The organism is Mesorhizobium sp. B2-3-2 (assembly GCF_006442295.1).
Taxonomy (GTDB): domain Bacteria; phylum Pseudomonadota; class Alphaproteobacteria; order Rhizobiales; family Rhizobiaceae; genus Mesorhizobium.
This window is the reverse complement of record NZ_VFWA01000003.1, coordinates 170,166-284,520: the sequence shown is the minus strand read 5'-3', so window position 1 is coordinate 284,520 and position 114,355 is coordinate 170,166. Positions and strand designations below refer to the sequence as shown.

The following is a 114,355-nucleotide window of genomic DNA, read 5'->3' as shown; positions in this document are numbered from 1 at the left end:
CGCCTCGAACTGGTGCGTCTTGACCATGGTGGCGAGCTTGTTGCCGGACGCATCCGCCTCGCGGATGAATTCGGCGTGGCGAAGCTGGTCCGGCAGGTCTACGGTCAGCAGGTAGTTCTCATAGTGCAGGCCGACATAGCGTTTGCGGATCTTGTCGGGCCAGCCGGCGAGCGCTTCGGCCAGGCGCTCGCGCGCCGCGGAAGTGCGCTGGGCGCGCGACACTTCCGAGAAGCCGCCGGTGAGCAGCAGTTCGGTCTCGTAGTACAGCGTGCGCAGCAACTGGCCCTTCCAGCCGTTCCAGACTCCCGGTCCGACGCCCCTGATGTCGCAGACGGTGAGGATGAGAAGCAGCTTCAGCCGCTCGACGGACTGCACGATCGAGGCGAAGTCCTCGATCGTCTTGCGATCGTTGAGATCGCGCGTCTGCGCCGTCATCGACATGACCAGATGGTTCTCGACCAGCCAGGCCACCGTTTCCGTGTCCGCGGTCGAAAGTCCCATATGCGGGCAGATGCGCCGGGCGATCCGGGCGCCGGCTTCCGAATGGTCCTCCGGCCTGCCCTTCGCGATGTCGTGCAGCAGCACGGCGACGTAGAGCGCCTCGCGGCTCTTTCTCAGTCCCGGCATCAGCGAATGCGACAGCGGATGCACCTTCTCGCCGTCGCCGCGCTCGATCTCGGCCAGCACGCCGATGCAGCGGATCAGATGCTCGTCGACCGTGTAGTGATGGTACATCGAGAACTGCATCATGGCGACGATCTTGCCGAAATCGGGGATCAGCCGGCCGAGCAGCCCAGCCTCGTTCATGCGGCGCAAGTTGAGCTCGGCATTGCGGTCCGAGGTCAGGATGTCGAGGAACAGCCGGTTGGCCTCCTCGTCGCGCCGCAGCGACTTGTTGACCAGGCCGAGCGAGCGGGTGAGCAGCTTCAGCGCGTCGGGGTGGAATTCCAGCCCGTGCTTGTCGGCGAACCAGAACAGCCGCAAGAGATTGACCGGATCGCGCTCGAACACCTGGTCGTCGGCGATGTTGATGCGGTGGTTGTCGACGATGAAATCCGACGTGCCGGCAAGCTTGCGCTTGCGGCGCTGGAAGGTGAGGAAGATGCGGTTGAAGCCCGGCACATGCTTGGCCTGCTCCTCTTCGAGCGCCGCGCAGAAGATACGGGTCAGGTCGCCGACATCCTTGGCGACGAGGAAATAGTGCTTCATGAAGCGCTCGACCGCCGACAGGCCGGGATGGGTGGTGTAGCCCAGCCGCTCCGCGATCTCGCGCTGGATATCGAAATGCAGCCGCTCCTCGGCCTTGCCGGTGAGGAAATGCATGTGGCAGCGCACGGCCCACAGGAAATCCTCGGCCTTCTGGAATTCGCGGTATTCGGCCTGCGTGAAGACGCCCTTCTCGACCAACTCCTCGCCGGTGCGCACGCGGTAGAAATACTTGCCGATCCAGAACAGCGTCTGCAGGTCGCGCAGGCCGCCCTTGCCGTCCTTGACGTTGGGCTCGACCAGATAGCGGCTTTCGCCGGCCTTGGCATGGCGCTCATCGCGTTCGGCGAGCTTGGCCTGCACATATTCCGGTCCGGTGGTGCGCACCACCTCATGGTCGAAGCGCAGCATCAGTTCGTCGTACAGCTTCTGCTCACCCCACAGGAAGCGCGCTTCCAGGATCGAGGTGCGGATGGTGATGTCGGTGCGCGACAGCCGCAGGCATTCCTCGATGTTGCGGGTCGCGTGGCCGACCTTCAGCCCCAGGTCCCACAGCATGTAGAGCATGTATTCGACTGTCTGTTCGCCCCACGGCGTCTGCTTGTAGGGCAGCAGGAACAGAAGGTCGATGTCGGATCCCGGCGCCAGCGTGCCGCGGCCATAACCACCGACCGCGACGACGGCCATGCGTTCGGCGACCGAGCGGTTCTTTACCCGGTAGACATGGGTCGCGGCGAAATCGTAGAGCGCCCGGATCAGCTCATCCATCAGATGCGACAGCCGCTCGGCGCAGGCATTGCCGCCGCCATCCTGCTTCAGCATGGCCTCGGCGACCTTTCGGCCCGCGGCGAGCCGGCCCTTGAGAAGCTGGAGAACCCCGGCGCGGGCGGTCGATCCTGAGCCGTCCCCGGCCGTGGTCGCCGTCAGCGCGGTCATCTCGCGGCGCAAGGTGTCACCGTCGATCAGTTCGTCGAGCTTCAGGGAGATTTTCGCCATGGTACCGGTTGGCCTTGCCTTTTGGGCGGCGTCTATAGCGCGTTTCCGCGGCGCTGGGTATGGGGGCGGTTGACGCGTTTCCATGGCGCGGGACACCCGCGACAATAAAATTCAAACCAGTCCTTGACCTTCCAGTTACTGGAAGGACTACCTCCGGCTCGAAGCAGTTTGATAGAGGCATTCGAAATGACGCATTCAGATCACGATCATCACGCGCATGGTGGTTGCTGTGCGGCAAAAGGTGCGGCCTTGGATGCCGGCGCCGTCACGCGCGATCCTGTCTGCGGCATGATCGTCGATCCAGCCGCCGGCAAGCCGACATCGGAGCATGCTGGCCGCCTCTATCATTTCTGCAGCGAAGGCTGTCGGACAAAGTTTCAGGCCGAGCCGGAAACATACCTGACCGCCATCGACCCCGTCTGCGGCATGAGCGTGGACCGCGCCACGGCAAAGCATTTTATCCGCCATGACGGCCAAGGCTTCTATTTCTGCTCTGCCGGCTGCAAGTCGAAATTCGAAGCGGCACCCCAAACCTATCTCGGCGACAGGCCGGCGCCCCGGGCGATGCCGAAGGGCACGCAATACACTTGCCCGATGCATCCCGAGATCATCCGTGACAAGCCCGGCTCCTGCCCGATCTGCGGCATGGCTCTCGAGCCGATGGGCGTTCCATCAGGCGATGAGGGGCCAAATCCCGAACTGGTCGATTTCACCAGGCGGTTCTGGGTCAGTGCGGTGCTCTCGGTGCCCCTTCTCATCGTCGCCATGGCGCCGATGATCGGTCTGTCCTTCGAGAGCCTGATAGATGACCGGACAAAAGTCTGGATCGAACTGGCGCTCGCAAGCCCGGTGGTGCTTTGGGCCGCGTTTCCGTTCTTTCACCGCGGCTGGGATTCGATCCGCAACCGCAGCCCGAACATGTGGACGTTGATTTCGCTCGGCGTCGGTGCGGCCTATCTCTACAGCGTCGTCGCGACGCTGTTCCCGGACATTTTTCCGCATCAGTTCCGCGGTCATGGCGGCGCGGTGCCGGTCTATTTCGAAGCCGCCGCCGTCATCGTCGCGCTGGTCTTCCTCGGCCAGGTGCTGGAACTGCGCGCCCGCGAAAAGACCGGCTCGGCGATCCGCGCCTTGCTCGACCTCGCGCCCAAGAGCGCGCGACGCATCGCCGAAGACGGCACCGAGAGCGATGTGCCGCTGGACAGCGTCAAGGCCGGCGAGCGCCTGCGCATCCGGCCAGGCGATGCCGTGCCGGTCGACGGCACCGTGCTCGAAGGCCGCTCTTCCATCGACGAATCGATGATCACGGGCGAAGCCCTGCCGGTCGAGAAGGCCGAAGGTGATGCCCTCACCGGCGGCACGCTCAACAAGAATGGCTCGCTGATCATGCGCGCCGAGCGCATCGGCGCCGAGACCACGCTCTCGCGCATCGTCGAGCTGGTCGCTAAGGCGCAGCGTTCGCGCGCCCCGATACAAGGCTTGGCCGACCGCGTTTCCTTCTACTTTGTCCCGGCTGTCGTGCTGGTCGCCATCGCCGCGTTCGTCGCCTGGGCGGCCTTCGGCCCGGCGCCCAGCCTGATCTTCGCCATCGTCTCGGCGGTCTCGGTGCTGATCATTGCCTGCCCCTGTGCGCTCGGCCTCGCCACGCCGATGTCGATCATGACCGCGACCGGACGCGGCGCCCACGCAGGCGTGCTGATCAAGGAGGCCGCCGCGCTCGAACGCTTCGCTTCAGTCGATACGCTGATCGTCGACAAGACGGGGACACTGACCGAAGGCCGGCCGAAACTGACGGATGTCGTGGCGGCCGATGGATTTTCGGAGGAGGAATTGCTGGGCCTCGCCGCGAGCCTGGAAAAGGGCTCGGAGCATCCCCTGGCCGAGGCTATTGTCGAAGGCGCCGCGACCCGTGGTGTAAGCATCGCCGAAGCCAGGGGCTTCGAGGCGGTCACCGGCAAGGGTGTTTCCGGTGCCGTTTCGGGCAGGAATGTAGCGCTCGGCAACGCCGCGATGATGCGTGATCTCGGCGTCGACGTGTCCACCGTTTCGGCTCCGGCCGAGGCGCTGCAAGGCGATGGCAAGACGGCGATGTTCGTCGTCGTGGACAGGAAGCTGGCCGGCATCGTCGCCGTCGCCGATCCGGTGAAGGCGACCACCGCCGAGGCGATCAAGGCCCTGCACGGCAGCGGCTTGAGGATCATCATGGCGACCGGCGACAATGAGCGCACGGCAAACGCGATCGCCAGGAGTCTCGGCATCGACGAGGTCCGCGCCGGCCTGTTGCCGGAACAGAAGGGCGCGCTGGTGGAGGAACTGCGCGGCAATGGCGCCGGCGTCGCCATGGCCGGCGACGGCGTCAACGACGCACCGGCCTTGGCCAGCGCCGATGTCGGCATCGCCATGGGCACCGGCGCCGATGTTGCCGTCGAAAGCGCCGGCATCACTTTGGTCAAGGGCGACCTCAACGGCATCGTGCGTGCCCGCACACTGGCCCAGGCGACGATCCGCAATATCAGGCAGAACCTGTTCTTCGCCTTCCTCTACAATTTGCTTGGCGTGCCGGTCGCGGCCGGCGTGCTCTATCCGCTGACCGGCACGCTTTTGTCGCCGATGCTGGCGGCGGCGGCGATGAGCCTGTCCTCGGTTTCAGTGATCGCCAACGCGTTGCGGCTGAGGACATTGAAACTTTGAGCCAATCACCCAAATACGAAACCCAATCAACAGGAGACCATCAATGACCTTGGCCAAGAAAATCGTGCTGCTGCTGATGGCGGCTGGAATGCTGGTCGCCGTCTTCCTCGAAAGCGTTCCCGCACAGAGCGAAGAGATGAAGCACGACATGGCCGGCATGGCGACGGGGGCGGAAGGCCCATCGACCGCAGGCTACAAAGCGGCGATGGACAAGATGCACGCCGACATGATGGCCTCCAAATACACCGGCAATGCCGACGTCGATTTCGTCCGCGGCATGATCCCGCACCACCAGGGCGCCATCGACATGGCCAAGGTCGAACTCGCCAATGGCAAGGACCCAGAGATCCGCAAGCTGGCTGAGGCCGTCATCGCGGCGCAGGAAGCCGAGATCAAACAGATGCAGGGCTGGCTCGCCGCCCATCCGGTGAAGTAAGCTTTCGCCGCTCGGGCGAGAACCTTTCTGGATTTCTCGCCCGGCCTGTGATGCGATCTGGTCTCAACTGGAGCCTGCCATGCCATCGAGCGTCAGAACAACCACGCTGCCCTCCGGCGAAGCCGTTCCCGTTCTCGGCCAGGGCACCTGGAAGATGGGCGAGGATTCGCGCCGCCGCGCCGAGGAGGTGAATGCCCTCAAGCTTGGCCTCGATCTTGGTGTCAAGCTGATCGACACAGCCGAAATGTACGCCAGCGGCGGTGCCGAGGAGGTGGTGGCCGAAGCCATCGCCGGGCAGCGCGCCGAGGTCTTCCTGGTCTCGAAGGTGCTGCCCTCCAACGCCTCGCGCGCCGGCGTGCGGCGCGCCTGCGAGAACAGCTTGAAGCGCCTCGCCACCGACCGCATCGACCTCTACCTCCTGCATTGGCCGGGCAGCGTGCCCCTGGCCGAAACCATCGAAGCCTTCGAGGCGCTGAAGAAGGCCGGCAAGATTCGTCATTGGGGCGTCAGCAATTTCGACACCGGGGAGATGGAAGAGCTGGTCGGCCTGCCCGACGGCGGTAACGTCCAGACCAACCAGGTGCTCTACAATCTGGTCCGGCGCGGCATTGAGTTCGATCTGGCGCCCTGGAGCCGGCAACGCGGCATCCCCTTGATGGCCTATTCGCCGGTCGAGCAGGGCGCCTTGGCGCGCAATGCCAGTTTAGATGCGGTCGCTGCCCGCCACGGTGCGACCGCGGCACAAATCGCACTGGCCTGGGTGATGCACCAGGAAGGCGTCATCGCCATTCCCAAGGCCAGCAGCCAGGAGCATGTCCGCCAGAATGTCGCGGCGCTCGACATCAAGCTGACAGGCGAGGACCTCGCCGACCTCGACCGCGCCTTCCCGCCGCCGGGCCGTAAACGCGGGCTGGAGATGATTTGAGTCGGCGATGAAGCCGCCAATCTCCCCCGCGAGGGGGAGATTGGCGATTCAGGCGCCGCCCAGACTGCAAAGCTACGTCCCCAGCAACCCTTTCAACCGGTAAAGCGCCTCCAGCGCTTCCCTGGGCGTCATCTCGTCGGGGCTGATCGCGCTGAGTGCCTCATTGAGCGCATCGCTCTTGACCGCCTTCGGCGCTTCCCGTTTCACCGCCACGGAAAACAGCGGCAGGTCGTCCACCAGGCGGTTGGTCTTGCCCGAAACCTCGCCTTCCTCGAGCTGGTGCAGCACTTCCTTGGCACGGTCAACCACCGCCTCGGGGAGTCCGGCGAGCCGCGCCACCTGCACGCCGTAGGAGCGGTCGGCCGCGCCCTTGCCGACCTCGTGCAGGAAGACGACGTCGTTCTCCCACTCCTTGACCCGCATGGTGACGTTGTGGAGCCGCGCCAGCTTGCCGGCAAGCGAGGTCATCTCGTGGAAATGCGTGGCGAAGATCGCCCGGCAGCGGTTCTTCTCGTGCAGATATTCCACAGCCGCCCAGGCGATCGACAGGCCGTCGAAGGTTGCGGTGCCGCGGCCGATCTCGTCGAGGATCACCAGCGCGCGTTCGCCGGCCTGGTTGAGGATCGCCGCCGTCTCGACCATCTCGACCATGAAGGTCGATCGGCCGCGCGCAAGATCGTCCGAGGCCCCGACGCGGGAAAAGAGGCGGTCGACGACGCCGATATGGGCCGATGTCGCCGGGACGAAAGAGCCGGTCTGGGCCAGGATGGCGATCAGCGCGTTCTGCCGCAGGAATGTCGATTTACCGCCCATATTGGGACCGGTCAGCAGCCAGATCGCGCCGTTCCTGGCGCTGCCCTCCGGCGACAGGTCGCAGTCATTGGCCACGAACGGTCCTTCGCCCGAGCGCCGCAGCGCCTGTTCGACCACGGGATGGCGCCCACCCGAAATCTCGAAGGCAAGGCTGGCATCGACCAGCGGCCGGCACCAGGCCTCGCTCTCGGATAGAAGCGCGAGCGCCGCCGACACGTCCAGCACGGCGAGAGCATCGGCGCCGGCGCGGATCTTCTCCGCTTCGCCGACCGCTTCCGCCATCAGCGCATCGAAGGCGGCAAGCTCGATGCTCAGCGCCCGGTCGGCGGCATTGGCGATCTTCGTTTCCAGCTCCGCCAGCTCCGTGGTGGTGAAGCGCATGGCGTTGGCCATGGTCTGGCGATGGATGAAGCGCGCCTTGGCGCCGTCGCTGCCGGTCATCACGGCGTGGTGGTTGGCGGTCACCTCGATGTAGTAGCCGAGCACATTGTTGTGCCGGATCTTCAGCGACCGGATGCCGGTCTCCTCGATCAGCGAACGCTCCAGCCCGGCGATCACTTTTCGCGACTCGTCGCGCAGCGCCCGCATCTCGTCGAGCTCCGGGTGGTAGCCGCCACGGACGAAGCCGCCGTCGCGCTTCAAGAGCGGCAGTTCCTCGCCAAGCGCTTGCGTCAGATGCCCGGCAAGCGCTTGCGGCAGCGCCCGGATCGCTGCGAGCGCCGCCGCCAATTCGTGGGGGAGGGCGGTCGCGGCCAAGATCTCCGCGATCGCGCCGGCCGCCTCGAAGCCGGCGCGCAGCGCGCCGAGGTCGCGCGGGCCGCCGCGATTGAGCGCCAGCCGCGACAGCGCGCGCGGCATGTCGGCGACGCTCTTCAGGCTCGCCCGCACCGCCTGGCAAAGCCGCGTCTCGGAACGGAAGAACGACACCGAATCCAGCCGCGCGGCGATTGCCGCCGGGTCGGTCAGCGGCGCCATCAGCCGGTCGGCGAGCAGCCTGGCGCCGCCGCCGGTCACCGTGCGGTCGATCGCCTTGAACAATGAGCCTTCACGGCTACCCGACAGCGTGCGCAGCAGTTCCAGGTTGCCGCGCGTCGCCGGGTCGATGAACAAAGTCGAGCCTGCCTCCTCGCGCTCGGGACGCGACAGCGGCGGCCGCTCGGCCTTCTGCGTCTTTTCGACATAGGCGATGGCGCCCGAGATCGCCGACAGCTCGGCACGCGAAAACGCACCAAAGCTGTCCGGCGTCGCCACCTCGAAGAAGCGGGCGATGCGCCCGGCGGCCGAGGCCGAATCGAACAGGCTCGGCGGCTGCGGGTTGGCGACGCGGCCGAGCACGTCGAATACCGGTCGCAATTCGGGATCGTGGAACACCGGCTCGGCGACGATCAGTTCGCGCGGATCGACGCGGAAGATGTCGGCGAGCAGCCGGTCGGCGGTGGTGTCGGTGACCCGGAAAGCCCCGGTCGAGATGTCGATCCAGGCCAGGGCAAAGCTTCCTTGGTTCCCGGTCGCGCCGCCGCGCTCCCCGCCTCTTGGATCGCTGCCGCCCCTCACCCGTCCCAGCGCCATCAGGAAGCTCGATTCCGACGGCGCCAGCAATTTGTCCTCGGTGATGGTGCCGGGCGTCACCAGCCGCACCACATCGCGGCGCACCACCGATTTGGAGCCGCGCTTCTTGGCTTCGGCCGGATCCTCGATCTGCTCGCAGACGGCGACGCGGAAACCCTGCGCGATCAGTTTCTGCAGATAGTCATCCGCCGCATGCACCGGCACGCCGCACATCGGGATGTCGTGGCCCTGATGCTTGCCGCGCTTGGTCAGCACGATGCCGAGCGCCCGGCTCGCCTTCTCCGCATCCTCGAAGAACAGCTCGTAGAAATCGCCCATCCGGTAGAACAGCAGCGAATCCGGGTTCGCCGCCTTGATCTCGATGAACTGCTCCATCATCGGGGTCACGCCGCCAGCGGCTGCCGGCGTGATCGCCTCGGGAGCGTCCGGTTCGTTTTGAATGTGCATGTTCATGCGCTCACGCTAGCAGATGTGGCGACGGGGTTTAATGCCGGCCATTGGAAAAGCAGGGGAAGAACGGAGATCAACCACCATTGAACGCCATGCGTCCTTCCGACGCCAGTTCGGCAACGCTTGGCGGTTTACACGCGGCGGCGCGTGGTCTTAATTCGGAATCACACAAGGCACCCGCCTCAAGGAGGTGCCGCATGGCGAGGAAATCAAAAGCATCATGGCAAGGAAAACCGAAAACAACGGTCCGTCCGTCAGCGCGCAGGAAGCGCTCGAATTCCACGCCATGGGGCGGCCCGGCAAGCTCGAGATCGTCGCCACCAAGCCGATGGCCACGCAGCGCGATTTGAGCCTCGCCTATTCGCCCGGCGTCGCCGTGCCGGTGCTGGCCATCGCCGAGGATCCCAGCCGCGCCTTCGACTACACCTCGCGCGGCAACATGGTCGCCGTCATCTCCAACGGCACCGCCATCCTGGGCTTGGGCAATCTCGGCGCGCTGGCCTCCAAGCCGGTCATGGAGGGCAAGGCGGTGCTCTTCAAGCGCTTCGCCGACGTCGATTCCATCGACCTCGAGGTCGACACCGAGGACGCCGACGAGTTCATCAACTGCGTGCGCTTCCTTGGGCCGTCCTTCGGCGGCATCAACCTGGAGGACATCAAGGCGCCGGAATGCTTCATCATCGAGCAGCGGCTGCGCGAGCTGATGGACATCCCGGTCTTCCACGACGACCAGCACGGCACCGCCATCATCTCGGCCGCCGGCCTGATCAACGCGCTGGAGATCACCGGCCGCGACATGAAGACCACCAGGATGGTCTGCAACGGCGCCGGTGCGGCCGGCATCGCCTGCATCGAGCTGATGAAGGCGATGGGCTTTGCGCCCGAGAACATCATCCTGTGCGACACCAAGGGTGTGGTCTTCCAGGGCCGCACGGAAGGCATGAACCAGTGGAAGTCGGCGCATGCGGTCAAGACCGACGCGCGGTCGCTGGCCGAGGCGCTGGATGGCGCCGACGTCTTCCTCGGCCTTTCCGCCAAGGGCGCGCTGACCACCGCCATGTTGCGTTCTATGGCCAAGAACCCGATCATCTTCGCCATGGCCAACCCCGATCCCGAGATCACGCCCGAGGAAGTGGCGGAGATCCGCACCGACGCCATCATGGCGACCGGGCGTTCGGATTATCCCAATCAGGTCAACAACGTGCTCGGCTTCCCCTATATCTTCCGCGGCGCGCTGGATGTGCGGGCCACCACCATCAATGACGACATGAAGATCGCCGCCGCGCGTGCGCTTGCCGACCTGGCACGCAAGGACGTGCCCGACGACGTCGCCGCGGCCTACCAGGGCAACCGGCCGAAATTCGGCCCCAACTACATCATCCCGGTGCCGTTCGATCCGCGCCTGATCTCGGCCATTCCGCTGGCCGTCGCCAGGGCGGCGATGGATTCTGGCGTCGCCCGCAAGCCGATCCTCGATCTCGACCGCTACGCGCAGGAGCTGTCGGCCCGCCGTGACCCGATCGCCTCGACCTTGCAGCGCATTTACGACCGCGTGCGCCGCCAGCCCAAGCGCATCGTCTTCGCCGAGGGCGAGGAGGAGCAGGTGATGCGCGCCGCCGTCTCCTATGTGAACCAGCGGCTCGGCACCGCCATCCTGCTCGGCCGTGACGACGTCATCAAGGAGAACGCCAGGCACGCCGGCATCGATCTCGACAAGCAGGGCCTGGAGATCATCAATGCGCGCCTGTCACGCCGTAATTCGGTCTATACCGATTATCTCTACGAGCGCATGCAGCGCAAAGGCTTCCTGTTCCGCGACTGCCAGCGCCTGATCAACAACGACCGCAACCATTTTGCCGCCTGCATGGTGGCACTGGGCGATGCCGACGGCATCGTCACCGGCGTCACCCGCAACTATTCCACCGCGCTCGACGATGTCAGGCGCGTCATCGACGCCAAGCCCGGCCACCGCGTCATCGGCGTGTCGATCGTTTTGGCGCGCGGCCGCACCGTGATCGTCGCCGACACAGCCGTGCACGACATGCCGAACGCCGAGCAGATCGCCGACATCGCCGAGGAGGCGGCAGGCTTTGCCCGCCGCATGGGCTATGAGCCGAGGCTCGCCATGCTCGCCTATTCCACCTTCGGCCATCCCCACGGCGAGCGCTCCGAGCGCATCCAGGAAGCCGTGCGCATCCTCGACAAGCGCCGCGTCGATTTCGAGTATGACGGCGAGATGGCCGCCGACGTCGCGCTCAACGCCCGTGCCATGGCGCAATACCCGTTCATGAGGCTGACGGGCCCGGCCAATGTGCTGATCATGCCGGCCTTCCACTCTGCCTCGATCTCCACCAAGATGCTCCAGGAACTCGGCGGCTCGACGGTTATCGGCCCGCTGCTGGTCGGGCTGAACAAGCCGGTGCAGATCGTCTCGTTGAACGCCAAGGACAGCGATATCGTCAACATGGCGGCGATCGCGGCCTACACGGCGGGGACCTGAGGAAGGGGTCGCGCGTCGGACGCGAAAGCAGCGGCGGATCTGATCGCGCTTAACCCGCGGAAAACCCCCGCGCCGCCTTGATGACCTCCTCAACCTGATCTTGCCGCAGCAGGTCGATGGGAATGCGCTCGTCGAGCAGCGCGGAGGGGCGGGTCAGCCACAGCCACGCCAGCCTCGGATTGCCGATCAACGACAGCACGTCTCGAATGCCCGCCACCGGCCTGCCATCGACGAACTGCGCCAGCGGGAAGACGTGCTTGCGGCCGCCCTTGCGCAAGGCGACCACCTCGCCCCGCCTTTGCCAGCGGTGCAGGGTCGAACGGGCGATGCGCAGGTGTTCCTCCAGATAGGTCGAACCGGCGACCCGCCCGGCCCAGTCTTCGATCAGCATCGATTCGAGGTCGTCGGACTGGGTGCGCGGAAGCGGGGAGGCGGGGCCGCCGAGATCCGCCGACGGGTTTGGGGCGCCCGCGGTGCCGGCTTCGCTGCGGCGCGCGGCTTCCGCGGCCAGCGCACGCACGAATTTCGACGCCAGCCCCGGAAGGTCGGCATGGATGGCATCGATGGCGCGCTGGTGCTTCGGCGACAGCAAGGTGACGGCGGACGCTATGCTGCCGGCGATCTTGCCAACCGAGACGATGGTGGGTTTGTTGATGGCCTCGTCATAGTGGGCGAGCGCCCGCTCGACCTTCTCCGCGACCATGTCGGCGAAGTCGTCCTGCGTGATGCCGGGTGTCTGAAATCTGTTCATGCATCTGTCTTCTCGGCCGCACTCCTCCCCGACTGCGGCCGTTTGTTCAACGGTGGAAGAGGAAATCGCAACGGCAACAGATGCAGCGACCCGACAGCTTGCTGTCTCGCATTTTCGACACCCCAACTGGCTGCGGGCGTCCTGAAATGTCAGTCGCAGTGCGCCCCGATTTGCGTGTAGGAGCGATGTGTGACAGCCGCGCGACGGTGAAGCTGCCGATCTCCCCCCTCGTGGGGGAGATGCCCGGCAGGGCAGAGGGGGGCGCGAAGGATTGCTACGTTGCGGTGGTTCCCTTCCGCATGCCTATGCTCTTCGGATCGGCGCCCCGACATGGACTGTGCGTTCATACCGTTCATTTTGGGGCTTGGTGGCAGTGTAGAACCCTGGAGAGGCTGGCGGGACAGCGCCCCCCTCTGGCCTGCCGGCCATCTCCCCCACATGGGGGGAGATCGGCAGGTTTACCCTACAGCAATCCCGCCAGCTCGGCCTCGCGACGCAGATTCTGCCTTGGCCTCGGCCCGATCTGCTGGATCACCAGTCCGGCTGCCAGTGAGCCGAGGTCGCCGCAGGTCTTGAGGTCGCGGCCTTGCGTATAGCCGTGCAGGAATCCGGCGGCGTAGAGGTCGCCGGCGCCCGTCGTATCGACCAACTCCTTGATGGCGGTCGCCTGGATGACCACGGTCTCGTCGTCGCGCACGATGACCGAGCCTTTTTCCGAGCGCGTCACGGCGGCTATTCTGCAGTCCTTGCGGATCTGGGCCAGCGCCTCGTCGAAGGACGAGGTCTGGTAGAGCGACTTGATCTCATGGCTGTTGGCGAAGACGATGTCGACGGTGCCCGAGCGCATCAGCTCGAGGAACTCGTCGCGGTAGCGGTCGACGCAGAACGAATCCGACAAGGTCATCGACACTTCGCGGCCCGCCGCGTGCGCCAGCTTGGCCGTCTGCCGGATCGCCTCCTTGGCGCGCGGCGGATCCCACAGATAGCCCTCGAAATAGGTGACCTTGGCGCCCGACGCCTTGTCTGCCTCGACATCTTCCGGCCCGAGCTCGACGCAGGCGCCGAGATAGGTGTTCATCGAACGCTCGCCGTCGGGGGTGACGAAGATCATCGAGCGCGCCGTCGGCGGCTCGCCCTGAAGCGGCTTGGTGTCGAAGGCGACGCCCTGCGCGTGGATGTCGTGGGCATAGATTTCGCCCAAAGCATCGTTGGAAACCTTGCCGAAGAAGGCGGCGCGGCCGCCAAAACTGGCGACCCCGGCGGCGGTGTTGCCGGCGCTGCCGCCGGACGCCTCGATCGCCGGGCCCATGCGGCTGTAGAGCAGCTCGGCGCGCCTCGTGTCGATGAGGTTCATCGCGCCCTTGATGATGCCGTTGGTCTCCAGGAATTCTTCTTCGCACTGGGCGATGATGTCGACAATCGCGTTGCCGATGCAAAGCACGTCATAGTCCGGCATCAATGTCTCCGCCAAAATCCGCGCCGGCCTCTTGCCATGCCCGCGCGGGTCTACAGCATGACCCTGAAAATTGGCAACGGATTTTCTGTCGTTGCCGCTACGGTCAGGCGCTACGACAATTCGACCGTGGCCGAAGCATTTCATCGCGGCTTTGCCTAAGAAGGGCCTTTCGATCCCTGCCCGAAGGCGGCAAGCCCATGCCTGCAAGAAACGACATGAACACCGATCTGGCGCTGCTCGCCGTCCTGGCGGTGCTTTGGGGCGCCTCCTACACCTTCATCAAGATCGGCGTAGAGACGATCCCGCCGGTGACGTTCATCGCCGCCCGTACCTTGATCGCCGGCGGCATCCTGTTCGCCATCATCCGCTGGCGCGGGCTTGCCATGCCGGGCGATGCGGCGAGCTGGCGGCGTTTTGCCTTCCAGGCGTGCCTCAACAGCGTCATCCCGTTCACCCTGATCGCCGCCGCCGAGCGCTCGGTGGATGCCGGCCTCGCCACTATTCTCAACGCGACGTCGCCTATCTTCACCTTCCTGTTGACCGCGCTGATCACCCGCCATGAACCGGTGACGCTGCGCAAACTGATCGGCGTCGGCGCCGGCATTGCCGGCATCTGCCTCATCGTGGGCACGCAGGCGCTGGGCGGTCTCGGCCATGAACTTTGGGCGCAGCTTGCCATCGTCCTTGCAACGGTCTGCTATGCGGGGGCGGCGATCTTCGGCCGTGGCTTCAAGGGCCTCGACCCGATGCTGCCCGCCGCCGGCTCGATGCTCTGCGGCGCCGTCATCCTGGTGCCGCTCAGCCTTCTGGTCGACCAGCCCTGGACGCTCGCGCCGTCGGCGGCGTCGATGCTGGCCTTGCTCGGCCTGTCCGTGTTTTCGACCGCGCTGGCCTTCGTCATCTATTTCCGCCTGATCCACACGCTGGGCTCGGTCGGCACCACGTCACAGGCCTATCTGCGCGTGCCGATCGGCGTCGGCATCGGCGCAGTCTTCCTCGGCGAAAGCCTGGGTTCGACGGCTTGGCTCGGCATGGCCTTCGTCGTCGCCGGGGTCGCGGCCATGACCGTTCCCACCCGCAAGCCGGCGCTCGCACAATAGGCAGGCAGGGCAATCGCCTTCAATCGCCGAAGTTGGCACCGCCCCTCACCCTGCCTGCCGGCATCTTCTGTCATCGCCGGTTTCGCCAAGCCGCAACGTTGCAATGTAGGCGCCGGCGTGCGGCCAGCCCTTCTCCCGTCACTATACGGAGAGAAGTGCCCGGCAGGGCGATGAGGGGGCGGCGCCGAGGCTCCGAAGAGGGTGGATGCGGAGAATTCGAGCCTCAAGCGATTGCCATGGCAACAGAGGCTTGTGACGGGTGGACCTGCTGCCTATCCTCCCGGCGTTCGAAGTGAGGTTGGAAGCACCGTGATCTCCAGCGCCGCCCGCGCCGCCGCCGGCCAGTTGTTCTCGCCCGAATTCCGCGCCGTCTTCCTCAAGACGCTAGGCCTGACCGTGCTTGCGCTGGTCGCCTTGTGGTTCGGGCTGACCAGCCTCGTCGAGTGGCTGGCGCTGCCGTGGCTGCACACGCTGTTTCCCGGCCTGCCGTCCTGGGCCGGTTGGCTGGGGGGCATCATCGCGGCCATCGCGCTTGCCTTCGGCATGGCGCTGCTCATAGCGCCGGTGACGGCCGTCGTCGCCGGCCTTTTCCTCGACGACATCGCCGACGTGGTCGAGCGTACCGATTATCCCGGCGATCCGCCCGGCCGCGCCATGCCGGCGCTGCGCTCGCTGGTGCTGGCGATAAAGTTCTTCGGCATCGTCGTTCTGGGCAACATCGTCGCCCTGCTGCTTCTGCTGGTGCCGGGCGTCAACATCGCCGCCTTCTTCATCGTCAACGGCTACCTGCTCGGGCGCGAATTCTTCGAATTCGCCGCCATGCGTTTCCGCCCGGAAGAAGAGGCCAGGGCCTTGCGCCGAAACCATGCCGGGACGGTCTTTCTCGCCGGCCTGGTCATCGCGGCCTTCCTTGCCGTGCCGGTGCTCAACCTGGTGACGCCGCTCTTCGCCGCAGCCATGATGGTGCATCTGCACAAGGCGATCTCGGCCCGGCCCGATCGGCGGAGCAAGCCGTCCCGTTGATGCGCCAATCCCTACCGCAGCAGAAAGCCGCGCCCCAGTTCGTCGTCGGGCTCGACGATGAATTCCGCCCGGCCGCAATAGTAGGCGCGGCCGCCGACGCGGGCGATGATCGCTTCATGCGGTCCGGCTTTCGCCGTCCGCGCCACCGCGCCGGAAAAACGCGAGCCGGCGATGCTCTCGAAGGTGCGCGTCAGGCCTGTTGCGATCTCGCCTTTGGCATGCATCGCCGCCAGCCGCGCGGTCACGCCGGAACCGGTCGGCGACCGGTCGACCTGCGCCTCGGCGAAGACACAGACGTTTTTCGTCGGCTCATCCGAAAACGCGTCCCGCCCATCCGTCAAAATGGTGCCGTAGAGGAAGGCGAGGTCGGTATGGTCGGGATGCGACAAGGGGAACCCGCTCTTCAGCCTTTCGGTCAGCGCCGTCGCCGCGTCGACGAAATCGCGCACCCGGTCGCGGCCGAATTCAAGCCCGAACTGGTGACAGTCGGCCAGTGCATAGAAGGCGCCGCCATAGGCGATGTCGAAGCCTATCGCGCCGTAGCCGGGCAGCTCGATCTTGCGGTCGCGTGCGAACAGGAAAGCCGGCACGCTTTCGAACGACACAGCACCGGCCTTGCCTTCGCGCACCTCGACCGAAGCGACGACCATGCCGCAGGGCGCCTCGATGTTGACCATCGTCACCGGTTCCTGCTTGGTCACCAGCCCTTCGTCGACGGCATAGCGGCCGAGCGCGACGATGGCGTGGCCGCACATGGTCGAATAGCCCTCATTGTGCATGAACAGCACGGCAAGGTCGGCGCCCGGCAAATCGGGCTCGACCAGCAGCGCGCCATACATGTCGTAATGGCCGCGTGGCTCGAACATCAGGATTTTCCGGAGATGATCGAGATGGTCGCGCACATAGGCGCGCTTTTCCAGGATCGTGCCCTTCGGGATATCGGGATAGCCCCCGGTGACGATCCTCAGCGGCTCGCCGCCGGTGTGCATGTCGACGACGGTCAGCGTCATGTGTTCGGCCCGCTTATCCCGATTTGCCAAACAGCGCCTGCAACTTGCCGAAGGGCATGGCGGCGCGGGTGAAGCCGAACGTGCCGTCCTGCTGGATCTCGCGCGCCGCCGTTTCCAGCATGCCATAAGCGAAATTGGTCAACCACGGCCCAAGCGAAACGCGCTTTGCCCCGGCCTTGGTCAGATCGGCGATGGTGAAGTCGGGCCTTGCCATGACGTTGACCGGCTTGCTCACCGCCGAGCAGAGCGTGCGCACCATCTCGACGTCACCGATGCCCGGCGCGTAGAGCACGTCGGCTCCCGCCTTCTCGAATGCCTGCAGCCGCTTGATCGTGTCGTCGAGGTCGGACTTGCCCCAGAGGAAGTTCTCCGCCCGCGCGGTGAAGACGAAATCGCGTTTCAGCGCGCGGGCCGCTTCCGCCGCCGCCGCGACGCGTTCCACCGCGTGCGAAAAATCATAGATCGGCTTGTTCGGGTCGCCGGTGTGGTCCTCGATCGAGCAGCCGGCAAGGCCGGCGGCTTCAGCCGCGAAGATGGTTTCGGCGGCCTGCTCGGCGCTGTCGCCCTTGCCGCGTTCGAGATCGGCCGAAACCGGCAACTCGGTTGCCGCTGTCACCTCGCGGCAATGATGGATCATCTGATCGAAGGTCACCGCGCCGTCCGGCAGGCCGCGCGAGAAGGCGAAGCCGGCGCTGGTCGTGGCCAAGGCCTTGAAACCGAACGATCCAAGCAGCTTCGTCGTGCCGACATCCCAAGGATTGGGCATGACGAAGGTCGAGGCATGCAGGTCGCGAAAGATCTTGCCCTTGTCCATGGAAGCTCCCCCATCGTGCTGAGTGCGATGGCGGATTTTAGCTCGGCCGCCTTGCCCGGGCAAACGAATGCGGTTGGCTCAGAAGCGTTTCGCGTTCTCTGCTGACAATTCCTCGGCGCGTCCCTGCAACCCGTCAAAACCGGCGCCGATCAGTGGATCGGCACCAGTCCGGCCAGTGTGCGCATGTCGTCAAACAGGATGCCGCCGGCTCGCATCAAGCCGTCACGGTCGCTGTAGGGATCGCCATGATAGGAAAATACCCGCATGCCGGCGGCAATGCCGGCCTGCGTGCCGGCGACGCTGTCCTCGATGACGATACAGTCAGCAGGCGCAAAGCCCATCGTCTTGGCCGCATGCAGGAACAGGTCCGGAAACGGCTTGCCGCGCGCGACCATCGTCGAGGAAAACATCGCGTGTTCGAACAGCGGCAGCAGGCCGGTCTGGCCAAGCGTGATGTGCATCTTCGACACCCTGGCCGAGGTGGCCACGCAATAGGCGATGCCGGCCGCGCGGACCGCCTCGACGAACTCCCGGACATAGGGAATCGCCTCGACCCCATGGGCGAACAGGTCCGGCAGCCCTGCGTTCCAGCGCTCGACGAAGTCGGCGCCGAGCCTGATGCCGGTCTCTTCTTCGATCTGCTTCTGCACCGAGACCATGCTGCGGCCGGAGAAGTTCTTGCGGCAATATTCGAAGCTGGTGGGATACCCGGCTTCGCTCAGCCATTCGGCCAGGCGCCGGTTGGCCAGGTTCTCGGTATCGACCAGGATCCCGTCGCAGTCGAAGATGACGAGTTTCGGTATGTTCATCAGGCCGTGCCGGTCGAGCCGAACCCGCCCGAACCGCGCGCCGTGCCGCCTGCCAGGGCGCGCTCTTCGACGCCCGCCTGGGTCACCGCGGCGAACACGATCTGGGCAATGCGCATGCCGCGCGTCACCGCAAAATCCTCGTCGCCGAGATTGACCAGCAGCACCTTCACCTCGCCGCGATAGTCGCTGTCGATCGTACCCGGCGTGTTGAGGACGGTCAGCCCATGTTTGAAGGCAAGGCCGGAGCGCGGCCGCACCTGGCCTTCCATGCCTTCGGGGATTTCCAGGATCAGTCCGGTCGGCACCAGAGCGCGTTTTCCCGGCAGGATCAGCAGCGGCCGATCGTCGGGCACCGCCGCGCGCAGGTCCATGCCGGCCGCGCCGGTGCTTTCATAGGTAGGGAGGGGGAGTCCTTCCGCATGCGGCAACCTGACGAAGCCGACGGTCGGACCGATGACGGAGGAATTTTGGATGGCTGCGCGCATAAAATCGATCCTATCGGCGCGATTGCCGATTCGGTCAATTCGCCCGCGATCCTATCAACGGCTTTCTTTCGGGCATCACTATGGCCGGAGCCAATCCTTAGCGCACTTCCATCGGCACCACCGTGGTCTCCTTGATCTCCTCCATCACGAAGGAGGCCGAAACGTCCGACAGCGCCACCTTGGCGATCAGCCGCTGGTACAGCCGGTCATAGGCCTTCACGTCGGCGACGCGGGCGCGCAGGACATAGTCGAGGTCGCCGGACATGCGGTAGACGCCGGTGATCTCGGAAAACCCGGTCACCGCCGCCCGGAATTTCTGCAACCACTCGGGATCATGGTTGGAGGTGCGGACCAGGATGAAGACGGAGAGGCCGAGCCCGAGCTTCTCCACATCGACCAGCGCCACCCGGCCCGTGATGACGCCATCCTCCTCCAGCCGCTTGACGCGCCGCCAGCAGGCGTTGCGCGACAAGGCAACCCGCTCCGACAGCTGGTCGACAGACAGCGTGCCGTCGCGTTGCAATTCGGCGAGCAATTTCCGATCGATTTCGTCGATTTCGATGGCCATGTGGGATGTTTGTCCCGCGAACAAGCAAAATACAAGGACATTTTGAGACCGATGAACCGACGAACCGTGCCAGGATACCCGATATCGGGAACTTCAAGCGCTGAAGGGGAAGCAGCATGTCGGTCGCAAGGATTTTCACCTCCCATCCGGCCAAGGTCGGCGAGACCTATTTCGGTCACATGGCCTTTGCCGCCTGGTTTTCCTCGCACGGCCGCCGGGGCCGCCCTCGTTCACGCTTTCTTGCCATTTCTGTTCGAGACTACCGCCAGCCGAATCGTCCGCGAGCTTTACGAGCGGACGCACAACAGAGGTTCGCACGCGGTCAAGGAGCCCAAGGCTCTTCCGGATCGCGCTTAGGAACGGAAGAAGCGATGTGCCGGTGGGCGGCCTATCTCGGTGAAGCGGTTTTCCTCGAAGACATCCTCACGGCGCCCTGCCACTCGCTGATCGCCCAGAGCCATTGCGCCGAGGAAGCCAAGTCGCCGACCAATGGCGATGGTTTCGGGCTTGCCTGGTATGGCGACCGGCCCGAGCCCGGCCTCTACCGCGACATCCTGCCGGCCTGGTCCGATCCCAATCTGAAGAGCTTGTGCCGGCAGATCAAATCCGGATTGTTCCTGGCCCATGTGCGCGCCTCGACCGGCGGCGCCACCAGCCGCATGAACTGCCATCCCTTCATCTCGGGGCCTTGGTCGTTCATGCACAACGGCCAGATCGGCGGCTTCGAGAAGATCCGCCGCGCGCTGGAAAATTCGCTGTCCGACGCCGTCTTCGACCAGCGCGAGGGCACTACCGATTCCGAGCTGTTTTTTCTCCTGATGATCGACGAAGGGTTGGCCGCCGATCCGCAAGGCGCCGTCGCCCGTGCCACCAGCCGCGTGCTGGAGGCTTCGCGGCGTGTCGGCATCGAGCCGGCGCTGAAGCTGACGGCCGCCCTTTCCGACGGGCAGGCGCTCCACGCGGTCCGCTATGCCACGGATGACCATGCGCCCACCCTCTATACCGCCGCCAAGGGCGGCGGCCGCTGCATCGTCTCCGAACCCTTCGACCGTGAAGGCGGCGACTGGCAGGCGATCCCGCCATCGAGCTTCGTCACCATGACCAGGGACGGCATGAATATTCGGCCGTTTGCGCCGGCCGCGAGGCTGGCACTGGCTGTGTAGTTGCAGATTGCGCAATGTCGCGGGACAGAGGGGGCGTCGTAGGGTGCCGACCTCACAGACATGAGCAATTCCGGTCAAGCACAATGGCTTTCGGACTGCTCAACTCCGCTTGAAGTCGCACCGCTGTCCGCCATCTTGATCGGACGAGCGCGTGCAAGCCGGAGCATTCACCATGGATCTCGTTTTTTCCTCGACCGTCAAGCTGGCCGCCGCCATCGCCGCGCGAAAAATCTCGGCCGTGGAAGCACTCGACGCCCACCTGGCGCAGATCGATGCGCACAACGAAGCCGTCAACGCCGTCATCTCCCTCGATAGGGAAGGGGCTCGCAGCCAAGCCAAGAAGGCCGACGCAGCACTGGCGCGCGGCGCTGCGCTCGGACCGCTGCACGGCATCCCGTTCGCCCTGAAGGACATGCACCAGACATCAGGCATGACGACCACGGTCGGCTTCCCGCCTTTCGCCGATTATGCGGCGAAAGAAGACAGCCCGGTCGTCGCCAGGCTGAAGGCGGCCGGCGGCGTGCTGATGGCCAAGACCAATGTCGCCAGCTTGCTGTCCGACTGGCAATCGAAAAATCCGCTGTTCGGCCGGACCAGCAACCCCTGGAATCTTGAGCGCACCGCAGGGGGTTCCAGCGGCGGCGCTGCGGCCGCGATTTGCGCCGGGATGACACCGTTCGATGTCGGCACCGACATGCAGGATTCGATCCGTCTCCCCGCCGCGTTTTGCGGTGTTTATGGCCTGAAACCAACGGAGCATCGCGTCTCGCTGGCCGGCGCTTTTCCGGACCCTGGCGGCGCCGCGCGCAGCGTCCGGCTGATGTCCTGTCTCGGGCCGCTGGCGCGCAGCGTGGACGATTTGTCCTTGATCTATCAAATCATCGCCGGAGCGGACGGGCGCGACACCGATGTCGCCCCGGTGCCGGTCGAAGACATGCCGAAGCTCGACCTCAAGACACTACGCATAGCCTTCGCGTCGTCGTTTCCCGGCTTCCCGGTGGCTGGCGATATCAGCGCAGCGGTCGACAACCTTGCAGGGCAGTTGCAATCGGCTGGTGCCATTGTCGAGGAAGCGAAACTGCCCAAGCTCGATCTGCGTGATGATCTAAGGCACGGCGGAGCTCTGATTGGCATGATGATGGAGGCGGCGCAACCCGGGCCGCCGGAACAGCCGACCCCCGTCTCGCGCTGGTTCGAAGCGCTCGCCCGTCGCGACAAATCCATTCTCACGTGGGACGCCTTCTTCGACAGTTGCGACGCGCTGCTCTGCCCGGTGGCCATGACTAGCGCGTTTCCTCATTGCGAGCCCGGCGCACCGGTCAAGGTCGATGGCAAGGACCAAAACTACTGGATGCTCCCGGCCTATGGCGCGGTGTTCAATTACAGTGGCCATCCGGCACTTTCGATACCGTACGGACAGGACCGAGACCGCCTGCCGATCGGTCTGCAACTGGTCGGCAAACGCTGGTCGGAATCACGGCTGCTCGCTATTGCCAGGGCTGTGGCGCCGTTGACCGGCGGCTTCAGCCGTCCACCAAACTATTGAGCGAACCGACCCAACCCGTAGGGCGCCAGCAGCGGATCGCGCTCCCCGTCGAGGATTTCGCGCGCGGCGAACAAGCCGACCGCCGGCGCCAGCGTGATGCCGGAATGCGTCACCGCGATATAGAGGCCGTCCATGCCCTCGGCGCGGCCGATGATCGGGAAGCCGTCGATCGGCGTCGGCCGGTAACCGACCGTATGGAAATCGAGCTCCAGGCCGTCACCGCCGCGCAGCATCGCTTGCAGCGCCGCAAACAGCTCGCGCGCCGTCGCCGCCGCATCCATCCCCGGATCGGCACCGCCGAAGTCGGACCCGGCGATGATGCGGCCTTGCGCCGTCTGGCGCATGTGTAGCCGCTCGGCCAGCACCAGCCCGTTGAGCAATTTTTTGTAAGGCCGCGAATAAACGATCAGGCCGGGCGGTATTTCGATCGGTAGCCTTATGCCGGCCGTCGCGGCAATCTCCGGCGAGCCGACGCCGGCCGCGATCACCACCTCGTCGGCGGCGAGCAAACCATGGGCGGTGTCCACGCCCGTCGTCCTGCCCCCGGTCTGAACAAGCCCCATAACCGTGCTGGAGACGATGCGCGCACCGCGCTGTTCGGCGTCGGCCAGCAGCGCTTTCGTTGCGGCGACCGGCTCGGCGACACCCTCCTCGGCGACATGCACGGCAAAGTCGGGAAGCTCGGCGAGATTGGGCTCGATGCCAGCCGCGCCGGCGCGGTCGACGCGCCTGATGCCATAACCCCAGGACGAATGCTCCGCCGCATAGGTCTCCAATTTGTCCGCCGGCAAGTCCCAGCACAGCCCGCCGCACCAGGCGAGCAGCAGGCCGGGCAGCTCGTTTGCCAGCCGTTTCCACTCTGCCATGGCGCGGGCGCGCAGCCGGAAATAGACTTCCGGATTGCCCCAGCTGGCATTGATCCAGGCGAAGGAATTCGGCGTGGCGACCCCGCCGGCGCCGCTCTGGGAAACGACGGTGACCCGTGCCCCGGCCGTGGTCAGGTGCCGGGCGATGGAAGCGCCGATGATACCGGCGCCAATGACGACCACTTCCTTCGCGCTGCTCATGCTCTGGCCCTTGATGGGAGTTGTTCCGTCATGCCATCGCATCGGTTCGATCTCAAGGGTGAGTTCAGGACTGGCGCCGGTTGCGGATATGGCGATCCGCTTTGCGAGAGCTACGCGCTGTCCAGCGGTTCTTTCTGCACGTCGGCGAGCAGTCGCTTCAGCTCGTCATGACGCCGCATGAGCCGTGAGGAGCCGACTTTCCTTGCAGCGGCCAGCGCGGTGCCGAGTTCCAGCTCGGCGCCGGTGCGATCACCAAGCTGGATAAGCAGCGCCGCGAGCGACAGACGGGCATCGGCGGCACCGATCGGCGAACCGATCTCGCTCCAGCGCGAGCAAGCGATCTGCAGTTCGCGGGCTGCATCGGCCAAACGATCTTCGCGTGAAAAGAGTTCGGCCTTGGCTTCCGCCGTCAGCGCCCGGATCGATGCCATGGGCCAGCGCTGTGGCTGACTCTCCAACTCGGCGATGACCTCCTTCGCGCGCTCCGGCCGGCCTGTCCTTGCCGCCACCTTGGCAAGCGTGGCGAGAATCAGCCCCTTGCGCTGCAGGGTCGGCCAGCTGCTTCCGACAAGGGAACGCTCGAGAGCGGCGAAAGCGGCCTCGGACTGTCCCAGTTCCAGCTGCAACAGGGCAAGGCCTGGCTGCGGATCCCAGCCTGCGGCGTGAGATGCGCGATAGGCCACCTCCGCCTCGGAGAGATCACCGGCAGCCAGATGAATATCGCCGAGAACACGCAATGCATCGCCCGTTGCCCAAGGCGCGTCGAGCGCAAGCTGGTCGATAGCCGCGCGCACCAGCGCCTCGGCCTCCTTCAGCGTTCCGTGCACTCCGAGCACTTCTGCGCGGTGCAGCCGGCACGAGCCCGACAGGTCGTCGAGCCCGTGTCCCTTGCACCAGCGTTCGTAGCCGAGCGTCCATTGATTGGCTCTCGCCCAGTCGCCGGAACTCCGGCAGGCCCACAGTATATTGCAATAGAGAATGCCGCCGACGATGGGATCAATGTCGCTCGACAGACCAAGAGCAGCCGCGAAGTCCTGGTCCTCCTCGCCGGCCTTGGTTTCCCCAAGGCAGAGCTTGAAGAACCCGCGATAGATCAGCCCGAGCGATTCCACGACCGGATCTTCGAGATGCTTGCCGACTTCGAATGCCTGTTCGGCCAACGCCAGCGCCTGTTCAGGCTGGGCTTCCGCGCCCATGATGCGCGCGCCCATCCAGCACCACAGGCCATGCTCCCGGCTGTCGGTGGCCGCATCGATCAACTGTGCAGCGCGCTTGTGCCAGCCCTTCGCCACTGGGAGTTCGCCTCTTTCAAGGTGTATCCGCGCAAGCGTGATCGCCGGGGAAGCCGCCCGCAGTCGGTCTCCGGCGGCGCTATGGGCCGCCACCGCACGCGTCAACTGCGGAATGGCTTCGGATGGCCGCCCCATGCACTCCAGAGCCAGCGCCCATTCCTCAAGATCGGCGGTGAGAACCTGCCGTTGGGCATCCGCTTCGACGAAACAGGCCACGGCCTCTTGCCATTTCCTGGCCGTGGCTGCCGCGCGTGCACGCAAGATCTGCGATCCGGCGATCACGGCACCTGGGTCGACCGGGCTCGAGTTTGGATTGGAAGAGGCCGGTCGGTCGAGGCAAATCCGGTAGCCGAACCGTGGCAGGTTGCGCATCGCCGTTTCCATGCCGCCTTGGCGCAGGATGGTGCGAGCGAGGCTGGCAACGCGCTGCAACGAGGCTTCGGTTACCGTGACTCCCGGCCACAGTGTTTCGAGCAATTCTTCCTTGCTCAAGGCACGGTCCCGATACCGCAGCAGAACAGCCAGGAAATCGAACACCAGCGGCTGCACCTCGATCTCTCTGCCTGTGAGACGAAGAGTGCGCGATTCCTCGTTCAGCTCGAAATCGCCGAAACTATAGACCCCCATCGACAGCATTTCCTCCTGCAACAATAGGCAAGGGATCAGAACAATGTAAGGGCGCCGTAAGGACTGTTGGCCGCCCCTCCCGTAATTCTCCGTGTGCCTGGCGAGCCAAGCTGCACTTTAGCGCAGTGATCCCAGGAATGTCACCGGTAGCGGCACGATCGCCCGTTCGGCGGCATTTGAACCCCAGACAAGGAGACTACGGACATGCAAAAGTATATCATCGAACGCGCAATTCCCAAGGTCGGTACTTTCGAGCGCGAGCAGCTTCGCGAGGCATCCAGGGTCTCGAACACCGTTCTCGCAGAACTCGGCCCGGAAATTCAGTGGGTTGAATCCTTCGTCGCCGAGGACAAGACGTTCTGCGTCTACCTCGCCAAGGATGAAGAGATCATCCAGCGCCACGCCAAGATGAGCGGCTTTCCGGCCACGAAGATCACGCAGGTCAAGCGCCTGTTCGATCCGACGACGGCACATGCCGGCGCCTGACGGGGAGGGCTCTGTCGTGAAACTCCTCGCAAATCTGATGCTCGGCACGGCTTTGGCCGCAGGCATCTGGGCGTCCGCGCTCGCCTGTGGCTCCGCGGATGCCCACGATACGCCAGATCCGGCGCTTAACCGGTCCCGGGAAATGGCGTCCAGGTACGTCAACATCGAGGTCGCCAAGGCCGAGGGTTACCAGCAGTTGTTCGAATGCACCACCCATGACGAGCACGGCACGATGGGCGTTCATTTCATCAACCCCGCGCGGGCCGGAGACGGCAAGCTGGTGCTGGGTGAGCCGGACGTGCTGACCTACGAGCCGGAACAGGATGGATCCATGCAGCTTGTCGGCATGGAATACATCGTCTTCGAGAAGGACTGGAAGGGGAAGGGCGTTCCCGAGTTCCTCGGCCGCACCCTCCAGCGCAAGACCACGGTGGGCGTCCATCCTGTGGACCCCTACTACGAGCTACACGTCTGGCACTGGCGGCATAACCCTGTCGGCATGTTCGCCGACTGGAACCCTTATGTGAGCTGCGAACACGACATGTCTTGAGGGGCATCACGCGGCGCCTGGGAGGGGCATTGCGTGGCCCTCCCGGTGTCTCGCGGCCATCTGGATGGTCGCCGGAGGGTTCGTTGCTCCCGTCGAGGGCCTCGTCGTCCGACCGACGCGGCCAACAGCCATCAACTTTGGAAGGAGATCGACCATGGGTCGCATTTTCGCATTCATCTACGGCTTGGCCGCATATCTCTTATTCTTTGGCACGATCGTCTACGCCATCGGCTTCGTAAGCGGCCTGGTCGTTCCCAAGGCCATCGACACCGGAGCGGTTGCTCCGCTTGCCGAGGCTCTCATCGTCAACGTCCTGCTGATGAGCCTCTTCGCGGTCCAGCACAGCGTGATGGCCCGCAGGCAGTTCAAGAAATGGTGGACGCGCCGGATTCCGACGCCGATCGAGCGCAGCACCTACGTGCTGCTCGCAAGCCTCGCGCTCGACCTGTTGTTCTGGCAGTGGCGCCCGATACCGGCCGTGCTGTGGCAGGTCACCGATCCGACCGTAGCCACGATGATCCTCGGCATGTCATTCGTCGGTTGGGTGCTGGTCTTCACCAGCACCTTCCTGATCAACCATTTCGAGCTGTTCGGCCTGCATCAGGTCGCCAACAACTTCGTCGGTCGCGACATGCCCTCGGTGCGTTTCAGGACGCCGGTGCTCTACAAATTTGTCCGCCATCCGATCTATCTGGGTTTTATCATCGCGTTCTGGATGGCGCCGATCATGACTTTCGGCCACCTCTTCTTTGCCGCCGTGACCACGACCTACATCTTGGTCGGCATCTTTCTCGAAGAGCGCGACCTGATCGAAATGTTTGGCGACGAGTATCGGCGTTACCGCGAGCGTGTCTCGATGCTCATCCCCTGGCGCAAGTCGGCCTGAGCAGCGGCCATTCGCCAGCAAACGGCGGGCGACGACCGCCCGCGGTCCTTGCAACCATCTCGTGCCTAACAGCGACCCGTCGCCGCGCCAACGCGGCGTGCGCTCTCCCGTCATTTGAACAAGAGGAAACACAGCTATGACAACAGGACATACAGAACCGGATCTCATCGTCAATCGTTCCGTCAGCTCGCGGCTCGTCACAGCGGCCCCCGAATTATGTCTTTCCGTCCTTCGCGCCATCACCCGCATCATCCGTATTCGGCGCGACCGTGCACGGCTTTGCGAATTGCCGGATTACCTGCTGCGCGACATCGGCATCAACCGCTCCGAAATCCAGTCGATCACCTGGTTCGGCGACCGGGACATCAGTCGCCGTCGGTCCAAAACCGTCGACAGGCCGGGAAAGCGCTGCTAGAAGCCCGCGCCACAGACAGGATTCCATAAATTGGCTGAAGACATCGAACAGGCGGTATCGCGCCGCCGCACTTTCGCGATCATCGCCCACCCGGACGCCGGCAAGACGACGCTTACCGAAAAGCTGCTGCTGTTCGGCGGCGCCATCCAGCTCGCCGGCGAGGTCAAGGCCAAGAAGGACCGCATCCAGACCCGGTCGGACTGGATGAAGATCGAGCGCGAACGCGGCATTTCGGTCGTCACCTCGGTGATGACGTTCGAGTATGAGGACAATGTCTTCAATCTGCTCGACACGCCCGGCCACGAGGATTTCGCCGACGACACCTACCGCACGCTGTCGGCGGTCGACTCGGCGGTCATGGTCATCGACGCCGCCAAGGGCATCGAGCCGCGCACGCTGAAACTGTTCGAGGTCTGTCGGCTGCGCGACATCCCGATCATCACCTTCGTCAACAAGATGGACCGCGAAAGCCGCGACCCCTTCGAGATACTGGACGAGATCGAGCAGAAGCTGGCGCTCGATACCGCGCCCATTACCTGGCCGATCGGCCGCGGCAGGACGTTTTCGGGCACCTACCACCTGGCGCTGAACGCCGTGCGCAAGGGCGACGACGAGAAGGAGCGCACGCCCGTCAACGGTCCCGATTCCAACCGCGTAGCCGGCCTGTTGCCGGAAAACGAGCGCGAGGCCTTCATCGAGGAGCTGGAGCTCGCGCGCGAAGCTTGCCGTCCGCTCGACATCGACGCCTTTCGCGAGGGCCATCTGACGCCGGTCTATTTCGGCTCGGCGCTGCGCAATTACGGCGTGCGCGACCTAATCGAGGCGCTCGGCGCTTTCGGGCCGCCGCCGCGCGCGCAGGATGCCGACACCCGGATGGTGGAGGCGACCGAGGAGAAGATGACCTCCTTCGTCTTCAAGATCCAGGCCAACATGGATCCTAACCACCGCGACCGCATCGCCTTCGTACGCGTCTGCTCGGGCAAGCTCGAACGCGGCATGAAGGCAAAGCTGGTGCGCACCGGCAAGCCGATGAGCCTGTCTGCGCCGCAATTCTTCTTCGCCCGCACCCGCGTCACCGCCGACGAGGCCTTTGCCGGCGACGTCGTCGGCATCCCCAACCACGGCACGCTGCGCATCGGCGACACGCTGACCGAAGGCGAGGAAATTCTGTTCCGCGGTGTGCCGAACTTCGCCCCGGAAATCCTGCGCCGCGTGCGCCTGGGCGACGCGATGAAGGCCAAGAAGCTCAAGGAGGCGCTACACCAGATGGCCGAGGAAGGCGTCGTGCAGCTGTTTTCGCCCGAAGACGGCTCGCCGGCCATCGTCGGCGTCGTCGGTGCGCTGCAGCTCGACGTGCTGAAGGAGCGGCTGAACTTCGAATACACGCTGCCGGTCGAATTCGAGATGTCGCGCTTTTCGGTCTGCCGCTGGATATCGGCCGACGACAAGACGGAAGTGCAGCGCTTCATCGAAGCCCATCGCGGCGACATTGCCCGCGACCTCGACAACGACCCGGTGTTCCTCGCCCAGCATGCTTTCTCGCTGAACTACGAGGCGGAGCGCTGGAAGGCGATCCGCTTCGCCACGATCAAGGATTACCAGGTCCGCGACAAGGCGGCGTAAGGAGCATTCCTCCCTTCTCCCACAAGGGAGAAGGCAAGATCGCGCACTTCTCACCCCTTCGCCGCCTCTTCGATCTTGGCGATGTCGATCTTGCCCATCTTCATCATCGCGCTCATCACCCGGCCGGCCTTTTCCCGGTCCGGATCCTGGAGCAGGCGCGGCAGCTGTTCCGGCACGACCTGCCAGGAGACGCCGAACTTGTCTTTCAGCCAGCTGCAGACGCCCGGCTCGCCGCCTTCGGTGAGCTTTTCCCAGAAATAGTCGACCTCTTCCTGCGTCTTGCAGTCGATCGACTGCGACATCGCCTCGTTGAACTTGAATTGCGGTCCGCCGTTCAGCGCCTGGAACTGCACGCCGTCGAGTTCGAACGTGGTCACCAGCACTTTGCCTTCATCGGCGTGGCCTTCGGGCCAACGCATCACGCTCAGCACCTTCGAATTCTTGAAGATGGAGACGTAGAAATTCATCGCCTCTTCGGCCTGGCCGTCGAACCACAGGCAGGTGGTGATCTTTTGCATGTCGTGCTCCTCGGTTGCTTCTTGCTGCTACAACGGAACGGCTGTCTGAGAAAATGGTCCCACTCCCTTGCCGTTGATCCAAGGACGGGCGTCCGGCAGGCGATCCGACAGGGGAGGCGATCTTTTTTCGCAAACTCTGAATTTTTCTGGAGAATCTGGCGCATTGCAAAAATGTGGCCAGACAATAATTGCCGGTCTATAACGCCTGCGATCCATATTCAGGGCCGCCACGCTCCGCATCGAGCGCCGCCGGCCAGCTAAGGAAAATTCATGCCTGCCTATCGCTCCCGCACCACCACCCACGGCCGCAACATGGCCGGCGCCCGCGGCCTCTGGCGCGCTACCGGCATGAAGGACAGCGATTTCGGCAAGCCGATCATTGCAGTCGTGAACTCCTTCACCCAGTTCGTGCCGGGCCATGTTCACCTGAAGGATCTCGGCCAGCTGGTCGCGCGCGAAATCGAGAAGGCCGGCGGCGTCGCCAAGGAATTCAACACCATCGCCGTCGATGACGGCATCGCCATGGGCCATGACGGCATGCTCTATTCGCTGCCGTCGCGCGAGCTGATCGCCGATTCGGTCGAATACATGGTCAACGCCCATTGCGCCGACGCCATGGTCTGCATCTCCAATTGCGACAAGATCACGCCCGGCATGCTGATGGCCTCGCTGCGCCTGAACATCCCGACCGTGTTCGTCTCCGGAGGGCCCATGGAAGCCGGCAAGGTGGTGCTCGCCGGCAAGGCGCAGGCGCTCGACCTGGTCGACGCCATGGTCGCGGCCGCCGACGACAAGATCTCCGACGAGGACGTCAAGGTCATCGAGCGCTCGGCCTGCCCGACCTGCGGTTCCTGCTCCGGCATGTTCACCGCCAATTCGATGAACTGCCTGACCGAAGCGCTCGGCCTGTCGCTGCCCGGCAACGGTTCGACACTAGCGACGCACGCCGACCGCAAGCGGCTGTTCGTCGAGGCCGGACATTTGATCGTCGATCTCGCCCAGCGCTATTACGAGCAGGACGACGAGACGGCGCTGCCGCGCAGCATCGCTTCAAAAGGCGCGTTCGAGAACGCCATGACGCTCGACATCGCCATGGGCGGCTCTACCAACACCGTGCTGCACATCCTGGCCGCGGCGCATGAGGGGGAGGTCGACTTCACCATGGAGGACATCGACCGGCTGTCGCGGCGGGTGCCCGTGCTGTGCAAGGTGGCGCCGGCCAAGTCGGACGTGCACATGGAGGACGTCCACCGCGCCGGCGGCATCATGGCGATCCTCGGCCAGCTCGACCAGGCCGGACTGATCAACCGCGACCTGCCGACCGTGCACACATCAAGTCTCGGCGAGGCGCTCGATCATTGGGATGTTTCCCGCACCTCAAGCCAGAACGTGCGCGATTTCTTCCTGGCTGCGCCCGGCGGCGTGCCGACGCAGGTCGCCTTCAGCCAGGACCGCCGCTGGGATGAGCTCGATCTGGACCGCGAGACGGGTGTCATCCGCTCGGCGAAGACGCCTTTTTCCAAAGACGGCGGCCTTGCCGTGCTGAAAGGCAATCTGGCGCTCGACGGCTGCATCGTGAAGACGGCCGGCGTCGACGAGTCGATCCTGAAATTCACCGGCCCGGCGCGGGTGTTCGAAAGCCAGGATGCCTCGGTCAAGGCGATCCTGTCGAACGAGATCAAGGCCGGCGACGTCGTCGTCATCCGCTATGAAGGACCGCGCGGCGGCCCCGGCATGCAGGAAATGCTTTATCCGACCAGCTATCTGAAATCGAAGGGCCTGGGCAAGGCTTGCGCGCTGATCACGGACGGACGCTTCTCCGGCGGAACGTCGGGCCTGTCGATCGGCCATGTCTCGCCTGAAGCCGCCGAAGGCGGCACGATCGGGCTGGTGCGGGAAGGCGACACGATCGAAATCGACATCCCCAACCGCTCGATCCGCCTCGCCGTGAGCGATGAGGAGCTCGCCAGCCGCCGGGCGGCGATGGCGGCCAAGGGCGCCCTGGCCTGGAAGCCCGAAGAAAAACGCAAGCGCAAGGTGACGACCGCACTACGCGCCTACGCCGCCTTCGCTACCAGCGCCGACAAGGGTGCGGTGAGGCACGTTCCGGAGTAGCCTTTCCTTCTCCCGTTGTGGGAGAAGGTGGATTGGCGCGTAGCGCCAAGACGGTTGAGGGGTGCTGGTGCCGTCTTGCCGAGCTGGAACTACCCCTCATCCGACTGAACTTCGCTCGGCCCCCTTCTCCCACAACAGGAGAAGGGGGAGCCAGTGCCTTCAAGGGGATGACGACAGATGGACTTCGACCTTATCGTTCGCGGCGGCACATTGCCTGACGGAAGGGTTGCCGACATCGGCATCGTCGGCGAGACGATCGCGGCGATCGAGCCGAAGCTCGATGGCAACGCCGGCACGGCGATCGACGCGCGCGGCAATCTGGTCTCTGCGCCCTTCGTCGACCCACACTTCCATATGGATGCGACGCTCTCCTACGGCATTCCGCGTATCAACGCCTCGGGCACGCTGCTCGAAGGCATCGCTCTGTGGGGCGAACTGAAGCCGCTTCTGACGCATGAGGCGGTGCGCGATCGCGCGCTCGCCTATTGCGACTGGGCGGTGTCGATGGGATTGCTCGCCATCCGCACCCATGTCGATGTTTGCGACGACAGGCTGCTGGCGGTCGAAGCCCTGCTCGACGTCAAGAAGGCGGTGGCGCCCTATATCGACCTGCAGTTGGTCGCCTTTCCGCAGGATGGGCTCTACCGCTCGCCCGGGGCACGGGAAAACACCATCCGCGCGCTGGATCTAGGCGTCGATGTCGTCGGCGGTATTCCGCATTTCGAGCGCACCATGGCCGACGGCGCGCGCTCAGTGACCGAGCTTTGCGAGATCGCGGCAAAACGCGGCTTGATGGTCGACCTGCATTGCGACGAGACCGACGACCCGCTGTCGCGCCACATCGAGCAACTTGCCTATGAGACGCAGCGCCTCGGCCTTCAGGGCAAGGTGGCCGGCTCGCATCTCACCTCGATGCATTCGATGGACAATTACTACGTTTCGAAGCTTCTGCCGCTGATCGCCGAGGCCGGCGTCTCAGCCATCCCCAATCCTTTGATCAACATCATGCTGCAGGGGCGCCACGACACGTTTCCCAAGCGCCGCGGCATGACCCGGGTCAAGGAGATGCTGGCGCTGGGCATCCGCGTCGGCTGGGGCCAGGATTGCGTGCTCGATCCCTGGTATTCGCTGGGCACCGCCGACATGCTCGACGTCGCCTTCATGGGGCTTCACGTCGCCCAGATGTCGAGCCCGGCCGACATGGCGCGCTGTTTCGACATGGTCACCAACGTCAATGCCGCCATCATGGGGCTCGATCATCTAGGCCTCGCCGTCGGCAAGCGCGCAAGCCTGGTCGTCCTCGACGCCGGCAATCCGGTCGAGGCCATTCGCCTGCGCCCCGAACGCATTTGCGTCGTCGCCAGGGGCAAGGTGGTGGCGGAACGAACCAGGCAGGACACCCGGCTTGCCATCCCCGGCAGGCCGGCACTGGTGAACCGGCGGCACGTATCGTCCTAGACCCAGCCGATTCCCGGCGCTGGCCTTGCCGATTCCCGGATTTCTCCTCGTCAAGGCGGCCGCTTCCGTCTACGACGCGGCTTGAACAGGAATCGGGATCGGCATGACGCAACCCGTGGCGCAGAATTCCACCATCAGGAACGTGCTTCTGGCCGGCATTCTTTTGATGCTGGCCGGCGACTTCCTGTTTGCGCTGAACGACGCCATGGGCAAATGGCTTGTCGCCAGCTTTTCCGTCGGCCAGGTGGTGCTGATCAGGTCGATCGGCGCGTTTTTCGTGCTCGGTCCGATGATCGCCCACCAGGGCGCCGCCAAGCTGTTCCGCATGGAACGGCCCGAGTTGCAGGTCCTACGCGTCATCATGACCACGCTCGATACCGCGCTCTTCTATGCCGCCGTCGTCTATCTGCCGCTTGCGGATGTGATGAGCTTCTACATGGCCGGGCCGATCTATGTGGCGGCACTCTCGCATCTCTTGCTTGGCGAGAAGGTCGGCTGGCGCCGCTGGATGGCGATCCTGCTCGGCTTCTGCGGCGTGCTGATCATGCTCAAGCCCTCCTCGGCGGCTTTCTCGCTGTCGTCGGGCTTCGCGCTTGCGGGCAGCATTGCCTTCGCCTTCGCCATTATCCTCAATCGGCGCCTGCGCGGCACCAGCGACACCAATCTGGTGACATGGCAGACCATCGGCACGCTGCTGGTCGGCGGCGCCCTGACCATCGGCGCCTGGCAGACGCCGTCGGCGCTCGATTTCGGCGCCATGCTGCTGCTCGGCATCGTCTCCTGCGGCGCCCATCTGATGATCACGCGGGCGCTCAAGCTGGCGCCGGCCTCGACGCTGGCGCCGCTGCACTACACGCTGCTTCTATGGGCGGTGGTCTTCGGGCTGGCGTTCTTCGGCGACGTTCCCGGCCCGCGCATCCTCATCGGCTCGGGCATCGTCGTGCTGGCCGGCCTGTTCATCTTCCACCGCCAGAAAGTGGTCGACACGACGGTGCCGCCTGAAAACGTGCCGAAGGGTGTGAATTAGCCCTCGCGGATCGCCGCCAGGTGCCGCGAAAATTCCGGCGTCTCCATCAGCGCCTTGCAGCGCGCGAAGCGACCGTCGGCATAGGCCCGAAAATCGTCGACGGGATTGTCGTTGGCGAGCTGGATCAGTCCCCACAGGGTCCACAACAGGTCGCACATCGCCTTGTAGATGACGATGCGGCCGCGCTCTGCCGGTTTCGCCTCGCCGCCGAAATAGGCCCGCATCATCTCCTCGTCCTGCGCGGCATCGAACTTGCCTTCGACGGAGAGGTCGCCAAGATCCCAGAGCGGATCGTTCATTCCTGAATATTCCCAGTCGACGATCCACATCCTGTCGCCCGTATCGAGAAAATTCTCGCACAGCGGGTCGCAATGGCAGGCGACGACGGGCAGCGTGTGGGCCGACAGGGCTGCGCGCACGCCGCCGGCCTCGCGCACCACGTCATGATAGCCGGTGGGCAGGGCGACCTCCTTGGTCGACAGCACCTTGAGATAGTCGTCGATCATCGCGAACAGTTCGAAACGGAACGGAAACACCGCACCGGACGAATGCAGCTTGCGGAAGGCCTCGCCCGCACGCGCCGGGCTGCCCGGCCGAACCCTGAATTTTTCCGGCGACATCGTCACTGCTCCGGCGATGAAGCGCGTCACCATCACCCCGGTACCCGGATCGACATGCAGCACCTCGGGGCTGACGCCTGCCTTAGCCGTCTCGCGCGCAGCCACCGCCTCATTGGCGCGGTTGATGTATTCCTCGGTCCCTTTGCCTGGAATGCGCAGGCAGAAGTCCCCCGCCTTGAAAACCAGGTTGGTGAGGCCGCCGAGCCGCTCCAGCGGCCCGCTATAGCCGGCCAGCATGGGAATGGCGGCAAGTTTTGTCCGCGCCTCGTCCATTGTCATGCCCGCTTCCCCCGCTGTTATTTGTCGCAGCGACGGTTCCACAAAATTCGTGCTTTGGCTATCATCCGTGCGAGACCAATTTAGGGCATGGCGGACAGGACAAAAGTGACCGACAGCAAGCATAAGGGCGCGCTTGGCGCTGCCTACGCGGCCAAGCGCCCGGAAGAAGTGGCGGCGCTCTATGACCGTTGGTCGCAGACCTACGACAGCGACATGTCGGCGGCCGGCTATCGCCATCCCACTATCTGCCTGGCCTTGCTGGCCCGCCATCTGCCGCGCGGTTCGGCCCCGCTGCTCGATGCGGGGGCCGGCACGGGGCTCATCGGCGAATGGCTTGACATCGCCGGCTATCCCGAGGTCGAGGCGCTCGACATCTCGCAAGGCATGCTGGATCAGGCAGACCGCAAGGGCGTCTATTCGGCCCTGCATTGCCTGGCGCTTGGCGGGCCGCTGCCCTTTGCCGACAACGCCTATGCCGGGGTGATCTCGGCCGGCGTCTTTACCTCGGGCCATGTCGGTGCCGAAGGACTGGACGAACTGATCCGCATCTGCCGGCCGGGCGGCGTGATCGTGCTGACGGTCAAGAACACGCTCTGGGATCTGGGCTTTGCCGCGCGAGTCGCGGACCTGGAGGCGCAGGGGCTGGTCACCCGCATCGAGGAAACGCGCCCTTACGTCTCGATGCCGGGCGAGGCCGACACGGTGCCCAGCCGCTGCCTAGCCTTGCGTGTGACCTGATTACGCTTTGATCCTGATCCCCGCCGGATCATACATCGGCTCGAGATGGATCTTTGCCGGCGTGCGCTGCATCGCCACGACCAGTTCATAGCGGCCCGAGGCGAGAAAATCGTCGCTCACGCCGTCGGCATTGCGCACATAGCCGTAGCCGATGTTCTTCTCCACGGTGTAGCCATAGCCGCCGCTGCTGAGATAGCCGACCGGCTCGCCATTGCGCAGGATCGTCTCGCGTCCGACGAGCACGATTTCAGGATCGTCGACCGTGAAGCCGGCGAAACGCTTCTTCAGTGCACCGCCAGTGATTTTCTCCAAGGCGCGCCGCCCGACGAAATCCGTATTCTTGCGAAGCTTCACCGCCCAGCGGAGGCCGGCCTCCAGCGGCGTGTCGTTGGGGGTGATGTCGGATCCCCAGGCGCGATAGCCCTTTTCCAGCCGCAGCGATTCCAGCGCCCGGTAGCCGACCGGGCGGATGTCATGTTGCTTGCCTGCCGCCATCAACGCGTCGAAGATCTCGCCGGTTGCCGAGATCGGCACATGTAGCTCCCAGCCGAGTTCCCCGACATAGGTGACGCGCAACGCCCGCACGGTGTGGCCGGCAACGACAATCTCGCGGGCATGGCCGAATGGGAAACCGCTGTTGGAAACATCGGCATCGGTCACGCCGGCCAGCACCCCGCGGGCGCGCGGTCCCATCAGCGACAGAGTGCCGAAATCCTCGGTGACGTCGGTGAGCGTGACGTCGAGCTCCTTTTCGACGTGGTCGCCGATCCAGGACAGGTCATGGGTGCGGAAACCCGTGCCTGTGACGATGTAGAACCTGTCCTCGCCGAACCGCGATACGGTGAGATCGGCCTCTATGCCGCCGCGCGTGTTGAGAAGCTGCGTATAGGTCAGCCGGCCGGCCGGCTTGCTGACGTCGTTGGCGCAGATCCAGTCCAGCGCCTTCAGCGCGTCGGGCCCGCTCAGTTCGTATTTGGCGAAGGACGACTGGTCGAAGATGCCGACACGCTCGCGCACATGGCGATGTTCGTCGCCGACGGCAGAAAACCAGTTCTGCCGGCCCATGGAATAGACGTCACGCGGCTCGACGCCTTCGGGGGCGAACCAGTTCGGCCGCTCCCAGCCGAGCTTCGAGCCGAACACGGCGCGGTGCTGCTTCAGCCTGTTATACAGCGGCGAAACGATGCGCGGCCGGCCGGAAAGATACTCCTCATGCGGAAAGCCGATCGTGTAGTGCTTGCCATAGGCTTCCAGCGTACGCTCGCGGACCCAGTGCCGGTCGCGATGCAGGCTGGAAAAACGCCTGATGTCGACGACCCACAGATCGAACGGCGCCTCGCCATCGACCACCCATTGCGCCAGCACCCAGCCAGCGCCGCCGCCCGAAGCAATGCCGAAGGCGTTGAAGCCGGCGCCGACGAACATGTTGGCGCATTCGGGCGCCGCGCCGAGGATGAAATTGCCGTCCGGCGTGAAACTCTCGGCCCCGTTGATCATCTGCTTGACGCCGACGGTTTCCAGGGCCGGCACGCGCACGATCGCCTGGCTCATATGCTGTTCGAAATGATCATAATCGTCGTCGAACAGCCTGAACTCCCAGTCGTTGGGCACGTCGCCCCCGGGGAGATCAGTCGTCCAGGCCTGCGGGTTCGGCTCATAGCCGCCCATTACCAGCCCGCCGACCTCTTCCTTGAAATAGGTGCGCCGGTCCGGGTCGCGGACGGTCGGGACATCGGTCGCCAGCCCGTCGATCTTCTCGGTGACGATAAACTGGTGCTTTACCGGCTGCAGCGGCACGTTGATGCCGGCCATGGCGCCAACCTGCCGCGCCCATTGTCCGGCGCAGTTCACCACCTTGTCGCAGGCGATGTCACCCTTGCTGGTTTTCACCGCAATGACGCGGCCGTCCTTGATCTCGAAGCCGGTGACGCGCACATCCTCGTAAAGCCTTGCACCATGCATGCGCGCGCCCTTGGCCAGCGACTGGGTGATGTCGGATGGGCTCGCCTGACCGTCGGTCGGCAGCCAGGAGGCGCCGACGAGATCGCCGGTTTCCATCAGCGGCCACATGGTCTTGACCTCCGCCGGTGACAGCAACTGCATGTCCATGCCGAAACTCTTCGCCGTTGTCGCCAGCCTCTCGTACTCGGTCCAGCGGTCGGCATTGGTGGCAAGGCGCAGGCATCCGCTCATCTTCCAGCCGGTGGCAAGGCCGGTCTCGGCCTCCAGACCCTTGTAGAGGTCGACCGAATATTTGAGCACGCGCGTGATCGAGGCCGACGAGCGCAGCTGCCCGACCAGCCCGGCGGCATGCCAGGTCGAGCCCGAGGTCAGCTTGCCCTGTTCGAGCAGCACCACATCTGCCTTGTGGTCGCGGGCCAGATGGTAGGCCGTCGAGCAGCCGATAATGCCGCCGCCGATGACGACGATCGCTGCCTGGGTTGGCAAAGTCATGGGTTCAGGTCCCGTATTTCGTCCGGTAGTTTTCCAGCGCGGCGTCGAGCCGGGTCAGGTTTTCTTCCGTGTAGGCGACGTAGTCGATGCCGGGCACGTCGAGGTAGAGTTCCGAAACCATGCTCCACATCGCCTCGCGCAGCAGGGAGGCGCATTGCATGGCCGCATGCGAGCGGCGGATCGCCTCATCCGGCTCCTTCATGAAATAGGCAGTCAGGAAGGCGAAGGATTCCTCGTCGCTCATGCCGGCGTTCGAGGCGACGCCGGCAAGGTCGAACATCGCGGTGTTGAAGCCGGCATATTCGAAGTCGATCAGCCATAGCCTGCTGCCGTCGTCGAGAATATTCGCCGGCAAAAGATCATTGTGGCCGAACACGATAGGCAGCAGTTTCTGGGCGCGTTCGAGTTCGTCGGCCAGCACCAGCAGGCGCGGCAGGTCGCTCGCCTTGCGGCTGCCGGCGTCCTCCAGGGTGCGCGCATAGTCGCGGATGACGTGGAACACCCAGAACATGAAGCCGGCACCGGAGACGTGGTTGGGCATCTCGCGGTGGAAGCCGCGCATAAGGACGGCGACACGGCCGAGATTGGCGCGCACGTCCTCAGCCAGACAGGTCTTGGCGCCGAGATACTCCGTCACCAGAATGCCAGGTTCGGCATGGCGGACCGCAGGCGCGAAACCGGCGGCATGCGCGGCGCGTGCGGTCATCACCTCACGCTCGCGAAAGACGTGGTGGAAGGGATAGTCCCTGCCAAAGCGCACGACATGCCTCCCGGCCGCGTCCTTGACCAGATAGTTGGCATTGCTCAGTCCGCCGGGCAGCGGCTCGATCTCGACGCTGCCTGTCCAGCAAGGCAGGGCGCGGATGCGGTCCTCGGCCGTCATGAATTCGCCCTTCGTCCGGCAAGGCGCCGACGGAGCGGCGGCGCCGGGGCGCCCCGCCGTTTGTCCGGTCGCTCGTTCTGGCAAAGACCTCGCCGGCGCGGCATTCGGGATCGGTATCCCGCGCCGCACCGACGAGCCCCACGTGCCGGGCTCTTCGAGGCCGGCATCCGCCCCCGCGGATGAGAAAATTCTTCCAGTCGCCCTCGCGTCAGGCAGTTTCCAGACCTTGGGGCACACAAATTCGGATCAGGCTCCGCTATCGCTCTTCCGTGGCAGTGCGAGCCTGACACGGCATCAGTGTCACGCCGGGTAAGCCATCTTGTCAACGAGATTCTGTGGCTTTTTCTGTTTTCCTGCCCGTATTCTTTCGAGATTCCGTGTAATATGCGGCAGATTTGCTATAGAAGCGGTCACTGCATCATGGCGCGACCGGAAGTGACCCGATGAGCCATTCCAAGCGACACGGCGAAATCCTGCGGTTTCTGCAGGAGGAAGGCACCGTCACCATCGCCAGCCTGGCCGACCGGCTGGGCGTTTCGCTGGAAACCGTGCGCCGCGACGTCAAGCCCCTTACCAGCGACGGCTCGCTCCTGAAGATGCATGGCGCCGTGGGCCTGCCGTCGACGATCGGCGAAGCGCCGTTCGAACGGCGCATGCGCGAGAACGCCGAGGCCAAGCGCCTCATCGCCCGCATGGTCGCCGCCACCATCCGCGACGGCGAATCGATCATGCTCGACACGGGAACGACCACCTCGTTCCTGGCGCGTGAACTACTCGGCCATCGGCGGCTGACGGTCGTCACCAACTCATCCGACATCGCCCGCACGCTGGCCACCGTCAACGGCAACAAGGTCTACATGGCCGGCGGCGAGCTGCGCAGCGATTCCGGCGCCGCCTTCGGCGCCTCGGCCATCGACTTCGTCAGCCGCTTCTCGGTCAGCCACGCGGTGATCTCGACGGGCGCTGTCGATGCGGTGACGGGTGTCATGGATTACGATCTCGACGAGGCCGAGTTCGCCCGCATGGTGCTGTCGCGCGGCCAGCGTTCGCTCGTCGTCACCGATCATTCCAAGTTCGGGCGCCAGGGCCTGGTCCAGGTCTGCGGCTTCGACGGCTTTTCCGAACTCGCCACCGACCGGCCGCCGCCGCGCGACATCGCTGCTGGCCTGGCGCAGGCCGGCGCGCGGCTCAGCATCGCGGGCGACGCAGCCTGACCTAACCGAATACCAGCGACTGGTGGGCGCATATGCCGGCGAAGGCGCCGCCCGACACGGCGAAGGCGATGTTGTGCATCGCGCGTGACGCGTCCCCGGCGGCGTAGACGCCGGGGACCGTCGTCTGCTGCCTGTCATCGACTGATATCACCGGGCCGAGGGGACCGTCCGTGAAGCCGCAACCGAGCTGTTCGGCCAGCGGGCTCGCCATGCTATTGCGCGGCGCGGTGAATATCGCGCGGACCCCGGCCTTTCGGCCGCCGTCGAGGATCACCGTCAAGCCGCCCGCGCCATCCTCCCGCAGTCCGGCGACCGTAGCGGGTTCGAACTTCACATTCTTGCCTTCCAGGGCAGACATCTGTTCGGCATCGGGCTCGACCAGGCCGTTGCCGAACAGCGTGACGTCGCCCCAGTCGGCGATCAACTGCGCCTGATGCAGGGACATGGGCCCGGTCGCGAGCACGCCAAGCGGTCTGCCGGAAACTTCGTAGCCGTGGCAATAGGGGCAGTGCAGCACGGTCTTGCCCCACTGCTCGGCAAGCCCGGGAACCTCCGGCAGGATGTCGCGCACGCCGGTGGCCAGAACCACTCGCGCGGCGCCAAAGGTCTCGCCGCCCTCTGTGCTGATTTCGAAGTCGCTGCTGCTATTGGCGACTGCCTTGTCCGCACGTCCCTTGACAAGCCGGGCTGTCGGATAGGCCAGCAATTGCCGTCTTGCCTCTTCCAGGATGGCGCCGGGCGTGCGCCCGTCCTGGCTGAGGAAACCGTGCGAATGCGCGGCGAACCGATTTCGGGGCTGGCCGGCGTCGATCACCAGGACGTTGCGCCGGGCCCGGGCCGCCTGGATGGCGGCGGACAGGCCGGCAAAGCTGCCGCCGACGACGGCAAGATCATACTGCATGGCTGGATACTCCGATGAGGTCGTAACGGCGGCGGAAGTCGGCGCTCAGGTCGGCCAGCGTGATGCGGCTGAGCTTCTCTGCCAGCAGCTTCTCCGCCGCGATGCGAAAATCGTCGAGGACGGCGATCACGGCCTGTTCGACAAGGCAGCCGGGGCTTTCCGGCTCGGTGCCGAACGGCAGCAGCGTCTCGCCAAGCGCGGCGCTGATTTCGGCCAGCGAGATCTTGTCGGGCCGGCGCCCGAGCAGCCAACCGCCGCCATGCCCGCGTGAAGAGGTGACGATGCCGGCATCCCGCAACCCGGCGATGGTGCGGCGCACCACGACCGGATTGGTGTGGATGAAGGTGGCAAGCTGCTCCGAAGTCAGCGCCCGCTCGGGCTTCTCGGCCATGTGGACCAGAATGTGCAAGGTGGAGGACAGCCGGCTGTTGCGTTTCATGTAACTCGTTTAGTTACGATTCTGGAAGTCGTCAAGTTGCCGATCCGTTTCCACTTCCCAGTGTCGTCTCCGCCGTGTTTAGTCCCGGCCATGGCTTTCACCATCCGCCAGTTACAGTTCTTCATCGCCGTTGCCGAGCAGGGCACGGTGTCGGGTGCTGCGCAGAACCTCTCCATTTCGCAATCCTCGGTCACCGAAGCGATCAAGGAGCTCGAAGGCGATCTCGGCGTCGAATTGTTCGACCGCCATCCGCGCGGCCTCAACATCACCCATAAGGGCCACCAGTTCCTGCGTCATGCCACCAAGATCCTGGCCGATGTGTCCGATGCGCGCCGCGCCTTCCTCGGTGAGCAGGCGACAGCGGGCGGCAGGCTGCAGCTCGGCGTCACCTCGCTGGTCGCCGGCTATGTGCTGTCGGACCTGCTTGCCCGCTACCGCCGTGCCTATCCCGGCGTGGAGGTCTCCGCCATCGAGGACAATGGCGACTATCTCGAGCATCTGCTGATCGGCGGCAAGCTGGACATCGCCGTGATGGTCACGTCCAATCTGCGCGACCGAACCGCGCTGCAATCCGAAATCCTCGAAGTCTCGGCCTACCGCCTGTGGCTGCCGCTCGGGCATCCGCTCGCCGGCGCCGACATCATCGGCATCGGCGACATCGCATCGGAGCCTCTGATCATGCTGACCGTCGACGAGATCGAGGAGAATACCGGCAAGCTGCTGACGGCAATCGGCGCCAAGCCGCATGTCGCCTTCCGCACCCGCTCGGTCGAAGCGGTGCGCAGCCTGGTCGCCACCGGCGCGGGCGTGGCCCTGCTGCCCGACCTCGTCTACCGGCCGTGGTCGCTGGAAGGCGACCGTATCGAGTCGCGCGACGTCTCCGGCGCCTTGCCCGTCGTCCAGGTCGGGATGGTCTGGCGCCGCGGCTCCGGCCTGCCGCAGGCTGCGCGCGATTTCATCGGCCTCGCGCAGTCGCAGCGCATGGTTCGCCAGCGCCCCGACAAGAACGGCCGCTGATCTATCGGAAAAACCGATATCCCCCTTCTGATAAATGAATTTGCGAAACCGGGATTTTCACAGCACCTTCGCTACAGGGAACAAAGCCGCCCCCGAAGCGCGGACCCTATCAATGGGAGATCGACGATGAATTCATTCCTGAAGTCATGCACTGCGTTGACCGTCGCGCTGACCTTCTCCGGCCAAGCCGTCGCCCAGGTCACGGAGCTCGGCAAGGGTGAAGGCGAGGTCAATATCGTCGCCTGGCCCGGCTATATCGAGCGTGGCGAGACCGACAAGGGCTATGACTGGGTCACCGCCTTCGAGAAGGAAAGCGGCTGCAAGGTCAACGTCAAGACCGCCAACACGTCGGACGAGATGGTCTCGCTGATGAACGAGGGCGGCTTCGACCTCGTCACCGCTTCGGGCGATGCGTCGCTGCGCCTCGTCGCCGGCAAGCGCGTGCAGCCGATCAACACCGATCTCATCCCGAGTTGGAAGACGGTCGACGACCGCATCAAGGACGCGCCCTGGTTCACCGTCGACAAGGTGCATTATGGCGTCCCCTACCAGTGGGGGCCGAACGTCCTGATGTACAATACCGATGTCTTCAAGGAAGCGCCCAAGAGCTGGAACGTCGTCTTCGAGGAGATGAAGCTGCCGGACGGCAAGTCCAACAAGGGCCGCGTCCAGGCCTATGACGGCCCGATCCACATTGCCGATGCCGCCAACTACCTGATGTTCCACAAGCCGGAGCTCGGCATCAAGGATCCTTACGAATTGAACGAGGACCAGTACAAGGCCGCGCTTGAGTTGCTGCGTGTCCAGCGCACGCTGGTCGGCCGCTACTGGCACGATGCCGCCATCCAGGTCGACGATTTCCAGAACGAAGGCGTGGTTGCTTCCGGCTCGTGGCCATACCAGGTCAACACGCTGGTCGCGGCCAAGAAGCCCGTCGCCTCGACCGTGCCGGAGGAAGGCGTCACCGGCTGGGCCGACACCACGATGATGGAGGCCGACGCGGCGCACCCGAACTGCGCCTATATGTGGCTCGAACACTCGCTCTCGCCCAAGGTGCAGGGCGACGTCTCGGCCTGGTTCGGTTCGCTGCCGGTCGTCCCCGCCGCCTGCAAGGGCAACGAACTGCTGACCGACGAAGGCTGCAAGACCAACGGCTACGACAATTTCGACAAGATCAAGTTCTGGAAGACGCCGGTGACCAAATGCGCCACCCAGAACGACCAGTGCGTGCCCTATTACCGCTGGGTGTCGGACTATATCGGCGTCATCGGCGGGCGGTGACCTAGCCTTACTCAGCCGAAGTCGGCGCTGCCCCTCACCCCAGCCCTCTCCCCGTGAACAACGGGGAGAGGGGCCGGCAGCGTTGGAGCGCTTCCCTTCTCCCGTCGCTATACGGGAAGAAGGTGCCGGCAGGCGGATGAGGGGCGGCGCCGCCGCTTGAAATTGATGAGCCCGGCAGATCAGGACACCCGATGACCTCAGCCGTTTCCTTTCAGAAAGTCTCGCGTCATTTCGGCAGCGTGCGCGCCGTCGACGCGGTCGACCTCGAAATCGCGCCGGGCGAGTTTTTCGCCATGCTCGGGCCGTCCGGTTCCGGCAAGACGACCTGCCTGCGTCTCATTGCCGGCTTCGAGCAGCCGACGACGGGTTCGGTCTCGATCTTCGGCGAGCGCGCCGAGGGTGTTCCGCCCTATCGCCGCAACGTCAACACTGTCTTCCAGGACTATGCGCTGTTCCCGCATCTCGATGTGCTCGACAACGTCGCCTACGGATTGATGGTCAAGGGCGTCGGCAAGGCCGGGCGGCACAAGGCTGCGGAAGAGGCGCTGTCGCTGGTCAGGCTGCCCGGCTACGGCGCCCGCCGCCCTGGCCAGCTTTCCGGCGGCCAGCGCCAGCGCGTCGCGCTGGCCCGCGCACTTGTCAATCAACCCAAGGTGCTGCTGCTCGACGAGCCGCTCGGCGCGCTCGACCTGAAATTGCGCGAGAACATGCAGGAAGAACTGAAGTCGCTGCAAAAGGCGCTCGGCATAACTTTCGTCTTCGTCACCCATGATCAGGGCGAGGCGCTGTCGATGGCCGATCGCGTCGCCGTCTTCAACGACGGCAGGATCATGCAGATCGGTACGCCGGAAGATATCTACCAGCGGCCGAGCACCCGCTTCGTCGCCGATTTCGTCGGCTCCTCAAACGTGCTGCCGCCCGATTTCGTCCAGCGCTATTGCGGCCAGCGCCGCTGGGGCAGCCTGCGACCCGAATCCATCCGCGTCGGCCGCGCCGCGAAAGGCGACGGCGTGGCCGCGCGCCTCGTCGCGACCAACTATCTCGGCGCCACCACCAGGCTGGCGCTCGACGCCGACGGTCTGAAATTGCACGCCATCGTGCCGGCCGGCACGGCCTTGCCCGGGGAAGGCGAGGCGGTGGTGCTCACCTTCAACCGGGAGAGCCTGCATCTGATGGACGAGCCGGTGTGATGGCTAATAGGCTAACCGAGGTGCTCTACGACGCCCCACTCTGTCCTGCCGGACATCTCCCCCACGAGGGGGGAGATTGGATTTCACCTCGGCTTTCGCCAATCACCAACGTCGCAGAACAGGCGCCCCGGGCCAAGCTGCCGATCTCCCCCCTTGTGGGGGAGATGGCCGGCAGGCCAGAGGGGGGTCCCGTAGAGCGCGGCCTTGCTGGCCTTGATCCGGTGAAAACGTCAGGCGCGTCATGACCATTGCCGCGCTCAACCCCAATCCAGCCCCTGCCATCCTGCCCGGCAGCGGCGGCCTGCGTGGTGCGCTGTCGGACCTGTTCTGGCGTAGGCCGCAACTGCTCCTGTTGCTTATGCTGCTGCCGCCGGTCCTGTGGCTCGGTATCGTCTATATCGGCTCGTTGTTTGCGCTTCTGGCGCAGAGCTTCTTTTCGATCGACGAGTTCTCCGGCCTCATCAACCGCCAGTTTACGTTGAAGACCTATGGCGACCTGTTGCAGGCCGCCAATCTCGACATCATCCTGCGCACGGTGACGATGGCGGCCCTGGTGACGCTGGCCGCGGCTGTCGTCGCTTTCCCCATTGCCTATTACGCGGCGCGCTATGCGCGCGGCCGCTGGAAGGCGCTGTTCTATCTCGGCGTCATGCTGCCGCTGTGGTCGAGCTACCTGGTCAAGATCTATGCGTGGAAATTGATCCTGGCCAAGGAAGGTATCCTCACCTGGCTGCTCGCCAAACTGAACCTGTTGTGGCTGCTCGATGCCTGGCTGTCGCTGCCCATCGTCGGCGGCAACTCGCTGTCGGTGTCGTTCACCGGCACCTTCATCGTTTTCGTCTATGTCTGGCTGCCCTTCATGATCCTGCCGGTGCAGGCAGCCCTCGAGCGTGTGCCCGGCAATCTGGTCGAGGCCTCTTCCGATCTTGGCGCCTCGCCCGGCCAGACTTTTCGCAATGTGTTGTTCCCGCTGGCGTTGCCCGGCATCGTTGCCGGTTCGATCTTCACCTTTTCGCTGACATTGGGCGACTACATCATCCCGCAGATCATCGGCACGTCGCGCCTGTTCATCGGCCAGGCCGTCTATTCGCAGCAAGGCACGGCCGGCAACATCCCGCTCGCCGCCGCCTTCACAGTGGTGCCGATCGTCATCATGGGCTTCTACCTCTGGGGCGCCAAGCGCATGGGGGCCTTCGATGCGCTCTGACCGTGCCCAATCGACTCCACTTGGCCTCAAAGTCGCCGCCGCCTGCGGGCTGTTGTTCCTGCATCTGCCGATCCTGCTGATCTTCGTCTATGCCTTCACGACGGAAGAGAAGAGCTTCGTCTGGCCGCCGCCGGGGCTCACCACGCAATGGTTCGCCGTCACCTGGAACCGGCCGGATGTCTGGCAGGCACTGTCGCTTTCGGTCAGGGTCGCCGCCATCTCGACCGCGATCGCGCTGCTGCTCGGCACGCTTTGCGCCGCCGCGGTGTCACGGACGAAGTTCTTTGGCCGTGAAACCATCTCGCTGCTGGTCATCCTGCCGATCGCGCTGCCCGGCATCATCACCGGCATCGCGCTGCGTTCGGCCTTCGCGCTGGCCGACATTCCGTTCTCGTTCTGGACGATCGTGCTCGGCCACGCCACCTTCTGCGTGGTCGTGGTCTACAACAATGCCGTCGCCCGCTTCCGCCGCACCTCAGGCTCGATGATCGAGGCGTCGATGGATCTCGGCGCCGACGGTTTCCAGACCTTCCGGCATGTCGTGTTGCCCAACATCGCCACCGCGCTGCTTGCCGGCGGCATGCTGGCCTTCGCCCTGTCGTTCGACGAGGTCATCGTCACCACCTTCACCGCCGGCCAGCAGCAGACGCTGCCGATCTGGATGCTTGAGGAACTGATCCGCCCGCGCCAGCGCCCGGTCACCAATGTCGTGGCCATGGTGGTGGTGCTGGTGACGCTGCTGCCGATCCTCGCCGCCTACTACCTGACTCGCGACGGCGACCAGATCACCGGCAGCGGGAAATGAAAACAGTGAATAGGGAATAGCGAGTAGCGAATAGGGAAATCGTTAGCCAAACCCTATTCGCTACTCGCTCCTCTTCAAGGAGAGACCAATGGACACCCAGATGCTGATCGGCTCGAAGTTCGAGAAAGGCACCGAGACCGAAGAGCCGATCCTCAATCCGAAGACCGGGGCGATCATTCTCAATCTTCCCGAGGCGAACCCGGCGCAGATCGAGACGGCGGTGGCGGCTGCTGGGAAGGCGTTCGCGGCGTGGTCTCGAACCACGCCCGCGCAGCGCTCGGGCTACCTCCTTAAGATCGCCGACCGCATAGAGGCGGAAGCCAGGGAATTCGCGGCGCTCGAGGCGCTGAACTGCGGCAAGCCGATCAATGCCGTGCTCAATGACGAAATCCCGGCGATCGTCGACTGCTACCGCTTCTTCGCCGGGGCCGTCCGCTCCATGCCAGGCCAGGTAGCCGGCGAATACCTGCCCGGCCACACCTCGATGGTCAGGCGCGATCCGATCGGCATCGTCGCTTCCATCGCGCCGTGGAACTACCCTTTGATGATGATGGCCTGGAAGCTGGCGCCGGCGATCGGCGGCGGCAACACGGTCGTCTTCAAACCGTCGGAACAGACACCGCTGACGGCGCTGAAACTGGCGAAGATCCTGGCCGAAATCCTGCCCGAGGGCGTCGTCAATGTCGTGCTCGGACGCGGCGACAGCGTGGGCAACACGCTGATCAACCATCCCAAGGTCAACATGATCTCGATCACCGGTGACGTCGCCACCGGCAAGAAGGTGCTGCAGGCGGCCGCCAAGTCGGTCAAGCGCACGCATCTGGAACTCGGCGGCAAGGCCCCGGTCATCGTCTTCGACGATGCCGACCTCGGCGCCGTGGTCAACGGCCTGCGCGCCTTCGGCTACTACAATGCCGGCCAGGACTGCACCGCCGCCTGCCGCATCTATGCCGGCAAGAAGGTATACGACAAGCTCGTCGCGGACCTCTCCTCGGCGGTCTCGACCATCAAGTACAATCTGCCGGACGATGCCGAGAACGAGATCGGCCCGCTGATCTCGCGCCGCCAGCGCGATCGTGTCTCGAGCTTCGTCGAGCGCGCCTCGGAATTGAAGCACATCGAGATCACCACCGGCGGCAAACCGGGCGAGGGCACCGGCTTCTACTATCAGCCGACCGTCGTCGCGGGCGCCTTGCAGGAAGACGAGATCGTGCGCCGCGAAGTCTTCGGCCCGGTCGTCTCGGTCACCCGCTTCTCGGAAGTCGACGAGGCGGTGAACTGGGCCAACGACAGCGATTATGGCCTGGCGTCGTCGGTGTGGACCAGGGACGTCTCGCGTGCCATGGCGACCGCCGCTCGCCTGCAATATGGCTGCACCTGGATCAACACCCACTTCATGCTGACCAACGAGATGCCGCATGGCGGGCTGAAGCAGTCCGGTTACGGCAAGGACATGTCGCTCTACGCGCTGGAGGATTATACCGCCGTGCGCCATGTGATGGTGGCGCACGGGTAATCTGTCTCCTTCCGGCAAAGGCGGATGTTATATGGCTGTGGCCGGCGCCGGCGACCCCGCTCAAGAGGGTCGTCAGCACCATTCCACTTCGCGATTGCGCTGCATCTGACAGGCACCGCCGCCGAACGGCATCAGCGGCGAGCCCCCGCACTACGCGGCCGTTCGGCCCTGCATCACCGATGTCGCGGGCTTGATGTTCTGGTTGACCCGGAAGACATTGGACGGGTCGTAGGTTCGCTTAACCTGGCTCAGCCGCTCGTAATTCCCGCCATAGCTCGCCTGCAAGCGCGCGTCCCCTTCATCGTCCATCATGAAGTTCACGTAGCCGCCCTCGCCATTATGGGGATGGATGCTCGCCCAGTAGTTCCGGGCCCACGCTGTCAGGTCGGCGGCTTTGCCCGGATCGGGATCGATGGCGGCGATGACCATCGACCAGCTTGCGTCACGCGCGTTCCAGGCGGTCTCGTCCTTGCCGACGCGGCGGACGGCGCCGTCGATCGGGTATAGATGCATGAGCGACAATTCGCTGGGCGCCTCGGCGGCCTGTGCGATATGGGTCGCGATCGCTTCGTCGGGAAGCGACTTGACGAAATCGCCCTTCCAGTACCATTGCAGGCCTTTCGGAAGGAGCGGATCGAATAGCGACTGCATCGCCGGGAACGGCATTACGCCCATCCAGTTGAACATTGGCGGCGGCAAGGTGTCCAGCAGCGGCGCCATGGCCTTGCGCCCGTCCTCCTCCGTGCCGTTGTAGCACGAGATGATGGCACAGGCGCGCTTGCCCCAATGCTCGCGCGGGAACGGATCGGTCGAGGGGACGGCCTTCAGGCCGACAAAAGCGCCGAGATCCTCCGGCGCCTCCGGCAGGTAGTCGCGATAGGTACGCATGACCGCCGGTGCGTGCCTGGCCTCCCAGAATACCGGACCGCCGAAGATCATGTTCACGGGATGAGCCTGGAACAGGAAGCTGGTTACCACGCCGAAATTGCCGCCGCCGCCCCGGAGCGCCCAGAACAGGTCGGGATTCTCATCTTTGCTGGCCCTCGCCAGACTGCCATCGGCCAGCACAAGATCGGCCTCGATCAGATTATCGATGGTGAGACCGTATTTGCGCGTGAGATAGCCCGTTCCTCCACCAAGGGTGAGACCGGCAACGCCCGTGGTCGAAACGATGCCGAACGGAACGGCGAGCGCGGAAGGATGGGTGGCGTGGTCCACGTCGCCCGAAGTGCAGCCGGGCGCGACCCTCACGGTGCGGGTTTTCGGGTCGACATGGACGCCTTTCATCATCGACAGGTCGATGACGAGACCGTCGTCGCAAATCCCCAATCCCGCGCCATTGTGGCCGCCGCTGCGCACGGCGATGAGGAGGTCGTTTATGCGCGCGAACCTTACGGCGGTGATCACGTCGGCGACATCGACGCAGCGTGCAATCAGCGCCGGGCTCTTGTCGATCATGCCGTTGTAGACCTTGCGGGCCTCCTCATAGCCGGCTTCGCCGCGTAGGATCAGCTCTCCGCGCAAGCCTTCACGCAGTTTTGCATAGGTTTCGTCGGTCATCGGTTTCCTCCCTGATCGCGCCTGCGCCATATGGTTTCGACGCGACGATTTATCTTGTTGCTTTGTTTGTGCCGTCCATCCGTCGGGTGCGCAGATGGTGCAGGGGAGCACATTGCACCGATCCGGCTCCTCGCTGCTTCGCCCGAAAGGGCCAGTGGGGAAATGGCCCAGGAGAGCCATAGCGGGCAGGCGAAAGCCGTGTGGTAGGGAAAGCGCGTCGCGTCGAAAGGGACCGATGCGGCGCGCTTCAGATCGTCTTTCCATGGGCACCTTTGGGCGACATGCACTATTCGACGATGCGGAAAATCTGCCAGAGGCTGGTGCCCGACACGATGTAAGGCTCGATCTCCTTGCCCCATTTGGCGTGCGCGTCGATCTTGCCGATCCTGGCGAAGAAGTCTTCCAACTGGGCCAGGCTTTCGACCTGGTGGTGAGATTCGACCGTCGCCTCCCTCGCGCCGATCGAACCCGTCATGATCTGGAACTTCAGGTCGGCGATACCGACCTGCGAACCGATCTCGCGTTCCCATTTCCGCATGAGTTCGAGCACGGTCTGCTTGTGTCCGAACCTGGCGTCGATCTGCCATCTGGCGCTGAACATTTTTTCCTCCTCCGAAGATGCGGCTGATGCCGCGATTGACTATTCGTCCCAGGCCTGCACGACGGTCTGTCGTGCAATCCGCCCGTCCTTGAGTTCCAGCATCGCCGCACAGAACACCTTGGTCCCGTCCGGGTAGGCGCAAGCCTGGGTGAAGGCGAGATTATCGCCATCGGCGATGGTGGTATCGACCTTATGGGTCATTGCCCGGCTGCAGATATCGTCCCAGAACGTGCTGATCGCCGCTCGGCCGCGGATCTCGCGCGGCCTGCTCGGCGGATTGTTGCGGTCGACGACCCGCAACACCGCATCGTCGGCGTAGAAGCTCGACAGCGTCTGTCCGTCGCGCCCTTCGATGGCTTTCTTGATTGCCGCGCCGTCAACGGCCTGTGTCTTGGTCAGCATTTCATCCTCCATGGGCCCGTCTTCGCGATCGGGCGGTTGATGAGCAAAGTGCTGCCCGGCGGTCATCGCCGGGCAGGGCGTCACTGCGACTTGGCCTTCACGGCCGCGAACACGTTATCGGTCTGCTTCTTGAGGGCCGAGAGATCGACCTGGCTGCCGTTGAGCATCGTCGACCAGTGACGAACGATCGCCGCCATCGCCACCGCTTCCTTGATCTCCTCGTCGCTCGCGCCGTTGAGCTTGGCGGCCTCGGTGTGGAAGTAGACGCAGTACTGGCAAGGAATCTGCGAGGCGACGGCAAGTCCCATGAGTTCCTTGGTCTTGCCGTCCAGTGCGGTCTTGGGGTTGAGCTGCATCGACTTGATCTCGGCCCAGGCACCGGCGACCGCTACGTCAGGCAAAGTCCTGAACATGTCCGGCACGGAGCCGAGCGTGGCCTCTATGTCCTTGTACGCTGCCGTCGCCGAGGCGTCCTCGGCCCGCGCCGGAGCCAGGGCCAGCAAGGCGCCGGCGCCGGCCGCGATGACGAGCAATCTGGTCTTGCGACTTGATTTCAGCATTTCATCCTCCCTTCGCAGTACCGTTGCGGCGATATCGCCTGGTCTGCATGCGGAAGAATTGATAATCCCCGACGCCTTCGGCCGCTTCGCCCGAAAGCGCCATGGCCTTTATGGCCCGTGCGGGCCAGGATTCCGTGCCGAAAACGCGGCCGCCGCCGCCCGCGACGGCAGGTCGAGCTTGAGCAATATGTTGGCCACGTGACGCTTGACGGTATGCTCGCTGAGGTTGAGTTCGGCGGCGATCGCGGCATTGCTTTTGCCATCGGCGATCAGGCTCACCACCTCGCTTTCGCGCGCCGTCAGCGTCGCCGGCTCGGCAGGCCTGGGCTTGGATCGGCAGGCGGGTTCCAGATGCTGCTCGGACGTCGCAAGGACAAGTGCCAGCGGCTCGTCCAATTCGTCCAGCGCAATGCGTCCGCCATCGATGAAATGGAGGCCTGAGCCGGTCGCCAGGTCGGAAACCAGCCGCGACGCCAGGATGTCGCCGCGGCCGGCATGGGCGGCAAGTTGTATGGCGACGCGTGCGGTCAGGCCGACCGGCGGTCCGCGCATCTCGATCTCGCCGACATGCACGCCCTGCGCGCTGGCCACGCCGATCTCCTGCGCCGCTTCGCGCAATGCGGCCGCGCAGCGTATCGCGCGCGCCGGACCGTCGAAGCGCGAGATCATCAGCTCGCCATGCGTGCCCGCGGGCCGTCCGCCATGGCGCCCCACCAGCAGTCGCCAGGTCTCCTGGAAGCGCTGGCTGCGCTCACTCCACATGCGGTCGCCAAGGCGCGCCGTGTCGTAGATACGCGTCACCAGCAATGCGGCAAGCACGCGTTCGCTGTCGGCCACGGCCGGCTCGCCGGTCAGGAATTCCTCGATCAGGTCGGCGACCCGGTCGACGTCACCGGTCCATACCGGGTGGTCGCGCCCGGGGATTTCGACAAGCCGGGCGTTCGGGATCTTCCGGGCGAGGAAGCGGCTGGCATCGGGATCGACGCGCGCGTCGTTGCGGCGGTGGATCAGCAGCGTCGGCGCGCTGATCGCCGACAGAATGCCGCGCACGTCTATGCCGGCGTTCATGCGCGCCAGTGCCGCCGCCGCCGTCGGGCTTGCCGACAACCGTTCGAACCGCGACCACCAGGCGGCAAAGTGACTGTCCTCCACGCGCCCGGGCGCAAAATGCGGCAAGGTGGCACCAGTGCCCCAGGCGGTTTCCGTCGTCGCGATGAATGCGTCCAGCCGTTCCGGCGGCATCACCCATCGGTGGAAATGGGCATAGCCGCCATACAGCACCAGGGCGCGCGTCCGCTTCGGATAGGTAGCCGCGAACAGCATGGCCATCGGAGCGCCTTCCGAGGCGCCGAGCAGGGCCGCGCGGCCGCTGCCGGCGGCGTCCATCACCGCACGCACGTCGTCCATGCGCGTTTCGAGGCTGGGGAGATGGTTGGCATCGACGCGGTCGGACAGGCCGGTGCCGCGCTTGTCGAACAGGATCAGCCTTGAAAAGGCGGAAAGCCGTTTCAGCAGCCTGCTATAGCCTTCATCCTCCCAATGCAGGTCGAGATTGGAGATGAAGCCCGGCACGAAAACGAGATCGAACGCGCCTTGGCCGACCACCTGATAGGCGATCCGCACGTCGCCGCTACGGGCGTATCGGGTCTCGATCGGCCTCACGAGTTGTTCCGCCCGGCCTGACGATTTCGGATCGCCGACCATAGCAGAGCTGCGTCGCTTGCGGCAGCTTAAACTTTAGCGGAAGGAAATATAAGCGGACGCGAACCAATGGCTATTTTTGCGAGGCGGCTACGTCGCCCGGGGGGAGCTTGAGCCCGAGCTTCAGATCAGCTTCGGCGGGCGTGATCGGCCGCTTGATACTGGTCGAGGCAGCCACGACGAGTTCATCGAAGCCATCGCCGCCGCTGTCCAGCATCTCGAAGAACTGGCGCCGCATCCTCGGTTCCCAGAATTTGTTGATATGCTCGGCCACGCCGGCCACGCCTTCTTTGCGCGGCCTGGAGTGGAAAAAGGCCGCGATCTGGTTGGCCATCCGCACCAGCTTTTCGCTGGTGCTCATGATGTGGTCTTCGTCATGCGACATGTTTGGCAACTCCGCGGACCACCCGGTCGGGATGGGTGAAAATATCGAAATCGTCGCCGCGAACCAAGGCCACCAGCGTCATGCCGGCTTGTTCGGCGGTGCGGACGGCAAGCGCGGTCGGCGCCGAGACGGCGATGATGAAGGGCGAGCCGATCGCCGCCGTCTTCTGCACCATCTCGACGGAGACGCGCGACGTCACCACCACCGCGCCGATCGCGCCGTCGATGCCGGCCTTGGCCAATGCGCCGGCCAGCTTGTCCAGTGCGTTGTGACGACCGACATCCTCGCGCGCAATGACGGTGCCCTTGCCGGGAATATAGAAGCCGGCGGCATGCACCGCGCCCGTCTCGCTGTGCAGCGGCTGCATCTTGGCGAGAAGCTTGACGGAACGGACGATGTCGCCGGCATCAAGCGTAAGTTTAGACGTACCAACCGTATCGACCGAGCGCATCGCTTCCTCGATGGATTCGATGCCGCAGAGCCCGCAGCCAACCGGTCCGGCGAGCCTGCGCCGCCGCGCCTCGAAGCGCGTGTTGGCCTGGTCCTTCAGTCGAATCTGGATGTCGATGCCGGCGCCGAGATCCTCGACCTCGATCGCCTCGATCTCGTCGGGTGAAGCGATGATGCCTTCGGTCAGCGAGAAACCGAGCGCGAAATCCTTCAAATCGGCCGGGCTCGCCATCATCACCGCGTGCGTTGTGCCCGCGAAGGAGAACGCCACCGGCGTTTCTTCCGGCACCATGCGGCGGGCCGCTGCCGTGCCGCATGCGCGGCGAGCGAGACGGGACATTTCGGTGATGGCGGGGCGTTTGCGGGTCACGAGACGCACCCCTCGCGCCTTTCCTCTCCCCCGTCGATCGGGGAAGAGGTGTCGAGCGAAGCTCGACGGAGTGGGGGGCGATCAACCGTCAAGATTGAAGCTCTTATTGTCGAACGTCTCGTCCAAATTCTACTCCGCCGCTTCCAGCGGGGCGATGCGGCGGCTGTTGCGCGCTTGCTCGTCATAGTCGCGTTGCCATTCCGATGGTCCGTTGGAGGCACCGACCTGCACCGCCGTCACCTTATATTCCGGACAGTTGGTTGCCCAGTCCGAGAAGTCCGTGGTGATGACATTGGCCTGCGTGTCGGGATGGTGGAAGGTCGTATAGACCACGCCCGGTGACACCCTGTCGGTAATCTGCGCGCGCAGCGTCGTCTCGCCGGAGCGGCTGGTCAGCCGCACCCAGTCGCCGTCGCGCAGGCCGCGGTTCTCGGCGTCGTGCGGATGGATCTCCAGCCGGTCCTCGGAGTGCCACATGATATTCTCGGTGCGCCGCGTCTGCGCGCCGACATTGTACTGCGACAGGATCCGGCCGGTGGTCAAAAGCAGCGGGAAGCGCGGTCCGGTTCGCTCGTCCGTCGCCACATATTCGGTGCGGATGAACTTACCCTTGCCGCGCACGAAGCCGTCGACATGCATGATCGGAGTTCCGAGGGGGGCCTTCTCGTTGCAGGGCCATTGCACCGACCCGACGCGGTCGAGCAACTCGAAGGAAACACCGGCGAAGCTCGGCGTCGTCTTGGCGATCTCGTCCATGATCTGCGACGGATGCGTATAGTTCCAGTCGAGCCCGATGGCGCGGGCAAGCTCCTGCGTCGCTTCCCAGTCGGCGTAGCGTGCTTTCGGTTCCAGCACCTTGCGCACCATATTGATGCGGCGCTCGGCATTGGTGAAGGTGCCGTCCTTCTCGAGGAAGGTCGAGCCCGGCAGGAACACATGCGCGTAGTTCGCCGTCTCGTTGAGGAAGAGGTCGTGCACGACCACGCATTCCATCGCGGCCAGCCCGGCGGCGACATGCTTGGTGTCGGGATCGGACTGAAGAATGTCCTCGCCCTGGATGTAGATGCCCTTGAAGGACCCATCGACGGCGGCATCCAGCATGTTCGGGATGCGCAGCCCCGGTTCGTCGTCCAGCTTCACGCCCCAAAGGCTTTCATAGATGTCGCGCACCGCGTCGCCCGAAATATGGCGATAGCCCGGCAGTTCGTGCGGGAAGGAGCCCATGTCGCACGAGCCCTGCACGTTGTTCTGGCCGCGCAGCGGATTCACGCCGACGCCCGGCCGGCCGATATTGCCGGTGGCCATGGCGAGGTTGGCGATCGCCATCACCGTGGTCGAACCCTGGCTGTGCTCGGTGACGCCGAGGCCATAATAGATCGCGCCGTTGCCGCCCTTGGCGTAGAGACGCGCAGCACCGCGGATCAGTTCGGGATCGACGCCGGACAGCTTGCCGACGGTTTCGGGGCTGTTCTCCGGCAGGGCGACGAAGGACGCCCAGTCCTGGAATTCCGTCCAGTCGCAGCGCTCGCGGATGAAGGCCTCGTCGAACAGGCCTTCGGTGACGATGACATGCGCCAGCGCCGTCAGCACGGCGACATTGGTGCCGGGTTTCAGCGGCAGGTGGTAGTCGGCTTCGATATGCGCCGACTTGACCATCTCGGTGCGGCGCGGGTCGAGCACGATCAGTTTGGCGCCCTGGCGCAGCCGCTTCTTCAGCCGCGAGGCGAACACCGGGTGTGCGGAAGCCGGATTGGCGCCGATGATGACGGCGACGTCGGTGAATTCGACGGAATCGAAATCCTGCGTGCCGGCCGAGGTGCCATAGGTCTGGCCAAGCCCGTAGCCGGTCGGCGAATGGCAGACGCGCGCGCAGGTATCGACATTGTTGTTGCGAAAACCCTGGCGCACCAGCTTCTGGACGAGATAGGTCTCCTCGTTGGTGCAGCGCGACGAGGTGATGCCGCCGATCGCGGTGCGTCCGTACTGGTACTGGATGCGGCGGAACTCCTTGGCCGTGTGGGTGATCGCCTCTTCCCAGCTCACCTCGCGCCACGGATCGCTGACCTTTTCGCGGATCATCGGCGACAGGATGCGGTCCTTGTGGGTGGCGTAGCCATAAGCGAAGCGGCCCTTCACGCAGGAATGGCCGTGATTGGCCTTGCCCTCCTTGTAGGGCATCATGCGGATGACCTCGTCGTCCTTCACTTCGGCCTTGAACGAGCAGCCGACGCCGCAATAGGCGCAGGTGGTCACGGCCGAGCGTTCCGGCAGGCCCTTGGCGAGCACTGTCTTCTCGCGCAGCGCATCGGTCGGGCAGGCCTGCACGCAGGCGCCGCAGGACACGCATTCGGAAGCGATGAAATCCTCGTGCATGCCGGCGACCATCCGCGATTCGAAGCCGCGGCCCTCGATCGTCAGCGCGAAGGTGCCCTGCACCTCTTCGCAAGCCCGCACGCAACGCGAGCAGACGATGCACTGCGCCGGATCATAGGTGAAATAGGGGTTGGATTCGTCACGCGCGATATAGTCGACAGCCAGCGAGCCGTGGCCGGGCGCGACGCCATCCTCCTTGACGTGGTTGCGGCCTTCGACACCGTAGCGGTTTTCGGTCAGGCCGACCGACTTCGCCACCGCGTCGAACTCGCTGGCGCCGGTACCGGCCTTTTCGTTCCAGCCGGTCGGGTGGTCTGAGACATAGAGCTCCATGACGCCGCGGCGAATGGCGTCGAGCCGTTCGGACTGCGTACGCACCACCATGCCTTCGCCGACCGGCGTCGTGCAGGAGGCCGGCGTGCCGCCGCGGCCATCGATCTCGACCAGGCAGACGCGGCAGGAGCCGAAGGAGTCCAGCATGTCGGTGGCGCACAGCTTCGGGATCTCGACCCCGCCTTCCATCGCGGCGCGCATGATCGACGTGCCTTCCGGCACGGTGATGCTGCGGCCGTCGACGGTCAGCGTGATCCGCTTGGCCGCCTTCGATTGCGGGGTCCCATAGTCGATCTCTTCGATGAGCGTCGGGAAGTCGGCCTTGATGTTCATCTGCCAGTTCCTATTCAGCAGCCACGCGCGCCGGCGCCGGCTTGAAATCCTCGGGGAAATGCGTGATCGAGCTCATCACCGGGTACGGCGTGAAGCCGCCCAGCGCGCAGAGCGATCCGAACTTCATCGTGTTGCAGAGATCGGCGACCAGGGCGAGGTTCTTCTCCGGCTCGATGCCGGCGGCGAGCCTGTCGATGGTTTCCACCCCGCGCGTCGAACCGATGCGGCAGGGCGTGCACTTGCCGCAGCTTTCGATGGCGCAGAACTCCATGGCGAAGCGCGCCTGCTTCAGCATGTCGGCGGTGTCGTCGAACACGGTGATGCCGGCATGGCCGATCAGTCCATCGCGCTTGGCGAATTCCTCATAATCGAACGGCGTGTCGAACAAAGCGCGCGGAAAATAGGCGCCGAGCGGGCCGCCGACCTGCACCGCCTTCACCGGCCGGCCGGTGGCCGTGCCGCCGCCGATATCGTCGACGATTTCGCCCAGCGTCATGCCGAAAGCCGCCTCGAACAGGCCGCCGCGCTTGACGTTGCCGGCGATCTGGATCGGGATCGTGCCGCGCGAGCGGCCCATGCCGAAATTCTTGTAGAAGGCGGCGCCCTTGTCCATGATGACAGGCACCGAAGCCAGCGAGATGACGTTGTTGATCACCGTCGGCTTGCCGAAAAGGCCCTGAACGGCCGGCAGCGGCGGCTTGGCGCGCACCACGCCGCGGTTGCCTTCCAGGCTGTTCAGAAGCGAGGTCTCCTCGCCGCAGACATAAGCGCCCGCGCCGACGCGGATCTCCATGTCGAAGGTGTTGGGCGAACCGAGCACGTTGAGGCCGAGCACGCCGGCCTTGCGGGCGACCTCGACGGCCTTGTTCATGACCGCCACCGCATGCGGATATTCCGAGCGGATGTAGACGAACCCCTTGGTCGCGCCGGTGGCGATGCCGGCGATCGCCATGCCTTCGATCAGCACGAAGGGATCGCCCTCCATGATCATGCGGTCGGCGAAGGTGGCGCTGTCGCCCTCGTCGGCGTTGCAGACGATGTATTTGCGCTCGGATGTCGTATCGAGCACGGTCTTCCATTTGATGCCGGTCGGGAAGCCGGCGCCGCCGCGGCCGCGCAGGCCGGACTCCGTAACCTGGCTGACGATCTCGGCCGGCGCCATGGCCACCGCGTTCTGCAGGCCCTTCAGCCCGCCAAGCGACTTGTAGGCGTCGAGCGACAGCGGGTCGTTGATGCCGCAGCGCGCGAAGGTCAGACGGGTCTGCTTGGCCAGGAACGGGATCTTGTCCGGCGCGCCCAACCAGCGCTTGTGATGGCCGCCGGTAAGAAAGCCGCTGTCGAACAAGCTCCTGACGTCGGACGGCTTCACCGGCCCGTAGGCGACGCGGCCGTTTGCTGTGGCGACCTCGACCATAGGCTCCAGGAAATAGGCGCCGCGCGATCCATTGCGGACGATCTTGGCCTCGACGCCGCGCTCGGCGAGTTCAGCACGAACAGCCTTGGCGACCCTTTCGGCACCGAGCGCCAGCGCGCCGGAATCGCCGGGAATGTAGATGCGCGGGATCATGAGCGCACCTCCGCGACGATCTCTTCGATCTTCTCGTTGTCGAGCCGCCCGATCACCTCGCCATCGAGCATCGCCGAGGGCGAGCAGGCACACAGCCCCAGGCAGTAGACCGGCTCCAGGGTCACCGAACTGTCTTTCGTCGTCTCGTGGAAATCAATGCCGAGCAATTGCTTGATCCTGGCGGCCACCGCGTCGGAACCCATCGACTGGCAGGCTTCGGCCTGGCAGAGCTTGAGCACATGCCGGCCTGCCGGGCGGGCGCGGAAATCGTGATAGAAGGTGACGACGCCGTGCACCTCCGCTCTGGAAAGGTTCAGTCCGTCGGCAATGACCGGGAGTGCTGCCTGCGGCACATGGCCGAACTCTTCCTGAATGCCATGGAGGATCGGCAGCAGCGGACCTTCGAGGTCCTTCAGCTCCTGGATGATCGCGGCCGTGCGCGATGCGATCTCGGTACTTGCAGGCTGCATCGTCACGCAGCGCCCTCCCTGGTCGGTGGCTTTATCGCTAAGCCTTTACAAAATCAGGGGAAACTCCTGAAATCAATAAAGCTGATCCGTCGCTCGATAGAAAATTTCTATCGAGCTCCTGCGCCTGCATTCTGTAACCTAGTGGTGGGCGCGAAAATCGTCTGCAAGCGCCATCGCCTCGTCCAGCAGCGCCGAAACCAGCGGTGTGTGCGGTTCGCGCAGCGCGGCCACCAGCCCGACGGTGTGGCTGGCGTCCGGCTCGACGATCGGGATGGCCCGGATAGGCTCGGAAAAGCCGAACGTTTCCGTGAGGTTGAGCGGCATGATCGAGGACCATTTACCGGTGCGGATATGCGAGAACAGCACGATCATCGAATTGGATTCCAGCGTCGGCCGCACCTCGACGCCGGCTTCGGCCAGGTGCTGGTCGATGATGCGGCGGTTCTGCATGTCCGGGGTCAGCAGGCAGAGCGGCAGGTGGCTGATCTCGGCCCATGTCACTTTGTCGCGGTCGGAATAGGGGTTTCCGATCGCGGTGATCAGCTGATAGCGCTCATCGTAGAGCGGTACGCTGGTCACTCGTCCGAGCGGCTCGTTGTCGAGATAGGTGATGCCGGCGTCGATGTCGAAATTGCCGAGCAGCGACAGCACTTCGATCGAGGTCCGCGACAATACCGAGAAGGTGACGCCGGGGTGTTTTTCGCGGAATGGCGTCGTCAGCCGCGCCACCATGGCGAGCGCGGTGGGAATGGCGGCGATGCGGATACGTCCCGACAAGCCGTGCCGCGCCGCCCGCATCTCCTCGCGCATGGTCCTGGTATCGCCGACGATACGGCGTGCCCACACCAGCACCTGCTTGCCCTCCGGGGTCAGGCCCTGGAAGCGCGAGCCGCGCAGGACCAGCATCACGCCCAGCTGACCTTCAAGTTGCTTGATGCCGGCCGACAAGGTGGGCTGGGTGACGCCGCACACTTCGGCCGCCCGGCCGAAATGCTCTTCCTTGGCCAGCGCGATGAAAAATTCCAGCTTGTCGATCATATCTGAAGCTAGCCGCCCCCGCCGCACCGCGCCAGAGGGCTGCTGCTAACTGCGATGTGGATCGCCCAAGCCGATGCTTGATGGCAGGAACCTATCGGTCGACGAGATTGAGGATGTTGCCATCCGGATCCTTGAACCAGGCGACCTTCATGCCGTGGCCGACATGGATGTCTCCTTCCAAGGTCAGGCCGGGCATCTCGTAGTGCTCGAAGGCAACGCCCTTCGATTTCAGCCCGTTAACGACGGTGTCGATCTCATCGCCAACTGTCCACGTCACCGCCGTCGCCTTGTTGGTTCCGGCGAACTGAGAGCGATAGACGTTGATCGTGGTGTCGCCGCTTTTGTACACGATCAGTTCGCCACCCTCGTCATGCACCTGTTTCAGGCCGAGCGTCCCCTCATAGAAAGCCTTTGCCTTCGCCAGGTCTTTCACCGCGAGGTTGGCCGTTGCGTTGCTGTTTGCAAGCATGATCGTTTCTCCTTCGCTGCTTGTCGTCCCCGGCGTCTCCTTGGAAATAGGTCGATCCGGTCGCTTGACGAGCCCCGCTTTGCCGGCGGCCAGCCAATTGCGAGCGGTGCCTGCAATTGGCTGCATCCACATCTTTCAGCCGGCTTACTGTTCCCCATGGGCGCATGCAGCGCTATGTGGATGGAACTGGTGCGCCGGGAGGGACGAACATGCTGGGCTGGTTCCGCAAGCTGTTGCCGCGCGAAGATCGCTTCTTCGACCTGTTCGAGAGGCATTCCCGCACGGTGGTCGGCGGCGCGGAGGCCCTGCAGCAGCTCCTCCTGGGCAAGGACATCGAGCATTGGTGCCAGAAGATCGTCGATCTCGAGGACGAGGCCGACCATATCACCGCCGAAGTCCTGCTTGCCGTGCGGCGCTCTTTCATCACGCCTTTCGACCGCGGCGATATCAAGGACCTGATCCAGTCGATGGATGACGCCATCGACATGATGCACAAGACCGTCAAGACGGTGCGGCTGTTCGAGAAGAGGGAATTCGATCCGCTGATGCAGGAAATGGGCGCCGTCATTGTCGATGCCGCCAGGCTCGTCGCGGAGGCGATCCCGCTGCTGGCCAAGGTCGGCGCCAACAGCGCGCGCCTGAATGAACTCGCCGAGGAAGTCATGCGTGCCGAGGGCCGGGCCGACGATCTGCATGAGCAGGGCCTGAAGGATCTCTTCAGGCGGCACGGCCGCAGCGATGCGATGGCCTATCTGATCGGCTCGGAGATCTATGGCCAATTGGAGAAGGTGGTCGACCGCTTCGAGGACGTCGCCAACGAGATCAGCGGCATCGTCATCGAGAACGTCTAGGCGATGGAAGTCGCGATCGCCTTTCCCCTGCTGGTCGGCCTCGTCGCCGTCGCGCTGTTCTTCGATTTCCTCAACGGCCTGCACGACGCCGCCAACTCGATCGCCACCATCGTCTCGACCCGGGTGCTGAGGCCGCACTACGCGGTGTTCTGGGCGGCCTTCTTCAATTTCATCGCCTTCATGTTCTTTGGCCTCCATGTCGCCGAAACCGTGGGCAAGGGTATCATCGACGCAAGCATCGTCACCCCCGCGGTGATCTTCGCCGCCCTGGTCGGCGCCATCGTCTGGAACATCGTCACCTGGATCGCCGGCATCCCGTCGAGCAGTTCGCATGCGCTGATCGGCGGACTGGTCGGGGCAGGCGTCGCAAAGGCCGGCACGGGTGCCATCGTCTGGGCGGGGCTCGGCAAGACGGTCGCCGCCATCGTGCTCTCGCCGGCGACCGGCTTTGTCCTGGCGCTGCTCCTGATCCTGGTGGTTTCCTGGCTGTTCGTGCGCCAGACGCCATTCGCCGTCGATAGCACCTTCCGTGTCATGCAGTTCTTTTCCGCCTCCCTCTATTCGCTCGGTCATGGCGGCAACGATGCGCAAAAGACCATGGGCATCATCGCCGTGCTGCTCTATTCCCAAGGCATGCTCGGAACGGATTTCTACGTGCCGCTCTGGGTGGTCCTGACTTGCCAGTCGGCATTGGCACTGGGCACGCTGCTCGGCGGTTGGCGCATCGTCCACACGATGGGCTCCAAGATCACCAGGCTCAACCCGATGCAGGGATTCTGCGCCGAGACCGGCGGCGCCATCACCCTCTTCGCCGCGACATGGCTCGGCGTTCCGGTTTCGACCACGCACACCATCACGGGCGCCATCATCGGCGTCGGCGCCGCCCGCCGTGTCTCGGCGGTGCGCTGGGGCATAGCCGGCAACATCGTCATCGCATGGGTCGTCACCTTGCCGGCGACGGCGGCGATTTCGGCCCTGACCTATCTGGCGGTTCGCCTGGCAGGCTGATGTCGCGGCCTGGCGCTTGGAGCCGCCGGCGATCTGCACTATGTGAACAGCAGCCGAACGCCAGGGAAACAACAGCCATGTCCGTCACCAACGAAACCGTCATCGAGCGCCTGAAAACGGTCAACGGCCCGGATTTCACCGGCAACATTGTCGACCTCGGCATGGTTTCCGAAATTTTCATCGCCGATTCGAAAGTGTTCTTCTCGATCACCGTTCCGGCCGCCAGGGCGCAGGAGATGGAGCCCTTGCGCGCCGCGGCCGAGCGTGTCGTGAAGGCTATTCCCGGTGTCGCCGGCGCCGTCGTCGCCTTGACGGCGGAGAAGAAGGGCGGCGGCATGGAGGCGCCTGTCGCGGCGCGCCCGGCGCCGCGTCCCACCCCGCCCGTTGCCGCGCCGCGCCCGGCGCCCCATGCGCCTGCCTCGCACAGCCAGGGCAAGCGCGGCGTGCCCGGCATCGAGGCGATCATCGCCGTTGCATCCGGCAAGGGCGGCGTCGGCAAATCGACCACGGCCGTCAACCTGGCGCTCGGCCTCGCCGCTAACGGGCTGAAAGTGGGCGTGCTCGATGCCGACATCTATGGCCCATCCATGCCAAGGCTGCTCAATATTCACGGCCGGCCGCAGACCGTCGACGGCAAGATCCTGAAACCGATGCAGAATTACGGTCTCAAGGTGATGTCGATGGGCTTCCTCGTCGACGAGGAAACGCCGATGATCTGGCGCGGGCCGATGGTGATGTCGGCGCTGACGCAGATGCTGCGCGAAGTGGAATGGGGGCCGCTCGACGTGCTCGTCGTCGATATGCCTCCTGGCACCGGTGACGCCCAGCTCACCATGGCCCAGCAGGTGCCGTTGGCCGGCGCGGTCATCGTCTCGACGCCGCAGGATCTGGCCCTGATCGATGCTCGCAAGGGCCTCAACATGTTCAGGAAGGTCGACGTGCCGCTGCTCGGCATCGTCGAGAACATGAGCTATTTCCTCGCCCCCGACACCGGCAAGCGCTACGACATCTTCGGCCATGGGGGCGCACGCCGCGAGGCCGAGCGCCTCGGCGTCACCTTCCTTGGTGAGGTGCCGCTGGAGATGGGCATCCGCGAAAGCTCGGATGAAGGCGCGCCGGTGGTGGCATCGAAGCCTGACAGTGCCGAAGCAAAGATCTATCGCGATATCGCTTCGAAGGTCTGGGACAGGGTCAACGAAGAGCGCGGCGCGGCCGCGGACGCCGTGCCGAGCATCGTCTTCGAGTAATTTTCGTCCAGGCGGTGCTAACGCTGGATAGACCAGCCTAAGCAGCACCCACCTTCTCGCCGAAACTCGAAAAGAACTGTCCCGCCAATTTCTTCGAGGTCGATTCGATCAGCCGGCTGCCGAGCTGGGCGATCTTGCCGCCGACTTCGGCCTTGGCTGCGTATTTGAGCACCGTCGCGTCCGCCCCGTCCTCGGTCAGCGTCACGTCGGCGCCGCCCTTGGCGAAGCCGGCGATGCCGCCCTTGCCTTCGCCCTGGATCGTGTAGGCATGCGGGGGATTGAGATTTCTCAACGTCACTTCGCCGTTGAAGGTCGCCTTGATCGGGCCGATCTTCACCACCACCGTCGCCGCCATCTCGGTCGGCGACTTCATTTCCAGGCTCTGGCAGCCGGGGATGCTTTCTCTCAGCACCGCCGGATCGTTCAGCGCTTCCCAAACTTTCTGGAGGGGTGCGGCAATGCGCTCCTCGCCCTCGATCACCAAAGCCATCAGAACCTCCCGGACGACCAATGTCGGATTGTTGGTAGCGTGCGGCCCGATTGATGTCTATCGCACCAAAGTCCGGATTCAGATCACGCGTGCCCCTTGCCTGCACCCGCGCGTTGTCATATCGATTTGTCATACAAATACGGAGACCATGATGGCTGGCGCCCCCGCAGGAAAGAAAAAGTTTCGCTCGCAGGAGTGGTTCGACAACCCCGACAATCCGGGCATGACGGCACTCTATCTGGAGCGTTACCTGAATTACGGGCTGACGCGCGCCGAACTGATGTCGGGCAAGCCGCTGATCGGCATCGCCCAGACCGGTTCCGACCTGTCGCCTTGCAATCGCCACCACATCGAGCTCGCCAAACGCGTGCGCGAAGGCATCGTCTCGATGGGCGGCATTCCTTTCGAGTTCCCGTGCCACCCGATCCAGGAGACCGGCAAGCGCCCGACCGCAGCTCTCGACCGCAACCTTGCCTATCTGAGCCTGGTAGAAGTGCTCTATGGTTATCCGCTTGACGGCGTCGTGCTCACTATCGGCTGCGACAAGACGACGCCGGCGCTGTTGATGGCAGCGGCGACCGTCAACATTCCGGCGATCGCGCTGTCGGTCGGCCCCATGCTCAATGGCTGGCACAAGGGCAAGCGCACGGGTTCGGGCACCATCGTCTGGGAATCGCGCCAGCGCCTGTCGGCCGGCGAGATCAACTATGACGAGTTCATGGATATCGTCGCCTCCTCGGCGCCGTCCACCGGTTATTGCAACACCATGGGCACCGCCACCACCATGAACTCGCTGGCCGAGGCGCTCGGCATGCAGCTGCCGGGCTCGGCGGCGATTCCGGCTCCTTATCGCGAGCGCGGCCAGATCGCCTACGAGACGGGAAAACGCATCGTCGACATGGTGCACGAGGATTTGAAGCCGTCCGACATCATGACGCGCAAGGCCTTCGAGAACGCCATCGTCGTCAATTCGGCGATCGGCGGCTCCACCAACGCGCCGATCCATCTGAACGCCATCGCCCGCCATCTCGGCGTGCCCCTCGACAATGACGACTGGCAGAAGATCGGCCTCGACGTGCCGCTCATCGTCAATCTCCAGCCGACGGGCGAATATCTGGGCGAGGACTACCATCACGCGGGCGGCGTGCCGGCCGTGGTGGCGGAGCTCATGAAAGCCGGGCTGCTGCCGCATCCGGATGCTCTGACCGCCAACGGAAAGACAATGGGCGACAATTGCCGCGATGCCGTCAACGAGAACCGCGAAGTCATCCGCACCGTCGCCGAGCCGCTGAAGGCCAATGCCGGCTTCATCAACCTCAAGGGCAATCTGTTCGATTCGGCGATCATGAAGACCAGCGGCATCTCGCCCGAATTCCGCGAGCGCTATCTCTCCAACCCGAAGGACCCCGAGGCCTTCGAGGGCAACGCCATGGTCTTCGACGGACCTGAGGATTACCACGCCCGCATCGACGATCCGGCGCAAGGGATCGACGAGCATACCATCCTGTTCATGCGCGGCGCCGGTCCCGTCGGCTATCCCGGCGGCGCCGAGGTCGTCAACATGCAGCCGCCGGCCTATCTCATCAAGAAGGGCATCCACGCGCTGGCCTGCATCGGCGACGGCCGCCAGTCCGGCACGTCGGGTTCGCCCTCCATCCTCAACGCCTCGCCGGAAGCCGCCATCGGCGGCGGGCTTGCATTGCTCAAGACGGGCGACCGCGTTCGCATCGACCTGAAAAAGGGCACGGCCAACATTCTCGTCACCGATGACGAGATCTCCCGCCGCCGCGCCGAGCTGCAGAACAATGGCGGCTACCACTATCCCGAGCACCAGACGCCGTGGCAGGAAATCCAGCGCGGTATGGTCGACCAGTTCTCGGGCGGCATGGTGCTGAAACCGGCGGTGAAATACCAGGACGTCGCTCATACGAAGGGCATGCCCCGAGACAATCACTGATTATTCCCCGGGACAATCATCGATTGTTCAAGCGACAATTGACGATAGCGATCGACGACCGGCGGCCTGATGGGCCGCCGGTCGTTTTTTCGTTTCGGGGCCCGCCATGGACCGAGGACATTGCGTCCTTGACAAGCCTGCCCAACAAATCCACCATCGCTGCAAGGGGTTCATCGCGACGACCCCGTGAGGCGTCAGCCCAACGTTCGCGTCCAGGCTTCTCTTTCAGGAGGTGGACGCCATGCCGTCAACAACCGCTGTCACCGTGCCGCAACTGATCCGTATGGTCGGTTTGCCGGGCGCGCCTGCAATCCTCGATATCCGTACCGAGGACGACTACAACGCCGATCCACGTTTGCTGCCGGCGTCGTACCGGCGCGATTTCAAAACCGTCCAGACTTGGGCGGCCGACTTCGCCGGTAGCCGCGTGGCGGTCGTCTGCCAGCAGGGAAAAAAGCTTTCGCAAGGCGTCGCCGCATGGTTGCGCCATGAAGGGATCGCCGCCGAATCGCTCGAAGGCGGCTTCGAAGCCTGGCGGGACGCCCACGGCCTTCTGGTCCGTGCCGACAGGATGCCGCCTCGTGACGACAGGGGCCGCACCGTCTGGGTGACGCGGGCCCGGCCCAAAGTCGATCGCATCGCCTGCCCCTGGCTGATCCGCCGTTTCGTCGATCCTCAAGCGGTCTTCCTGTTCGTCGACGCGGCGGAAGTGCCTGATGTCGCCGATCGTTTTCAGGCCGTGCCTTTCGACATCGACAATGCGTTCTGGAGCCATCGCGGCGAGCGCTGCACATTCGACACGATGCTCGAGGAGTTCGGGCTCGAATCCGAAGCGCTCGACCGCCTCGCCGTGATCGTGCGCGCAGCCGACACGGCGAGCCTCGACCTGGTTCCGCAGGCGGCGGGATTTCTCGCCGCCTCGCTTGGTTTGTCGCGCATGTTTCGCGATGACCTGCAACAATTGGATGCCGGCATGCTGCTTTACGACGCGTTCTTCCGCTGGTGCCGCGACGCCACCGGCGAGACGCACAATTGGCCGGCGGGAGCGAAGGCGTCATGAACTCCCTCCTTTCCGAAGAAAGTGCCGACCTCATCGAGGCGCCCTCGGTCCCGAGTTTCCGCGAGGCCACGAAACTCTGGGCGAAGATCGGGTTGCTCAGTTTCGGCGGACCGGCCGGGCAGATCGCGCTCATGCACAGGGAATTGGTCGAGGAAAAGCGCTGGATCGGCGAGCAGCGTTTCCTGCATGCGCTGAACTACTGCATGCTGCTGCCCGGTCCCGAGGCCCAGCAACTCGCCATCTATATCGGCTGGCTGCTGCACAGGACGGTCGGCGGTCTTGTCGCCGGCGTCCTCTTCGTCGTGCCCGGCGCGCTCGTTATGCTCGCCTTGAGCATTCTCTATGCGCTCTATGGTGATGCGCCGCTGGTCGAGTCGCTGTTTTTCGGCGTGAAGGCGGCGGTGCTGGCGATCGTGATCGAGGCCGTGATCCGCATCGGCCGGCGGGCCTTGAAGAACCGGGTGATGGTGGCGATCGCGCTTTGCGCCTTTATCGGCATCTATGTGCTCAACGTCCCGTTCCCGCTCCTCATCCTTTTTGCAGGACTGGTGGGATGGGCCGGAAACAGCATTGCGCCGGCCCTGTTTTCTGGCACCGCGCACAGCAAGGACGACGCTCCCGACGTCAAGGGCGCGGTCGATCTGATGTTCGAGCGCGGCGAACTTGCCCATACCAGGCCGACGCGATGGCACGCACCGCGCACCATCGCGATCTGGCTGCCGATCTGGCTTGGGCCGGTTCTGCTGATCTGGGCGTTCACATCGGCAAACAGCGTCTGGACGCAGATCGGCGGCTTCTTCAGCCTCATGGCGGTCGTCACCTTCGGCGGCGCCTATGCCGTTCTGGCCTATGTCGCGCAAGCGGCCGTAGGCTCTCTCGGCTGGCTTGCGCCAGGAGAAATGGTCGATGGCCTGGGCCTTGCCGAAACCACGCCCGGACCGCTCATCCTGGTCCTGCAGTTCGTCGGCTTCCTTGCCGCGTTCCGCCATTCCGGATCGTCATATCCGTTGTTTGCCGGATCGCTCGGAGCGTTGCTTACGCTGTGGGTTACCTTCACGCCGTGCTTCTTCTGGATCTTCCTCGGTGCGCCCTACATCGAAGCGCTGCGCGGCCACAAGGCATTGTCGGCGGCATTGGGCGCAATCACCGCGGCGGTCGTCGGCGTCATCATGAATCTGGCCCTGTGGTTCGCATTGCACGTCATCTTCCGCGACGTGCGTGCGACGGGGCTCGGAACGGAGGTGCCGGTGCTGTCCTCGATCGACTGGCGTGCCGCGCTGCTGTCCTGCGCTGCCATGATCGCCATCCTCAAACTGAAAATCGGCATGCTGCCGACGCTTGCCGTATCGGCCCTGGCGGGTGTTCTGCTTTTGGCGGCAACCGGCTAAATATCTGCCTCTCTTTGTATTCCGCTGGCGAACCACCTAATTGGTTGAAAACGGGATCGGAATATCATGGCCGCACGGCGCTCTTCCCTCGGCTTCCTCGGACTGTTCGGCCGCTCGGGCGATTTGAGGCAGCTCGACAGCGCCTTGCGCGGCGCCGACTTGCATCCCGCCCTGGTGCCGGAGGGCGTAAAGCTCACCCTCGTCAATCTGATGAAGGATCACTGGCCCGACGAGCCGCCGCCACAGGCCTATGCGCAAGTGGCGTGTTTGTTCAGCTATTGTATTGCTGGGCCTGAGGCATTCGAGCGCTCTCATGGCGCGCAGCCGCGGCAGGACGTGGAGCGTCGGATAGAGGCCGCGGTCGATGCCGGAGACAGTTTCGACGCCCAGATCGTGCTGATGGCGCTACATGCCAAGCTGGTCAATACCGAGGTCGTCGAACATTATGGGCTGAGCGCGGACTAACCTGTTTTCACGGGGGGCGTTCTCAGCCGCCCATGCCGTTGCGCGGCAGCTTGATCATGTCGCCGAAGCGGGCGCGCAGCCTGTCATCAAGCGGCTTCGGCACATGGCGCGGGAAGCGTTCGGCGAGGATGCGTTTCTTCTCCGCGATCGCCCGCTGCAATATGTCGGGCCGGCCCTTCTCGTTCCATTCCTTCGGCGAAAACCGGTCGCCGACGGCGGGGTAGAAATATTCGGTCTGCATCAGCTTCAGCGTCTGCTCGTTCCCGAGATAGTGGCCCGGACCTTTCAGGCAGACATCGGCGATGGTGTCGATCGACAGCGCGTCGTCCGTCACCTCGATGCCGCGCACGCAGCGCAGGCAATGGCCCAGCATGTCGTTGTCGATGATCAGGCTTTCCAGGCAGAAGCCGAGCAGGGAAGCGTGCATGCCGGCCGATTCGTAGACCAGGTTGAGGCCGGATAGGCCGGCCATCACATTGGTGATGCCTTTTTCATAGCCGGACTGGATGTCAGGCAGTTTCGAATCCGTCATGCCGGCGGCCGAACCGCCCGGCAGGTCGTAGAACTGCGCCATCTGCGCGCAGGCCGCGGTCAGCACCGCCTGTTCGGCCGAGCCGCCGGACATGGCGCCGGTGCGCAGGTCCGACACGAACGGCCAGGTACCGAAGATCGCCGGATGCCCCGGCTTGATGGTGTTGACATAGACAAGGCCGGCCAGCACTTCGGCCACGGCTTGCACCACCGCACCCGCGATCGCCGCCGGAGCGGTGGCGCCGGCCTGTCCGGCCGAAAGCAGCAGGATCGGGATGCCGCCTTCGACGCAGGCCTCGAGCACGCCGCAGGCGTCCTCGGCGAATTTCATCGGCGGCACGACGAAACAGTTGGAGTTCGACACGAACGGCCGGGCCCGGAAATTCTCCTCGCCGCCGGCGATCGCGTAGAGCATTTCGAGCGCCGGTTGCACGTTCTCGCGCACCGTGAAGGACGTGCCGACATGCTTGGACGTGCCCATCACGCAGGCGTAAAGCGTGTTGAAGTCCATTTCGAGCGGATCGGGAATGTCGCGCGGCACCATGGGCCGCTGGAAGAAATGGATGTTATCGAGCCCATCGACGATGCGCGCGGCGTCATAGATGTCCTGCAGCAAGGATTCGCGGTACTCGCGCTTCTCGACGTCGACAAGGTGCACGGCAGCACCCGCCGTGCCGTAATGCACGCGCTTGCCCTGGATCACCATGTCGTGCTTCGGGTCCTGGCCGTGCAGCGTGAAATGCCGCGCCGCTCGCTTGATCGTGTCGAGCACCAGTGCCCGCGGGAAACGGATACGGCCGTCATCGCCATAGCTGGCGCCGGCCTTGGTCAGCGCCTCGATGCAGGAAGGGATTGCGTTGGCGAAGCCGACCGTCTCCAGCAGGGTCAGCACCGCTTCGTGAATGCGCTCGCAATCATTGCCGCTGAGCGGTCCGTAGCTGCCCCCCTCAAGGCCGGCGCGAACCGGCCTGATGTCGTCGGCGAGCGGCGCCGCACGCATGGCGCGACGCGCTTCGCGTCCGCCGGAGCGGCGCGAACGCTGGTCGGCCGCTTCCTGCTTTTCGACAGCCACTGACATGGAAGCACTCCACCTTTTCTCGGAAGCAGGGCGGCGGTTGGTCCACCATCGGCTGCTTCGTCCCCTTTAGGCCTCGACTATGCCGCCGGCATTGGCACAGCCTATGAGCCAGCCGGTCCGGTTGCATATGCCAGCGCTAAAGAAGCAGGAGCCGCTGCTGCGCGGCTCCTGGGAGGTGGTCAGGCCGAGGTGATCAGGCCGCGGCCGGCCTGCGGCCTGCGGCGGTTGCAAGTTCACGAATGCCGGGCTCGATGTGCTGCAGCGCGATCGAGGAGATGCCCAAGCGCATGAAACGCGAAGGCTTTTCGGTGCGGTCGAAGAAGCGGTCGCCCGGTTCGATGATGACGCTGCGCGAGGCGGCGGCCTCGGCCAGTCCGCGCGAATCGGTGCCGCGCGGTCCCTCCAGCCACAGCGACGTGCCGCCGGCTGAGTCGGTCGAACGCCACTCGGGCAGGAAGGCGGAAATCGCATGGACCAGGCGCTTGCGCCGCTCGTCGAAGGCGCTCGACAGCCGCCGCACCAGCGCCTCGTGGTGGCCGAGCGACAGGAACAGCGCGACCGCGCGCTGGTTGTTGGCCGGCGGATGGCGCAGCATGAAGCGCCGCAGCGCCCTGAGTTCGGCGATTAGTCCAGCCGAGGCGACGATGTAGCCAAGCCTCAGGCCTGGAGCCAGCGTCTTCGACATCGAGCCGACATAGATCACGCGGCCCGAGCGGTCGAGGCTCTTCAAGGCCTGCTGCGGCGCCTCGTCGAGAAGCTGGCTGTCATAGCCGTCCTCGATGATGATCTGGTTATAGCGGTTGGCGCGCGCCAGAAGGTCCTGCCGGCGTTCCGCCGACAGCGGCACCATGGTCGGGCAATGATGGCTGGGCGTGACGAACACGAAGCCGGAATCGTTCGGAATGGAAGAGGTTACGATGCCGGACTGGTCGACCGGCACCGGCTGGATGTCGGCGCCGGCGAGCCGGAAGATCGAGCGCGCGTCGGGGTAGCCCGGATCTTCCATCGCCACCTTCGAGCCCTTGGTCATCAGAAGCGTCGCCAGCATGTAAAGCGCGTTCTGGGCGCCCAGCGTGACGATGATCTCGTCGGGATTAGCGAAGATGCCGCGCCTGGGCAGAAGCCGCGCCTGGATCTGCTCGATCAGCAGCGGATCGTCGCGATCGACCATGTCGGAGGCCCAGTTGCGGATCTCCAGCACGGCAAGCGCCATGCGGTTGCACTCGCGCCACTCGGCGGTCGGGAACAGCGCCGGATCGAACTGGCCATAGACGAAGGGGTAGGACGACTTGATCCAGTTCTCGTGCTTGGCCGGCGGCGGCATGTCGCTGGCCGCGATCTGCCGGCGTGCCTTCCAGTCGATCTCGTTGGCCTGGTCGGGCGCCTTCTGATGCGGCTTGGCGGGTGTGGCCAAAACGTCGGGATTGACGAAATGGCCGCGCCGCTCGCGCGCCACCAGGAAGCCCTGGTCGACCAGTTGCTGGAAGGCCAGCACCACGGTTCCGCGCGCCACACCGAGTTTTTCGGCCAATATCCGGCATGACGGAAGCGGCATCGAAGCGGCGATCTGGCGGTCGAGAATGGCGGCCACGATTGCCTGGCGGATCTGTGCCTGCAAGGTCTGGCCGGATTCGGCCGAAATCCGGAACAGGCCGGACCATATGGCCGTGTCGTTGCGCTGTGGCATGGGAAATGTTCCTCGATGGCCAGCCTTTTTCGTTTGGCTGGACCAGTCGAATGTAACGGTGGCACAAGGGGTTGCGCCAATCAATTTTTCTGATCTTTGGGATTTATGCCAGTGATCTTTCGTCCTTCGCATCCCATGTAACCCAGTGCGTCATCGCCGCGTGACGCAGTGCGTCATCGCCGCGTATTGACCGGACGGAATTCGGCTCAATAGTTTGGCGCGACGACACGCGCCGGAAACATCCGGTCTGCTAAGATAATCCAAAAGTCCCAGGAGCCCGCCGGTGGATCAGTCAGCCTTCCAAAAACAGCTTGCCGCCTTGCGCGACCATCGCGCCGCGGCAGCCGGCGATATGCGCCGGGCCTTCGCCGCCGATCCGCAGCGGTTCAAGACGTTCTCCGCCAGCGACGGCGACCTGTTGCTCGACTGGTCGAAATGCGCCGTCGATGCGCGCACGATGGACCTGCTGGAGAAGCTGGCTGACGCCGCCGATCTCGAAGGCCGCCGCGCCGCCATGTTCGCCGGCAAGAAGATCAACGTCACCGAGGACCGTGCTGTTCTGCACACCGCGCTGCGCAACCTGACCGGCGAGGGCATCGTGCTCGACGGACAGGATGTAAAGGCGGAGGTCATCGCCGTATTGGATGCGATGGGCGCCTTCGCCGACGCGGTGCGTTCCGGCAAGGCGACAGGCGCCACCGGCAAGAAGATCACCGATATCGTCAATATCGGCATCGGCGGCTCCGATCTCGGCCCGGCCATGGCGACGTTGGCGCTGGCGCCCTATCATGACGGGCCGCGCGCGCACTATGTCTCCAATATCGACGGCGCCCATATCCACGACACGCTGAAGGGCCTTTCCGCCGAGACCACGCTTTTTATCGTCGCCTCCAAGACCTTCACGACAGTCGAAACGATGACCAATGCGCAGACGGCGCGCGACTGGGTCCAGAAGGCGCTCGGCAAGGAAGCGGTCGGCAAGCATTTCGCCGCCGTCTCGACGGCACTCGACCTGGTGGCGAAGTTCGGCATCGAGCCGGACCGCGTCTTCGGCTTCTGGGATTGGGTCGGCGGCCGCTATTCGGTGTGGGGCGCGATCGGCCTGCCTGTGATGATCGCCATTGGTCCACGCAATTTCCGCGCCTTTCTCGATGGCGCGCACGAAATGGACGAACACTTCCGCGCCGCGCCGCTGGCCAAAAACCTGCCGGTGCTGCTTGGCCTTGTCGGCTGGTGGCATCGGGTGATTTGCAAATACCCGGCCCGCGCGGTCATCCCCTACGACCAGCGCCTGTCCAGGCTGCCGGCCTATCTCCAGCAGCTCGACATGGAATCGAACGGCAAGAGCGTCACCCTGGACGGCGGCGCCGTGGCGACGCCGACCGGGCCGCTGGTCTGGGGCGAGCCCGGCACCAACGGCCAGCATGCGTTCTTCCAGCTCCTGCACCAGGGAACCGATTTCATTCCGGTCGAATTCCTCGCCGCGGCGAACGGCCACGAGCCGGAGCTGAAGCACCATCACGACCTGCTGCTCGCCAACTGCCTGGCGCAGTCGGAAGCCTTCATGAGGGGCCGCACGCTGGAGGAAGCGCGTGCACAGATGCTGGCCAAGGGCATGAAACCGGCCGATGTCGATCGCATTGCTCCGCACCGCGTCTTCTCCGGCAACCGGCCCTCGGTCACCATTCTTTATCGCAAGCTTGACCCGCGCACGCTCGGCCGCCTGATCGCTCTCTACGAACACCGCGTCTTCGTCGAGGGAACGCTGTTCGACATCAACTCCTTCGACCAGTGGGGCGTCGAGCTCGGCAAGGAACTGGCCACCGGCCTTCTGCCAGTCGTGGAAGGCAAGGAAAGTGCCGCAAAGCGGGATGCCTCGACCGCCGGCCTGGTGGAACACATCCACCAATTGCGTGGTTCGGAGTGACTGAGTTGGCAGACATCAAGGGAATATTGTTCGACAAGGACGGAACGCTTGTCGACTTCAATGCGACCTGGCTCGGGGTTGCCGACTTCATGGCCATGGACGCCTCCGAAGGCGATCGCTGGAAGGCCGACAGGCTGCTTGCGGCCGCCGGCTTCGATTTTGCCAACAGGCGCTTCAAGCCCGACTCCATCTTTGCCTCCGGCACCAATCTCGACGTCGTCGAACTGTGGTTTCCGCGCCTGTCCGACGAAGACCAGATGCTGGCCGTCGCCCGCTTCAACCAGATCACCTCGGTGCAGGGTTCGGCAATGGCGGTGGCGCTGCCGGGAATCGTCGAAACGCTCGGCACCTTGCACGCAAGGTCCTATCGGCTCGGCGTCGCCACCAACGATTCAACCAGCGGCGCGGAAAAGACCCTGGTGACCCTCGGCGTCGCGCAGTTGTTCGACGCCGCCTATGGCTATGACGCGGTGGCCAATCCCAAACCGGCGCCGGATACGATCCAGGCCTTCTGCGATCTCACCGGCCTGAAGCCGGCGCAGATCGCCATGGTCGGCGACAACCGCCACGATCTCGAAATGGCGCGTGCCGGCGGCTGCGGCCTGGCGGTCGGCGTTCTCTCAGGGACCGGCACACGTGAATCTCTGGCCGCAATTGCCGACGTCATCCTGGATTCGGTCGTCGACCTGCCGGATTTCCTTTCGGCGCGGGTCAAGGAGACGGTCTGACCTCACCGCCTGCGGCGTATCGGCTTCGAAGCGAAAGACGCCGCTTGGTTTCAAGGCCGCGCCTTTCGCGTCGCCGAAATCGGGCACCTTGTATTCGGCAAGCAGGCGCAGCCGCGATCGCGGCAGGTAGGCCCGGCCCGGATCGCCGATCAGCACCTCGATGTCGGCGGCGACGCAGCGATCGAGAAAAGGAAAGACACGGTCGGCGACATCGCGTCCATAGAACAAATCGCCGGCGAGCACGACGTCGACGGCGGGTGGGCACCCTGTGGTGATGTCCTCGCCAACTACGGTGATAGCGACGCCGTTCGCGGCCGCGTTGAGACCGAGCGCTACGATGCCGTTGCGGTCGACCTCGGCGGCGATCACTTCGGCTGCCCCGGCTTTCGCGGCGGCGATGCCGACAAGGCCCGAGCCGGCGCCGAGGTCGAGCACGCGGCGACCAGCCACGGCCTCAGGCTTGTCGAAGACGTAACGTGCCAGCACCGCGCCGCCGGCCCACGCATAGGCCCAGTAGGGCGGCTGCGGTTCCGGCGCATCCTCGTCGGCTTCCTCGTGCGGCTCGACAAGCCGCCTCAACCCTGTGCCTGGATGGGGTGCGTAGAGCCGGATCTCGGGAAGCGCGGGAACAGGCACGAGGCGCATGTTGGCCTTGATGAACTCGGCCGGATCGAGGCGTTGGCACCGGTCCGGCGCATGGTCGCCGGCAAGATCGTGGTCCAAGCCGGCTCCTATTCGCGCAATGCGCGCCGCAGGATCTTTCCGACCGGCGTCTTCGGCAGTTCCGTCCTGAATTCGATGTATCTGGGCCGCTTGTAGCCGGTCAGGTTCTCACGGCAATAGGCGGTGATGGCCTCGGCGGTCAGCGCTTGGTCCTTCCTGACGATGAACAGTTTCGGCACTTCGCCCGAATGCTCGTCCGGCACGCCGATCGCCGCCACTTCGAGCACGCCGGGATGCAGCGCCACGACCTCCTCGAGCTCGGTCGGATAGACGTTGAAGCCGGAAACGAGGATCATGTCCTTCTTGCGGTCGACGATCTTGGTGTAGCCGCGCTCGTCCATGAAGCCCATGTCGCCCGACTTGAAGAAGCCGTCCTTGGTCATCACCTTGGCGGTCTCATCGGGCCGGTTCCAGTAGCCCGCCATCACCTGCGGTCCCTTGATGCAGATTTCGCCGACCTCGCCGAGCGGCAAATTGTTGTCGTCCTCGTCGCGGATGGCGATCTCGGTCGACGGCAGCGGCAGGCCGATCGTGCCGGTGAAGTCGCCGGAGCTGAACTTGTTGGCCGTTGCCACGGGCGATGTCTCAGACAGGCCGTAGCCTTCGCTGACCGGGCAGCCTGTCAGCGCCTTCCAGCGCTCGGCGACGCCCTTCTGCACCGCCATGCCGCCGCCCAGCGTCAGGAGCAGCGGCTTGAAGTCGAGCTTGCGGAAATCCTCATTGTTGAGCAGCGCGTTGAACAGCGTGTTTAGGCCTGGAAAGATATGGATCGGATACTTGCCCATCTCCTTGACGAAGCCGGGGATGTCGCGCGGATTGGGGATCAGTATGTTTTGACCGCCCATTTGCATGCCCATCAGCGCATTCACGGTCAGCGCGAAGATATGGTAGAGCGGCAGTGCGCAGATGAGGTTGAGATGCGCGGGTTTTGGCTTGACCGTGTAGGCGTCCTGCAGCCACAGCGAATTCTGCGCGACATTGGCCAGCACGTTGCTGTGCAGGAGGGTAGCACCCTTCGAGATTCCCGTGGTGCCGCCGGTATATTGCAGGAACGCGATATCGTCGGCCGCCACCTTGGCCGGCTTGAAGTCCATGCCGCTGCCCGCCTTCAGCGCCGCGTTGAACTTGACGTGGCCGGGCAATGACCAGGCCGGCACCATCTTCTTGACGCGGCGTACCACCAGATTGACGATGCTTCCCTTGAGCCCGCCGAGCATGTCGCCCATGGCGGCGACGACGACGTGCTTGACCGAGGTCCTGGCGATCACCGCTTGCAAGGTGCTGGCGAAGTTCTCCAGGATGACGATCGCTTGCGCCCCGGAATCCTTGAGCTGGTGCTCCAGCTCGCGCGGCGTGTAGAGAGGGTTGATGTTGACCACCGTGTAGCCGGCGCGCGCCACCGCCATCATCGCCACCGGATATTGCAGCACGTTCGGCATCATCAGGGCGACGCGTGCGCCTTTGGGCAAGCCGGTCGATTGCAGATAGGCGCCGAACGCCGCCGAAAGCCGTTCGAGTTCCGCATAGGTGATCGACTTGCCCATGCAGGTGAAGGCCGGCTGGCCGGCGAATTGCTTGCAGGCGGCAACGAGGAAATCGCCGATGGAACTGTAGGGCAGGGCGCCGATCTCGGCCGGCATGTTCTTCGGGTAGCTTTCCAGCCAGGGCTTTTCCGGCAAGCCTGCGGCAAGGGCGGTGAGCGCTTTCGGCAATCGCTTGGCGGCCGCGGGCTTCGAGGCCGCCGGTGCCGGCTTGGCCCCGGATGGCGCCTGTGCAGCCCCGGTCTTGCTCGCGCCAGCCTTCGTCGTCCCGGCCTTGGCCGAACTGGTCTTTGTCGCCCCGGTTCTAGCAGTTCCGGCCTTCGCCGACGTCTTTGCGGGGACGGCTTTGGCCGCCGGCTTCCCGGCCGGTTTGACAACAGCGTCCGCTTTGCCGGCGGAAGGTTTCCCTGCGCCCTTTGTGCCCTTTGCGGAGGGCGTTGACTGCTTGTCGCCGCCCACGGCCGGCTTCAGGGTCGCCTTGGCCGTCTTCGGCGGAGCCGTCCTGTTCGATGCTTTTGCCAACCGTCCCTCCCTGTTTTGTTCGCCCCTGCCGCGATCGCCTCCGAGTAGCAGGGGCGTCCCCCGCTGCCGCCGGTGCCTTGTCTATGTATGGCCTCTATCGGCGGGCGTGCAAGCCTTGCCCCAGCGGCAAGCCTTTGAAAGATTTGTCGCCGAAAATCTTTGACACCACGGGGCGCGGCGGCCCTGCATGGTCCGGCATTCCCGGTCATATGAAAGCAGGCGCGACGTCGACCTCGCCAGATTGGCGATCAATAAAAAAATGCGGTCGTTAATAATGTTGTGAATAGAAAAAAATACTGAATTTTTCCATTTTTCCGAGAGGAGAAGGATTTTTTTCCCGCTTACCATGGGGTAGGCAAACTGGGTGTTCCAAAGCCGGAGAAACGGTGCTTATATGCGCGCTTCGCGAGCCTGATAGAGGGGCTTGGAAAAACATCAGGGAGTGCTCAATGAGGAAGAAACTGACTTTTGCAGCCGCGTTGCTGGCTGCAAGCGTCCTGGGCGGCGTGGCCAACGCAAAAACCTTGGTCTACTGCGCCGAAGCTTCGCCGGAAGGCTTTGACCCGGCGCCCTACACCGCGGGACAGACGTTCGATGCGTCTTCGCGTACGGTCTTCAACCGCCTCGTCGAATTCGATCATGGCAAGACGACGGTCTCGCCGGGCCTGGCCGAAAGCTGGTCCATTTCCGACGATGGCAAGGAATACACGTTCAAGCTGCGCAAGGGCGTGAAGTTCGCCGCCACCGACTATTTCACCCCGACGCGCGACTTCAACGCTGACGACGTGGTGTTCTCGTTCGAGCGTCAGGTCGACAAGAACGGCCCCTGGTTCCAGTACATACCGGGCATTGCCTACCAGTATTACAATGACCAGTTCGGCGACAACATCACCAAGGTCGAGAAGGTCGACGACCTGACGGTGAAGTTCACCCTCAAGGAGCCGGCGATCACTTTGATCCCGACGCTTGGCATGGACTTCGCCTCGATCGTTTCCAAGGAATATGCCGACAAGCTGCAGGCGGACAAGACGCCTGAACTGTTCAACCAGAAGCCGATCGGCACCGGCCCGTTCATCTTCGTCGACTATCAGACCGACGCCGCCATCCGCTACAAGGCCAACCCCGACTATTGGGGCGGCAAGCAGAAGATCGACGACCTTGTCTTCGCCATCACCACCGATCCGGCGGTCCGTGCGCAGAAGCTGAAGGCCGGCGAATGCAACATCATGTCCTACCCGGCGCCGGCCGACATCGCCGGCCTGCAGGCCGATCCGAACCTGAAGGTCGACGAGCAGGAAGGCCTCAATGTCGGTGCGCTGATGTACAACACCCAGCAGAAGCCGTTCGACGACGTGCGCGTGCGCAAGGCGCTCAACATGGCCATCAACAAGAAGGCCATCATCGACGCGGTCTTCCAAGGCGCCGGCCAGGTGGCCGTCAATCCGATCCCGCCGACCATGTGGTCCTACAACAAGGACGTGAAGGACGATCCGTACGATCCGGATGCGGCCAAGAAGATGCTCGAAGAGGCCGGCGTCAAGGACCTCAAGATGAATGTCTGGGCCATGCCTGTGTCGCGCCCCTACATGCCGAACGCACGCCGCACTGCGGAGCTGATCCAGGCCGACTTCGCCAAGGTCGGCGTCACCGTCAACATCGTCAGCTACGATTGGGGTGAATACCTCAAGCGCGCTTCGGCGGTCGATCACGACGGTGCCGTCATCGTCGGCTGGACCGGCGACAATGGCGATCCGGACAACTTCCTCGGCGTGCTCCTGAGCTGCGCTTCCGTCGGTTCGAACAACCGCGCGGAATGGTGCAACAAGGACTTCGATGCGCTCATCAACAAGGCCAAGACGGTTTCCGACCAGGCCGAGCGCACCAAGCTCTATGAACAGGCGCAGGTCATCTTCAAGGAGCAGGCACCGTGGGCGACGCTCGCCCACTCCAAGGTGTTCATGCCGATGCAGAAGACCGTCTCCGGCTTTGCGATGGATCCGCTCGGCATCCACCGCTTCGACGGCGTCGATATCGCCGAATAAGGTTCGCGAAACGGGGCGGCGCCACAGCGCCGCCCCACCTCGCCCGCCATGCTGCGTTATATCCTCGGCAAGCTCGCCCTCATCGTCCCGACCTTCATCGGGATAACCATCCTCGCTTTCGGCTTCGTGCGCATCCTGCCCGGTGATCCGGTGCTGGTGCTCGCGGGCGAACGCGGCCTGTCGCCCGAACGTCACGCGGCGCTGATGCACCAGTTCGGTTTCGACCTGCCGATCTGGCGACAGTACCTGACCTATCTGGCCAACATCCTCAGCGGTGATTTCGGCACCTCGTTCTCCACCAAGACGCCGGTGCTCAAGGATTTCCTGGTGCGGTTCCCGGCAACCGTCGAACTCGCCATCTTCGCCATGATCTTCGCCATCGTCTTCGGTGTCGCTTTCGGCATCTTCGCCGCGATCCGCCGTGGCTCCTGGTTCGATCAGCTGACCATGGGTACGGCGCTGGCGGGCTATTCCATGCCGATCTTCTGGTGGGGGCTGCTGCTGATCATCGTGTTTTCCGGCATGCTGCACTGGACGCCGGTTTCCGGCCGCATCGACCTTCTCTATTTCTTCAAGCCGGTAACCGGCTTCATGACCATCGATTCCCTGATATCGGGACAGAAGGGCGCATTCCGCTCGGCCCTCTCGCACCTCGTCCTGCCCACCATCGTGCTCGGCACCATTCCGCTTGCCGTCATCGCCAGGCAGACGCGGTCGGCCATGCTCGAGGTGCTCGGCGAAGATTATGTGCGCACTGCGCGCGCCAAGGGCCTGGCGCCGCGCCGCGTCATCGGGCTGCACGCTTTCCGCAATGCGCTGATCCCGGTCGTCACCACCATCGGCCTGCAGGTCGGTACGCTCCTGACCGGCGCCATCCTGACCGAGAGCATTTTTTCGTGGCCGGGCATCGGCAAATGGATGATCGACGCTATTTCCAAGCGCGACTATTTCACCGTGCAAGGCGGGTTGCTTTTGATCGCGCTCATCGTCATGTCGGTGAACCTCATCGTCGACGTGCTCTATGCCGTCATCAACCCGCGTATCCGGGCGAATTGACATGACCAACGAAGGCCCAGCCACAATCGAAGCCGCGACCGTCGTCAGGCCGCAGGACGCCCGGCTGCAGATGTTCGCCGAGTTCTGGCATTATTTCTCGATCAACAAGGGCGCGGTTATCGGTCTCTTCGTCTTCGCGCTGCTGATCCTGATCGCCGTCTTCGCGCCGCTGCTCGCCCCGCATTCGCCCGACGACCAGTTCCGCGACTTCTTCCTGACGCCGCCGGCCTGGCAGGCGGGCGGCAACGCCCAGTTCCTGCTCGGCACCGACGCCGTCGGCCGCGACATCCTCTCGCGCCTGATCTACGGCTCGCGCTTCTCGCTCGCCATCGGCTTCGTCGTCGTCACCACGGCGCTGATCTCCGGCGTCATCCTCGGCCTGCTTGCCGGTTACTGCCGCGGCTGGGTGGATACGCTCATCATGCGCATCATGGACATCATCCTGGCCTTCCCGTCGCTTCTGCTGGCGCTGGTGCTGGTCGCCGTGCTTGGCCCGGGCCTCGTCAACGCCATGATCGCCATCGCTTTCGTGCTGCAGCCGCACTTTGCCCGGCTCACCCGCGCCGCCGTGATGGCGGAAAAGAACCGCGAATATGTCATCTCGGCCAAGGTTGCCGGCGCCAGCCATCTCAGGCTGATGCTGGTCACCATCCTGCCCAACTGCATCGCGCCGCTGATCGTGCAGGCGACGCTGTCCTTCTCCAACGCCATTCTGGAGGCGGCGGCGCTGGGCTTCCTCGGCATGGGCGCGCAGCCGCCGACGCCGGAATGGGGCACGATGCTGGCCGAAGCGCGCGAGTTCATCCTGCGCGCCTGGTGGGTGGTGACCTTCCCCGGCCTTGCCATCCTGATCACCGTCTTTGCCATCAACCTGATCGGCGACGGCCTGCGCGACGCGCTCGACCCCAAGCTGAAGAGGTCGTGAGCATGTCCCTGCTCGAGATCAAGAACCTCACCGTTTCCTTCGACACCGCCGCCGGTCCGTTCATGGCCGTGCAAGGCATAGACCTGTCGATCGAGCCGCGCGAAGTGCTGGCGATCGTAGGCGAATCCGGTTCCGGCAAGTCGGTGGCGATGCTGGCGGTGATGGGGCTGCTGCCCAACACCGCGGCCGTCAAGGCCGACCGCATGGCCTTCGACGGCGTCGATCTTCTGAAGCTCAGCCCGTCCGAGCGGCGCAAGATCGTCGGCAAGGATATCTCCATGATCTTCCAGGAGCCGATCGCCAGCCTCAACCCGTGCTTCACCGTCGGCTTCCAGATCGAGGAAGTGCTGCGCTTCCACATGGGCATGGACCGCGCCCAGCGCCGCGCGCGCGCCATCGAATTGATGAAGCTTGTCGGCATTGCCGATCCCGAAGAACGGCTGAGCTCGTTTCCGCACCAGATGTCGGGCGGCCAGTGCCAGCGCGTCATGATCGCCATCGCCATTGCCTGCAATCCGAAGCTCTTGATCGCGGACGAGCCGACCACCGCGCTCGACGTCACCATCCAGAAGCAGATCCTTGATCTCCTGGTTTCGCTGCAGGCCAAATACGGCATGGGCCTGATCATGATCACCCACAATATGGGCGTGGTGGCAGAGACCGCCGATCGCGTCATCGTCCAGTACAAGGGCCGCAAGATGGAAGAGGCCGACGTGCTGTCGCTGTTCGAGAACCCGAAGAGCAACTACACGCGCGCGCTGCTGTCGGCGCTGCCGGAGAACGCCGTCGGCGACCGGCTGCCGACCGTTTCCGACATGCTGTTCGAGCCGGCGCCTTCGGCCGCGGGAGCCTCCGCATGAGCACCACGGTTCTGGAAGGCAAGAACATCGTTCGCGACTACCATATCGGCGGCGGCCTGTTCAGCGGGCCGCGCACCGTGCACGCGGTCAAGGGTGTCTCGTTCACAGTGGACAAGGGCAAGACGCTCGCCATCGTCGGCGAAAGCGGCTGCGGCAAGTCCACGCTCGCCCGCATCATCACGCTCATCGATCCGGCGACATCGGGCGAACTGTTCATCGACGGCAACAAGGTCGACATCGCCAGGAACGCGCTGTCGAAAGAGATGCGCCGCAAGGTGCAGATCGTCTTCCAGAACCCTTACGGGTCGCTCAACCCGCGCCAGAAGATCGGCGACGTGCTGGGCGAGCCGCTGCTGATCAACACCGACAAGACGGCCGCCGAGCGGCGCGATCTCGCCATGAAGATGCTGAAGAAGGTCGGCCTCGGTCACGAGCACTACAACCGCTATCCGCACATGTTCTCGGGCGGCCAGCGCCAGCGCATCGCCATCGCCCGTGCATTGATGCTGAACCCGAGCCTTCTGGTGCTGGACGAGCCGGTCTCGGCGCTCGATCTTTCGGTGCAGGCGCAGGTGCTCAACCTGCTCGCCGACCTGCAGGACGAATTCCAGCTGACCTATGTCTTCATCAGCCACGATCTCTCCGTGGTGCGCTACATCGCCGACGACGTGATGGTGATGTATTTCGGCGAGGCGGTCGAATACGGCTCGCGCGACGAGGTCTTTTCAGACCCCAAGCACAGCTACACCAGGACGCTGTTCGCCGCCACGCCGCGCGCCGATGTGGCCAGCATCAAGGCGAGGCTGGCGAAGAAGAAGGCGGCCTAGAGTCGGAGGATTTCAGGTCGAATCGACCTGAAATCTGAATCCGCCGCTAAATCAAAACTCTAGGGTCAAAACCCCACTACTCTGAACGACCGAGTTTTACCCAAAGACGGCTTACGTCTGCCAAGACCTGGACGACCGCTTTGCGCCCGGAGCGGTCATCGTGGCCTTGTAGGCGTCAACGGTTCAGACTTCAGTAATGGGTCAACGCGCCTTCGCTTGAAAATACCAGCACCACACTGAACAATTTCGGGTACACGGAATCCATCGAGAAGCGATCGCGACGCTGTCCGCGTCGCGATCGCTTGGGCCCCGGTGGTGTCGGCGGCACTTACACAAGCTGGGAAACCCAAACATCCCTGAACAAAGAAGTTGCGGCCCGGTGAGCAGACCGCCCTCTGGCCCTCCGATCAGGCGAAGCCTTCGAGCACCACCTTTCCGATGGTCGATCCGCTTTCGAGCTGCGCATGCGCCTTTTTGAGATTCTCCGCGTTGATCGCACCGAGGTTCTGTGTGGCGGTCGATCGAATCCGTCCATCGTCTACGGCGGCGGACATCGCGTCGAGAATTTTGCCCTGCTCGTCCATGTCCGGCGTTTCGTAAATGGCTCGTGTGAACATGAGTTCGTGATGGATCGACACCGCCTTGCGCTTGAACTTCATGATGTCGAATCCCGACGGATCGTCAATCAGGCCGAAGCGGCCCTGCGGTGCGATCAGTTCCGCGATATCGTCGACATGCTGGGCGGTTTGCGTCGTCGAAAATACGAACGCCGGAGCGCCGATGCCCAGAGCCGCGATCTCGCCGGCAAGCGGCTTCGAGTGATCGACCACATGGTGGGCTCCCAACGACTTGACGAAGTCCTTGGTCTCGGGACGTGAAGCCGTCGCGATAATGGTCAGGCCGGTGAATTGCCGGGCAATCTGGATTGCGATCGATCCGACCCCGCCGGCACCGCCAATGATCAGGATGGCGGCAGCAGCACCGGGAACCGGCTTCTTCACGTCCATGCGGTCGAAGAATGCCTCCCAGGCGGTCAGCGATGTAAGCGGGAGCGCCGCGGCATCGGCCCATCCGAGCTTTGACGGCTTCCTGCCGACGATACGCTCGTCGACGAGATGGAATTCGGCGTTTGCGCCCGGACGAGTGATGGAGCCTGCATACCAGACCTCGTCTCCCGCCTTGAAACCGCTGACGTCAGGCCCGACGGCGGCGACGATGCCTGCCGCGTCCCAGCCGACCACCTTCCATTCGACGCCGGCAGCCGGCGGCGTGCTGTGCCGGATTTTATAGTCGACCGGGTTGACTGAAATGGCCTTCACTTCGACAAGGATGTCGCGGCCTTTCGGTTCTGGCCGTGGCAACTCGATGTCGATGAGAGAATCCGCGGCGTCGATGGGCGAAGGGGTCTTGTATCCGATGGCTTTCATAGGTGTCTCCCGTTGGCCGTTTTTCGATGTCACTTTGAAAAATTGCGAAGAGCTTCTTCGCCGGCTTCCTGGTCCTGCGTCCAGCTTCCGCCGGAAATACCGATCCCGCCGATGATCGCGCCATCCTCCATGATCGGAAAGCCGCCGGCGGCGGCCATGACGCGCGGAACATGCCTTAAGTTCGAAGCGCCACGATCTTCCAGCAGGTCGACCCACTGGGCCGTCGACAGACCGAAAGAGGCCGCGGTGTAGGCCTTGTCGATGGCAATGTTGACGGCAAGATAGGAACTGCGATCGCTGCGTTCGAATGCCTTCAGGTTGCCGGCAGCGTCGACGATCGCGATGACCGCTTCGAACCTGATGCGTTTGGAAGCGGCGATGGCCTCGGCGATGAGGCGGGTTGCGGCCTCTCGCGTGATCGAGCGGGCAGTGAAGCTGTTTGCAGACATGGTCGGTCCTATCGGCTGGTTGCGATGGTGACGGGGTTCGATTGCAGCCGCGACTGGTTCGTCCCTCAGTGGCTTCAATGTAGCGATGCGCTCTCAGGCCTGGGATACGCACAACGTTTGCCAATAGTATCCAATTGGATACCGGGCGGGGCCTGCGAGGATCTCGCCCAACGCCTTGCCAGTCCAGCCTGAACCCGATAACGAACAGATTATGTTGTACATGCGGATTTGCATGTAAATATCTGAAGGATACCGCCATGGCCAAGGCCCGCCATTCTCGCTTCGACTGCAATCCCGGCTGTTCCGTGGAAGCGGCCATCAGTCTGATCGACGGCAAGTGGAAGTGCGTGGTGCTGTTCCACCTTTTGCGCGGTACGATGCGCTTCAACGAGATACAGCGTCAGATCGGCGGCGTCACACAGCGCACTTTGACGAACCAGTTGCGCGAGCTTGAAGAAGACGGCCTGATAGAGAGAAAGGTTTATGCGCAGGTGCCGCCGAAGGTGGAATACACCATCTCACCGCTCGGCCGCAGTCTCGAACCCATCCTCGTTGCCCTGAAGGGGTGGGGCGATGACAATATTGGTCGGTTTGGCAAACCTGTGGCGGCAAACGCCGCTTGATCCAAAATGATGTGCAACGATTTAAACGCTGTAATATCAGTTGGTCGCGGTGCGACCGAGCCATTGGCGTTTGCAGGCGACATGTCAAATTGCGAAGCTTCGAATATTAGAGCGGTCCTTGCCTAGCGATAAATCGGCTTGCCCGTCGCTCTGTCCAATGGCTGTCATGGCCGGAATCGCCTCTAAGCGGCCCTTCCGCGCCAGATCAGTCGATGCTTGAAACTGCCATTCGCTGCATGAAAGCGGCGTCGAGCATGGTCAGAAAGGCGCGCACCGCGGGGTTGGCGCGTCGGCTTGCCGGCCAGAGCACGGTGACGTTATTTCGCTCGACGGCGAACGTGGACAGCACGGGGACCAGATCGCCGCGCTTCACATAGGGAGCCGCCATGAAGGAGGCGCCTACGCCTATCCCGCCACCGGCTGCCAGCATGATGAGCACGGCATCGCTGGCATCGGCGACCACACCGGCATTGGGCACGATCTCGATTTCGCGGCCGCCAATCCGGAAGGGCCAGCGAAAGGTCTGGCCTGTGCTCTGATACCGAAGATTGACGGTGTCGTGCCCTACCAGGTCATCGGGATGGGTCGGGGCGCCGCGTTCCTCGAGATAGGCTGGCGAGGCGAAGCAGCAAAGCCGATGGGGTGCGAGCTTGCGTGATAGTAGCCGGGTGTCAGCCAGATCACCGATGCGTATGGCGACATCGATCCCTTCCTCAATCATGTCCACTATCTGGTCACCCAGCCTGAGATCGACGACCAGGTTCGGGTGGAGCCGACGGAAAGCCGGTAAAGCCGGAGCGATCAGGTGGAGTCCAATCGGCAGCGACGCGGCCACGCGCAACGTGCCCGATGGTTCGGAGCGCGCGGTCATTGCCGCCTGCTCGATTTCCTCCGCCTCGCGTAACAGACGCAGCGCGCGCTCATGCAGGTCGCGCCCTTCGGGCGTGAAGGTGAGCGAGCGCGTCGTACGGGTAAACAGCGACAATCCTAAATGCCGCTCGAGCCGCTGGATGCTCTTGCTGACCGCCGACGGGGAAATCGACAGCGCGCGGGCCGCTGCCGTGTAGCTGCCCAGCGATCCGGCACGCGCGAAGGCGATGATACCAGTGAGCCGATCCAAAGCGATATGTGCCACCATGGCATTACTTAAGCGCCATCTGCGCCAATTATCAACCAGGGGTCATGCCACTAAATCTGCTCCAACGACATGATGAGCGGAGATTTGACCAATGAGCGACAAGATGAAGGCAGTCCGTCTGCATGCATTCGGTGGTCCCGAAGTGCTGGTGTACGAAGACGCGCCGAGGCCGGATGTGAAGCCCCGCGAGGTGCTCGTCCGCGTCCAGGCGGCGGGGCTTAATCCGCCCGACTGGTATCTGCGGGACGGCTATCGCGCCCTGCCGCCAGAATGGCGACCCAACGCATCCTTCCCACTGATTCTCGGCACGGACGTGTCGGGCGTCATTGAAGCGGTTGGCGCCGACGTCGCTGAGTTCAGCATCGGCGACGAGGTCTATGCAATGGTTCGCTTTCCCCATGACCTAGTGACCGGTAGCAATGCCTACGCGCATTATGTCAGTGTGCCGGCATCGCAGCTTGCGTTGAAACCAGCCGGCATCGACCATATTCATGCGGCCGGCGCGCCGATGTCGCTTCTGACGGCATGGCAGTTCTTGATCGAACTTGGCCACGACGAGTCGAATCCGTTCCAGCCCTTCCGGCATGAGCCGCTGCCGCTCGACGGCAAGACGGTGCTGATCAACGGCGCCGGAGGCGGTGTCGGGCATCTGGCTGTCCAGTTGGCGAAATGGCGGGGCGCTCGCGTCATCGCGGTGGCATCGGCCAAGAACGAGGGGCTGATGCGAGATCTCGGCGTGGATCAGTTCGTCGACTACAAGACGACCGCGACCGAAGAAGTCGTCCGAGACGTCGACCTTGTCCTCGACGCGGTGGGCGGCGCGGACATGGAGCGCTTCTTCCATGTTCTGAAGCCGGGCGGCGCGCTGTTCCTGATCAACCCGCTGGGCTTCACGGGTCACGAGGAGGCAGAGAAGCTGGGAATCACGGTCTCATCCACACAGGTTCGATCCAATGGCGCGCAGTTGGCAAAAGTCGCCCGCCTGCTCGACGACGGCGTTGTGCGTGTCGTCATCGACAGCACATTCCCGCTGGCCGAGGCATCGCGCGCGCACCAGCGCGCCGCCGACGGCAGTATTCAAGGCAAGATCGTGCTGGCCGTCTGATTTGTTGCTTTCAGCCGCTCGATCGTCGGAAGTGCAGACGGCGAGCGGGATCCACCAAGGTAAGCCATGATGCTGATTGTTACCGGCTATATGTACGTCGAGCCCTCGTCAGTCGCCGAGTTTGTCCAGGATCTCCAGAACCTCGCCATAGCTACGCGGCAGCGGGACGGAAATCTTTCCTATGACGCGGCTGTGGACGATCCGCTTGCCGGCCGCCTCCTGGTCGCCGAGCGGTGGAGAGACCAGGCCGCACTCACTGCACATCTCCATGCTACCGACACGATGGCGTTCGTTGGTCGATGGGGCGACACCATCAGGGGTGAAATTCTCAAGTACGACGTCCTGCGCGAACGTGGCTTGGTGGACGAGTAGCAAAGTACGCCGGTGAGCGTAGCGTGGCAGTCGGATCGTCTGCATATCTGCGCTCGCAACCGGCGCAGTGGACGGCAGCTGTCGACCGTTCCCGCCGTTCCGAACCGCATATCCGACTGGACGCTTCTGGCGCGTTCCTGGACCAGACGCCGCTCACGACAATTTCGCGATGACGGCGCGCAGCGCCTCGCCGAAGCGGTGCACTTCCTCCACCGTGTTGTAGTGCACCAGCGAGGCGCGGATGACGCCCCTGTCCATCGACAGGTTGAGGCGCTTCATCAGGCGCGGGGCGTACATGTGGCCGTCGCGGATGCCGATCTGCAATTCAGCCATTTCCTCGACGATCCGCTGCGGCGACAACTTGCCGATGTTGAAACAGAAGGTCGGCACGCGTTCGTTGATCCGGGCCTCCTCGGAAACGCCGTAGATCGTCGCGCCGCAGCTCTTCAGCACAGCCAGCATCTCGCGCGCCAGCACCAGCTCGTAGTCGCGGATGGCGCCCATGCCGGCGACGATGTTTTCGCGCCGCGAGCGGTTGTTGGACGGGGCAAGGTTGCGGCCGATGAGTTCCAGATACTGGACCGCCGCATCCATGCCCGACACGTTCTCGTAAATGAAGGTGCCGGCCTCGACCTTGTAGGGCGGCTCGTCCGGGATGAAGTCCTCGCGGAAGGTCGGCAGCCGCTTCAGCGTTTCGAAGCGGCCCCAGAGGAAGCCCATATGCGGCGAGAAATTCTTGTAGCCGGAACAGACGAGATAGTCGCAATCCCAGGCCTGTACGTCGATCAGCCCATGCGGCCCGTAATGCACGCAGTCGAGGAACACTTCGGCGCCGGCGGCGTGCGCGATCCCTGCCACCGAAGCCACGTCGACGATCGAGCCGATGGAATGCGCCGTCACCGTGCAGGCGACAAGCCGGGTACGATCGGAAACAAGCGGGCGCAGATCGTCGACATGCAAATTGCCGTCTTCGCGCATGCGCCACCACTTGAACTTGGCGCCGGCGGATTCGAGCGCCAGCCATGTCGCGATGTTGGCGTCATGGTCCATGTCGGTGACGACGATCTCGTCGCGCTCTCCAAGCATCTGGCCGATGCCGAGGCTGACCAGGCGGATGAACGAGGTGGCGTTCATGCCGAAACAGATCTCGGATGGGCTGTAGGCATTGATCAGCAGTGCCACGCTCTCGCGCGCATCGGCGACCGACTGATCGACGGTGACGCTGCGGCCATAGCGGCCGCCGCGCTGCACATTGTGCGAGACCAGATGGTTGGTCACCGCGTCGAGCACGCTCTGCGGGATCTGCGCGCCGGCGGCGTTGTCCAGGAAGATGAAGTCGCCTGCGCGCTGCAAGGCCGGAAACATCGCCCGGATTCTTTCAACAGGGAACGCGCCGGAAGTGCCGGTCGCATTGGCGGCTTGATGCTTGTTCATGGTCGTCTCCTGCGAAGGTCTCGGTAGATGGGAAATGGTAGGCGCGGTCAGCGCGTCTTCTCGCTTTTGAAACGGTCTTCAAGCAGGCTGACGAGGCGAACCATCGGCCACAGGAAGATGAGATAGACCAGCGCCGCGCCGATCAGCGGCGAGGGATTGGCGTAGAGCGACTGCGCATTGGTCGCTTCCTTCAGGAGTTCCGGCAGCGCCACGGTGGAGGCGAGCGAGGTGTCCTTGAACATCGAGACGCAGTTGCTGGTCATCGGCGGGATGACCACGCGCACCGCCTGCGGCAGCACCACCTTGCGCAAGGTCAAAAGGAAGGGCAGGCCGAGGGCCTGCGACGCCTCGAACTGGCCGCGCGGAATGCTCTCGATGCCGGAACGGAACACTTCCGCCGAATAGGCCGACATGATGATGGCGAAGGCCGTCACGGCGGAAGCCCAGGACGACAGGCGGATGCCGAGGAAGGGCAGCGCATAATAGATCAGGATCAGCACCACCAGCACCGGCAGCGCACGGAAGATGTCGGTGTAGCCGACCGCCAGCCACCTGAGCGGCTTCGGCGCATAGAGCCGCAACAGGCTGATCACCAGGCCGATGGGGATGCCGATGCCGATGCTGAGCAGCCCGAGCAGCAGCGTGTTGAGAAAGCCGCGCAGCAGCGCCGGCAGGCTGGACGCGATGACGTCGGCGTTGAAGAAGGTATCGAGCAGCGACATGGGAGGCTTTCCCGAACCGTTTGGCGTCCCGTGACGCTGGAGCAGAAGCCGGAACAGCGAAAGCGGGTTTGCCGCGCCGAGCTGGTTCCGGGAGGGTTATGTGTCAAACGAAACGTGCCGGCCTTTCGAACCGGCACGTTCTCCTTGGCGGCCGCCGCTCAGGCCTTCGGAACCGGCATTTCCTTGGCGGTCGAGGAATCGGCGGGCGCGTCGCTGCCGAACCACTTCTTGTGGATCGCGGCCAGCGTGCCGTCCTTCTTCATCGCTGTCAGCGCGTCGTTCAGCTTGCCGAGCAGCGGGTGGTCCTTGGTCATCATCAGCCCGTACTGTTCGCCGGTCTTGATGCGTTCCTTGACGGTGAGATCCTTCATCTTGGTGAAGGAGTACTGCATGCCCGGAATGTCGCTGACAGCCGCGTCGATGCGCCCGGCGCTGAGATCGAGCAAAAGGTTCTGCTGCGTGTCATAGCCCTTCACGTCGCTGAAGCCATCGGCCTCCTGGTGCGCCTTGACCCAGGTCTCGCCGGTCGAGCCGGACAGCACGCCGACGATCTTGCCCTTGAGGTCGGCCTCGGCCTTGATCGGGCTGTCCGTCTTGGTTGCGATGCCCATGTCGGAATCATAGTAAGGTTGCGTGAACGACTGCGACTTCAGCCGCTCCGGCGTGATGGTGATCGACGAGATGGCGACGTCGATGCGCTTCGACGTGGTGGCGGCGAACAGCGCCTGGAAGCCGAGATCGGCGATGTCGGTGGTCATGCCGACGCGCTTTGCCGCTTCGTTGACGATGTCGACTTCAAAGCCCTCGAAAGTGCCGCTCTCGTTCTTGTACTCGAACGGCGGGTTGGTCGGGTAGGCGCCGACATTAAGCACATCGGCGGCATAGGCGGTTGCCGGTCCGGCGGCGATGCCGATGGCGGTCGCGAGAAGGATGAGATTGCGACGGGTCAGGCTCATTGTTGGTCCCTCTGGGGTGTTCCCTCTGGTTGTTGATCGGGCGGGCTGATGCCCGCACGGTTTCTTGCCGCCCCACCTCCCAGCGGGGCGTCAATTCATGCTCGCGACCATGCGGTCGGCTCGGTCGCGGCGAACGCACATGCGCAGGAAGGCAAGGCTGGCGATGTTCTTGGTATGCAAATCATGGCTTTGCGCACGCACGCCATGGAACGCAGAGCGCGCGCTGGAGGATGACTGGGCAGCATGAACGACAAGGACTGAAACCCTTTGATCCCACCCGATGCACCACGATCCGGCAAGCCCGTCCGGAACGGCAGTCACATCGATCGAGGAATGCTTATCCAAACCGCGGCAGTTTTCAAGGCAAAAGTTTTAAGCTTAAAAAGTTGGCGGCGACAGCGCCTGGCACACCTTTCGATAGCGCTAGCCGCGGCCGCTCCTGCCCAGCTCGGCATCCGCGCCGGCTCTTCCGGCGGCAGCGCCAGTTCCCAGAAACATCGTGTCGCTGGCCAGGATGAAGAAACTGGCGCCGAGTGCCGCCCATTGGGCGACATCCTGCGGCCTCGCGCAGAAGATCCCGGATGTCCTACCATGCGCGATCGTCGCGCCGATGATCCTGCGGATCGCTTGCGTGAGCCTGTCGGCGCCTTCCGGGCCGATCGCATCGATCGACACGGAGAGATCGCCGGGCCCGACGAAAATCACATCGACGCCCTCGACAGCGGCGATCGCCTCGATATTGGCCAGCCCTTCCGATGTCTCGACCTGAACCGCCACGACGATGTTGTCATTAGCCTGAGCGAGATATTCGGAGATGCGGTAGCCATAGCCGGCGGCCCGTCCGGGCCCGACGCCGCGCTCGCCGGTCGGCGGATAACGCGAGGCCTTCACCGCCGCCTGCGCCTGGGCTGATGTCGAGACGCGCGGAATGAGCACGCCTTGCGCGCCGCTGTCCAATGCCGCCGCGATCGCTTCCGGTCCATGGCCGGGCACGCGCACAATGGCCGGCACGCGATGGATGTCGGCCGCGCGCACCATCGCCTCGATCATGTCGCGCGAAATCTGGGCATGTTCCCAATCGATGCAGAGAAAATCGAAACCGGACTGCGCCATCACCTCGACCGCAACGGGATGCGGAATGGCGGCAAAGGAACCGACGAGGCTTTCCCTGCCGTTGCATTTGTGGCGAAACCCGCTCATCGTTCCATCCCTTTGTTGTCGTGCCGGAATTCATATCCGCAAACAGCGGCGAGGCGAAGCTATTTCAGGCTTGAAATATTTTCACGCGGGCCTAGCGTGTCGATCTCCCGCCGCGAGTTCCGGACATGATCAAAGCGCACCCCCTGCACGGCCCAAACAGACTGAAGCTCGGCGTCTTCTCGACCAATGCCGATGGCGGCCTTGCCATATCGGATGTGCCTGAACGCTGGACGGCAAGCTGGCACGACAATCTGACGGCGGCGCAGATCGCCGACCGCGCTGGGCTGGAATTCCTGCTGCCGATCGCGCGCTGGCGCGGCTTTGGCGGCCGCAACAAGGTGCGCGAATGGTCGTTCGAGACCTTCACCTGGGCGGCGGCACTTGCCGTCGCCACCGAGCGGATCGGCCTGTTCACGACCGTGCATGTGCCGCTGGTGCATCCGCTTTATGCCGCCAAGGCGCTGGCGACGGTCGACCATATCAGCCAGGGCCGCGCCGGCCTCAACATCGTCTGCGGCTGGAACCCGAAGGAATTCGGCATGTTCGGCACGCCGCTTGTCGAGAAGGGCTACGATCAGGCCGCCGAATGGACCGAGATCCTCGAAAGGCTTTACGCATCCGCCGAGCCTCTCGACTATGAGGGCACTTATTACCATCTCAAGGAAGCCGTGAGCCGGCCGGCCAGCCTGCAAGTTCCGCGCCCTGTGACGATGAACGCGGCTTTCGGCGGTCCGGGCCGCGATTTCGCTGCCGCCAGATGCGATTACCTGTTCACGACCTTTTCCGAGATGGCCGATGCCGGCAAGCATGTCGCCGATATCAGCGAACGAGCCGACAAGGCTAGCCGCGAGGTCGGCGTCTACACCGTGGCGCATGTCGTCTGCCGGCCGACGATGGAGGAGGCGCAGGCCTATTACACGCGCTATGCCGTCGATCTGGCCGACCGTGAGGCGGTCGATGCCCATATGGCCGGCAAGAAGGAATTCTCGCGATCGCACGACCCGCATGCCTATGACCGCTACCGCCAGCGTTTCGCCGGCGGCGCCGGCACCTATCCCTTGGTCGGAACGCCCGAAACGATCGCCGCCGACATGGCTGCCATTGCCGGGCATGGCTACCAGGGCATTGCGCTGTCCTTCGTCAACTATACGCAGGAATTGCCTTATTTCTGCGATCACGTGCTGCCGCTGCTGAGGCAGGCTGGCCTTCGCGGATAAATTATTCCAGGAGCGACGAATTCTTTATTCCGGGATGACGGCGGTGGCCTGTATCTCGACCTTGGCCCGGTCCTCGACCAGCGCCACCACCTGCATGGCGGCCATCGCCGGGAAATGCCTGCCGATCACCTCGCGATAGGCTTCTCCAATGCCCCTGAGATTGGCCAGATATTCGCGCTTGTCGGTGAAATACCAGGTCATCGATGTGATGTGCCGCGGCTCCGCGCCGGCCTCCGCCAGAACCGCCACGATGTTCTGAAGCGTCTGCCGCACCTGTCCGACGAAATCGTCGGTCTCGAACTGGCACTGGCCATTCCAGCCGACCTGACCGCCGACGAAGACAAGCCGTCCGCGAGCCGCTACGCCATTGGCGTAACCGACCGGCTTGGCCCAGCCATCCGGCTGCAGAATCTCGTGCATTTCAAACTCTCCGCAATATCCGCGTTCGAAACAGTCCAAACCTTGACGCGACCGGGCTCAGGCAGCGCCCATCACCTGCCGCGCGATCACCACCTTCTGCACGTCGGAAGCACCCTCATAGATGCGCAGCGCGCGGATCTCGCGATACAGGCTTTCGACGATGTGACCCTTGCGGACGCCGTCGCCGCCATGCAGTTGCACCGCTTTGTCGATCACCTCCTGCGCCTTGTCGGTGGCGAACAGTTTGGCCATCGCCGCCTCGCGCGTCACCCGCGCCGCGCCCATGTCCTTGGTCCAGGCGGCGCGGTAGACCAGGAGCGCCGCGGCATCGACGTCGAGCGCCATGTCGGCGATATGGCCCTGCACCATCTGCAGCTCGGTCATCGGCGCGCCGAACAGTTTGCGTTCGGCCACCCGCCTGATGCTTTCATAGAGTGCGCGGCGCGCAAAGCCGAGTGCCGCCGCACCGACGGTCGAGCGGAACACGTCGAGCACCGACATGGCTATGCGAAAGCCGTCGCCCGGTTTGCCGATCAGCGCCGAGGCGGGCAGCCGCACCTGATCGAAAGACAGTCGTGCCAGCGGATGCGGCGCGATGACTTCCAGGCGCTCCGCGATGCCGAGGCCCTTGCTGTCCCCCTGCACGATGAAGGCTGATAATCCCTTGGCGCCGGGTGCCTCGCCTGTGCGGGCAAAGACGACATAGAGATCGGCGATGCCGCCATTGGAGATCCAGGTCTTCTCGCCCGACAGAACATAGCCGTCACCATCGCGGGTCGCGGTCATCTCCATATTGGCGACATCCGATCCCGAGCGCGGTTCCGACAGCGCAAAGGCGGAAATGACCTTGCCGGCGCGCGTCTTCGCAAGCCATTGCTGCTGATCCGGCGTGCCGAACAGGCTGAGCGCTCCGGTGCCGAGCCCCTGCATGGCGAAGGCGAAATCGGCGAGCCCGTCATGCCGCGCCAGCGTCTCGCGCGTGATGCACAAGGTGCGCACATCGAGCGGCCCGGGATTGTCGGTGTCGATCGCCGTCGGTTTCAGCCAGCCGTCGCGGCCGAGTTTTTGCACCAGCTCGCGGCAGGCGACGTCGACGTCATGATGATCGACAGGCAGGTTCTTCGCGCACCATGCCTCGAGGTGTCCGGCCAGTTCGCGATGGCGGTCCTCGAAGAACGGCCAGTCGAGGAAGGAACGGTCAGGCATGTTGGCCTCCGCTGTGCTTCGAGCGTTGCGCCCTACGGCGCCCCCCTCTGTCCTGCCGGACATCTCCCCCACGAGGGGGGAGATTGGCAGCCTCAGCTGCGGCGCTTTTTCTGCAACGGTGGCGATTGGCGAAAGCAGAGATAATATCCAATCTCCCCCAGAGAGGGGGAGATGTCCGGCAGGACAGAGGGGGGCGTTGGTCCGCCAGCGTCTCCAGCAAAGCGACCATCTCAATCCCCCTCGAACACCGGCTTTTCCTTGGCAACAAACGCCTTGTACGCCCGCTCGAAATCGCGCGTCTGCATGCAGATCGCCTGCGCCTGCGCTTCCGCCTCGATCGCCTGGTCGAGCCCCATCGACCATTCCTGGTTCAACTGCGTCTTGGTGATGCCGTGGGCGAAGGTCGGGCCGGAGACGATGCGCGCCGCCATGTCGAGCGCGTCAGCTTCCAAGGAAGCCGCCTCTACAAGCCTGTTGTAGAACCCCCAGCGCTCGCCTTCGGCGGCCGTCATGGTGCGGCCGGTGTAGAGCAGTTCGGCGGCGCGGCCCTGGCCGATGATGCGCGGCAGGATCGCGCAGGCGCCCATGTCGCAGCCGGCGAGGCCGACGCGGGTGAACAGGAACGCGGTCTTGGCTTCCGGCGTGGCGATGCGGATGTCGGAGCTCATGGCGATGATGGCGCCGGCGCCGACCGCCACGCCATCCACCGCCGCGATGATCGGCTTGCCGCAGTTCAGCATCGCCTTGACGAAATCGCCGGTCATGCGGGTGAAGGCCAGGAGCTGCTTCATGTCCATCTTGACCAGCGGCCCGATAATGTCGTGGACATCGCCGCCGGAGCAGAAATTGCCGCCATTGGACAGGAACACAACGGCGTCGACATCGTCGGCATAGACGAGGTCGCGAAACGTATCGCGCAGTTCGGCATAGCTGTCGAAGGTCAACGGGTTCTTGCGCTCCGGCCGGTCGAGCCGGACCTTGGCGATCCTGCCTTCGACCTCCCAGAGGAAATGCTTCGGCTTGAAGCCGGCCATCTTGCTCATTCGCGTCCCTCCCAGTTGCTGCGGAACGAGGTCAGCATGCCGGTCAGCCGGCGCGCGTCGTCCTCGCTCACCTTGCCCAGCAATTCGCCGACCCAGCCCTCGTGAGCGGCAGCGATGACGGCGAAGGATTTGGAGCCTTCATCCGTCAGCCGCACCATCGAGGTGCGGCGATCGCCATTGCGGCGGGCGCGGGCGACCAGCCCCTCGGACACGAGCCGATCGACGATCCCAGTCACATTGCCGTTGGACACCAGCAGGAAGCGCGACAGGTCGCTCATCAGCATGCCTTCGGGCGCGCGGTAGAGCGCGGCCATCACGTCGAAGCGCGGCAGCGTCGTGTTGAATTCCTTCTTCAGGCGCTCACGCAGTTCGGCCTCGATCGTGCGCGAGGCGCGCAGCAGCCTGATCCACAGCCGCAAGCGGTCCTTGCCGGATCCCGACGGCGCGGGCAGGGGGCCGGCTACCATGTTTCGCCTCCTGAGATCGAAATTGCCTGTCCGGTGATCGACGCCGCCGCATCGCCGCACAGCCACAGCACGGCTGCGGCAATTTCTTGCGGCTGAATGAAGCGGCCTTGCGGATTGGTCGCGGCAAGGCTCGCCCGCGCCTGTTCAGTCGAGCGGCCGGTTTTTTCGACGATGCGCTGGATGGACTGCTCCAGCATTTCGGTTTCCATGAAACCCGGGCACACCGCGTTGACGGTCACGCCGGACTTCGCTGTCTCTGCGGCAAGCGCCCGCATCAGGCCGATGACGCCATGCTTGGCTGCCACGTAAGGCGCGACATAGGCATAGCCCTTCAGTCCCGCCGTTGAGGCAATGAACACGATCCGCCCCGCCTTGCGCGCGGCCATGCCGGCGAGCGCCGGCTTCACCGTCAGGAAGGCGCCGGTCAGGTTGACGTCCAGCGTCCGCTGCCAGTCGGCAAGTGTGGTCTTGTGCGCCGGCGTGCTGCCCGCGATGCCGGCATTGGCGACGACGATGTCGAAAGGGCCTCGCGCCGCTTCAGCCGCCTCGTAAAGCGATGCCATCGCCGCCTCATTGGTGACATCGGCAGTGATGGCGAAAATGCCTTTGCTTTCGCCAGCCACCTTGGCCAGCTCCGCCTCGCGCCGGCCGCATATGGTGACGTCGATGCCGGCACCGGCCAGCGCCAGCGCGATGGCGCGGCCGACACCGGACCCGCCGCCGGTGACAAGGGCGTGGCTGCCGGCGATCATCGCGGCGGCCGTCATACTTTCAGCCCCGCCGCGGCGTCGCGTTCGGCCAGCCGGTAGGTCTGGTCGCGCCCCGGCAGATAGGGATCGGGCCATTTCACCCCACGGTCGCCGAGCGTCACCGCCGCATGCAGCGTCCAGTAGGGATCGGCGAGATGCGGCCGTGCCAGCGCCACCAGGTCGGCGCGGCCGGCCATCAGGATCGAATTGACATGGTCCGGCTCATAGATGTTGCCGACCGCCATCGTCGCCATGCCGACCTCGTTGCGGATGCGGTCGGAAAACGGCGTCTGGAACATGCGGCCATAGACCGGCTTGGCCAGCACCGAAGTTTGTCCTGCCGAGACGTCGCAAATGTCGACGCCGGCCTCATGCAACAGCCGCGCGATCTCGACGGCGTCGGCGGGTGTCACGCCTTCGATGCCGACCCAGTCATTGGCCGAAATGCGCATCGAGATCGGCTTCTGCGCCGGCCAGGCGGCGCGCACGGCGCGGAAGATTTCGAGAGGATAGCGCATGCGGTTGTCAAGCGAACCGCCATAGTCGTCGGTGCGCCGGTTGGTGACCGGCGTGATGAAGGACGACAGGAGATAGCCATGCGCGGCGTGGATCTCCAGCATGTCGAAGCCGCAGCGGTCGGCCATCTGCGCCGAAGCCACGAATTCGTCGCGCACTCTGTCCATGTCGGCGCGGTCCATCGCCTTCGGCACCTGATTCTCAGGTGACCACGCGACCGCCGATGCCGCCATGACGGGCCAGTTGCCGGAGGCCAGCGGCACGTCGGTGCCTTCCCAACCAACCCGTGTCGAGCCCTTGGCGCCGGAATGGCCGATCTGGGCGCAGATCTTCGCTTCGGTCTCGGTATGGACGAAATCGACCAGCCGTTTCCACGCCACCTCATGTTCGGGCGCATAGAAGCCCGGGCAGCCGGGCGTGATCCGCCCTTCCGGGCTGACGCAGGTCATCTCGATGTAGATGAGCCCGGCGCCGCCCTTGGCGCGCTCGGCATAGTGGGTGAAATGCCAGTCCGTCGGGCACCCGCCGACAGCCTTGTATTGCGCCATCGGCGAGACGACGACGCGGTTGTTGAGCCGCATGTCGCGCAGCTTGAAGGGCGCGAACATCGGTGCGCGGCGGAGCCTGTTGGCGCCGGCGCCCGCCTGGCGCTGGAACCATTCCTCCGCGCTTTCAAGCCATTCGGCGTCGCGCAGCCGCAAATTCTCGTGGCTGATGCGCTGCGAGCGGGTCAGCAGCGAATAGTTGAACTGCACCGGATCGAGACCGAGATAGCGCTCGACCTCCTCGAACCATTCGAGCGAATTGCGCGCCGCCGACTGCAGCTTCAGCACCTCGGTGCGGCGCGCATCCTCATATTTACGGAATGCGGCCTTTAGGTCCGGCTCGGTTTCGACATACTCGGCCAGCGCCACGGCGCTTTCCAGCGCCAGCTTGGTGCCGGAGCCGATCGAGAAATGGGCAGAAGCCGCCGCGTCGCCCATCAGCGCCAGATTCTTGAACGACCAGCGTTCGCACAGCACGCGCGGGAAATTGATCCAAGCCGAACCCCTGATATGGTTGGCATTGGTCATCAGCGCATGGCCGCCCAGATGTTTTTCGAAGATGCGTTCGCAGACGGCGATGGATTCCTGCTGCGTCATCGCGCCGAAGCCGAAGGCGGCCCAGGTCTGTTCGCTGCACTCGACGATGAAGGTCGCGGTGTCGCTGTCGAACTGGTAGGCGTGCGCCCACACCCAGCCATGCTCGGTCTTCTCGAAAATGAACGTAAACGCGTCGTCGAATTTCTGGTGGGTGCCGAGCCACACGAACTTGCATTTGCGCGTGTCGATGTCGGGCTTGAAGATATCGACGAAACTGTTACGCGCCTTGGAGTTCAGTCCGTCTGCGGCGACGACCAGGTCATGCGTCTCCATATAGGGCTTCGGATCGGCGATATCGGTCTCGAACATCAGCTTGACGCCGAGCTCGCGTGCGCGCCGCTGCAACAGGATCAAGAGCCGCTTGCGGCCGATGCCGCAGAAACCGTGGCCTGAGGATACAGTGCGCACGCCGTCATGGACCACGGCGATGTCGTCCCAATAGGCAAAATGCTTCTTGATCCAGACGGCGCTGACCGGATCGTTCCTGGCGAGATTCTCGAGCGTTTCGGCTGACAGAACGACGCCCCAGCCGAACGTGTCGTCGGCGCGGTTGCGCTCGAACACCGTCACATCATGCGCGGCGTCCCTGAGCTTCATCGAAATGGCGAAGTAAAGGCCGGCTGGTCCGCCGCCGAGAACCGCAACCTTCATCTGTGCGATCTCCTCTTCGCTTGCTGGATTTCAGTATCGCGCCCGGGCCAAGATATTTCAAGCTTAAAGTTTTATGCCGAAACGATTATGCGAAATAGCGGGCCGCGCGCTCGCGCATTGCCGCACGCGCGGCCCTTGGGGTCACTTTTCCGGGTTCTTCGGGCTCCACAGCACCGTCTCGGCACCCTTCTCGTAAGCCATCCCGTCGGGATAGCTGATCGCCTCCAGTTGCAATCCCCAGGGCGCCTGGAAGTAGAGGATGGTCTGGCCGGCAGCCGGTCCTTCCTTGACCGGCAGCGGCCCCAACCTGGTCTTGACGCCCTTAGCCTCGAGATAGGCTTTCGCCGCCGCGACGTCGTCGACATAGAAGGCGATGTGAAAACCGCCAATGTCGCTGTTCTTCGGCGTCAGATCCTTCTGGTCGGGCGCGGTGTATTTGAACAGCTCAATGTTCGAGCCATAGCCGCAGCGAACCATGGTGACCTGCTCGATGACAGCCTTCGGATCGACGCCGAGAAGATCCTGCATGAAGGTGCCTTTGTCGTCGGCGAACGGGCCGAACGACATCGCCTTCTTGCAGCCGACCACGTCGGTGAAGAAGTCGACCGCCTGCTTCATGTCGGGAACCGTGATGCCGGTGTGGTCGTGCCCGCGCATGCCGGGGATCGAGCTGGCTGCTGCCATACCGGTGCTGCCGAGGATGGCGGCAGCGAGTGCGGCATTTCGAATTACTGTCTTCATGTCAGTTTCTCCTCCATTTGGCGGGGATTTGTCATTGGCCGGTCGCACATCCGAGCCCGCTTTTCGGCGTGCGTATGCATTCATGTCGGAACCTTGGCGGCGGCAGGAATGTCCAGCCAGCCCTCGTCGATTTCGGGCAGCGGGATGGCCGAGATCAGGTCGCGCGTGTAGTTCTGTCGGGGATTCTGGAATAGAGCGTCCGTCGCGCTCGCTTCGACGATCCTGCCTTCGCGCATGACGATGACCTGCCGGCACAGCCGCCGGATGACCGACAGATCGTGGCTGATGAAGGCGACCGTCAGCCCCATCTCCGCCGCCAGCTTCTCCAGAAGGGTGAGGATCTGCGCCTGCGTCGAGACGTCGAGGCCGGAGACGATCTCGTCGGCCAGCACGAATTTCGGCGACAGCGCCAGGGCGCGCGCTATGCCGACGCGCTGGCGCTGGCCGCCCGACAGTTCGTGGCGGTAGCGGCCGGCGAAGCTCTGCGGCAGGCCGACGCGCTGCAAGGCCTCGGCCACGCGGTCCCTGAGATTGTCGCCAAGCCCGTTCTGCTTCAGCGGCGCGGCGATGATGCTGGCAATGGTGCGGCGCGGGTTGAGCGACGACATCGGATCTTGGAAGATCATCTGCAGATTGCGCCGCAGCGGCCGCAACTCCGCCTCCGGCAGATGCGTGATGTCGCGGCCCTCGAAACTGATGCTGCCGGCGCTGGGCTCCAGCAGTCGCACCAGGGCACGGCCGAGCGTCGACTTCCCGGATCCGGACTCGCCGACGATGCCGGTCACCGATCCCCTGGGCAGGTCGAAGTCCAGGCCTTTTAGGATTTCCGCCAGCGGCGCGCGGCCGATCAGGGGCTTGCGGGTCATGTCGGGCAGCGCGACTTTTAACCCGCGCACGGAAAACAGCGGCTCAGCCATGCGGGCGCTTCCAGACCTGATCGGCGGCCGTGATCTCAGCAGCAAGCCCGGCCAGCACTGCCTCGTCGACCGGCTTTAGCGAGGCGAGCGGATCGGTGTAGCGCGGCGTGGCGGCCATCAGCGCCCGCGTATAGGGGTGCTGCGGTGCCGCGAAGAGGGTAGCTGTCTCGGCCTCTTCCACCACCTTGCCGGCATAGAGCACAGAGACCTTCTGGCTGATTTTGGCGACCACGCCGAGATCGTGGGTGACGAACAGGATTGCCGTGCCGTGCTCGCGCTGCAATGCAGCGATGAGCCGCAGGATCTGCTTCTGCACGGTGACGTCGAGCGCCGTGGTCGGCTCGTCGGCGACGATCAGCCGGGGCTCGGCGGCGAAGGCTGCGGCGATCAGCACGCGCTGGCGCATGCCGCCGGAAAGCTCGTGCGGATAGCTTTTCAGTACCCGGTCGGGGTCACGGATCTGCACCTCGTCCAGCAATTGCCGGATGCGGGTTTCGGCCCTCCCGCCGCTCCAGCCCAGGATGCGCACCAGCCGATCGGTCATCTGCGGGCCGATGCGGCGCGACGGGTTGAGCGCGGTCAGCGGATCCTGCGGGATGAGTGCGGTGCGCGCGCCGATCAGCGTGCGCCGTGCCTTCGGGGTAAGCTTGCCGAGGTCCTCGCCCTCGAGCTGCATATCGCCCTCGACGACACGCACGCTCGACGGCAAGACGCCCAGCACCGCCTTGCCGATCATCGTCTTGCCGGCGCCGCTTTCACCGACCAGTGCGCGGACTTCGCCGGACTGCACGGAAAGCGACACCGAGCGCAGCACGCGCTGGCCGTTCGGCAGCACGGCGCTCAACTCCTTGATGTCGAGACAGGCGCTCATCGCAGCACCGGATCGAAACGCGTCTTCAGCGCTTCGCCGAACTGGCTGAACGACAGCACGGTCAGGATCAGCGTGATCAGCGGGAATACAAGCACCCACCAGGCCTGGTGGATCGACAGCCGGCCCTCGGCGATGATGCCGCCCCAGGTCGGGTCGTCGGTAGAGATCGACAGGTTGACGAAGGACAGGATCGCCTCGACGATGACGGCGATGCCCATTTCCAGCGACAGCAGCGCCACGATCGACGGCACCACATTGGGCAGCACTTCGCGCAGCATGATGCCGATGCGGCCATAGCCGGCGATGCGGGCGTTCTCGACATAGTCCATGCGCGACTGACCCATCGCCTCGGCGCGGATCACCCGGCAGAAACGCGTCCAGTCGATGATGGCGATGGCGAGGATGACGGAGCTGAGGCCCGTCCCCAGCACCGCGACCAGCAGGATGGCGAACAGCACCGGCGGGAAGGCCATCCAGACATCGACGATGCGCGAGATGATGCGGTCGGCCCAGCCGCCGAAATAGCCGGCGATCAGCCCAAGGGTCGAACCGACCAGGCATGCAGCGACGGCGGCGGCGAAGGCAACGATGAAGGCGATGCGCCCGCCGAAGATCAGGCGAGACAAGAGATCTCGCCCGAGGCTGTCGGTGCCCAGCCAATAGCCGGGCTCGGCGCCATCGAGCCAGAACGGCGGCAGCCGTTCCAGCATCAGATCCTGCGCCAACGGATCCTGTGGCGCGACCAGCGGCGCCAGGATGGCCGCCACCAGCGCCAGCAGCAGCCAGCCGCCGGCCAGCCAAAGCCTGGCGCTTGAGCCGTGTCTCGAGATGCGGCCGTCATCCATGGCGCAGCCTCGGATTGAGCAGCGCATACATCATGTCCACCGCGAGATTGATCAGCACGAACAGCAGCGCGAAGACCAGCACGATGCTCTGGATCAGCGGCAGGTCGCGGTTGATGACGGCGTCGATCGCCATGTTGCCGAGGCCTTCATAGGAAAACAGCCGCTCGACGATGACCGTGCCGCCGATCAGGAAGGTGAACTGCACGCCGACCAGCGTCAGCGTCGGCAGTGCGGCATTCTTCAGCGCCTCGCGCAGGATGACCTGCGTTTCCGAAAAACCCTTCACCCGCGCAAGCACGACATAGTCGAGGTCGAGCACTTCCTTCAGCGACTGTTTCAGCAGCTGAGAGATGATCGCCGCCAGCGGCAATGCCAACGCCACTGCCGGCATAAGCATGTGCTTCAGGAGGTCCCATGTGAGATCGAGGCGCAGCCGAAGCAAGCTTTCGAACAGATAGAACTGGCTGACGAAGGGCAGGTCGAGTTGCGGCGAGACCCGCCCGGAAATGTCGAAGATCGGCACCAGCACGCCGAACAGCAGGATCAGCACCAGCCCCCAGAGGAAGTCGGGAATGGAAAGTGCCGCCCCGCTGGCGATGTCGATGCCGGCCTCGACCGCCGTGCCTCGCTCGCGGGCGCCGACGATGGCCGTCGTCCCCCCGATAGCCACCGCCATGACAAGCGCGACGATGGCAAGCTCCAGCGTTGCCGGCAGCCGGTTGAAGACCAGTCCCAGCACATCCTGGCGCAGCGAGATCGAGGTGCCGAAATCGCCCCTGACGACGCCGGACAGCCAGATGAAGAACTGCTCGATGATCGTCTTGTCGAGGCCGTAGAGCGCCCGCAGCCGAGCGATGTCGGCCTCGGTCGCGCCGGGCGGCAGCATCATGGCTATCGGATCGCCGGGCGCGATGCGGATCACGACAAAGACGACGACGGCCACGCCGAACAGCGTGATCAGCATCGTCAAAAGACGGATCAGGAATCGTTGCAGGAGCATTCTAGCGTAGGCCTACGCATTCCATTGATTGTTGGAGTGAAACAGCCCCCTCATCCGGCCCTTCGGGCCACCTTCTCCCCAAGGGGAGAAGAGACTGGCTCAGCCGTGCGCGACCTCTTCTCCCCTCAGGGAGAAGGTGGCCACGAAGCGGCCGGATGAGGGGGCTGCGACGTTGGAGGAGGCGCGCCGTATCGCGACAGCGTGCCTCCCGCCACAAATCAAGCCGGGGTCATCAGGGCCGGCAACAGCGCGCCGGACACGTGCTGGACGACGTTGACGCCCTTGGCATGCACGATCGGCTGCGCGTACTGCATCAGCGGCAGCACATAGGCCTGCTCGGCGATGTATTTGTCGACCGCCTTCCAGCCGGCGATGCGCTTGGCCTCATCCTTCTCGCCCCACAGCGGGTTGATCATGTCGATCAGGTCCTGGCTGTCCCACACCGAGTGCGGGCTCGGCCCATACATGGCGAAACCGGTCGAGGTGGTCGGGTCGCCGATGGCATTGCCCCAGTTGTAGAAGGCCGCCGGCGCCAGCTTGTCGGCGGCGCGCAGTTCGTAGTGCTTGGCGATCTCGTAGACCTCGATCGTCGCCTCGATGCCGACCTTGCGCCACATGCCGACGATCGCCTGGATCATCTCATAGTCCTTGGGCTTGAAGCCCTTGGTCGTCTGGATGGTGAACTTGACCGGCTTCTCCGGCGAGTAACCGGAAGCGGCCAGCAATTCCTTGGCCTTTTCCGGATTGTGCTCGACCTTGATCGAGGCATCGTAGGCCGCATATTCCGGCGTTTCCAGCGTGGCGAGCGGCTGGCCGTAGCCGCGCAGCAGCCGCTTGACCAGAAGCTCCTTGTCGACCGCCATGACGGCTGCCTGGCGCACGTTCTTGTCCAGCATCGCCTCGATGTCGTTGAAGAAGATCATGCCGATGTCGGAAACATTCTTGATCGAGCCGGCAAGGCCGTCCTTGGCGATCAGGCGGTCATACTCCTCATAGGGGATCTCGAGCGTCACCTGCGAGGAGCCGGATTCGATCTCGGCGACACGGCTCGCCGCGTCGGTGACGAACTTGATCGTCACATTCTCGAAGGCCGGCTTGCCGCCCCAGTATTTCGGATTGGCCTTGAGCCGCAGGAAGGCGTTGCGTTCGAACTTCTCGACCATGTAGGGGCCGGTGCCGATCGGAGCCTTCTCGAAACCTTCGGCGCCGACCTTCTCGTAATAGGCCTTCGGCATGATGTAGCCGGTGAGGAACGACATCCACTTGAAATAGACCGGGTCGAACTGCACGACATCGCCCGTGATCTTGTTGCCGTCGATCTTGAAGTTGTTGACGTTCTTCCACACGAACTGGATCGGGTTGCCGGTCTTCTCATCGCCCGCCCGCTGCAACGACCAGACCACGTCCTCGGGTGTGAACGGCGAGCCGTCATGCCAGGTCACGCCTTCGCGGACCGTCATCATGATCTTGGTGCGGTCGTCATTCCAGCCCCATTCGGTGAGCAGGCCCGGCGCGAAGGACAGGTCCGGCTTCTGCGGGATGAACTGGTCGAACACCGACTGGTAAAGGCCCTGGATGGTCGGGTTGACCGCCGAAGGTCCGGTGGTCGGATCCCAGGACGGCAGGTTGACATTGTAGGCGATGGTCAGTTCGCCGGCGGCCGCCCTGGCGACCTTCGGCAGGCCGATGGCAGTGGCTCCCAGTGCGGCGGCACCGTATCCGAGCAATTCGCGTCTGTTGATTGTCATGGTCGTTCCCCTTGTTGGTTTTCTGTTTTCTGTGCGCGGCTTCATTGTCTGAACAGTGGGTTCGCTGGGCAACCGCGCCTCGCCTTGCTTCACCCCAATCTGTTTCGGCTCCTACCTCCCGCCAAGCTGTTGCGCGAGCATGAAGCCCGAGGCGGCACCCGTGCCGGCGCCCGGCCATGTCGCGGCACCGGTGAGATGCAGATTGGCCACCGGCGTGTTCCAGCCGGCGTAGCCGCGTGCCGGGCGAAAAAGGAAGTTCTGCGCCAGGTGGTGGCTGCCGCAAAGCTGGTCGCCGCCGACGAGGTTCGGGTTCCCGCGCTCGAGGTCGATGGGCGAGAACACGGCCTGGCCAAGGATCTTGGCTCGCAGGCCGGGCGCGTAGGTCTCGATGATGTCGAGCACGCGCCCGGCATAGCGATCCTTGACCTGATCCCAATGCACGGGCGCGATCTTGCCGGCGGCATCGCCGAGGATTTCTGCCGGCAACATGCGCACTTGCACCCACAGAACATGCTTGCCTTGAGGCGCGCGCGACGGATCGACCGCCGTCGGTTGGCCGACGACCAGCACCGGCTCGTCCGGCAGTATGCCGGCCATCGCCTGCTGATAGGTGCGCGACATGGCGTCCAGCGACGGTGACAGATGCACATAGGCGAACTGCCGTAACTCGGCGCCGGCGCGCCAGTCCGGCAGGTCGTCCAGCGCCAGATGGATCATCATGGTGCCCGGCGCGTGGCGGAATTTCCGCATCGCCGTGTCGAAGCCGGCGTCGCCGGAACCGTTGGGCAAAAGCGTGCCGGCCAATGCCTTGGGTGCAACGCCGGCAATGACCGCCCTTGTGGCCGTGTGCGTCTCACCGGACGCGAGCCGCACACCCGTCGCCTTGCCGGCCGAAACCGTGATTTCGGCTACCTCGGCGTTGGTGAAGATCTTGCCGCCGGCTGCCGTGACCATGCCCGACAAGGCACGGATGATGGTGTCTGCGCCGCCCTTGCCCAGCACCATGCCGAAGCTCTGGTTGGCCATCGATTCCAGATAAGGGAACACGGCGCCGCCGGCGATGTCGGGCGCAAAGTCGAGATGCATGCCCCAGGTGGCGAGCGTCGCCCGCACATGGGGCGACTCGAAAGTCTCCTCCAGCCACGCGCGAGGCGATGACAGCAGCAGGCGGCCGGTGTCGAGCGCCCCGGCAAGGCCCTTCTTGCGCCACAGCTTCCACGCCGTGCCGGCAAGCGCGCGGGCGCCCATCGGCGATCCCAAGAGGCGGAACAGATGCTCGGCCTCCGCCGGGAAGGCGGCGACCAGCTTGCGCCATGTGGCGGCGTCGGCGGCGGAGAAGGCAGCCATGCGCGAGGCCGTCTTTTCCAGATCGTTGCTGACGCCGAACCAGCGTCCGTCCGGGAAGGCGCTGGCGAAACAGTCGGCGACCGGCGCGAACTCCAACCCGTGGGCTTTCAATTCATTTGCATATTTCCGGTGGAAGGCCGAGCCGGCGAACAGGCTCAGATTCATCGCGCCGAAATCGTGGCGGAACCCCGGCAGCGTGAATTCGCGGGTCCGGACGGCGCCGCCGATTGTTGCGCTGCGTTCGAAAACCGCGGTTTTCCAGCCTTTGGGCGCCAGATGCGCGGCGCAAGCCAGACTGTTGTGGCCCGCCCCGACAAAGATGGCGTCGAACTCGCTCACGCCCCGCACCCATTTCCTTTATGCTTAAAGATAATTGCAGATGCATATGTTTTCGTCTAGTAGGATATTAAGGGCCGAGACGAGCCTTCAGCACATCAGACAAGAGGGAACAGAGACCATGGACACGCAAAAACTCCTCGGCGAGGTCGCCGGCCAGCTTCTTTCAGGCGCCATCAAGGTGGTCGACCTGTCGGCGCCGCTGGGTCCCGACACGCCGCTGATCAAACTGCCGCCCGAACTCGCCGTCGACACGCCGAAGGTCGAGATCCATAACATCTCCCGTTACGACAAGAATGGTCCCTGGTGGGCCTGGAACTGGCTGAAGCTCGGCGAGCATTCCGGCACGCATTTCGACGCGCCGCAGCACTGGATCAGCGGCAAGGATTATCCCGACGGCGCCACCGACACCATTCCGGCGCAGAACTTCATCGGTCCGGTGAATGTCATCGACTGCTCCAAAGAAGCCGCCGCAGACCATGATTTCCTGCTCACCGTCGACCACATCAAGGCGTGGGAAGCCAAGCACGGCGCCATCAAATCAGGCGAATGGGTGGTGATGCGCACCGACTGGTACAAGCGCAACGGCTCGGAAGCCGAATTCCTCAACGCCAACGAGACCGGCCCGCACACGCCCGGCCCCACGGCGGAAGCAATCCAGTTCCTGATCAGCAAGGACATCAAGGGCTGGGGCTCGGAGACGATCGGCACCGATGCCGGCAAGGCCGGCGGCATGGAGCCGCCATTCCCGGCCCACACGCTGATGCACAAGGCCAACCGCTACGGCCTGGCCAGCCTGTGCAATCTCGACCAATTGCCGCCGAAGGGCGCCATCCTGATCGCCGCGCCGCTCAAGATCGAGCACGGCACCGGCAGCCCGATCCGCGCGCTGGCGCTGGTGCCGGGCAAATAGGCGAGGGTGGCGGTCTTCGGGAGAAGATCATGGGCGAGGACGATGATGCAGTGACGAGGTGGGAGAAGGGCAATGCTGGAGCTCTACGGCGCCCCCCTCTGTCCTGCCGGACATCTCCCCCACGAGGGGGGAGATTGGCTGGCGGCTTAGTCTTCGATACTCGCCGACGTTGCAGAACGAGCGGGGCATCAATGACGGCCGATCTCCCCCCTCGTGGGGGAGATGTCCGGCAGGACAGAGGGGGGCGCGACGGAACTCGACATCGCGTGTTTGAACCCTACCTTCGGCCGGCCGGGGGCAGCCACTCATGAACGCCCCCGACCACATCATCGTCGGCAGCGGCATCAACGCGCTGGTCTGCGCGGCGATGCTGGGCGGCAAGGGCGCCAAAGTGCTGGTGCTCGAGCGCAACGACCGCATCGGCGGCTGCATGCGCACCGAGGAAATCACCGCGCCCGGTTTCATCCATGATGTGATGGCGACGACCTTCGTGCTGTTCATCACCTCGCCGGCCTATGCGGCGCTGGGCAAGGACCTCGCCCGGCATGGCCTGGAGTTCTGTCACGCGGCCACCCCGACCGGCGTGCTGCGCCCGGACGGCAGCCATGCGGTGCTCGGCACCGACCGCGCCGCCAACATCGCCGCCTTCAATGCGATCCAGGCAGGCGACGGCGATCGGCACGCCGAGGACGTCGGCGGCATCGAGCGCAATGCCGGGCTGCTGTTCGGCCTGCTCGGCGGCAGCCTGTGGTCCTATCCGACGGCGAAGTTGCTGGCCGGTGATGCCTGGCAGCGGAGCCCGCGCGGGCTGGCCGCCTTTCTCGGCGAAGCGCTGGTGCCGGCGCGCGGATGGCTGGAAAGCACCTATCGGTCCGAGACCATTCGCGCGCTGTGGGCGCCCTGGGTGCTGCATGCCGGACTTGGGCCGGAAGATGCTTTCTCCGGCCAGATCGCCAAGGTCATCGCCTTCGCGCTGGAGGCTGCGGGCGCACCGGTCGTCAAGGGCGGGGCGAAGAACCTGCTGTCGGCCTTCGAGGCGCTCATCAAGGAGCGCGGCGGGGTCATCTCCACCAACGCCGACGTTGCCTCGATCATCCTGACCGAAGGTCGCGCTACCGGCGTGCGACTGGCCTCGGGCGAGACCGTCAATGCGAAGAAGAGCGTCATCTGCTCGGTCACGCCGACGCAGCTTTACGGCCGGCTGCTCGGCAACGACAGCCCCAGGGGTGACATCGAGGCGACGCAAAAATACCGCTACGGCAAAGGCAATTTCCAGATCCACTATGCCCTCGACAAGCCGCCGTCCTGGCGGGGCCAGGGGTTGGACAAGGTGGCGCTGCTGCATCTGACGCCTGGGTTGGACGGTGTGTCGAAGGCCTGCAACGAGGCGGTGCGGGGCATGCTGCCCCAAGTGCCGACCATCTGTGTCGGCCAGCCGCACGCGCTCGATCCCTCGCGTTGCCCGCAAGGCAAGGCGATCCTGTGGCTGCAACTGCCCGAGGCGCCCCGTCACATCAAGGGTGATGCGGCCGGCAAGCTGCAGGCGCCGGCGGACGGGCAATGGACCGACGGCCTGCGCGAGGCCTATGCCGATCGCGCCGAAGCGATCCTTGCCAGCCATATCGATGGCTTCAAGGACAGCGTCATCGCGCGCCGCGCCTATTCGCCGGCCGATCTCGAAGCGATGAACATCAACCTGGTCGGCGGTGACCCCTATGGCGGTTCCTCGACCATCGACCAGTCCTTCCTGTGGCGGCCGTTCAAGACCAGCCGCAACCACCAGACCGGCATCAAGAACCTCTACCACATCGGCGCCTCTACCCATCCCGGCGCGGGCCTCGGCGGCGGCTCCGGCTTTCTCCTGGCGGGGAGACTGTGATGGAGCAAAAAATCGCGGAAAAGCGCCAGCGCATTTCGACCTTGGGTCAGATCGGCCTGCAGCAATTCGCGCCCTATCTGATGAACCGCATCATGGGCCGCTACAACGCCACCTTGCGCGACGATTTCCGCAAGCAGGGCCTGACCATTTCGCAGGTGCGGGCGCTTGCCGTGCTGTCGGTCACCGACGGCGTCACCGTCAACGACCTCTCGGTCTACACCGTGATCGAGCAGTCCACCTTGAGCCGCACGCTCGACACGCTTGAGGGGCAGGGGCTTGTGCGGCGCGAGCAGGGGGTTAGCGACAGTCGCATCCGCCATGTGTTCCTGACCGACGAAGGCCGCGCCGAGTTCACCCGCGCCTGGCCGGCCATGCATGACGCTTTCGAGGCCATGTTCGACGATGTCGACGACGCCGAATACGCTGCGCTGATCGCGACATTGCAGAAGATGCTGAAGAACATTCGCAAGCACGACATCTAGAGCTACGCGCCGCCGAAGCCGGCGGCAACGGAAGGAGGCCAAAAATGGCCGAACGGTCTTTTGCCAAGGAAGTCGAAAAGCTGAGGCTCGGCGCCGGCGAAGAATTTGCCGGCGAAGGCATCCTCGCCATCACCAAGGCGCTGCTGCAATGCGGCGTCGGCTATGTCGGCGGCTACCAGGGTGCGCCGATCAGCCATCTGATGGACGTGCTGGCTGACGCGCAGGACATTCTGGGCGAACTCGGCGTGCATTTCGAGGCGAGCGCCTCGGAGGCAACCGCCACCGCCATGCTGGCGGCCTCGGTGCATTATCCGATCCGCGGCGCGGCGACCTTCAAGTCGACGGTCGGCACCAACGTCGCCTCCGACGCGCTTGCCAACCTCGCCTCCGGCGGCGTCACCGGCGGCGCGCTGATCATCGTCGGCGAGGACTATGGCGAGGGCTCCTCGATCATGCAGGAGCGCAGCCATGCCTTCGCCATGAAGAGCCAGGTCTGGCTGCTCGACCCGCGCCCGAACCTGCCCTCGATCGTCAAGGCGGTGGAGGACGGCTTCGAACTGTCCGAGATTTCCAACACGCCTGTCATGCTGCAGGTGCGTATCCGTTGCTGCCATGTCCACGGCCATTTCATCGCCAAGGACAACAAGCGGCCGCCGATGACGGTGGCCGATGCGCTGGAGGCGCCGCGCCGCGACACCGGCCGCATCGTGCTGCCGCCAGCTTCCTTCCTGCACGAGAAGGAGAAGGTCGCGAAGCGCTGGCCGGCGGCGGTGGATTTCATCAAGAGCCACAAGATCAACGAGATCTTCGGTTCCGATCACGGCTCCATCGGCATCGTCATGCAGGGCGGCATGTACAATTCCGTCATCCGCGCTTTGCAGCGGCTCGGCCTTGCCGACACCTATGGCGAGACCGACGTGCCGCTCTACGTGCTCAATGCCGTGTATCCGCTGATCGACGACGAATTCCTGTCCTTCTGCGAAGGCAAGCAGGCGGTGTTGGTCGTCGAGGAAGGCCAGCCCAATTACATCGAGCAGGCCTTTGCCGCCATGCTGCACAAGGCCGGGCGTGGCACCCGCCTGGTCGGCAAGGAGCACCTGCCGATGGCCGGCGAATATACCGGGCAGGTCATGCTCGACGGCATCGGCGCCTTCCTGCGCGCCGAGGCGCCGCACCTTCTGCCCGGCGAAGTGCGGGCGCCCAACAAGGTCGGTGAGGGCGTCGATACGGCGGACCTCATCAATGTCGTTCCAGGACGACCGCCCGGTTTTTGCATCGGCTGCCCGGAGCGGCCGATCTTTGCCGCGACAAAACTGGTCGAACAGGAACTCGGCAAGCACCACATCGCATCCGACATCGGCTGCCACCTGTTCTCGATCATGCCGCCCTTCGAACTCGGCGCCACCACAATGGGCTACGGGCTCGGCCCGGCCTCGGCCTCGGCCTTCAATTCGCCCGATGCAAAACGCCGCTCGATCTCCTTCGTCGGCGATGGCGGCTTCTGGCACAACGGCCTGACCTCCTCGATCGGCAATGCGGTGTTCAACAAGAACGACGGCGTCATCGTCATCGTCGATAATTTCTACTCGGCCGCGACGGGAGGGCAGGACATCCTGTCGTCCCGCGCCGGCAACAAGACCAAGTCGACCAAGCATCCCATCACCGAGGCGGTGAAAGGCATGGGCGTCAAGTGGCTGCGCCATGTCGACCGCACCTATGATGTCGGCAAGATGCAGGACACGCTGCGTGAAGCGCTGACGACAGACGAGAAAGGGCCGAAGGTCATCGTCGCCTCGTCTGAATGCATGCTCAACCGCCAGCGCCGCGAAAAGCCTCTGGTCGACAAGGCGATCAAGGGTGGGACCCGCGTCGTCAAACCGAAGTTCGGCGTCGATGAGGATATCTGTACCGGCGACCATGCCTGCATGCGGCTGTCCGGCTGCCCGTCGCTGTCGGTGAAGTCGCTCGACGATCCGCTGCGCGAGGATCCCGTCG

General features: G+C 64.2%; 100 protein-coding genes and 1 pseudogene (2 of these 101 only partly in view). 47 read left to right on the top strand and 54 right to left on the bottom strand.

The annotated features are described in order from the left end of the window. A protein-coding gene (locus tag FJ964_RS10055) for a [protein-PII] uridylyltransferase (RefSeq protein ID WP_140550247.1) crosses the window boundary here: on the bottom strand, positions 1-2,202 show its 5' portion. 600 nt of this gene lie to the left of the window's left edge; 2,202 of the gene's 2,802 nt are visible here — the first part of the coding sequence; the start codon lies at positions 2,200-2,202; the stop codon falls past the left edge of the window. Positions 2,203-2,388: 186 nt separating this feature from the next. On the opposite strand from FJ964_RS10055, the gene FJ964_RS10050 reads away from it, so the two are divergent. The 3 genes from FJ964_RS10050 to FJ964_RS10040 all read left to right on the top strand — a co-directional run bounded on the left by FJ964_RS10050 (position 2,389) and on the right by FJ964_RS10040 (position 6,254). After that, positions 2,389-4,893, top strand: a complete 2,505-nt coding sequence (locus FJ964_RS10050; protein WP_140550246.1) for a heavy metal translocating P-type ATPase — start codon at positions 2,389-2,391, stop codon at positions 4,891-4,893. 43 nt (positions 4,894-4,936) lie between these two features. After that, positions 4,937-5,329, top strand: coding sequence for a DUF305 domain-containing protein (locus FJ964_RS10045; RefSeq protein ID WP_140550245.1), 393 nt, complete (start codon positions 4,937-4,939; stop codon positions 5,327-5,329). A gap of 79 nt (positions 5,330-5,408) precedes the next feature. After that, on the top strand, positions 5,409-6,254 hold the full coding sequence (locus tag FJ964_RS10040; RefSeq protein ID WP_140550244.1) for an aldo/keto reductase: 846 nt from the start codon (positions 5,409-5,411) through the stop codon (positions 6,252-6,254). A gap of 72 nt (positions 6,255-6,326) precedes the next feature. Here the strand turns inward: FJ964_RS10040 and mutS are convergent, their stop codons facing one another. After that, on the bottom strand, positions 6,327-9,089 hold the full coding sequence (mutS, locus tag FJ964_RS10035) for a DNA mismatch repair protein MutS (RefSeq protein ID WP_140550243.1): 2,763 nt from the start codon (positions 9,087-9,089) through the stop codon (positions 6,327-6,329). Between the two features lie 217 nt (positions 9,090-9,306). Here mutS and FJ964_RS10030 point away from each other — a divergent pair, with 217 nt between their 5' ends. After that, the gene (locus tag FJ964_RS10030) at positions 9,307-11,586 is read left to right on the top strand and encodes an NADP-dependent malic enzyme (protein ID WP_140550242.1); all 2,280 of its coding nucleotides are present in this window, start codon (positions 9,307-9,309) and stop codon (positions 11,584-11,586) included. Positions 11,587-11,635: 49 nt separating this feature from the next. Here the strand turns inward: FJ964_RS10030 and FJ964_RS10025 are convergent, their stop codons facing one another. Both FJ964_RS10025 and FJ964_RS10020 read right to left on the bottom strand, forming a co-directional pair. Beyond that, positions 11,636-12,337, bottom strand: coding sequence for an antitoxin Xre/MbcA/ParS toxin-binding domain-containing protein (locus tag FJ964_RS10025; protein WP_140550241.1), 702 nt, complete (start codon positions 12,335-12,337; stop codon positions 11,636-11,638). Between the two features lie 463 nt (positions 12,338-12,800). Further along, positions 12,801-13,793: an adenosine kinase gene (locus FJ964_RS10020; RefSeq protein WP_140550240.1), complete on the bottom strand. Its 993-nt coding sequence runs from the start codon at positions 13,791-13,793 to the stop codon at positions 12,801-12,803. Between the two features lie 197 nt (positions 13,794-13,990). On the opposite strand from FJ964_RS10020, the gene FJ964_RS10015 reads away from it, so the two are divergent. Both FJ964_RS10015 and FJ964_RS10010 read left to right on the top strand, forming a co-directional pair. Then, positions 13,991-14,893, top strand: a complete 903-nt coding sequence (locus FJ964_RS10015; RefSeq protein ID WP_140550239.1) for an EamA family transporter — start codon at positions 13,991-13,993, stop codon at positions 14,891-14,893. A 309-nt stretch (positions 14,894-15,202) separates the two neighbouring features. Next, a complete protein-coding gene (locus FJ964_RS10010; RefSeq protein WP_140550238.1) occupies positions 15,203-15,916 on the top strand; it encodes a sulfate transporter family protein in 714 nt (237 codons plus the stop codon). 11 nt (positions 15,917-15,927) lie between these two features. On the opposite strand, the gene FJ964_RS10005 is transcribed toward FJ964_RS10010, so the two are convergent. The 5 genes from FJ964_RS10005 to FJ964_RS09985 all read right to left on the bottom strand — a co-directional run bounded on the left by FJ964_RS10005 (position 15,928) and on the right by FJ964_RS09985 (position 19,602). Further along, positions 15,928-16,926 carry a proline racemase family protein gene (locus FJ964_RS10005; RefSeq protein ID WP_140550237.1) on the bottom strand — a complete coding sequence of 333 codons (999 nt, stop codon included), beginning with the start codon at positions 16,924-16,926 and terminating at the stop codon, positions 15,928-15,930. Between the two features lie 13 nt (positions 16,927-16,939). Further along, complete coding sequence (locus tag FJ964_RS10000) at positions 16,940-17,740, bottom strand: oxaloacetate decarboxylase (RefSeq protein ID WP_140550236.1); 801 nt, start codon at positions 17,738-17,740, stop codon at positions 16,940-16,942. A gap of 149 nt (positions 17,741-17,889) precedes the next feature. After that, complete coding sequence (locus FJ964_RS09995; RefSeq protein WP_181172421.1) at positions 17,890-18,549, bottom strand: HAD family phosphatase; 660 nt, start codon at positions 18,547-18,549, stop codon at positions 17,890-17,892. After that, positions 18,549-19,034, bottom strand: coding sequence for a dUTP diphosphatase (gene dut, locus FJ964_RS09990; RefSeq protein ID WP_140550234.1), 486 nt, complete (start codon positions 19,032-19,034; stop codon positions 18,549-18,551). Before dut ends, FJ964_RS09995 begins: the two co-directional genes overlap by 1 nt. 97 nt (positions 19,035-19,131) lie before the next feature. Further along, entirely contained in the window at positions 19,132-19,602 is a 471-nt protein-coding gene (locus FJ964_RS09985; protein WP_140550233.1) for an Lrp/AsnC family transcriptional regulator, read from the bottom strand. A 116-nt stretch (positions 19,603-19,718) separates the two neighbouring features. Between FJ964_RS09985 and FJ964_RS09980 the strand changes: the two are divergent. The 3 genes and pseudogenes from FJ964_RS09980 (at position 19,719) to FJ964_RS09970 (ending at position 22,311) form a co-directional block, all read left to right on the top strand. Beyond that, a pseudogene (locus FJ964_RS09980) lies at positions 19,719-19,959 on the top strand (DUF6356 family protein). Between the two features lie 14 nt (positions 19,960-19,973). Beyond that, the gene (locus tag FJ964_RS09975) at positions 19,974-20,765 is read left to right on the top strand and encodes a class II glutamine amidotransferase (RefSeq protein WP_140550232.1); all 792 of its coding nucleotides are present in this window, start codon (positions 19,974-19,976) and stop codon (positions 20,763-20,765) included. Between the two features lie 172 nt (positions 20,766-20,937). Beyond that, positions 20,938-22,311 (top strand): amidase, encoded by a 1,374-nt coding sequence (locus FJ964_RS09970; protein ID WP_140550231.1) that lies wholly within the window; start codon positions 20,938-20,940, stop codon positions 22,309-22,311. Here FJ964_RS09970 and FJ964_RS09965 read toward each other — a convergent pair. Together FJ964_RS09965 and FJ964_RS09960 are read right to left on the bottom strand one after the other, a co-directional pair. Then, on the bottom strand, positions 22,305-23,378 hold the full coding sequence (locus FJ964_RS09965; RefSeq protein WP_140550230.1) for an FAD-binding oxidoreductase: 1,074 nt from the start codon (positions 23,376-23,378) through the stop codon (positions 22,305-22,307). The two genes, FJ964_RS09970 and FJ964_RS09965, sit on opposite strands and share 7 nt — an antisense overlap. Before the next feature lie 110 nt (positions 23,379-23,488). Then, complete coding sequence (locus tag FJ964_RS09960; protein WP_181172420.1) at positions 23,489-25,297, bottom strand: winged helix-turn-helix domain-containing protein; 1,809 nt, start codon at positions 25,295-25,297, stop codon at positions 23,489-23,491. A 204-nt stretch (positions 25,298-25,501) separates the two neighbouring features. Between FJ964_RS09960 and FJ964_RS09955 the strand changes: the two genes are divergently transcribed. The 5 genes from FJ964_RS09955 to FJ964_RS09935 all read left to right on the top strand — a co-directional run bounded on the left by FJ964_RS09955 (position 25,502) and on the right by FJ964_RS09935 (position 29,257). Next, positions 25,502-25,783 carry a DUF4242 domain-containing protein gene (locus tag FJ964_RS09955; protein ID WP_140550228.1) on the top strand — a complete coding sequence of 94 codons (282 nt, stop codon included), beginning with the start codon at positions 25,502-25,504 and terminating at the stop codon, positions 25,781-25,783. Positions 25,784-25,799: 16 nt separating this feature from the next. Beyond that, positions 25,800-26,333: a hypothetical protein gene (locus FJ964_RS09950; protein WP_140550227.1), complete on the top strand. Its 534-nt coding sequence runs from the start codon at positions 25,800-25,802 to the stop codon at positions 26,331-26,333. A 154-nt stretch (positions 26,334-26,487) separates the two neighbouring features. Further along, entirely contained in the window at positions 26,488-27,219 is a 732-nt protein-coding gene (gene mddA, locus FJ964_RS09945; RefSeq protein ID WP_140550226.1) for a methanethiol S-methyltransferase, read from the top strand. 136 nt (positions 27,220-27,355) lie between these two features. Beyond that, positions 27,356-27,634, top strand: coding sequence for a DUF1127 domain-containing protein (locus FJ964_RS09940; protein ID WP_140550225.1), 279 nt, complete (start codon positions 27,356-27,358; stop codon positions 27,632-27,634). Positions 27,635-27,664: 30 nt separating this feature from the next. After that, entirely contained in the window at positions 27,665-29,257 is a 1,593-nt protein-coding gene (locus FJ964_RS09935; RefSeq protein ID WP_140550224.1) for a peptide chain release factor 3, read from the top strand. A 50-nt stretch (positions 29,258-29,307) separates the two neighbouring features. On the opposite strand, the gene FJ964_RS09930 is transcribed toward FJ964_RS09935, so the two are convergent. Then, positions 29,308-29,775, bottom strand: coding sequence for a VOC family protein (locus tag FJ964_RS09930; protein ID WP_140550223.1), 468 nt, complete (start codon positions 29,773-29,775; stop codon positions 29,308-29,310). A gap of 270 nt (positions 29,776-30,045) precedes the next feature. Between FJ964_RS09930 and ilvD the strand changes: the two genes are divergently transcribed. From ilvD to FJ964_RS09915, 3 genes are all read left to right on the top strand, one after another. Then, positions 30,046-31,890 (top strand): dihydroxy-acid dehydratase, encoded by a 1,845-nt coding sequence (gene ilvD / locus FJ964_RS09925; RefSeq protein WP_140550222.1) that lies wholly within the window; start codon positions 30,046-30,048, stop codon positions 31,888-31,890. Between the two features lie 177 nt (positions 31,891-32,067). Continuing rightward, complete coding sequence (locus FJ964_RS09920) at positions 32,068-33,348, top strand: amidohydrolase family protein (protein ID WP_140550221.1); 1,281 nt, start codon at positions 32,068-32,070, stop codon at positions 33,346-33,348. Between the two features lie 103 nt (positions 33,349-33,451). After that, on the top strand, positions 33,452-34,375 hold the full coding sequence (locus FJ964_RS09915; protein WP_140550220.1) for a DMT family transporter: 924 nt from the start codon (positions 33,452-33,454) through the stop codon (positions 34,373-34,375). Here the strand turns inward: FJ964_RS09915 and FJ964_RS09910 are convergent. Beyond that, positions 34,372-35,274, bottom strand: a complete 903-nt coding sequence (locus FJ964_RS09910) for a phosphotransferase family protein (RefSeq protein ID WP_140550219.1) — start codon at positions 35,272-35,274, stop codon at positions 34,372-34,374. The genes FJ964_RS09915 and FJ964_RS09910 overlap by 4 nt on opposite strands. Positions 35,275-35,379: 105 nt before the next feature. Between FJ964_RS09910 and FJ964_RS09905 the strand changes: the two genes are divergently transcribed. After that, a complete protein-coding gene (locus tag FJ964_RS09905) occupies positions 35,380-36,012 on the top strand; it encodes a class I SAM-dependent methyltransferase (protein ID WP_181172419.1) in 633 nt (210 codons plus the stop codon). Here the strand turns inward: FJ964_RS09905 and FJ964_RS09900 are convergent, their stop codons facing one another. Together FJ964_RS09900 and FJ964_RS09895 are read right to left on the bottom strand one after the other, a co-directional pair. Then, positions 36,013-38,466, bottom strand: a complete 2,454-nt coding sequence (locus tag FJ964_RS09900) for an FAD-dependent oxidoreductase (protein ID WP_140550217.1) — start codon at positions 38,464-38,466, stop codon at positions 36,013-36,015. 4 nt (positions 38,467-38,470) lie between these two features. Next, positions 38,471-39,349: a phosphotransferase family protein gene (locus FJ964_RS09895; protein WP_140550216.1), complete on the bottom strand. Its 879-nt coding sequence runs from the start codon at positions 39,347-39,349 to the stop codon at positions 38,471-38,473. 443 nt (positions 39,350-39,792) lie between these two features. On the opposite strand from FJ964_RS09895, the gene FJ964_RS09890 reads away from it, so the two are divergent. Continuing rightward, positions 39,793-40,563 carry a DeoR/GlpR family DNA-binding transcription regulator gene (locus FJ964_RS09890; RefSeq protein WP_140550215.1) on the top strand — a complete coding sequence of 257 codons (771 nt, stop codon included), beginning with the start codon at positions 39,793-39,795 and terminating at the stop codon, positions 40,561-40,563. Between the two features lies 1 nt (position 40,564). Here the strand turns inward: FJ964_RS09890 and FJ964_RS09885 are convergent, their stop codons facing one another. Beyond that, positions 40,565-41,464, bottom strand: a complete 900-nt coding sequence (locus tag FJ964_RS09885) for an NAD(P)/FAD-dependent oxidoreductase (protein WP_140550214.1) — start codon at positions 41,462-41,464, stop codon at positions 40,565-40,567. Next, on the bottom strand, positions 41,454-41,903 hold the full coding sequence (locus tag FJ964_RS09880; RefSeq protein WP_140550213.1) for an Rrf2 family transcriptional regulator: 450 nt from the start codon (positions 41,901-41,903) through the stop codon (positions 41,454-41,456). Before FJ964_RS09880 ends, FJ964_RS09885 begins: the two co-directional genes overlap by 11 nt. Positions 41,904-41,993: 90 nt before the next feature. On the opposite strand from FJ964_RS09880, the gene FJ964_RS09875 reads away from it, so the two are divergent. The 6 genes from FJ964_RS09875 to FJ964_RS09845 all read left to right on the top strand — a co-directional run bounded on the left by FJ964_RS09875 (position 41,994) and on the right by FJ964_RS09845 (position 48,919). Continuing rightward, entirely contained in the window at positions 41,994-42,920 is a 927-nt protein-coding gene (locus tag FJ964_RS09875; RefSeq protein ID WP_027023699.1) for a LysR substrate-binding domain-containing protein, read from the top strand. 126 nt (positions 42,921-43,046) lie between these two features. Then, positions 43,047-44,201 carry an ABC transporter substrate-binding protein gene (locus tag FJ964_RS09870; protein WP_140550212.1) on the top strand — a complete coding sequence of 385 codons (1,155 nt, stop codon included), beginning with the start codon at positions 43,047-43,049 and terminating at the stop codon, positions 44,199-44,201. Positions 44,202-44,392: 191 nt separating this feature from the next. Further along, positions 44,393-45,391: an ABC transporter ATP-binding protein gene (locus FJ964_RS09865; RefSeq protein WP_140550211.1), complete on the top strand. Its 999-nt coding sequence runs from the start codon at positions 44,393-44,395 to the stop codon at positions 45,389-45,391. A gap of 241 nt (positions 45,392-45,632) precedes the next feature. After that, positions 45,633-46,598, top strand: coding sequence for an ABC transporter permease (locus FJ964_RS09855; RefSeq protein ID WP_140550209.1), 966 nt, complete (start codon positions 45,633-45,635; stop codon positions 46,596-46,598). Beyond that, entirely contained in the window at positions 46,588-47,403 is an 816-nt protein-coding gene (locus FJ964_RS09850) for an ABC transporter permease (RefSeq protein ID WP_140550208.1), read from the top strand. Before FJ964_RS09855 ends, FJ964_RS09850 begins: the two co-directional genes overlap by 11 nt. An 88-nt stretch (positions 47,404-47,491) precedes the next feature. Then, positions 47,492-48,919 (top strand): gamma-aminobutyraldehyde dehydrogenase, encoded by a 1,428-nt coding sequence (locus FJ964_RS09845; RefSeq protein ID WP_140550207.1) that lies wholly within the window; start codon positions 47,492-47,494, stop codon positions 48,917-48,919. Positions 48,920-49,069: 150 nt separating this feature from the next. Here FJ964_RS09845 and FJ964_RS09840 read toward each other — a convergent pair whose 3' ends face one another. The 12 genes from FJ964_RS09840 to FJ964_RS09785 form a co-directional block, all read right to left on the bottom strand. Next, on the bottom strand, positions 49,070-50,479 hold the full coding sequence (locus tag FJ964_RS09840; protein WP_140550206.1) for an FAD-binding oxidoreductase: 1,410 nt from the start codon (positions 50,477-50,479) through the stop codon (positions 49,070-49,072). Positions 50,480-50,765: 286 nt separating this feature from the next. After that, positions 50,766-51,080 carry a hypothetical protein gene (locus FJ964_RS09835; RefSeq protein WP_140550205.1) on the bottom strand — a complete coding sequence of 105 codons (315 nt, stop codon included), beginning with the start codon at positions 51,078-51,080 and terminating at the stop codon, positions 50,766-50,768. Between the two features lie 39 nt (positions 51,081-51,119). Then, on the bottom strand, positions 51,120-51,482 hold the full coding sequence (locus FJ964_RS09830; RefSeq protein ID WP_140550490.1) for a nuclear transport factor 2 family protein: 363 nt from the start codon (positions 51,480-51,482) through the stop codon (positions 51,120-51,122). Positions 51,483-51,562: 80 nt separating this feature from the next. Continuing rightward, positions 51,563-52,042 carry a carboxymuconolactone decarboxylase family protein gene (locus FJ964_RS09825; protein ID WP_140550204.1) on the bottom strand — a complete coding sequence of 160 codons (480 nt, stop codon included), beginning with the start codon at positions 52,040-52,042 and terminating at the stop codon, positions 51,563-51,565. A 108-nt stretch (positions 52,043-52,150) separates the two neighbouring features. Then, positions 52,151-53,704 (bottom strand): alpha/beta fold hydrolase, encoded by a 1,554-nt coding sequence (locus tag FJ964_RS09820; protein ID WP_140550203.1) that lies wholly within the window; start codon positions 53,702-53,704, stop codon positions 52,151-52,153. A 112-nt stretch (positions 53,705-53,816) separates the two neighbouring features. Beyond that, entirely contained in the window at positions 53,817-54,128 is a 312-nt protein-coding gene (locus tag FJ964_RS09815; protein ID WP_140550202.1) for a formate dehydrogenase subunit delta, read from the bottom strand. Continuing rightward, positions 54,118-54,948, bottom strand: a complete 831-nt coding sequence (gene fdhD, locus FJ964_RS09810; protein ID WP_140550201.1) for a formate dehydrogenase accessory sulfurtransferase FdhD — start codon at positions 54,946-54,948, stop codon at positions 54,118-54,120. Before fdhD ends, FJ964_RS09815 begins: the two co-directional genes overlap by 11 nt. Positions 54,949-55,077: 129 nt before the next feature. Then, positions 55,078-57,987 carry a formate dehydrogenase subunit alpha gene (gene fdhF, locus FJ964_RS09805; RefSeq protein ID WP_140550200.1) on the bottom strand — a complete coding sequence of 970 codons (2,910 nt, stop codon included), beginning with the start codon at positions 57,985-57,987 and terminating at the stop codon, positions 55,078-55,080. A 10-nt stretch (positions 57,988-57,997) separates the two neighbouring features. Next, positions 57,998-59,554 (bottom strand): NADH-quinone oxidoreductase subunit NuoF, encoded by a 1,557-nt coding sequence (locus FJ964_RS09800; protein WP_140550199.1) that lies wholly within the window; start codon positions 59,552-59,554, stop codon positions 57,998-58,000. Next, the gene (locus FJ964_RS09795) at positions 59,551-60,030 is read right to left on the bottom strand and encodes a formate dehydrogenase subunit gamma (RefSeq protein WP_140550198.1); all 480 of its coding nucleotides are present in this window, start codon (positions 60,028-60,030) and stop codon (positions 59,551-59,553) included. The genes FJ964_RS09800 and FJ964_RS09795 overlap by 4 nt, the downstream gene beginning before the upstream one ends. Positions 60,031-60,162: 132 nt before the next feature. Continuing rightward, on the bottom strand, positions 60,163-61,062 hold the full coding sequence (locus tag FJ964_RS09790; protein ID WP_140550197.1) for a LysR family transcriptional regulator: 900 nt from the start codon (positions 61,060-61,062) through the stop codon (positions 60,163-60,165). 91 nt (positions 61,063-61,153) lie between these two features. Then, positions 61,154-61,531 (bottom strand): VOC family protein, encoded by a 378-nt coding sequence (locus tag FJ964_RS09785; protein ID WP_140550196.1) that lies wholly within the window; start codon positions 61,529-61,531, stop codon positions 61,154-61,156. A 209-nt stretch (positions 61,532-61,740) separates the two neighbouring features. Between FJ964_RS09785 and FJ964_RS09780 the strand changes: the two genes are divergently transcribed. The 3 genes from FJ964_RS09780 (at position 61,741) to FJ964_RS09770 (ending at position 64,637) form a co-directional block, all read left to right on the top strand. Next, positions 61,741-62,382 carry a DUF47 domain-containing protein gene (locus FJ964_RS09780; protein WP_140550195.1) on the top strand — a complete coding sequence of 214 codons (642 nt, stop codon included), beginning with the start codon at positions 61,741-61,743 and terminating at the stop codon, positions 62,380-62,382. Positions 62,383-62,385: 3 nt separating this feature from the next. After that, a complete protein-coding gene (locus FJ964_RS09775; RefSeq protein ID WP_140550194.1) occupies positions 62,386-63,390 on the top strand; it encodes an inorganic phosphate transporter in 1,005 nt (334 codons plus the stop codon). A 77-nt stretch (positions 63,391-63,467) separates the two neighbouring features. Next, a complete protein-coding gene (locus tag FJ964_RS09770; protein WP_140550193.1) occupies positions 63,468-64,637 on the top strand; it encodes an Mrp/NBP35 family ATP-binding protein in 1,170 nt (389 codons plus the stop codon). Between the two features lie 37 nt (positions 64,638-64,674). Here the strand turns inward: FJ964_RS09770 and FJ964_RS09765 are convergent, their stop codons facing one another. Beyond that, positions 64,675-65,127: a carbon monoxide dehydrogenase subunit G gene (locus tag FJ964_RS09765; RefSeq protein ID WP_140550192.1), complete on the bottom strand. Its 453-nt coding sequence runs from the start codon at positions 65,125-65,127 to the stop codon at positions 64,675-64,677. A gap of 151 nt (positions 65,128-65,278) precedes the next feature. Between FJ964_RS09765 and FJ964_RS09760 the strand changes: the two genes are divergently transcribed. The 4 genes from FJ964_RS09760 to FJ964_RS09745 all read left to right on the top strand — a co-directional run bounded on the left by FJ964_RS09760 (position 65,279) and on the right by FJ964_RS09745 (position 69,997). Further along, complete coding sequence (locus FJ964_RS09760) at positions 65,279-67,084, top strand: IlvD/Edd family dehydratase (protein WP_140550191.1); 1,806 nt, start codon at positions 65,279-65,281, stop codon at positions 67,082-67,084. 241 nt (positions 67,085-67,325) lie between these two features. Then, entirely contained in the window at positions 67,326-68,144 is an 819-nt protein-coding gene (locus FJ964_RS09755) for a sulfurtransferase/chromate resistance protein (RefSeq protein ID WP_140550190.1), read from the top strand. After that, positions 68,141-69,532, top strand: a complete 1,392-nt coding sequence (gene chrA / locus FJ964_RS09750; RefSeq protein WP_140550189.1) for a chromate efflux transporter — start codon at positions 68,141-68,143, stop codon at positions 69,530-69,532. The genes FJ964_RS09755 and chrA overlap by 4 nt, the downstream gene beginning before the upstream one ends. Before the next feature lie 66 nt (positions 69,533-69,598). Next, a complete protein-coding gene (locus tag FJ964_RS09745; protein WP_140550188.1) occupies positions 69,599-69,997 on the top strand; it encodes a hypothetical protein in 399 nt (132 codons plus the stop codon). Positions 69,998-70,019: 22 nt separating this feature from the next. On the opposite strand, the gene FJ964_RS09740 is transcribed toward FJ964_RS09745, so the two are convergent. Together FJ964_RS09740 and FJ964_RS09735 are read right to left on the bottom strand one after the other, a co-directional pair. Beyond that, positions 70,020-71,606: a trimethylamine methyltransferase family protein gene (locus FJ964_RS09740; RefSeq protein WP_140550187.1), complete on the bottom strand. Its 1,587-nt coding sequence runs from the start codon at positions 71,604-71,606 to the stop codon at positions 70,020-70,022. Between the two features lie 193 nt (positions 71,607-71,799). Then, positions 71,800-73,293, bottom strand: a complete 1,494-nt coding sequence (locus FJ964_RS09735; RefSeq protein WP_140497014.1) for a PLP-dependent aminotransferase family protein — start codon at positions 73,291-73,293, stop codon at positions 71,800-71,802. 283 nt (positions 73,294-73,576) lie between these two features. On the opposite strand from FJ964_RS09735, the gene pgi reads away from it, so the two are divergent. Continuing rightward, the gene (gene pgi / locus FJ964_RS09730; protein WP_140550186.1) at positions 73,577-75,220 is read left to right on the top strand and encodes a glucose-6-phosphate isomerase; all 1,644 of its coding nucleotides are present in this window, start codon (positions 73,577-73,579) and stop codon (positions 75,218-75,220) included. A gap of 5 nt (positions 75,221-75,225) precedes the next feature. Continuing rightward, on the top strand, positions 75,226-75,948 hold the full coding sequence (locus tag FJ964_RS09725) for an HAD family hydrolase (RefSeq protein WP_140550185.1): 723 nt from the start codon (positions 75,226-75,228) through the stop codon (positions 75,946-75,948). Here FJ964_RS09725 and FJ964_RS09720 read toward each other — a convergent pair. Both FJ964_RS09720 and FJ964_RS09715 read right to left on the bottom strand, forming a co-directional pair. Further along, the gene (locus FJ964_RS09720) at positions 75,841-76,671 is read right to left on the bottom strand and encodes a methyltransferase (RefSeq protein WP_224713272.1); all 831 of its coding nucleotides are present in this window, start codon (positions 76,669-76,671) and stop codon (positions 75,841-75,843) included. The two genes, FJ964_RS09725 and FJ964_RS09720, sit on opposite strands and share 108 nt — an antisense overlap. A gap of 8 nt (positions 76,672-76,679) precedes the next feature. Beyond that, on the bottom strand, positions 76,680-78,734 hold the full coding sequence (locus tag FJ964_RS09715; protein ID WP_140550184.1) for a long-chain-fatty-acid--CoA ligase: 2,055 nt from the start codon (positions 78,732-78,734) through the stop codon (positions 76,680-76,682). Between the two features lie 449 nt (positions 78,735-79,183). Between FJ964_RS09715 and FJ964_RS09710 the strand changes: the two genes are divergently transcribed. The 5 genes from FJ964_RS09710 (at position 79,184) to FJ964_RS09690 (ending at position 84,444) form a co-directional block, all read left to right on the top strand. Continuing rightward, positions 79,184-80,776: an ABC transporter substrate-binding protein gene (locus FJ964_RS09710; protein ID WP_140550183.1), complete on the top strand. Its 1,593-nt coding sequence runs from the start codon at positions 79,184-79,186 to the stop codon at positions 80,774-80,776. 48 nt (positions 80,777-80,824) lie between these two features. Continuing rightward, positions 80,825-81,832, top strand: coding sequence for an ABC transporter permease subunit (locus FJ964_RS09705; protein ID WP_140550182.1), 1,008 nt, complete (start codon positions 80,825-80,827; stop codon positions 81,830-81,832). Between the two features lie 70 nt (positions 81,833-81,902). Beyond that, positions 81,903-82,757: an ABC transporter permease subunit gene (locus FJ964_RS09700; RefSeq protein WP_181171799.1), complete on the top strand. Its 855-nt coding sequence runs from the start codon at positions 81,903-81,905 to the stop codon at positions 82,755-82,757. Positions 82,758-82,759: 2 nt separating this feature from the next. Beyond that, the gene (locus FJ964_RS09695) at positions 82,760-83,617 is read left to right on the top strand and encodes an ABC transporter ATP-binding protein (RefSeq protein WP_140550180.1); all 858 of its coding nucleotides are present in this window, start codon (positions 82,760-82,762) and stop codon (positions 83,615-83,617) included. After that, entirely contained in the window at positions 83,614-84,444 is an 831-nt protein-coding gene (locus FJ964_RS09690; protein WP_140550179.1) for a dipeptide ABC transporter ATP-binding protein, read from the top strand. The genes FJ964_RS09695 and FJ964_RS09690 overlap by 4 nt, the downstream gene beginning before the upstream one ends. A gap of 407 nt (positions 84,445-84,851) precedes the next feature. Here FJ964_RS09690 and FJ964_RS09685 read toward each other — a convergent pair whose 3' ends face one another. Next, entirely contained in the window at positions 84,852-85,871 is a 1,020-nt protein-coding gene (locus FJ964_RS09685; RefSeq protein WP_140550178.1) for a zinc-binding alcohol dehydrogenase family protein, read from the bottom strand. Between the two features lie 29 nt (positions 85,872-85,900). Next, the gene (locus tag FJ964_RS09680; RefSeq protein WP_140550177.1) at positions 85,901-86,320 is read right to left on the bottom strand and encodes a heme-binding protein; all 420 of its coding nucleotides are present in this window, start codon (positions 86,318-86,320) and stop codon (positions 85,901-85,903) included. A gap of 257 nt (positions 86,321-86,577) precedes the next feature. Between FJ964_RS09680 and FJ964_RS09675 the strand changes: the two genes are divergently transcribed. After that, positions 86,578-86,943 (top strand): helix-turn-helix domain-containing protein, encoded by a 366-nt coding sequence (locus FJ964_RS09675; RefSeq protein ID WP_140550176.1) that lies wholly within the window; start codon positions 86,578-86,580, stop codon positions 86,941-86,943. Between the two features lie 205 nt (positions 86,944-87,148). On the opposite strand, the gene FJ964_RS09670 is transcribed toward FJ964_RS09675, so the two are convergent. Further along, positions 87,149-88,081 carry a LysR family transcriptional regulator gene (locus FJ964_RS09670; RefSeq protein ID WP_140550175.1) on the bottom strand — a complete coding sequence of 311 codons (933 nt, stop codon included), beginning with the start codon at positions 88,079-88,081 and terminating at the stop codon, positions 87,149-87,151. Between the two features lie 91 nt (positions 88,082-88,172). Between FJ964_RS09670 and FJ964_RS09665 the strand changes: the two genes are divergently transcribed. Then, complete coding sequence (locus tag FJ964_RS09665; RefSeq protein ID WP_140550174.1) at positions 88,173-89,186, top strand: NADP-dependent oxidoreductase; 1,014 nt, start codon at positions 88,173-88,175, stop codon at positions 89,184-89,186. Between the two features lie 66 nt (positions 89,187-89,252). After that, complete coding sequence (locus tag FJ964_RS09660; protein ID WP_140550173.1) at positions 89,253-89,558, top strand: putative quinol monooxygenase; 306 nt, start codon at positions 89,253-89,255, stop codon at positions 89,556-89,558. Positions 89,559-89,711: 153 nt separating this feature from the next. On the opposite strand, the gene FJ964_RS09655 is transcribed toward FJ964_RS09660, so the two are convergent. The 4 genes from FJ964_RS09655 to FJ964_RS09635 all read right to left on the bottom strand — a co-directional run bounded on the left by FJ964_RS09655 (position 89,712) and on the right by FJ964_RS09635 (position 93,870). Further along, the gene (locus tag FJ964_RS09655; protein ID WP_140550172.1) at positions 89,712-90,992 is read right to left on the bottom strand and encodes a cysteine desulfurase-like protein; all 1,281 of its coding nucleotides are present in this window, start codon (positions 90,990-90,992) and stop codon (positions 89,712-89,714) included. A 47-nt stretch (positions 90,993-91,039) separates the two neighbouring features. Beyond that, the gene (locus FJ964_RS09650; RefSeq protein WP_140550171.1) at positions 91,040-91,714 is read right to left on the bottom strand and encodes an amino acid ABC transporter permease; all 675 of its coding nucleotides are present in this window, start codon (positions 91,712-91,714) and stop codon (positions 91,040-91,042) included. A gap of 158 nt (positions 91,715-91,872) precedes the next feature. Next, complete coding sequence (locus FJ964_RS09645; RefSeq protein ID WP_140550170.1) at positions 91,873-92,670, bottom strand: ABC transporter substrate-binding protein; 798 nt, start codon at positions 92,668-92,670, stop codon at positions 91,873-91,875. A 423-nt stretch (positions 92,671-93,093) separates the two neighbouring features. After that, positions 93,094-93,870 carry an HpcH/HpaI aldolase/citrate lyase family protein gene (locus tag FJ964_RS09635; protein ID WP_140550169.1) on the bottom strand — a complete coding sequence of 259 codons (777 nt, stop codon included), beginning with the start codon at positions 93,868-93,870 and terminating at the stop codon, positions 93,094-93,096. Between the two features lie 125 nt (positions 93,871-93,995). On the opposite strand from FJ964_RS09635, the gene FJ964_RS09630 reads away from it, so the two are divergent. Continuing rightward, positions 93,996-95,087: an LLM class flavin-dependent oxidoreductase gene (locus tag FJ964_RS09630; RefSeq protein WP_140550168.1), complete on the top strand. Its 1,092-nt coding sequence runs from the start codon at positions 93,996-93,998 to the stop codon at positions 95,085-95,087. Positions 95,088-95,111: 24 nt separating this feature from the next. Here FJ964_RS09630 and FJ964_RS09625 read toward each other — a convergent pair whose 3' ends face one another. The 13 genes from FJ964_RS09625 to FJ964_RS09560 all read right to left on the bottom strand — a co-directional run bounded on the left by FJ964_RS09625 (position 95,112) and on the right by FJ964_RS09560 (position 109,089). After that, positions 95,112-95,507 carry a RidA family protein gene (locus tag FJ964_RS09625; protein WP_140550167.1) on the bottom strand — a complete coding sequence of 132 codons (396 nt, stop codon included), beginning with the start codon at positions 95,505-95,507 and terminating at the stop codon, positions 95,112-95,114. A 57-nt stretch (positions 95,508-95,564) separates the two neighbouring features. Then, positions 95,565-96,713: an acyl-CoA dehydrogenase family protein gene (locus FJ964_RS09620; RefSeq protein WP_140550166.1), complete on the bottom strand. Its 1,149-nt coding sequence runs from the start codon at positions 96,711-96,713 to the stop codon at positions 95,565-95,567. A 230-nt stretch (positions 96,714-96,943) separates the two neighbouring features. Continuing rightward, complete coding sequence (locus FJ964_RS09610; RefSeq protein WP_140550165.1) at positions 96,944-97,756, bottom strand: enoyl-CoA hydratase family protein; 813 nt, start codon at positions 97,754-97,756, stop codon at positions 96,944-96,946. Next, a complete protein-coding gene (locus FJ964_RS09605; RefSeq protein WP_140550164.1) occupies positions 97,753-98,223 on the bottom strand; it encodes a MarR family transcriptional regulator in 471 nt (156 codons plus the stop codon). The genes FJ964_RS09610 and FJ964_RS09605 overlap by 4 nt, the downstream gene beginning before the upstream one ends. After that, positions 98,217-98,990 carry an SDR family NAD(P)-dependent oxidoreductase gene (locus FJ964_RS09600; RefSeq protein ID WP_140550163.1) on the bottom strand — a complete coding sequence of 258 codons (774 nt, stop codon included), beginning with the start codon at positions 98,988-98,990 and terminating at the stop codon, positions 98,217-98,219. Before FJ964_RS09600 ends, FJ964_RS09605 begins: the two co-directional genes overlap by 7 nt. Beyond that, positions 98,987-101,281, bottom strand: a complete 2,295-nt coding sequence (locus FJ964_RS09595) for a bifunctional salicylyl-CoA 5-hydroxylase/oxidoreductase (protein ID WP_140550162.1) — start codon at positions 101,279-101,281, stop codon at positions 98,987-98,989. Before FJ964_RS09595 ends, FJ964_RS09600 begins: the two co-directional genes overlap by 4 nt. Before the next feature lie 141 nt (positions 101,282-101,422). Beyond that, positions 101,423-102,022 (bottom strand): VOC family protein, encoded by a 600-nt coding sequence (locus tag FJ964_RS09590; protein ID WP_140550161.1) that lies wholly within the window; start codon positions 102,020-102,022, stop codon positions 101,423-101,425. 80 nt (positions 102,023-102,102) lie between these two features. Further along, on the bottom strand, positions 102,103-102,939 hold the full coding sequence (locus FJ964_RS09585) for an ATP-binding cassette domain-containing protein (RefSeq protein ID WP_140550160.1): 837 nt from the start codon (positions 102,937-102,939) through the stop codon (positions 102,103-102,105). After that, positions 102,932-103,810: an ABC transporter ATP-binding protein gene (locus tag FJ964_RS09580; protein WP_140550159.1), complete on the bottom strand. Its 879-nt coding sequence runs from the start codon at positions 103,808-103,810 to the stop codon at positions 102,932-102,934. Before FJ964_RS09580 ends, FJ964_RS09585 begins: the two co-directional genes overlap by 8 nt. After that, positions 103,807-104,655, bottom strand: a complete 849-nt coding sequence (locus tag FJ964_RS09575) for an ABC transporter permease (RefSeq protein WP_140550158.1) — start codon at positions 104,653-104,655, stop codon at positions 103,807-103,809. Before FJ964_RS09575 ends, FJ964_RS09580 begins: the two co-directional genes overlap by 4 nt. Next, complete coding sequence (locus tag FJ964_RS09570; RefSeq protein ID WP_140550157.1) at positions 104,648-105,655, bottom strand: ABC transporter permease; 1,008 nt, start codon at positions 105,653-105,655, stop codon at positions 104,648-104,650. Before FJ964_RS09570 ends, FJ964_RS09575 begins: the two co-directional genes overlap by 8 nt. A gap of 218 nt (positions 105,656-105,873) precedes the next feature. Then, positions 105,874-107,403 carry an ABC transporter substrate-binding protein gene (locus tag FJ964_RS09565; RefSeq protein WP_140550156.1) on the bottom strand — a complete coding sequence of 510 codons (1,530 nt, stop codon included), beginning with the start codon at positions 107,401-107,403 and terminating at the stop codon, positions 105,874-105,876. 111 nt (positions 107,404-107,514) lie between these two features. Next, positions 107,515-109,089, bottom strand: a complete 1,575-nt coding sequence (locus FJ964_RS09560; protein WP_140550155.1) for an NAD(P)/FAD-dependent oxidoreductase — start codon at positions 109,087-109,089, stop codon at positions 107,515-107,517. A gap of 118 nt (positions 109,090-109,207) precedes the next feature. Between FJ964_RS09560 and FJ964_RS09555 the strand changes: the two genes are divergently transcribed. From FJ964_RS09555 to FJ964_RS09535, 4 genes are all read left to right on the top strand, one after another. Continuing rightward, entirely contained in the window at positions 109,208-109,999 is a 792-nt protein-coding gene (locus FJ964_RS09555) for a cyclase family protein (protein WP_140550154.1), read from the top strand. A 307-nt stretch (positions 110,000-110,306) separates the two neighbouring features. Beyond that, complete coding sequence (locus FJ964_RS09545; RefSeq protein WP_140550153.1) at positions 110,307-111,878, top strand: NAD(P)/FAD-dependent oxidoreductase; 1,572 nt, start codon at positions 110,307-110,309, stop codon at positions 111,876-111,878. After that, positions 111,878-112,360 (top strand): MarR family transcriptional regulator, encoded by a 483-nt coding sequence (locus FJ964_RS09540; protein WP_140550152.1) that lies wholly within the window; start codon positions 111,878-111,880, stop codon positions 112,358-112,360. Before FJ964_RS09545 ends, FJ964_RS09540 begins: the two co-directional genes overlap by 1 nt. A 44-nt stretch (positions 112,361-112,404) precedes the next feature. After that, positions 112,405-114,355, top strand: the 5' portion of a protein-coding gene (locus FJ964_RS09535) for an indolepyruvate ferredoxin oxidoreductase subunit alpha (protein ID WP_140550151.1). Its footprint extends 203 nt past the window's final position; 1,951 of the gene's 2,154 nt are visible here — the first part of the coding sequence; the start codon lies at positions 112,405-112,407; its stop codon lies off the right edge, out of view.

What these genes read in the sequence shown, in the direction of transcription:
- FJ964_RS10050 (WP_140550246.1), top strand. Translation starts at nt 2,389, where the DNA reads ATGACGCATTCAGATCACGATCATCACGCGCATGGTGGTTGCTGTGCG.
- FJ964_RS10045 (WP_140550245.1), top strand. Translation starts at nt 4,937, where the DNA reads ATGACCTTGGCCAAGAAAATCGTGCTGCTGCTGATGGCGGCTGGAATG.
- FJ964_RS10040 (WP_140550244.1), top strand. Translation starts at nt 5,409, where the DNA reads ATGCCATCGAGCGTCAGAACAACCACGCTGCCCTCCGGCGAAGCCGTT.
- mutS (WP_140550243.1), bottom strand. Translation starts at nt 9,089, where the DNA reads ATGAACATGCACATTCAAAACGAACCGGACGCTCCCGAGGCGATCACG.
- FJ964_RS10030 (WP_140550242.1), top strand. Translation starts at nt 9,307, where the DNA reads ATGGCAAGGAAAACCGAAAACAACGGTCCGTCCGTCAGCGCGCAGGAA.
- FJ964_RS10025 (WP_140550241.1), bottom strand. Translation starts at nt 12,337, where the DNA reads ATGAACAGATTTCAGACACCCGGCATCACGCAGGACGACTTCGCCGAC.
- FJ964_RS10020 (WP_140550240.1), bottom strand. Translation starts at nt 13,793, where the DNA reads ATGCCGGACTATGACGTGCTTTGCATCGGCAACGCGATTGTCGACATC.
- FJ964_RS10015 (WP_140550239.1), top strand. Translation starts at nt 13,991, where the DNA reads ATGCCTGCAAGAAACGACATGAACACCGATCTGGCGCTGCTCGCCGTC.
- FJ964_RS10005 (WP_140550237.1), bottom strand. Translation starts at nt 16,926, where the DNA reads ATGACGCTGACCGTCGTCGACATGCACACCGGCGGCGAGCCGCTGAGG.
- FJ964_RS10000 (WP_140550236.1), bottom strand. Translation starts at nt 17,740, where the DNA reads ATGGACAAGGGCAAGATCTTTCGCGACCTGCATGCCTCGACCTTCGTC.
- FJ964_RS09995 (WP_181172421.1), bottom strand. Translation starts at nt 18,549, where the DNA reads ATGAACATACCGAAACTCGTCATCTTCGACTGCGACGGGATCCTGGTC.
- dut (WP_140550234.1), bottom strand. Translation starts at nt 19,034, where the DNA reads ATGCGCGCAGCCATCCAAAATTCCTCCGTCATCGGTCCGACCGTCGGC.
- FJ964_RS09985 (WP_140550233.1), bottom strand. Translation starts at nt 19,602, where the DNA reads ATGGCCATCGAAATCGACGAAATCGATCGGAAATTGCTCGCCGAATTG.
- FJ964_RS09975 (WP_140550232.1), top strand. Translation starts at nt 19,974, where the DNA reads ATGTGCCGGTGGGCGGCCTATCTCGGTGAAGCGGTTTTCCTCGAAGAC.
- FJ964_RS09970 (WP_140550231.1), top strand. Translation starts at nt 20,938, where the DNA reads ATGGATCTCGTTTTTTCCTCGACCGTCAAGCTGGCCGCCGCCATCGCC.
- FJ964_RS09965 (WP_140550230.1), bottom strand. Translation starts at nt 23,378, where the DNA reads ATGAGCAGCGCGAAGGAAGTGGTCGTCATTGGCGCCGGTATCATCGGC.
- FJ964_RS09960 (WP_181172420.1), bottom strand. Translation starts at nt 25,297, where the DNA reads ATGGGGGTCTATAGTTTCGGCGATTTCGAGCTGAACGAGGAATCGCGC.
- FJ964_RS09955 (WP_140550228.1), top strand. Translation starts at nt 25,502, where the DNA reads ATGCAAAAGTATATCATCGAACGCGCAATTCCCAAGGTCGGTACTTTC.
- mddA (WP_140550226.1), top strand. Translation starts at nt 26,488, where the DNA reads ATGGGTCGCATTTTCGCATTCATCTACGGCTTGGCCGCATATCTCTTA.
- FJ964_RS09940 (WP_140550225.1), top strand. Translation starts at nt 27,356, where the DNA reads ATGACAACAGGACATACAGAACCGGATCTCATCGTCAATCGTTCCGTC.
- FJ964_RS09930 (WP_140550223.1), bottom strand. Translation starts at nt 29,775, where the DNA reads ATGCAAAAGATCACCACCTGCCTGTGGTTCGACGGCCAGGCCGAAGAG.
- ilvD (WP_140550222.1), top strand. Translation starts at nt 30,046, where the DNA reads ATGCCTGCCTATCGCTCCCGCACCACCACCCACGGCCGCAACATGGCC.
- FJ964_RS09920 (WP_140550221.1), top strand. Translation starts at nt 32,068, where the DNA reads ATGGACTTCGACCTTATCGTTCGCGGCGGCACATTGCCTGACGGAAGG.
- FJ964_RS09915 (WP_140550220.1), top strand. Translation starts at nt 33,452, where the DNA reads ATGACGCAACCCGTGGCGCAGAATTCCACCATCAGGAACGTGCTTCTG.
- FJ964_RS09910 (WP_140550219.1), bottom strand. Translation starts at nt 35,274, where the DNA reads ATGACAATGGACGAGGCGCGGACAAAACTTGCCGCCATTCCCATGCTG.
- FJ964_RS09900 (WP_140550217.1), bottom strand. Translation starts at nt 38,466, where the DNA reads ATGACTTTGCCAACCCAGGCAGCGATCGTCGTCATCGGCGGCGGCATT.
- FJ964_RS09895 (WP_140550216.1), bottom strand. Translation starts at nt 39,349, where the DNA reads ATGACGGCCGAGGACCGCATCCGCGCCCTGCCTTGCTGGACAGGCAGC.
- FJ964_RS09890 (WP_140550215.1), top strand. Translation starts at nt 39,793, where the DNA reads ATGAGCCATTCCAAGCGACACGGCGAAATCCTGCGGTTTCTGCAGGAG.
- FJ964_RS09885 (WP_140550214.1), bottom strand. Translation starts at nt 41,464, where the DNA reads ATGCAGTATGATCTTGCCGTCGTCGGCGGCAGCTTTGCCGGCCTGTCC.
- FJ964_RS09880 (WP_140550213.1), bottom strand. Translation starts at nt 41,903, where the DNA reads ATGAAACGCAACAGCCGGCTGTCCTCCACCTTGCACATTCTGGTCCAC.
- FJ964_RS09875 (WP_027023699.1), top strand. Translation starts at nt 41,994, where the DNA reads ATGGCTTTCACCATCCGCCAGTTACAGTTCTTCATCGCCGTTGCCGAG.
- FJ964_RS09870 (WP_140550212.1), top strand. Translation starts at nt 43,047, where the DNA reads ATGAATTCATTCCTGAAGTCATGCACTGCGTTGACCGTCGCGCTGACC.
- FJ964_RS09865 (WP_140550211.1), top strand. Translation starts at nt 44,393, where the DNA reads ATGACCTCAGCCGTTTCCTTTCAGAAAGTCTCGCGTCATTTCGGCAGC.
- FJ964_RS09855 (WP_140550209.1), top strand. Translation starts at nt 45,633, where the DNA reads ATGACCATTGCCGCGCTCAACCCCAATCCAGCCCCTGCCATCCTGCCC.
- FJ964_RS09850 (WP_140550208.1), top strand. Translation starts at nt 46,588, where the DNA reads ATGCGCTCTGACCGTGCCCAATCGACTCCACTTGGCCTCAAAGTCGCC.
- FJ964_RS09845 (WP_140550207.1), top strand. Translation starts at nt 47,492, where the DNA reads ATGGACACCCAGATGCTGATCGGCTCGAAGTTCGAGAAAGGCACCGAG.
- FJ964_RS09840 (WP_140550206.1), bottom strand. Translation starts at nt 50,479, where the DNA reads ATGACCGACGAAACCTATGCAAAACTGCGTGAAGGCTTGCGCGGAGAG.
- FJ964_RS09835 (WP_140550205.1), bottom strand. Translation starts at nt 51,080, where the DNA reads ATGTTCAGCGCCAGATGGCAGATCGACGCCAGGTTCGGACACAAGCAG.
- FJ964_RS09830 (WP_140550490.1), bottom strand. Translation starts at nt 51,482, where the DNA reads ATGCTGACCAAGACACAGGCCGTTGACGGCGCGGCAATCAAGAAAGCC.
- FJ964_RS09825 (WP_140550204.1), bottom strand. Translation starts at nt 52,042, where the DNA reads ATGCTGAAATCAAGTCGCAAGACCAGATTGCTCGTCATCGCGGCCGGC.
- FJ964_RS09815 (WP_140550202.1), bottom strand. Translation starts at nt 54,128, where the DNA reads ATGTCGCATGACGAAGACCACATCATGAGCACCAGCGAAAAGCTGGTG.
- fdhF (WP_140550200.1), bottom strand. Translation starts at nt 57,987, where the DNA reads ATGAACATCAAGGCCGACTTCCCGACGCTCATCGAAGAGATCGACTAT.
- FJ964_RS09800 (WP_140550199.1), bottom strand. Translation starts at nt 59,554, where the DNA reads ATGATCCCGCGCATCTACATTCCCGGCGATTCCGGCGCGCTGGCGCTC.
- FJ964_RS09790 (WP_140550197.1), bottom strand. Translation starts at nt 61,062, where the DNA reads ATGATCGACAAGCTGGAATTTTTCATCGCGCTGGCCAAGGAAGAGCAT.
- FJ964_RS09785 (WP_140550196.1), bottom strand. Translation starts at nt 61,531, where the DNA reads ATGCTTGCAAACAGCAACGCAACGGCCAACCTCGCGGTGAAAGACCTG.
- FJ964_RS09780 (WP_140550195.1), top strand. Translation starts at nt 61,741, where the DNA reads ATGCTGGGCTGGTTCCGCAAGCTGTTGCCGCGCGAAGATCGCTTCTTC.
- FJ964_RS09775 (WP_140550194.1), top strand. Translation starts at nt 62,386, where the DNA reads ATGGAAGTCGCGATCGCCTTTCCCCTGCTGGTCGGCCTCGTCGCCGTC.
- FJ964_RS09770 (WP_140550193.1), top strand. Translation starts at nt 63,468, where the DNA reads ATGTCCGTCACCAACGAAACCGTCATCGAGCGCCTGAAAACGGTCAAC.
- FJ964_RS09765 (WP_140550192.1), bottom strand. Translation starts at nt 65,127, where the DNA reads ATGGCTTTGGTGATCGAGGGCGAGGAGCGCATTGCCGCACCCCTCCAG.
- FJ964_RS09760 (WP_140550191.1), top strand. Translation starts at nt 65,279, where the DNA reads ATGGCTGGCGCCCCCGCAGGAAAGAAAAAGTTTCGCTCGCAGGAGTGG.
- FJ964_RS09755 (WP_140550190.1), top strand. Translation starts at nt 67,326, where the DNA reads ATGCCGTCAACAACCGCTGTCACCGTGCCGCAACTGATCCGTATGGTC.
- chrA (WP_140550189.1), top strand. Translation starts at nt 68,141, where the DNA reads ATGAACTCCCTCCTTTCCGAAGAAAGTGCCGACCTCATCGAGGCGCCC.
- FJ964_RS09745 (WP_140550188.1), top strand. Translation starts at nt 69,599, where the DNA reads ATGGCCGCACGGCGCTCTTCCCTCGGCTTCCTCGGACTGTTCGGCCGC.
- FJ964_RS09740 (WP_140550187.1), bottom strand. Translation starts at nt 71,606, where the DNA reads ATGTCAGTGGCTGTCGAAAAGCAGGAAGCGGCCGACCAGCGTTCGCGC.
- FJ964_RS09735 (WP_140497014.1), bottom strand. Translation starts at nt 73,293, where the DNA reads ATGCCACAGCGCAACGACACGGCCATATGGTCCGGCCTGTTCCGGATT.
- FJ964_RS09710 (WP_140550183.1), top strand. Translation starts at nt 79,184, where the DNA reads ATGAGGAAGAAACTGACTTTTGCAGCCGCGTTGCTGGCTGCAAGCGTC.
- FJ964_RS09705 (WP_140550182.1), top strand. Translation starts at nt 80,825, where the DNA reads ATGCTGCGTTATATCCTCGGCAAGCTCGCCCTCATCGTCCCGACCTTC.
- FJ964_RS09700 (WP_181171799.1), top strand. Translation starts at nt 81,903, where the DNA reads ATGTTCGCCGAGTTCTGGCATTATTTCTCGATCAACAAGGGCGCGGTT.
- FJ964_RS09695 (WP_140550180.1), top strand. Translation starts at nt 82,760, where the DNA reads ATGTCCCTGCTCGAGATCAAGAACCTCACCGTTTCCTTCGACACCGCC.
- FJ964_RS09690 (WP_140550179.1), top strand. Translation starts at nt 83,614, where the DNA reads ATGAGCACCACGGTTCTGGAAGGCAAGAACATCGTTCGCGACTACCAT.
- FJ964_RS09685 (WP_140550178.1), bottom strand. Translation starts at nt 85,871, where the DNA reads ATGAAAGCCATCGGATACAAGACCCCTTCGCCCATCGACGCCGCGGAT.
- FJ964_RS09680 (WP_140550177.1), bottom strand. Translation starts at nt 86,320, where the DNA reads ATGTCTGCAAACAGCTTCACTGCCCGCTCGATCACGCGAGAGGCCGCA.
- FJ964_RS09675 (WP_140550176.1), top strand. Translation starts at nt 86,578, where the DNA reads ATGGCCAAGGCCCGCCATTCTCGCTTCGACTGCAATCCCGGCTGTTCC.
- FJ964_RS09670 (WP_140550175.1), bottom strand. Translation starts at nt 88,081, where the DNA reads ATGGTGGCACATATCGCTTTGGATCGGCTCACTGGTATCATCGCCTTC.
- FJ964_RS09665 (WP_140550174.1), top strand. Translation starts at nt 88,173, where the DNA reads ATGAGCGACAAGATGAAGGCAGTCCGTCTGCATGCATTCGGTGGTCCC.
- FJ964_RS09660 (WP_140550173.1), top strand. Translation starts at nt 89,253, where the DNA reads ATGATGCTGATTGTTACCGGCTATATGTACGTCGAGCCCTCGTCAGTC.
- FJ964_RS09655 (WP_140550172.1), bottom strand. Translation starts at nt 90,992, where the DNA reads ATGAACAAGCATCAAGCCGCCAATGCGACCGGCACTTCCGGCGCGTTC.
- FJ964_RS09650 (WP_140550171.1), bottom strand. Translation starts at nt 91,714, where the DNA reads ATGTCGCTGCTCGATACCTTCTTCAACGCCGACGTCATCGCGTCCAGC.
- FJ964_RS09645 (WP_140550170.1), bottom strand. Translation starts at nt 92,670, where the DNA reads ATGAGCCTGACCCGTCGCAATCTCATCCTTCTCGCGACCGCCATCGGC.
- FJ964_RS09635 (WP_140550169.1), bottom strand. Translation starts at nt 93,870, where the DNA reads ATGAGCGGGTTTCGCCACAAATGCAACGGCAGGGAAAGCCTCGTCGGT.
- FJ964_RS09630 (WP_140550168.1), top strand. Translation starts at nt 93,996, where the DNA reads ATGATCAAAGCGCACCCCCTGCACGGCCCAAACAGACTGAAGCTCGGC.
- FJ964_RS09625 (WP_140550167.1), bottom strand. Translation starts at nt 95,507, where the DNA reads ATGCACGAGATTCTGCAGCCGGATGGCTGGGCCAAGCCGGTCGGTTAC.
- FJ964_RS09620 (WP_140550166.1), bottom strand. Translation starts at nt 96,713, where the DNA reads ATGCCTGACCGTTCCTTCCTCGACTGGCCGTTCTTCGAGGACCGCCAT.
- FJ964_RS09610 (WP_140550165.1), bottom strand. Translation starts at nt 97,756, where the DNA reads ATGAGCAAGATGGCCGGCTTCAAGCCGAAGCATTTCCTCTGGGAGGTC.
- FJ964_RS09605 (WP_140550164.1), bottom strand. Translation starts at nt 98,223, where the DNA reads ATGGTAGCCGGCCCCCTGCCCGCGCCGTCGGGATCCGGCAAGGACCGC.
- FJ964_RS09600 (WP_140550163.1), bottom strand. Translation starts at nt 98,990, where the DNA reads ATGACGGCCGCCGCGATGATCGCCGGCAGCCACGCCCTTGTCACCGGC.
- FJ964_RS09595 (WP_140550162.1), bottom strand. Translation starts at nt 101,281, where the DNA reads ATGAAGGTTGCGGTTCTCGGCGGCGGACCAGCCGGCCTTTACTTCGCC.
- FJ964_RS09590 (WP_140550161.1), bottom strand. Translation starts at nt 102,022, where the DNA reads ATGAAGACAGTAATTCGAAATGCCGCACTCGCTGCCGCCATCCTCGGC.
- FJ964_RS09585 (WP_140550160.1), bottom strand. Translation starts at nt 102,939, where the DNA reads ATGGCTGAGCCGCTGTTTTCCGTGCGCGGGTTAAAAGTCGCGCTGCCC.
- FJ964_RS09580 (WP_140550159.1), bottom strand. Translation starts at nt 103,810, where the DNA reads ATGAGCGCCTGTCTCGACATCAAGGAGTTGAGCGCCGTGCTGCCGAAC.
- FJ964_RS09575 (WP_140550158.1), bottom strand. Translation starts at nt 104,655, where the DNA reads ATGGATGACGGCCGCATCTCGAGACACGGCTCAAGCGCCAGGCTTTGG.
- FJ964_RS09570 (WP_140550157.1), bottom strand. Translation starts at nt 105,655, where the DNA reads ATGCTCCTGCAACGATTCCTGATCCGTCTTTTGACGATGCTGATCACG.
- FJ964_RS09565 (WP_140550156.1), bottom strand. Translation starts at nt 107,403, where the DNA reads ATGACAATCAACAGACGCGAATTGCTCGGATACGGTGCCGCCGCACTG.
- FJ964_RS09555 (WP_140550154.1), top strand. Translation starts at nt 109,208, where the DNA reads ATGGACACGCAAAAACTCCTCGGCGAGGTCGCCGGCCAGCTTCTTTCA.
- FJ964_RS09545 (WP_140550153.1), top strand. Translation starts at nt 110,307, where the DNA reads ATGAACGCCCCCGACCACATCATCGTCGGCAGCGGCATCAACGCGCTG.
- FJ964_RS09540 (WP_140550152.1), top strand. Translation starts at nt 111,878, where the DNA reads ATGGAGCAAAAAATCGCGGAAAAGCGCCAGCGCATTTCGACCTTGGGT.